The organism is Pandoraea norimbergensis, from assembly GCF_001465545.3.
Taxonomy (GTDB): Bacteria; Pseudomonadota; Gammaproteobacteria; order Burkholderiales; family Burkholderiaceae; genus Pandoraea; species Pandoraea norimbergensis.
On the sequence record NZ_CP013480.3, the window covers coordinates 4,544,380 to 4,659,722 of the forward strand.

The window sequence follows — 115,343 nt, forward strand, 5'->3', positions numbered from 1 at the left end:
CGAGTACATGGCCACGTTCACGCGCACGACGCAGTTCGTAGACCGTACGGCGAGTAATCACTTCGCGGCGGTGCGCCAGGAAGTGCACCAGCATTTCACGCAGATTCAGCAGCTTGGGCTGGCCGTCGACCAGCGCCACCATGTTCATGCCGAACGTGTCCTGCAACTGCGTGTGCTTATATAGATTGTTCAGCACGACTTCAGGTACTTCGCCGCGCTTGAGCTCGATCACCACGCGCATGCCGCTCTTGTCGGACTCGTCGCGGATGTCGGAAATGCCTTCCAGACGCTTTTCGTTGACCAGCTCGGCGATACGCTCGAGAAGTGTGCGCTTGTTAACTTGATAGGGCAGCTCGTCGACGATGATCGCCACGCGTTGACCGCGGTCGATATCCTCGAAGTGAGTCGTTGCTCGCATCACGACACGGCCGCGACCGGTGCGGTAGCCCTCACGCACGCCGGAGATACCGTAGATGATGCCTGCCGTCGGGAAGTCCGGAGCCGGGATGATCTCAATGAGTTCATCGATGGTGGCGTCCGGGTTCTTGAGAACGTACAGACACCCTTCGACCACCTCATTGAGGTTGTGCGGCGGGATGTTCGTCGCCATACCGACGGCAATACCCGACGAACCGTTCAGCAGCAAGTTCGGGATACGGGCGGGCAGAATCAGCGGTTCCTTCTCGCTGCCGTCGTAGTTCGGACCGAAGTCGACGGTTTCCTTGTCGATGTCCGCGAGCAGTTCATGGCCGATCTTGGCCATACGGACTTCCGTGTACCGCATTGCGGCAGCGTTGTCGCCGTCGACCGAGCCGAAGTTGCCCTGACCATCGACCAGCATGTAACGCAGCGAGAACGGCTGCGCCATGCGAACGATCGTGTCGTATACAGAAGCGTCACCGTGCGGGTGGTACTTACCGATGACGTCACCGACGATACGCGCCGATTTTTTGTATGCCCGGTTCCAGTCGTTATTCAACTCGTGCATGGCAAACAGCGCCCGGCGGTGAACCGGTTTCAGGCCATCACGTACATCGGGCAATGCACGGCCGACGATCACGCTCATCGCGTAATCGAGGTACGACCGTCGCATTTCTTCTTCGAGTGAAATCGGGAGAGTTTCTTTGGCGAACTGATCCATTATCCGTGTCTATCAAACGCTCATCGCGATAGGCGGTTGCCAGCGATATGATCTCGGGATTCTAACATGCCCGCTATTGGCATCCGAAACCGGCGTGATGCAGCGCACAAGACATATCGAGGACGCCAAAACGTCGGTGAGCGAAGAAGAATGAAACGGTTGGCGAGGCGCCTCAAAAGGTGTTGCGCTCAAACCACAACTGCGCCATGAGGGGCGGCAAACCTGGGTTTTTTCTCGCGGGCGGCAGGAGCGCTATGGCAAAATGCGACGGCATAAGTTAGACATTATTCGAAGTGCATGGGCCATGCTTTCGCGCACTCGGCGATGTTATACTTCGAGCGATGTAAGACTTTGGTTCCGTCGTCTAGGCTCGCAGTAAACCTGCGGTAATCTCATTTCGAGAGGAGAAATATGAATAAATTCGCTAAGCTCGCGATCGTTGCAGCTACCGCAGTGATGGCTGCTTCGGCTATGGCTCAAAATTATGTCCAGACCGCTCCGGGTCCGATCGCGGCCTCGAAACAAGCAGTCAACGACAACTGGGTTAACGGCAGCGGCGAGTGGGTTTGGAAGAACGGTTCGGACGAACTGTGCTGGCGCGATGCCTACTGGACCCCGGCGACGGCCAACGCCAAGTGCGACGGCTCGATCATCGCTCAGGCTCCGGCTCCGGCACCGACCCCGGTCGCTCCGGTGATCCAGTCGCAAAAGGTCACGTACCAAGCCGACGCCCTGTTCGACTTCGACAAAGCCATCCTGAAGCCGGCCGGTAAGGAAAAGCTGGATGACCTCGCAGGCAAGGTCCAAGCACTGAATCTGGAAGTTGTGGTCGCCACGGGTTACACCGACCGCATCGGTTCGGACAAGTACAACGACCGTCTGTCGCTGCGCCGCGCGCAAGCTGTGAAGGCTTACCTGGTTAGCAAGGGTGTCGAAGCCAACCGTGTCTACACGGAAGGCAAGGGCAAGCGTAACCCGGTTACCACGGGTTGCAACCAGAAGAACCGCACTCAGCTGATCTCGTGCCTGGCACCGGATCGCCGCGTGGAAGTGGAAGTGGTCGGCACGAGCAAGTAACTAGCTCGCCGATTGAAAAACCCCGCCTCGGCGGGGTTTTTTTTCGTCTGTCGACGGCCAAACGTGTCGAATTCGCCACGAAGCCGTCTCATTGGTATCGCGCATCCGTCTCAGTCGACCAACCGGGCCCCGACGCCGCCTGCGACATCAAGTCGCATCGGGCATAGAGGCACTGGCTTCCGGTCTGAACCTTCCGGCCTGAAACTTCCGGTCCGAAACTTCCGGCCTGAAACTTTCGGGATGCAAGCTTTCGGGATGCAAGCCTCGGGACTCAAGCCTCGCTTCTGAAGCCTCTGATCTCAAGCCTCGCTCCCCAACTGCGGGTATTGCCGCTTCACCATGAAGGACATCAGCGCCTTCACCGGCCGGTCACGCCACCACGAACCGGTCTCCAGCGGCTTGAACATCATGCGCGTCGCAGCCTCCACCGGCATGTACTGCTTCATGACCTCGCCCGACATCGCGAGAAACGCCTCCCATTTCATCATTTCAAACGGTGGCGGCGAGCGCCAGAAGCTGTTGAGCGGCTCGAAGGCGAACGCAATGTCCTCATCGCGCACCAGTTCACTGCGCGCCACCATCGTGCGCAAGCGGCTGATAACGCCATGCTGCTCCACGGCGTTATAGCGGTCGAAGGTCTTGCGGAAGTACCGGTAGTGACCCACCTCTTCGTTGCTCAGCTTGTGCATCATCTGCTTGAGCTCTTCCACCGGCATATACGATTCGAGGCAGCGATAGATCATGGCGGTCTGCGTTTCCGTCACGCATCGCGACAGCGCTTCGAGCGCCAGGGATGGCCGCATATGCTCCACGTCGCAACGCGGCTTGTAGCGGGCCAGAAACGCGTCGTAGGCGGGTGCCCAGTCGAATTCGGGCCAGACACGTGCGATGTAGTCTTTGGCCAGACGCCCGTGCTCGACCTCTTCGGGCAGCCAGGTATCGCGCAACCACGCCTTCATTTCCGCGTCATCGCCGTACATCTGGTTGAGGGTGGAAACGAACTCCGGCACGCTGGTCTCGATGAATGACACCGTGGCCAGGGAATAGAAGATGAACGCGTTCGTTCGGACTGACGGCTCTGCTGCCATGACACACTCTCCTATCGGCATAGGCGGTTGAACATGTATCGCTCAAGCACGTACATGCACCTCGGGCGAGGCGCCGCAGGCGACGGGCAGTTGCTGCACCGCACATCACGCCTGCTACCCCATCCGTTGCATGATGAGGCTCATAAAGGTCATACGAAGTTCACAAAGGCATAGTATAGGAATTGTCTCGATATCGCAGCGCGGCACACAATCGATTACAAATGCGCCGGTATTACGCCAGTTGTGCGAGGATATCCGCTGTTCCGCCAACAAAAACAACCGTAACCAACATGACGCAACGCTACTGGCTGATGAAATCCGAGCCTGAAGAGGCAAGCATCGACGATCTCGCGAGTGCCAAGCAGCAAACCCTGCCATGGACCGGTGTACGCAACTATCAAGCGCGCAACTTCATGCGCGACGACATGCGTGTCGGTGACGGCGTTCTGTTCTATCACTCCAGTTGCGCCGTGCCGGGTATCGCCGGTCTGGCGACTGTCGCCTCGACCGCCTACCCCGACCCGACCCAGTTCGACCCGAAGAGCCCCTACTACGACGTCAAGTCGAGCCCCGCCACGCCGCGCTGGCTGCTCGTCGACGTCAAGCTCGACCGCAAGACCCGTCTGGTGCCGCTCACGGAAATGCGCGAGACGCCCGAACTGGAAGGCATGCTCGTACTCGCACGCGGCAATCGACTGTCGATCACGCCGGTCGCGCCCGAGCACTGGAAATTCATCAGCAAGCACTTACTCAAATAGCGATTGGGAACCAATTTTGCACCGATAGCGTCTCTATAACGTTGTCGATGAACGCATAGTGCGCCCCCCTTAGGCCTACGGCGCGCATCGGCGACCGGTCAAACGTTCGCCATTCAGACGCGAACTTACATTCAAAAAAGGACAATCTATGCGCAAATCTCTCGCTGCCGCCCTGTTGATCGCCACTGCCGCCAACGCAGCCTATGCCCAGTCGGGCGACGAGTCGAACCGCCAGCTCGCGGGCGTGCTGGGCCTCGAAGCCCATGCCACGAAGGAAGTCGATCAGGACACCGTGCACATCACGATGTCGGCGGAAGAACAAGGCGCCGATGCCGCCACCGTGTCGCGCAACCTGACGCAAAAGGCGAACAATGCGATGGCCAAGGCCAAGACGCAGAACGCCGTGCAAGTGCAGACGGGTAACGTCTCGCTGTACCCGACGACCAACCGCGACGGCAAGATCACCGCGTGGCGTGGCCGCACCGAACTGCAACTGAAGTCGAAGGATTTTGGCGCAGCGTCGCGTCTGGCCAGCGAAATCTCCGGCCAGATGCAAATGGACGGCGTGTCGTTCTCGCTCTCGCGTGAAGCGCAGGAAAAGACGCAGGCCGAGTTGACCAATCAGGCCATCCAAGCCTTCCGCGATCAGGCGCAAAGCAACGCGACGGCGTTTGGCTACAAGAGCTACACGATCCGTCAGGTGCAGGTCGGCGCCAACGCCCCGATCATGCCGCGTATGTACGCGATGAAGGCTGCGCCGATGGCTGCCAGCGCCGACGCTGCGCCGCCGATGCAACTCGAAGGCGGCAAGACGCAAGTCACTGTGACCGTCTCGGGCACAGTGCAAATGAAGTAAGCCTTCGCATCGCTATCGCATCCGGCGATCGACGCAACGAAAAAGCCGCCCTCTCACGGGCGGCTTTTTTATTGGCCGTTTGTCTTAGAACAACCCCATCTGCCGCGTCACCAGCGTGTCGAACGCATCGCCCACGAAGGGCAGAATCGCGTCCGCGACAGGTTTGAGTTGATTCTCAAGATAGTGCTCGTAGTCGAGTGCCGAACGGCGGTCCTCAAGCGGCTCGGGCCCGCCCGTTGTCATCACGTAGCTGATCCAGCCACCGTTCTGATACTGCGGCGGGCGCCCATGACGGCGATTGAAGTCATCGGCGAGACGCGCAGCACGCACATGCGGCGGCACGTTGCGCTCGTAGTCGCCCAACTTGCGGCGCAGCCGCTTGCGGTAAACCAGCCGGTCATCCATCTCGCCCGCGAGCGTACGCGCCACATAATCGCGCACGTATTCCTGATACGGTTCGCCGCGAAAAATGCGTGAGTACAGGTCTTGCTGAAACTGCTGCGCGAGCGGCGACCAGTCGGTGCGAACCGTCTCCAGCCCCTTGTAGACCACCGCCTCGCTACCATCGGGCTGCATCACCAACCCTGCATATCGCTTCTTGCTGCCCTGCTCTGCGCCACGCACGGTCGGCATCAGAAAGCGTCGATAGTGCGTGTCGAACTCCAGCTCCAGCGCGCTTTCCAGATCGTAGGTTTCACGCAGATGCGTGCGCCACCAATCATTGACGTGCGTCACCAATGCCCGGCCAATATCCTCCGCCTGCGCCTCTGTGCGCTGCACGCGCAACCATACGAACAGCGAGTCCGTATCGCCGTAGATGACCTGATACCCGCGCGCCTGAATCAGCTCGCGCGTCTTGCGCATGATCTCGTGTCCGCGCATCGTGATCGACGACGCCAGACGCGGATCGAAGAAGCGGCAGCCGCTCGACCCCAGCACGCCGTAAAACGCATTCATGATGATCTTCAGCGCCTGCGACAACGGCGCGTTCTTCTCGCGCTTCGCTTCGTCCCGCCCCTGCCACACCTGCCTGACGATGGCCGGCAAACAGTGCCGCGTGCGAGAGAAACGTGCACCGAGAAATCCCGGGACCGAATCGACGTCGCCGGGACGATGCATCCCTTCCACCAGCCCGACCGGATCGATCAGGAACGTGCGAATGATCGACGGATACAGGCTCTTGTAGTCGAGCACCAGCACCGAGTCGTACAACCCGGGCCGCGAGTCCATCACGAAACCACCGGGGCTCGCCGCGCCTTCGATATCCCCCACGTTGGGTGCCACATAGCCCTGCCGGTGCATCGCCGGCAGATACAGGTGAGTGAACGCCGCCACTGAGCCACCACTGCGATCGAGCGCCAGTCCGGTGACCGCCGAGCGCTCCAGCAGGAACGCCAGCAGTCCGGTTTTCGCGAAAATGCGGGTGACCAGTTCGCAATCCTTCAGGTTGTAGCGCGCCAGCGCGGGCTTGTCCTCGGCGAACATCCGGTCGATCTCGGCCATGCGCTCATACGGCGTATCGATCGCCTTGCCCTCGCCCAGCAACGTCTGCGCCACGTTCTCGAGACTGAACGATGGAAAGGTCCACGTGGCCGAGCGCAATGACTCGATGCCGTCGATGAACACCCGGCCCGGCGCGCTCGCGAAGAAGTGATTGCGATGCTCGCGCCATTCGAGCGGCGTATTACCCCGCCCCAGCAGCAGCGGCGTTTGAAACCGCGTCGCGCTCTCGTGCAGCACACGCAAATCGAACTGGATCAGGTTCCAGCCGATGATGGCGTCGGGATCGTGACGGACCAGCCAGTCGTTCAGGCTCTCGATGAGTTGCGCACGGGTATCGCGATACTCCAGCGAGAAGTCGATATCGGCATGATCATCCCCATTGGCCGGCCCAAGCATATAGACCTGCCGCTGCCCGCAGCCTTCCAGCGCAATCGAGTACAGGTCGCCTTGGATAGTCGTTTCGATATCGAGCGACACGATGCGAAGCGCCGGGCGATAGCGCGGCGCGGGCTTCATCCGTACGTCGACGAGGAGTCCACCGGGGCCATCGAAACCTTCAGTATCCCCGGGACGATCCGTGCCCAACTGCCCGGCGAATTCCACCGGTGCTGTAATGAATCGCTCCATCAGAAAGCGTTCGGGCGGGCGAATGTCGGCTTCGTAGACATCGATGCCCGCGCCGCGCAGCAGCGTTTCCAATTTGAGCAGCGGACGTTGATGGCGGCAGTACACCCCCAACACAGGCCGACGGTGAAAATCCGTCAGCGCCAGTTCGCGCAATTCGTACTGGTCGGATTGGCGTTCGTTGCGCAGCAACGTTTCCAACCGGGCGCGGTGTTCTACCGGGACGAAAACGACATTGGTCTGCACGGGCAGCCGCACCCGTCGCGGTCCGTCGCCGGTGGCGAGCCAGAACTCGACTTCGGTGCCCGCGGGCGTATCGCGCCAATGCCGTGTGAGGAGAAAACCGTGCTGTCGATCCACCAGAAGCCGCTTTACGTATGCAAGATGAGGGGTGATTGCGTTTCGCGTATTTTACGTCGCGGCGTCCAAACGCACCCCACCGGCGCCCTGCCAGCACGTCGACGGCCATCTCCGAAGCGCCGCAGCACACCCGCGCCCCCGTGGTCACTCGGGTTTCGTCACCCCAGCCATTCGGGGTAGGATGACGGGCACGCAGAAAGCTAACAGGAGACGAACATGACCAGCCTTATCCCGACTGTGGACCCCGATGGCCTGCTGGAATATTCGGTGGTCTACACCGACCGGGCGCTGAACCACATGTCGCAAGCCTTTCAGGGCGTGATGCGCGACATCTCGCGCGTTCTGAAGGACGTGTATCACGCGCAAGCCGCGATCATCGTGCCGGGCAGCGGCACGTTCGGCATGGAAGCCGTCGCGCGCCAGTTTGCGACGAACAAGCGCTGTCTGGTCATTCGCAATGGCTGGTTCAGCTATCGCTGGAGCCAGATTTTCGACATGGGCAGCATTCCGGCCAGCACCGAGGTGCTCAAGGCACGCCCGGTCACCGAAGGCCGACAGGCCGCATACGCCCCGCCCCCGATCGATGAAGTCGTTGCCGCGATTCGCGAGCACAAGCCCGAGATGGTGTTTGCGCCGCACGTCGAGACTGCATCGGGCATTCTGCTGCCCGACGATTACTTGCGTGCCGTGGCCGACGCCACGCATGCAGTCGGCGGCCTGTTCGTGCTCGATTGCATCGCCTCCGGCACGATCTGGGTCGACATGGAAGCCACGGGCGTCGACATCCTGATCAGTGCGCCGCAAAAGGGTTGGAGCGCCTCGCCGTGCTGCGCGCTGGTGATGCTGAACGCCGCCGCGCGTGCAAAGCTCGACACCACCACCAGCACCAGTTTCTCGTGCGACCTGCGCAAGTGGCTTCAGATCATGGAAGCCTATGAGAAAGGCGGTTTCGCCTATCACGCCACGATGCCGACAGACGCCCTGAAGGTGTTGCGCGACGTCATGCTCGAAACCGAAGCGTACGGCTTCGAGAAGGTGCGTGAGGAACAACAATCGCTGGGCGACAAGGTGCGCACACTGCTCGCCAAGAAGGGATACCGCAGCGTGGCGGCGAAGGGGTTCGAGGCGCCGGGCGTGATCGTGAGCTATACCGACGACGACGCCATTCACTCCGGTAAGAAGTTTGTCGTGCAGGGCATGCAGATCGGTGCAGGCGTGCCGCTTCAGGTCGACGAGCCGGCAGACTTCAAGACGTTCCGGCTTGGGCTGTTCGGGCTGGAGAAGCTTCACAACCGTGAGCGCACGATCGACAGTCTGGCGAAGGTGCTGGACGAGATCGCCTGACGAAATCAAAACAGGAGGGCACCACGCCAACCGGCGCAGGTGTCCTCCCGCCCGACCGATTTCCGGTAACCGATTACTTGAACCGGTCGCGCAACACGTTCTTCTGTACCTTGCCCATCGTATTGCGCGGCAGTTCGGTGACGAAATGCACGCGCTTAGGCACCTTGAAGTTGGCGATGCGCTGCTTGAGCCCATCGATCACGCTGCGCTCATCGGGCGCCGCTGCCCCGCTGCGCGGCACCACCACCGCCACCACGGCTTCGCCGAAATCCGGGTGCGGCACACCGATCACGGCCGATTCCGCCACACCGTCCATTTCGTCGATGAAGCTCTCGATCTCTTTCGGGTAGACGTTGTAGCCCCCCGAGATGATCAGATCCTTCGAGCGGCCGACGATGTGCACATAGCCGTCGTCATCGAATTTGCCGACATCCCCGGTCTTGAAGAAACCATCAGCCGTGAATTCCTCTGCGGTTTTCTCCGGCATGCGCCAGTAGCCTGCGAACACGTTCGGCCCCTTGACCTGAATGTGTCCGATATCCCCCTGCCCGACTGAGGCGCCATCGTCACCCACCACCCGCACGGTCACTTCCGGCAGCGGCACGCCAACAGTCCCCGCACGACGCACCTGCGCGGCGTCGCCGTGATACGGATTCGAGACGAGCATCACCGTCTCCGACATCCCGTAACGCTCGAGAATCGTGTGGCCCGTGCGCTCGCGAAACGCATCGAACGTCTCGCGCAGCAGCGGTGCCGAACCGGAGATGAACAGGCGCACGTTGCGGCACACGTGGCGATCCAGCCCCGCTTCGGCGAGCAGCCGCACGTAGTACGTCGGCACGCCCATGAACACCGTCGCGCGCGGCAGTTGATGCAACACCTCGCGCGCATCGAACTTCGACAGCCAGAGCATCTTGCTGCCCGAATACAGCGCCGCGTGACTCGCCACGAACAGCCCATGCACGTGGAAGATCGGCAGCGCGTGCAGCAGCACATCGCCGCCGTCGCGCTCACCCCAGCCCCAGAACTGATGTAGCACGCGCGTGTTGCTTGCGAGATTGCCGTGCGAGAGCATGGCGCCCTTGCTGCGGCCGGTCGTGCCCGAGGTGTACAGAATGGCGGCCAGATCTTCCGGTGCGCGCGGCACCGACTCGAAGCTGTCGCCGAACCACGCCGCACGCTCCAGCAGCGAGCCCGTGCGATCGTCGCCCAGCGTGTACACATGCTTGGCACCGCTGGTGAAGGCGATCTTCGACACCCAGCCGAAGTTTGCCGGGCTGCACACCACCACGTCGGGCTCTGCGTTCTCGACGAAGTACGTGATCTCGGCGTCGCGATACGCCGTGTTCAGCGGCAGATACACGAGCCCTGCGCGCAGCGTTGCGAGATACAACAGCAGCGCCTCGGGTGACTTTTCGACCTGCACGGCCACGCGGGCACCCGGGGCGAGATCCAGACTTGCAAGCAGGTTCGCGATGCGGGCGCTCGCGTGTTCGAGATCGTCCCAACTGTAGTAAAGCCCCTCGGGCGTCTCAATGGCGCACGCAGATTTGTCAGCGGGAAAGCGTTCGGCAAACAGTCGATAGAGATTGGCGTCTTGCGTCATAAACGGAACCGGATTCGAAATTATCGAAACGTCGATGGAAAAAGGAAAAACGGGGGATGCTGAAGTCCGCCCATAAAACACGGCCTGCCCCGCATCGCGGGCCATCAGGTCGAGCGCGTCATCGTCCCTGAAACACCGGCGGGCGCTTTTCGAGAAACGCGGCCACGCCTTCGCGATGATCGTCGGAATTCCAATACGCGAAGGCGCGCTGCCACTCGGCTTCGGACAACGCCGGCACGGCCGGTGCCAGTCGGGCAATCAGCCACTTGTTCGCTTGCGCGGCGAGCGGCGCACCGGCCGCAATGCGCCGGGCGCAAGCGTAACCGGCCTCTTCCACCGACTCGTCGTCCACCACCCGCGTAAGCAAGCCTTTTTCGCGGGCCTCGGCAGCGCCGAACACCCGGCCTTCGAGCAGGATTTCCAACGCGGTGGCACGCTCGACCAACGCCAGCACGCCCTTGAGTTCGCCCGGCGCCATCGGAAACCCCAGCTTGTTGATGGGCACGCCAAAGCGCGACCCTTCGGCGGCGATGCGCAAGTCGCAATGTGCAGCGATCTCCAGACCACCGCCCACGCACACGCCTTCGATCAACGCGACGCTCGGATGCCGGCAATTCGCCAGCGCTTCCAGCGTCGGCCCAATGATTTCGCCGTGATACCGGCGCAGTGCATCGTAGCTGCCGCGCTCGACGGGAAACTCCTCGATATCTGCGCCTGCGGCAAAATTACCGCCCGCGCCACGAATCACGATCGCGCGCACATGGGACTCGGCGTCCAGTGCGAGCAGATGCGCCCGCAACGCGCGCCACATGGCCACCGAGATGGCGTTGAGCTTGCCGGGGTTCGAGAGCGTCAGCGTCACCAGCCCTTCGTCCGCCAGACTGTCGTCGCGTAAGACTTCGCTCACAGGTGTCTCCCTAAGTGTTGTCATTCGTGCCAGAGACGCTCATCGCGTCCCCGGCATGCGTTTCATGCGTGCTAAAGCAATCGCGATACGGCACGCCCCAGCGCCGCCTCGCCATCAATCAGCCGTTGCAGGTTGGCGTCGAGCTCATCAGGTTCATAGAGATAGTTGACCATCATGCCGCACGACTGCTTGGCCCCTTTTTTCGAGAGATCGGCATGCCAGTTGATGCGCTCCACGCGGGCGCCGTTGCCCAAGTGAAAGCGCGCCACCGGGTCACGCGGCTGCCCGCGCACGCGCTCGCGCGCGAGATAGTGCGCAGCGAGTGCTTCGCCAATGGCACGTTGCAGCGCCTGCGCACTCTTGCGCTCGGGCGACGCCTGCAACCACGCGACCAGTTGTGCACCGGTGGCCTCGGCGGCCAGCGACGTATCCTGCGCGAGCAGCTTCAGTCGCTTAGGCCCAAGCGTTTGTGCGACGCCGGTGGCCGGCAACGACTTCAACCAGTCGCTAAACCCCGGAATCGGCGAGAGCGTGGCGAAGTTGCGCAGCTTCGGAAAATCGACGTGCAACTCGTCGATCACCCGCTTGAGCAGGAAGTTGCCGAAACTCACGCCGCGCAGCCCCGGCTGCGTGTTCGAGATGGAATAGAAGATGGCCCAGCGCACGCGCCGCAGGTCTTCAAGCGGCGCCTTTTCGTCGAGCAGTGAATGCACGTCTGCGGCCATGTCGGGCACGAAGGCGACTTCCACAAAAATCAGCGGCTCGCGCGGCATGCGCGGATGGAAAAACGCGTAGCAGCGACGGTCGGAATCCAGCCGGTTGCGCAAATCTGCCCACGACGAGATTTCGTGCACTGCTTCATAACGCATGAGCTTTTCGAGCAACGATGCGGGTGAGTCCCACGTGATCGGATGCAACTCAAGCAGGCCGACGTCAAACCATGTCGAGAACAGGCTGCCGAGATCGTCTTCAAGGGCAGCAAGCCCCGGCAAGGCGGCACGGTGATGCAGCATGTCGGCACGCCAGCGCACGAGAAACGGCAGGCCATCCGGCAGCGCGTTAAAACGCTTGAGAAAGCGCACGCGCTCACTGCCGAGTGCCCCCGCCAATCCGCTGGCGGCACGCTTTGGCGTCGCATCGCCATCTTTCCCGCCGTCACTACCCACGCTGTCCGTGCTGCCGCAGACATCCGCCACCACTTGCAGCAGTGCGAGTTGCTCAGACGGGGGCGCTTCGCAGTAACGCGTCATGAAGTCGCGCGCCGCTTCGTTGGCCGCCGAATCGGTCAACCGTGCCGACAGACACTGCGCCAACTGACGCCGCAGCGCCGCTTCGGCTCGCGCGGAGAGCTTGGCCGGCGCCACCTTGCCGTCGCCCTTCGCATCCGGCTTGCCGCCCTCGCCCGGACCTCCCGTGCCGCCGGCCCCGCCGCGTCCGAACCACTGTCCCAGCCGCGCTTTCAGCGACGGCTTCGACGGCGACGGCACCGGCGCGCTCACGTCCACCGCACTCTCGGGCGTCGTACGCTCCGAGGACGCGGATGACGCGGACAGGGAAAGCGAGACCGGGGCGGTCATCGCGGACAGGATCGGCTCATCCTTCATGGCTTCCTCTCAAGTCGAACAATCAACTTACCCCATCACCCAATCCGGCAGCCACAGCGAGAGGCCCGGCATCAGGCAAATCAGGGCGACAGCGACAATCATCAGCACCACAAACGGCATCACACCCCAGACGATGTCGCGCAACGCAATGTCGGGCGCCGTGTTCTTGATGACGAATATGTTGAGTCCCACGGGCGGGTGAATCAACCCCAGTTCCATGACAATCGTCATCACGACGCCAAACCACACGAGATCGAAACCGGCCGCGCGCAGTGGCGGCAGAATGATCGGCGCGGTCATCAGGATGATGCTCACCGGCGGCAGGAAAAAGCCAAGCACGACGACCATCAGCAAGATAGCCACCAACAGCACCCAGCGCGACAAGTGCAGTCCCACGATCCACTGCGCGGCCGACTGACTGATGTGCAGATAGCTCATCACGTACGAATACAGCAGCGACATCCCGATGATGAACATCAACATCGTCGATTCACGCAGCGTACTCGTGAGAATCGGCGCGATCTGGCGCGGACGCCACATGCGATAGATCACAGCGATGAGCGCCAGCGCGAGCAGACCGCCCAACCCGGCCGTCTCCGACGGCGTCGCATACCCGCCGTAGAGCGCCGCCATCACACCAATCAGCAAGGTGATGAAGGGCAGCACGCGGGGCAGCAGCGCAAGCTTCTCGCGCAATGTGGCGGGCGGTTCGTTGGGGAACGGCGACGGTGTTCCGTCGCGTGCCAGCGCGATCTGCGCGGCGCCGTATTCCTTGCGATAGCGCCACGCCGCGTAACACGAGAACAACCCCACCAGCAGCAGCGCCGGCACGATGCCCGCGAGGAACAAGCGCCCGAGCGACTGTTCAGCGGCCACCGCGTAGAGAATCATCGTGATCGAAGGCGGCAGCAGAATGCCCAGCGTGCCACCGGCGGCGATGATGCCCGCAGCGAAGCCCGGCGAATAACCGCGCATGCGCATCTCGGGAATTCCGGCACTGCCGATCGCCGAACACGTCGCCGGGCTCGACCCGGCCATGGCCGCGAACAGCCCACAGGCGAACACGTTGGCGATGCCGAGCCCGCCCGGAATCCGCCGCATCCACGCGTGCAACGCCAGATACAGATCCTGCCCCGCGCGTGATTTGCCGATCGCCGCGCCCTTCAGGATGAAGAGCGGAATCGACAGCAGCGTGATGCTGGCCATCTCCTCGTAGACGTTTTGAGTCACCGTATCGAGCGACGACGCGGGCATGAAGCCGAACATGAACGCAACGGCCACGGCACCAAGGGCAAAGGCAATGGGCATGCCCGAGAACATGGCGACCAGCGTCGCGCCGCCGTATAGCAGGCCAATCGTGAGCTCGCTCATACGTGCGTGCCTCCCTTGCGATTCGACGCTTGCCCGTCGTCGGCCCGAGGGCCCATCTCACAAGCGCCGATGGCGATTTGCAGCAGCAATTGCACGGTGAGCAAGGTCATGCCGCCCGCCATCAATCCATACGGGATCGCCAACGGCGGGCTCCACGTCGAGCTACTGGTCTGCCCGTCGACATAGGCTTCCCAGAACAGCGTCCACGACTTCCATGCGAAGAACGCGCAGAACGCGAACGTGACGATGTCGACAAACCAGCGCCGGATGCGATTCACGCGTGGCGAGAGCAGTGTCGTGATGGCTTCGATGCCGATGTGACCGCGCAAATGCTGCACATGCGCGGCGCTGACGAACGTCGCGCCCACCAGCAGGAACACGGCGGCCTCGTCCTGCCAGTCGGTGGCGAGCTTGAGCACATGCCGGGCAAACACGCTGTAGCTGAGCACCAGCGCGGCCCCCACGAGCGCGAGCATGCACACGACCATGAGCAGGCGGCTCACGCCCTGCAAGAGGGCGTCGAGCCGACGCAAGACGCGGGTTCGCGGCACCACGGGATCGGCCCCCATGGCGACCCCGCTCATGCAGGCACCTTCTCGGCGAGCGCGAGCAACTTGGCGCAGGTATCCGACTTGCTGGCGTAGTCCTTCCACGCCGTGCGCCGGGCAATGTCGCGCCACTTCATCACCGTGGCTTCGTCGAGGTCATAGACCTTCGCGCCCGCCTTGGTGTAGACGCTGGCGATCTGCGCGTCGTCGGCCTTGGCAGCTTCGGTACCGAACGCCTCCAGTTCCTTGCCGACTTGCAGAATGACCTGCTGCTGGTCTTTGGGCAGCTTGTCGAAGATCTGCTTCGACATGAGCAGCGGTTCGAGCATGAACCAGTAAGATTTGTTGCGCCCGGTGGTCAGATGCTTCGAGACTTCTTCGAGACGGAACGACATCAGGCTCGTCGACGACGTCATGGCCGCATCCATCGCGCCGGTCTGCATGGCGGCATACAACTCGTTGGACGGCAGCGAGATCACGGCGGCGCCGGCTTCCTTCAGCATCATGTCCATCTCGCGGCTGCCGCCGCGCACCTTCATGCCCTTGGCGTCTTCCGGGGCAACGAGCGGTGCCGAACGGCTGGCAACGCCACCGGCCTGCCAGACCCAACTGACGATCACGATGTTCTTGTCGGCGAGCACGTCGGTCAGCACCTTGCCGATTTCGCCGCCCCGCCACGCGTTGCCTTGGGCGTACGACGTCACCAACCCCGGCATCAGCCCAATATTGAGTTCGCGCACCTCACCACCGGCGTACGGCAGCGGGTAAAGCGAAAGATCGAGCGCGCCCCGGCGCAACGCCGAGAACTGCGAATTGGTCTTCATGAGCGAGCTGCCCGGATAGACCTGAAATTTGAGCGCGCCATTTGTGCGCTTTTCGACTTCCTGCGCGAACTTGCGGCACAGCCGATCACGAAAGTCGCCTTCGGTGAGGGTGCCCCCGGGGAATTGATGCGAAATCTTGAGCGGACCGGTCTGCGCGAAAGCGCTGCCCCACGGGCTGGCCAGCCCGCCGGTCACGAGCGCCGATGCGGCGCCCAGCATGAGTTGCCGCCGCAGCGGGGAAGGTGTCGTCTCCATGGCGTCTCCTGTCACTTCTGTCAGTGATGAACCGGCGAAGCACGATGTCTGACGTCGCCCGGGCCGAAGATCGCCCCGGGTGCACCACCGGCCCAACCGGCACTGCATGTACGGATGACTTGCTTTGTTTTTTGATATTTCGAGTACAGAAGTTGCCGCACTCGAGATGAAATCGTATAGTTATTCCGCCACGGTGTATACAAATTGACCGCGCAAAAAATACACTTTCGGCGTTAACCCCGATCTTCAGGCAACGCTCACCGCGTTACCTTGATCGAAATTCCCCCATTCACGACCCGGGCGACCGGATCGACTTACGTCCTAGCGAGAGCGTCATGACGGTAAAACCGAAGCGATCGGAAGCGCTGCGCCAGGCCATCGAAGAGAAGATTGCACTGGGGGAATATCCGCCAGGCATGCGGCTGGACGAAGCCGAGTTGTCGGCCACGTTTGGCGTGTCGCGCACGCCGTTGCGCGAGGCACTGATTCAGTTGGGCATGTCGGGCGTGGTGGAGATGCGCCCGAGGCGCGGTGCCGTGGTCGCCGAAGTCGATCCGAAGCGGCTTTGCGAGATGTTCGAAGTGATGGCAGAGCTCGAATCGATGTGCGGCCGGCTCGCCGCACGCCGCATCACCGACGCGGAGCTGGCCGAGCTGCGCACCACCCATCTGGCGAGTCAGGCGGCGGCCGAGGCCCGCGATCTCGACCGGTACTACACCATCAACGCCAGCTTCCACGCACAGATCTACGCCGCGAGTCACAACGCCTATCTTCACGAAACGGCGTTGCAGTTGCACCAACGGCTGCGCGTCTACCGCCGCATGCAGTTGCGCGTACGCGACCGGCTCGGGCACTCGTTTGCCGAACACGACGCCGTCTTTCGTGCGATCGAAGCCGGTGATGCCGACGCCGCCGCCGAAGGTTTGCGCGGCCACGTCACCGTGCAAGGCGAGCGCTTTGGCGATCTCATGGCATCGCTGCGGGCGCTGGAACGCAAGGCGGGATAACGCGGCGTAGGGAGATAAAAAACGGGCTGCCGGAGAAAAAACCGGCAGCCCGTTTGATTTTGCGCAGGCGGTCAATCGACCGCGCGACTCAGTGCGACTTAGCGCGACTTAGTGCAGCCTAGCGTGACGCGACTGTTGGCGCGGCACGCCGATGCGCCCACACCAGCATGATCACGCCCGCGACGATCATCGGCAGCGAGAGCCATTGCCCCATCGACAGACCGAACGACAGCAGGCCGAGGAACGAATCCGGTTCGCGGGTGAATTCGGCGAGGAAGCGGAACAGCCCGTAGCCCACGAGGAACATGCCGGAGACCGCCCCCACCGGGCGCGCCTTACGTGCAAAGAACCACAGCAGCAGGAACAGCGCCACGCCTTCCAGCGCGACCTCGAACAACTGCGACGGGTAACGCGGCAGCCCATGGAACTGCGCGAACACCATCTGCATCGCGCTATCGGCCATCGCCTGCGGATGCGACATGGCCCATTGCGCATCTTCCGCCGCCGCTTGCGGGAACAGCATCGCCCAACGCGAATCGGGGCTCGTCACCCGGCCCCACAACTCGCCGTTGATGAAGTTGCCCAGACGTCCGGCGGCCAGCCCCAGCGGAATCATCGGCGCGATCAGATCGGTGCCTTCGAGCAGCGAATGACCGCGGCGACGCGTGAACAGCCACATCGCCACCAGCACGCCAAGGAAGCCGCCGTGGAACGACATGCCGCCTTCCCACACCTTGAAGATGTCGAGCGGGTTTGCCAGATAGAACGACAGCTTGTAGAAAATCACATAGCCCAGCCGTCCACCGAGAATCACGCCGATCACGCCGTAGAACAGCATGTCGTCGAGATCCTGCGCCTTCCAGCCTTGCGCGGCAATCGACGGCTGACGCACGCGCAAGCGTCCGACCAGCAGGAAGAGAATGAAGCCGACCAGATACATCAGGCCGTACCAGCGGATGGCGAGCGGGCCGAGGTGAATCGCGACCGGGTCGAATTGAGGATGAATCAGCATGGATCAGAAGATAGGGATTCGTGAACAAAAGTTCCGAAAATTTCCGTGAACTCGCGCACCGCCATTCACAAAAAAGCGGTGCCGCCGCGTCATGACACACAGATTCCGGCGTGCCGTCGGATGGCCTGCACAATACCACGAGCCATAGGGGGAATAGGCCCTAGTCCACCAGCGTTGCGCCGGGCGGTGTTTGTGCCACGCCACGCGCCGTTTCGAGAAAGCCTTCGAGCACAGGCGTGACTTCCGCCGTGCGCCAGAGCAGCCCGGTCTCGATCAGCGCACTGGTCTCTCGCAGGGCACGATACTCGACGCCCGTGCGGCGCAGATGACACAGCGACTGCGGCACCAGCGCTACGCCCATGCCCGCCGAGACAAGACTCACAATCGTCTGCATCTGAATCGCTTCCTGCCCGACACGCGGCGTCAGCCCCAGTGCCCCGTAGCAGCCCATGATGATGTCGTAGAACGCCGGGGCTACACGGCGCGGGAAGATCACGAGCGGCTCGTCGGCAAAGTCCGTCAGGCTGACCGGCTCGTTCGGCTCGTTCGACTTCCTCGACCCGCCCTGCCTATCCCCTCGCCCCGCCGGTAATGCCAGCATCAGCGGCTCGCGCATGATCGGCAGATAGGAGAGTTCGTTGGCAAAGCGCGCCGGCACCGGCGGGATGAAGAGGCCCGCGTCGATCCGGCCGTCCATAAGCGCCTCGACCTGCACATCGCTCGTCGCCTCCAGCAATTGCAGCCGCACGCGCGGATAGCGCTCGCCGAACTCGCGCAGCAGCGGCGGCAAGATGCCGTAATCCGCCGTCGACACGAACCCGAGCGAGAGCGTTCCCACCTCGCCGTGCGCGAGCCCTTGCGCCAGCGCGGGCAGCGCTTCGGCGTCGGCGAGAATGCGCCGCACCTCGGGCAGCAACTGCCGCCCGACCGCCGTGAGCTCCACCGAGCGGTTCGTTCTCACAAACAGCGGGGCGCCGAGCGACGCCTCCAGTGCCCGAATCTGCTGGGAGAGCGGCGGCTGGGTCATCGCCAGACGCTGCGCGGCACGTCCAAAATGACGCTCCTCGGCCACCGCCACGAAATACCGAAATTGACGCAGATCCATGATATGTTTTCCGACCTAATCCGAGTCAAATAATATATTTGACAAGCATTCAAGGAAAGACGAATCTTAACGTCCAATTCAGTCCGGCCAAAGCCCGCGTGGATCGCGTGGCTGCCCAAAAGCCGGACGACTCGCCTGACAATTCTTTACCCACAAACACCGCGTATCACGAGACGACCATGCCTCACTACCGTTCCCGCACCTCCACCCACGGCCGCAACATGGCCGGTGCCCGCGCGCTGTGGCGCGCCACCGGCATGACCGACGAAGACTTCGGCAAGCCGATCATCGCCGTGGTGAACTCCTTCACGCAGTTTGTGCCGGGCCACGTGCACCTGCGCGATCTGGGCGCCGTCGTCGCCAAGGAAATCGAGGCAGCCGGGGGTGTCGCCAAGGAATTCAACACGATCGCCGTCGACGACGGCATCGCCATGGGTCACGGCGGTATGCTCTATTCGCTGCCGTCGCGCGAACTGATCGCCGACTCGGTGGAATACATGGTCAACGCGCACTGCGCCGACGCCATGGTCTGCATCTCGAACTGCGACAAGATCACCCCGGGCATGCTCATGGCCGCCATGCGCCTGAACATCCCCGTCGTGTTCGTCTCGGGCGGCCCGATGGAAGCGGGCAAGGTCAAGTCGGGCGACGGTCAGGTGATCGCCAAGATCGACCTGATCGACGCCATGATCAAGGCCGCCGATCCGAAGATCAGCGATGCGGAAGTGGCCGAAGTCGAGCGCAGCGCCTGCCCGACGTGCGGCTCCTGCTCGGGCATGTTCACTGCCAACTCGATGAACTGCCTGACCGAAGCCATCGGCCTCGCGCTGCCGGGCAACGGCACCATCGTTGCCACGCACGCCTGGCGTCGCGGGTTGTTCGAGCAAGCCGGCCGCCTCGTGGTCGACCTGTGCCGCCGCTACTATCAGGAAGAAGACGCCTCGGTGCTGCCGCGCAACATCGCCACCAAGGCCGCGTTCGAAAACGCCATGACGCTCGACGTCGCCATGGGCGGCTCGACCAACACCGTGCTGCACTTGCTGGCCGCCGCACAGGAAGCCGGTGTCGACTTCAAGATGGCCGACATCGACCGCATCTCGCGCAACGTGCCGTGCCTGTGCAAGGCCGCGCCGGCGACCGACAAGTACCACATCGAAGACGTGCACCGTGCCGGCGGCATCATCGGCATTCTGGGTGAACTGGCGCGCGCGAACCTGCTCGACACCTCGTGCGGCAACGTGCACAGCGGCACGCTCGGCAACGCCATCGCCAACTGGGACGTGGCTGCCAGCGCCGAGAAGGTGAACGACAAGGCGCAAACGTTCTACAGCGCCGCCCCGGGTGGCGTGCCGACGACCGTGGCGTTCAGCCAGTCGTCGACGTACGCGAGCCTCGACGTGAACCGCGAAACCGGTTGCATCCGCGACCTGGAACACGCCTACACCAAGGACGGCGGTCTGGCCGTGCTGTACGGCAACCTCGCCGAAAAGGGCTGCATCGTGAAGACGGCTGGCGTGGACGAATCACAATGGGTCTTCACCGGCCGTGCGCGCGTCTATGAAAGCCAGGACGACGCCGTCGAAGCCATTCTCGGCGACAAGGTGCAGGCGGGCGACGTGGTCGTGATTCGCTACGAAGGTCCGAAGGGCGGCCCGGGCATGCAGGAAATGCTGTACCCGACGTCGTATCTGAAGTCGAAGGGGCTGGGCAAGACCTGCGCGCTGTTCACGGATGGCCGTTTCTCGGGCGGATCGTCGGGCCTCGTGATCGGTCACGCCTCGCCGGAAGCGGCCGAAGGCGGCACCATCGGTCTGGTGGAAGACGGCGATGTGATCGAAATCGACATCACGCAGCGCAAGATGCATCTGGCCGTCTCCGACGAAGAACTGGCGCGCCGCCGTGCCGCCATGGAAGCCCGTGGCGACGACGCATGGCAGCCGGTTGGCCGCGAGCGCGTGGTGTCGCAGGCCCTGCAAGCTTATGCAGCGCTGGCGACGTCGGCCGATCGCGGTGCCGTGCGCGACCTGTCGCAACTGAAGTTGGCCAAACGTGGCTGATTTCGCACTGGCAACCTGACGTAAGCCGCACGGCGCGCCCCTTCCGGAGCGCGCCGTTTTTGCATCTGACGTGTGATACAACAACGCATGTGTCTGCGTAACTGAAGCGGCGCATCCCCACAGGACAGAGGAGACAGTCATGGCATTCAACCGTCGTTCGCGCAACGTCACGCAAGGCGTGGCCCGCTCGCCCAACCGCTCGATGTATTACGCGCTGGGCTACAAGGAAGAAGACTTCGACAATCCGATGATCGGCGTGGCCAACGGCCACTCGACGATCACGCCGTGCAACGCGGGGCTGCAACGCCTCACGGACGCTGCGGTCGAGGCCATCAGAACGCATCAGGCCAACCCGCAGACCTTCGGCACGCCGACCATCTCCGACGGCATGTCGATGGGCACCGAAGGCATGAAGTACTCGCTCGTGTCGCGTGAAGTCATCGCCGACTGCATCGAGACGGCCGTGCAGGGTCAGTGGATGGATGGCGTGGTCGCCATCGGCGGCTGCGACAAAAACATGCCGGGCGGCATGATTGCACTGGCCCGCATCAACGTGCCGGGCATCTACGTCTATGGCGGCACGATCAGGCCGGGCAACTGGAAGGGCAAGGACCTGACCATCGTCTCGTCGTTCGAGGCCGTGGGCGAGTTCACCGCCGGGCGCATGACCGAGGCCGACTTCAAGGGCATCGAGAAGAACGCGTGTCCGTCGACCGGTTCGTGCGGCGGCATGTACACGGCCAACACGATGAGTTCGTCGTTCGAGGCACTCGGCATGTCGCTGCTGTACTCGTCGACCATGGCCAACCCCGATCAGGAGAAAGTCGACTCGGCGGCCGAATCGGCACGCGTGCTGATTGAAGCCGTGAAAAAGGACATCAAGCCGCGCGACATCATCACCCGCAAGTCCATCGAAAACGCCGTCGCACTGATCATGGCGACCGGCGGCTCGACCAATGCCGTGCTGCACTATCTGGCGATTGCACATGCCGCCGAAGTCGAATGGTCCATTGACGATTTCGAGCGCGTGCGCGCCCGCGTGCCGGTCATTTGCGACCTGAAGCCGTCGGGCAAATATGTCGCGACCGATCTGCACAAGGCCGGGGGCATTCCGCAAGTGCTGAAGCTGTTGCTCGACGCCGGTCTGCTGCACGGGGACTGCCTGACCATTACCGGCCGCACGATTGCCGAAGAACTGAAGGATGTGCCGTCGGTGCCGCGCGCCGACCAGCATGTGATCTACCCCATCGACAAGGCGCTCTATAAGGAAGGCCATCTGGCGATCCTCAAGGGCAACCTTGCCGAAGACGGCGCCGTCGCCAAGATCACCGGCCTGAAGAATCCCGTCATCACCGGACCGGCCCGCGTGTTCGACGACGAGCAGAGCGCGATGGACGCGATTCTTGCCGACAAGATCAAGGCTGGCGACGTGCTCGTGCTGCGCTACCTCGGCCCCAAGGGCGGGCCGGGTATGCCGGAAATGCTCGCGCCCACGTCGGCCATTATCGGCAAGGGACTGGGCGAGTCGGTCGGCTTCATCACCGACGGGCGGTTCTCCGGCGGCACATGGGGCATGGTGGTCGGCCACGTGGCTCCGGAAGCGTTCGTGGGCGGCACCATCGCGCTGGTGCAAGAGGGTGACTCGATCACCATCGATGCGCACAAGCTGGTGCTCCAACTGAACGTGCCCGACGACGAACTCGCCAAACGCCGCGCGGCATGGAAGGCCCCTGCACCGCGCTACACGCGTGGCGTGATGGCGAAGTACGCCGCGCTGGCGCAGCCTGCCAACAAGGGCGCAGTGACCGGTTGATGGATGCTATTTCCGCACGAAGGTCGTGATGACGACTTTCGCGCGGTGGCATCGTTGCAGTGAGTTTCGGCACTTCTTGCCTGCCAGGTAGACGTGCCGTTTTCATTGGGCAATCACAGGCAAAGGGGGGCGTCGGCCGCCGCCGTATAATGGCGCGTCGATGCGCCCTGCGCCACAGCTTCCCATCACTATCACGCAGCCTCGCATCGCGATCCGTCAACGATCGGGGAGTAGCACATGAAGGATTCAGGCGACAAGATCGCCGTAGGGGTTGCAGGCCTGCTGATGACGCTGATCGCGCTGGTGCCGCCGAGTGCGGCCGCCCAGACGTCGGCGACCGATCAGGCCATGCTGAAGCTCGCACGCGAGCGCAACTGCATGACATGCCATGCGGTCGACCGCACGCTGCTGGCACCGGCCTATCGCGACATTGCCAAGCGCTACGCCGGGCAGAACGGCGCGATGGAAAAGCTCACCCAATCGATTTCGGACGGGAGTCGCGGTACGTGGGGCAATATTCCGATGCCCGCCAGCCCGCAACTGGCGCCGGGCGAAGCCGAGCGGCTTGCCCACTGGATTCTGGGCTTCATCCGCTGAGCGCGGGTACGGGGTTCGGGGTACGGGGTACGGGGCCTGAAGCCACGCGGCGGCACGGCCAGCCGCCCGCCCCTCCCCCACATCAGCTCTGCGAGCGCGCCTGCTTCGCCACTTCCTCGATAACCGCCTGACGGATGCGATCCGGCAGTTGCACCTGCAACGCGTCGGCCACCTGCTTGCCGATGAGTTGCACGAGCCACGACGTCTGATCGATCAGCGCGTCGTGACAGCGACGTTCCACCAGCGTCGTGATCTCGTCGGCCAGTTGCAACGTCAGCCGCGCGCTCACGCGCTCGGCGAACACCGCGACATCCGCCGGCACGCCTTGCTCGGCGGCACGCTGCCCGCCTGCGCCGCCCACGGCCGATACCGACGCGGCGCTCGATTCGTTCGATGGCGTCGACCGAGGCACCTCGTCGCCGGGCGCGAGCACTTCGGTCAGCGTGGGAATGCCGGGGTCGGTGCGCTCGGGCTCATGCGTCACGGTCAGCCTCGTTGGTCGTAGTTGTTCAGGGTGTAGCCGCGATCGCGGTAGAAACGGTAACGCTCCCGGGCACCGGCCAGATCCTCGGGCGCATCGCCCACGATCTCGACCACCCGTTCAAACCGTGCAAAGTGCGTCGGCACGCCATTGGCCAGATTGAGCAGCACCTGATGGTGTTGCGCTTCTTCGTCCGGCCCGGCCAGCACGACCGGCGTCTTCGCCGCCTCATCGTCACGCGTGAAGCAGTGCGGGACAAACTCCAGCGGCGAGAACGTCCACAACGCCTGATCGAACGCGCGCAGCACATCGGGGTCGCCCACGACGACGAGCGTCTGCCCGGCCAGATAGACCTTGCGCGCGAACCGGCACGCGTAATCGAGCCGGTTCGCAACGTGGGTATGAAAATCGACGCGGGTCACCGGGCCTCGCGATCGATCAGGAACTGCGTGAGCAACGGCACCGGACGGCCGGTCGCGCCCTTGGCTGCGCCGCTCTTCCATGCCGTACCGGCAATGTCCAAGTGCGCCCACTCATACTTTTCAGTGAAGCGTGCCAGGAAGCAGGCAGCGGTAACGCTACCGGCCGGACGCCCGCCGATGTTCGCCATATCGGCGAAGTTCGACTTCAGTTGTTCCTGATACTCGTCTTCGACCGGCAGACGCCAGGCAGTGTCGCCCGTCGTGCGGCCAGCGGCCACGAGTTCGTCGGCGAGCGCGTCGCTCTTCGAGAACAGGCCCGAGTTCACATGGCCGAGCGCGATGATGCAGGCGCCCGTCAGGGTGGCCACGTCGATCACGGCGGCCGGCTTGAAGCGCTCGGCATAGGTGAGCGCGTCGCACAGGATCAGGCGGCCTTCGGCGTCGGTATTGAGCACCTCGATGGTCTGACCCGACATGCTGGTCACCACATCGCCCGGCTTGGTGGCTTGCGCGCCCGGCATGTTTTCCGTGGCCGGCACCACCGCGATCACGTTGAGCTTGAGGCCCATCTCGGCGACGGCACGAATTGTGCCAAGCACCGAACCCGCGCCGCACATGTCGTATTTCATCTCGTCCATGCCCTCGCCCGGCTTGAGCGAGATGCCGCCCGAGTCGAAGGTCACGCCCTTGCCCACCAGCACGATCGGGGCCTGCTTGGCAGGGCCGCCCTCATACTTGAGCACGATGAACTGGGGCGGCTGGACCGAACCGCGCGACACCGACAGGAACGACCCCATCTTGAGCGCCTCGATCTGCTTCGGCCCGAGGATCTCTGCCTTGAGCTTGAACTCGCGGGCCAGCTTGCGGGCCGTGTCGGCCAGATACGTCGGCGTGCACACGTTGCCCGGCAGGTTGCCCAGGTCCTTGGTGAGCGACATGCCGTTGGCGATGGCCTCGCCGCGCTTCGCAGCAAGCTTGGCAGCCTTCAGGTCTTCCGGAGCAACGGCAAACACGATCTTGCGCAGCGCCACGTTGGCGGGCTCGACCTTGCTCTTCATCTGGGTGAAACGGTAGGTGGCGTCGCGCAGCGCGAGCACCGAAGTGCGCACGGCCCAGGCGGCGTCCTGCTTGGCGACCTTGACTTGCGGCAGCGTCCACAGGGCGTCGGCAGCGCGCGAGGCCAGCACGGCACGCACGGCGGCGCGCGTGGCGTCATTGAAACCCTTTTGCGAGAGCTGGTCTTCGCGGCCCAGGCCGACGAAGAGCACGCGTGCGGGGCTCCAGCCTGCGACTTCGTGCAGCATCAGGGTGCTGCCGAGCTTGCCGTCGAGTTCGCCACGCTTGACCATGCGGGCGAGCAGGCCCTTGCTGGCGGCGTCGAGCGCCTTGGCGAGGCCCGCGAGCGGCTGTTGCTCGAATACGCCGACCACCAGGCATTCCGTCTTCGCATTGGCGAGATCGGCCAGGCCGGTCTTGGTCGAATCGAAGGCTTTTGTGCTAAAGTCCATCGCGCTTTCCTCGGGTAAAATTCGTACGAGCCGCAATTATCCGCTTTTTTCCGCGCTCGCCCAACCGCGAGAGCTCCCCAATCTTCATCACATGATTTTTCAGCGTTCCCTACAGCGTGAGCTGAACTACACCGCTGGGGCCGTCTTCATGGTGCTGATCACCGTCATGCTCACCACGATGATGATCCGCATCCTGGGCTTCGCAGCGTCCGGGAAGGCCGATCCGCGCGACGTGCTCGTGCTCATCGGTCTGGCCGTGGTCGGCTACCTCGCGGTGATTCTGATCGTCACGCTGTTCGTCTCGATCCTGTTTGTGCTGACCCGCTGGTACCGCGACTCCGAAATGGTCGTGTGGTTTGCCTCCGGTCTGTCGATCAACGATTTCATCAAGCCGGTGCTTCGCTTTGCTGCGCCGTATCTGGCCGTCATCACGTTCTGCGCGCTGGTCGCGTGGCCGTGGGCGAACCTCCAGATCTCTGCACTCGAAGCGCGCTTCGCCCAGCGCGACGACGTCTCGATGATCGCGCCCGGCCAGTTCCGCGAGAGCGCCGCCAATCACCGCGTGTTCTTCGTCGAAACCGTCTCGCCCGACGCCACCAAGGTGCACAACGTCTTCGTCTCGGGCACCGAGAACGGCAAGGTCAACGTCATCGTTTCGAAAGAAGGACACATCGAGACGGCCAAGGACGGCAACCGCTATATCGTCCTGGAAAACGGCCGCCGCTACGACGGCGTGCCGGGACAGCCCGATTACCGCGTGATGGAATTCGAGCGCTACGGCGTGAAGATCGATAACCCGGCCACGACCGACGTCGACAACACCCCGACCAAGGGCGTGCCGACCATGCGTCTGTTCCGCGAGATTGCCAATCCGATCTTCCGCGGCGAAATCGTCTGGCGTATCGGTCTGCCGCTGCTGGCACTCTCGCTCGTGCTGCTGGCCGTGCCGCTGGCGTACCAGAACCCGCGTCATGGCCGCACCGTCAATCTCGTCATGGCCGTACTCATCTATTTGGGCTACACCAACTTGCTGAGTCTGTCGCAGGCTTATGTGGCACAGGAGCGCCTGCCGCTCGCCATCGGCGTGTGGTTGCTGCACGCGCTGGCCCTCGTCGTCATCGTGCTGCTGTACGTGCGCCGCATGCGCTTCCGCGGGCTGCTCGGCCGCAAGCGCAATCGTGGCAATGCCGAACGAAGCGAGCCGACGGCAGGAGGGGTTCGCTGATGCGCGTCTACGAAAAATACCTGGCGCGTCAGATCTATCTGGCGTTCCTGTTCGTCCTGCTGGCGTTTGTCGGCCTGTTCGTCTTCTTCGACCTCGTGAGCGAACTGGGCGACGTGGGCCGGGGCAACTACCGCTTCCAGCATGCGCTGGCCTATGTGCTGCTGTTCGCCCCGCAGCGCATGTACGAAATCATTCCGGTCGCTTCGTTGATTGCCGCGATTTATGTCTGCGCGCAATTGGCGGGTAATTCGGAATTCACGATCTTCCGCGTCTCGGGCCTCTCGACGGGGCAGGCGCTGCGCTCGCTGCTCAAGATCGGCCTGCCGGTCGTGCTGCTGACGTTCGCCATCGGGGAATTTGTCGCACCGGGTGCCGAGCAACTCGCGCAGAAGATTCGTCTCGAAGCGTTGGGCAGTTCCGTCTCGGCCGGCTTCCGTTCGGGGGTCTGGGTCAAAGACACCGTCGAACAGGAAGGCGGACGCGTCACGCGCTTCATCAACGTGGGCACGCTCAACCCGGACAACACGATTGCCGACGTGCGCATTTACGAATTCGACTCGTCGCTGCGACTCGACAGCGTGCGCCTCGCCAAGCTCGGCCAGTTTCAGACGCCGAATTACTGGCAGCTGACCGACGTGTCGGAGACCGTGTTCTCCGCGACCGACGACGCGACGGCTAGCAAAGACCCGCTGCGTGCACTCGTGCAGAGCAAGCAGGTGCACATCGACAAGGTGCAGATGAAGTCGGAGCTGACGCCGCAGATTCTGTCCGTGCTGATGGTCTCGCCGGACAATATGGCGATCGGCAGCCTGTACAAGTACATCGGGCACTTGAAGGAAAATCAGCAGAACACCGACCGCTACAACCTGGCGCTCTGGCAAAAGCTGCTGTATCCGTTCGCCGTGTTCGTGATGATGGCGCTGGCGCTTCCGTTCGCCTACCTGCATGCCCGCGCCGGGGCCATCGGCCTGAAGGTGTTCGGCGGCATCATGCTCGGCATGAGCTTCCAGTTGCTCAACAATCTGTTCTCGCATCTGGGCCTGCTCAACACGTGGCCGGCGTGGTTCACCGCAGCGTTACCTTCGCTGCTTTATCTGGTGCTCGCCATCGCGGCGCTGCGCTGGGTGGACAAACACTGATGCAGCAACAGGCGCTCATCCTGTTCGGCCATGGCTCGCGCGATGCGCGCTGGGCCGAACCGTTCGAGCGCCTGCGGGCTATCGTCGCCGCACGCCGCCCCGGCGTGGACGTGCGTCTGGCCTTTCTCGAACTGATGACACCCAGCGTGCTGGATGCCATCGCCGCTCAAGTGGCGGCGGGCGCTGACGAGATCACCGTGGTGCCCGTCTTTTTCGGGCAGGGCGGGCACGTCCGGCGCGACCTCCCCGCGCTCATCGAGCAGGCGCGTCAGGTGCATCCTCAAGTGCGGATCGACATCGCCGGTGCCGTCGGCGAAAACGACGACGTGCTGAACGCGATCGGCGATTACTGCCTGCATCAACTCGACGCCGACACGTCGGCCTGAGGGCAATCGGCGTTACGGCGCCTTCGGTCACCTCCGCATCGCTTCCGCTTTCGCCCCGCGCGGCGAAATCCCAATGCGTCCCCCGCAGACAAAAAATGAAATCGGTCCTACGGGCTGAAGTCCAACAATCGGTGTCACCGCGACGCGTGTGTGCGGTTACCTGAGCAACGACAGGGACCCCACTAGGGCGCGCCTTGCTCGTCTGCGCAGCCCTATCAGGACTTCTCGAGCTCCTTATGCCAGGCATCACCACCGACTTGCGCGCCGTCCCGGCCGTCATGCCGAAACCCGCGATCAACCCACCACGGCACCTCCCCGCCAACGCGTTCCTGCAACTCTCCGAGGCAGCGCGCGAGATGCTCGATATGCCACGCGATCTCGCTGCCGCACTCGGCTTCACACTGCATGTCATCGAGTTAAGACTGTCTCAGGCGGAACTCGATCAGTTGATCAGAAGCGATCTCCAGGACATCGCTCACGTGCTCGACGCCAATGAAGACCTGGCACCGCTCATTCTGGACAGTCTGACCAGCGCATTGAGTCGGCGTCACCCGTCGGAGAGCGTGCGAGACGTCATGCAACGCGCCGTGTCGACCAGTGCGTTGCGCGACCTGCGCCGCTCCGCGGCGCGGGCTGAGAGACTCGACGTCGAAACAGCGGTCACTGCCGAGCGCTGGTGTGCCCAGGTCACGCAATGGCTCTGCCTTTTGCACGACGCCGCTGTGCGATTTCGCTGGGCCGGTTCCGGCCACGATCCGAAGGCGCGTCTCGAGCCTCATGGCGAATGCGAATCTGCATTGGCCGCAGCCCAACCACTCGCTCCCGAACCGCTCGCGGCACGTCCCCCGAACTTCCGTGATGCCGGTGTGATGGGCTTTGTGCTCTGGTGGTTGTATGCCACGCAGGCGGCCACCACGGTCACCCGCCGGCCGGCGTCTGGAACAATGCCCCCTGGCCATGTCGCCGATATGTCCTCGCCATCGGCCGAGCCTGCCGATGAAGGCACCCTCACGCGTCTGGCCGATGCCGTGCTGGCCTACCGCTCCGGGCAGCACCCGCGCCTCGTGCCCGATGCTGCATCCGATGCGACGCCCTTTGCGGGCACCCTCGCACACGCGAACGCCTTGCGCGCCCGCCGAAGCGCCGGGCAACTCGTCGAGACCTCGTCAACCCAGTCAACTGGGACAACTGGGACAACTGGGACAACTGGGACAACTGGGACATCTGCGGCAACGCAAGCCCCCCTCCCACCGCCGCTGCCGGAAATCGACGGCATCGCACCGTCCGCCACATTTCCCGACGAAGTCGCGGCGTACATCGGTTTGCTGCGCAATCGCACGATGGAGCACAAGGTCGCATTCCGCTGGACGCAAAACACTGTGAACCTCACGCAAATGGTTGAGACGTCATTGACGCGACGTCTCGCCGCAGCGGCCTCCCCGGGCAACCCGGCGCCCCGGCTCGACAACGTGTTCCTCTACCAATTCGACACATTCGATTTCCCGAGCCCTTCGCCCGCCTACGACATCGGACACCTGCAACGCTCACGACCGCATCCACCGACGCCCATCGTGCCAGCGGCACTACGCATCGTCAGCGGCGAGACGCCAATACAAATCGAGAACTACGGCGTCTATGCCGGCAGGTTGCAACAGAATCGGAAATACCTGGCCAACGAGCAGGTACCCGGACTGCCGATCGACACATTCCTCAACGCGCTGACCGCATGGAAATGGCTGGCGCAGCAGGATGCGTCCGGCGTCGAAGCGCAGAACTTCCTAAAACAACTCGACGCACCACAGCGACACATGGCCCGCGACGACCTTCAGTTGTCATACACCGCAGGGCAGTTATCCGCCGATGCCGTCGTACTGGGGCAGATCGTTCTCGACACGCCCGTTCACGCCAGCCAGGGGCCACTCGAATACGTGCGTGCCCACACTGTCCACGTGTGTGAGCCGGGAGAATCGGTGACGCCCCCGGTCGCCGCCATGTTTGTGATAACCGAACGCGGCGACGGCGGGCGAGCGTTGTTGTATCTCGCGGGTGATGCCCGGCCCTGGCGGGAATACACAAGCCTCGCGGCGTTACAGACCGACTTGTCGTCGCCGGCATCCGGCCTTCCCGACGCCGTGCGGACTCGCCTGCCGCTACGCATGGCATCCCCCCACCGGCCCCATGCGCCGAATGCTCAGCATGCTTCAGCGAACATCACAGACATTCGGTTGGCGCTCACACCGGACGACCCGCTGAGCGTGGCACGCGCCGCGTCGCTCGCGGTGCTCCGCGACGATATTGCGTTCAACGTGACGCAGGCGACTACCGCCGAGCGCGCCGGCGACTATGTCGCATGGTTCGCGGGAGCGGCCCCGCATGCCCGCCATGCGTCCTTGCAGGCAGGCCCGGGAACGACAACGGGAACGCCTATTCCACCGGGCGCGCGCCCTCCCGCACGCGTCGTCGCATTGCCCGAGAACATCGAAGCGTCCGTCGAAGCGCTGCTCGATCTGCGCACACAAGTCTCAATGGCGCTGCCTGACGTTCGTCAAATAGCACGCGAAACGGCGCGAGATACGATGAAGGCGCTCATAGGCGAATCGCTCGACCCGGATGCTATCCGGCTGGAGATCCATCCGATACCGCCATACCGTCCCGGCACGCGTGACAATAACGCCACGTCGATCACCTCGATGAGTCTGACCAACGCCGTTCTCGAGGCCGTCAGCGGCAGGCCACCGGCCCCTCAGGCAGGACAAGAAATGCGCCTCACGCGGCTCGCACGCTCGCCCCGCGTCTCCGTGGATCAGACGGCCTCGATGGTGCCATTGCCGGATGCCGACACCGTCATGCGTCGCATCCCGTTCGATGAATTTGAGGGCAAATATCGCAAGGCGCTTGAAGATTTCGTTGCCGCGCGGCACGGATCATTGCGGCAAGTGCTAAGAGCCAGCTTCGGTATCGATGCCCTCCTGTTAGCGCTGCAACAGAAACTCGACAATACCCAGGTCGCCCTCGCTCAGGCGGTGGGACAAGATTCAGAGCGGGACGACGGCCGCACTCCCGCGGAGTTCTCACCGCCGACGCGATACTCGCGTGAGTGGATCAGCATCGGCGGCATACCGACACGACTGATGCTCTTCACCGACACCCCCACGAACAAGACGTTGATGTACGCTCCCGGCACGGGTAACGGGGAAGTCATGGGTTTCGACGACCGGCATGCCATGCAGATCTGGCTGGCAGAACAGGCGCATAGTCCGGACGGCAGACGCCTGCTCCTGTCGTTGTTTGAACCGCGGCAACAACGCGAGGCCAACGCCAGACTAGACGCGTTTGAGTCCCGTTCTCCAACGACTGCCCCCCTCGCTGACGCTGTCGGCGCACCTGTCGACGGCGATACCTTTCAGGCGGTCGCTGAGCGGATGTTGAACCATTCGAGTTCGTATCTCAATGCGACGCTCACCTCCAGCGGCACCGATGAATCCGTCGTCGGCGTAGCGCGCGTGATCCGCTGGATGGACATAACGATGGGACTCGGCACGTGGGCGGCCGATATCTTACGGCCGGCATCGATTTCCCTGAGCATCTCCGACGGCATGATCGGCACGCTTCTGGCAGCGTTCGGCGATGCGCGAACACGCCCGGAAGGCTGGAAATCACTGGCCACCGCTATTGGCAGCCAGGGCATCTCCGCGCTCAGACTCCAGATCCTAAGCCGGCTGCCCGGCGGCGCAAAGTATCACTTTTTCGTCGATGGCCCGCTTGATGGCGTGAACGGCGTGATTGACGGGCTGTACTACGTCGAAGGCGATTTCATCGCGCATGTCGACGAATTTACCTACGCCCATCTCAACTTCGATTTCGGCGCTGGCGAGTTCCGTCTATGGAACCCCGACACAAACGAACTCGGCCCCTTCATGCGACTGAACAGCCTGGGTGAGTGGCGGGTGATACCGCAACCCGAAGCCGGGGCAGCCTCGTCGCTCAACGACCCCCATCTGGTCTACGAAATCGATCAAGCCTACGGGGCGCGCTTCGAAGTCGTGCGCAACGAAGCGACGCTGGCCGAACGCAAGGCTTTCAACCACGCGAAGAACGAGGCCTACGTGCGGGGTAGCCCGCCCCTCGAGGAGCGCGCCCCCGCCGCGTATCACATGCTGCTCTTTATCGCGCCGGAGATCTCCGATTACGCCACATTGGGCGAGATTGCCGGTGAAGTCGAAAATGCCCTGGCCGCGGAGGCGTCGAGTGAGCTGGTGACCAATATGGGAACTGAAGCAGCGGCCGCGGGCGCCGTCGTGACGCGTGTGACCGATATTCCCGGCGTGCCCGACGGTATGCTTGACAACGGCTTGGTGCGTGCGATGGCGGTCGCCGTACACGATGGAGAAGAAGGGACGCTGCTGGCCCATCAGAGTGAGTTCGCCATGGCACCTGAGGCACCGGCAACGCAGCGATACATGGACCAGATGCAAAGTCTGGGCGCCAGCGAATACGCTGGCAGTGCCATCCATTCAGGCGCCGACAGTGTGCGCACTTGCAGCATCGACAATCTCGCCGCAGCGCTGGACGGCAAGGCCAATATCGAACGCATCTACGAGATGACGACCCCGCATCACATCATGCTGTTCGGACGCCGCGTGATCAGAATGCGCACCGAATATTTCTTCTTCGACCCCGCAACGAGCATTGTCGTCCATCCCGACAAGGCCGTAGTTCTTGAAGCCACGATCCGGCATCTCAAGAGCATGAGTGCGACCTATGGCGCGTTCAGGTTTCCGGGCGGCCCGGCGGTAATGTTGCGGCGCGTTGATGTCGGCCAACTGACGCACGTACCGATCGCCGAGGGGCACAGCGTGCAGGATCTCGTCCGTCTGACGCAATGACGCCCCGTTCGCAGCCGTGCGGGGGGATACGGATACGTTGCGATGCCGCGCTAGGTTAAGCGGCCAGTGAGGCGCCGGCCACCATCGATGGGGAGGACGTCGATACCTGAGCCTGCGCAAAGGCATCGCCAATCAGCAGCACGCTCGGCTGTGTGCTGTCGAACCAGCTTGCTGCGACGCCGCGCGAGATATCGTCCAGCGTCATGACGACGCTACGTTCGCGGGGTGTGGTCGCGGCTTCGACAATCGCCACCGGTGTGGCGGCTGACTTACCGGCAGCGATCAGTTCGCCCGCGATGCGTTGAGCCGCGTCGCGGCCCATGTAATAGACCAGCGAGTCGGCCGACGCTTGTGCGGTGATCTCCGCCGATTCCGGTGCCCGGCTCTGCGTGGCGAAGGCAACACTGCGGGCGACGCCGCGCAGCGTCAACGAGCTTTTGAGCGTAGCCGCACTGGCGAGCGCCGCCGTAATACCCGGCACAACCTCCACCGCGATGCCGGCGGCTTCCAGTGCGCGCAACTCTTCGTCGGCGCGTCCGAACAGCATCGGGTCACCGCCCTTCAGGCGCACCACGAGCGCATGCGTACGCGCGTTGTCGATCAATTGCTTGTTGATGAAGTGCTGTGCGCTGGAGTGCTTACCGCAACGCTTGCCGACGGCGATCAATTTCGCCTGCGGGCACAGCGCAAGCATTTCCGGCTCGACCAGTGCGTCGTGCAGCACGACGTCGGCCTGCGCGAGCAAGCGTGCACCACGCACCGTAATCAGATCTGCGGCACCGGGGCCGGCACCGACCAGATAGACCTTGCCCGGAAGCGCGGCAGATTGCGAAGAAGTCACCGTCATGTTGCAGCCGTCGTCGTGAGGAGTGAGCGCCGGCCCCTTCGAGAGGGAGCCGTGCGCTATAAATACTCGATGGATACCTGTGATGGAAGCGTGGCGAACCGGTTATGCCGCCAGCGACCGGATCATGCCCGCAGCGACCGTGTGATGCGTCGCTTCGTCGATCAGCACGAACGCGCCCGTGGCCGGATTGGCGTCATACGTATCGGCGGTCACCGGCTTTTGCAGGCTCAACTGCACGCGGCCGATGTCGTTCATCGCGAGCGCGGTCTTGTCCGTGCCATGCAGGAGCGTCGTCACGTCGAGCACCGTATCCACGCTGCCGATCTTCACGTACACCGAGCTGGTCGCTTGCTTGAGCACGTACTTGCGCTGGGGCGCCAACGCGTCCTCGTCGAACCAGCACACATCGGCAGACAGCTTGCGCGAAGGTTGTAACGCCGACTCGGCCGTGACGAACGTGTCGCCGCGCGAGACATCCACATCTTCCGCCAGACGAATCGTCACGCACTGGCCGGCAAACGCCTCTTCGAGCAGACCGCGCGGGCCGACGATTTCGGCGACCGTTGCATCGCGCCCGGCGGGCAGTACGCGCAGCGCTTGACCGACGCGCACCGAACCCGATTCCACACGGCCCATGTAGCCCCGGAAGTCATCGGCATGCGAGCCATCCTGACGCGCCACCAATTGCACCGGGAAGCGCAGTTCGCGGCCTGTTTGCGCGACCGGCAGCGATTCGAGTACGTCGAGCAGCGGCTCGTCCTGATACCAGGGCATGCGCTCGCTGGCCAGCACGATGTTGTCGCCCTTGAGCGCCGACACCGGTACGAAGCGCACGTCTTGCAGGCCGAGGCGATGCGCAAGTTCCAGATAAGCGGCGCGAATCGCGTCGAACGTGGCTTCGCTGTAATCGACCAGATCCATCTTGTTGATGGCGACGATCACGTGTTGCAGGCCCAGCAACTTGACGATGGCGCTGTGGCGCTTGGTCTGTGCGAGCAACTCGGTCCGGCCATCGACTTCGGTCACGCGTGTGGCATCGACCAGAATGATGGCGGCGTGAGCCGTCGACGCACCGGTAACCATGTTGCGCGTGTATTGCTCGTGGCCCGGCGTGTCCGCGATGATGAACTTGCGGCGTGCCGTCGTGAAGTAGCGGTACGCCACGTCAATGGTGATGCCCTGCTCGCGCTCGGCTTCGAGGCCGTCGGTGAGCAGCGAGAAGTCGATATCTTCGCCGGCTGTGCGCTTGTGCTTGGCACGCGCGAGGGCCGAGAGCTGGTCCGTCAGCACGGCCTTGCTGTCATACAGCAGGCGGCCGATCAGCGTGCTCTTGCCGTCGTCGACGCTGCCTGCCGTGATGAAGCGCAGCACGCCGAGATCTTCTTGGTGAGGGGTAAGGCTCATGGTCAAATCCACTCGAATCCGTGGCCCCGGCGCTTGCGCGCAATTTGCTGCGCGCGCCGGCGGGCCGTTATTTCTGTTAGCTCGAAAAGCCGGGTTTTCTATCGTGCAACTTAGAAGTAACCCTGTTTCTTGCGCTGCTCCATCGCCGCCTCGGACGCTTGGTCGTCCATGCGCGTGGCGCCGCGCTCGGTGATATCGGTCACGGCCGTCTCGGCGATGATTTCCACCGGGCTGGCGGCGACGCTGGCCACTGGGCACGTGCAGCTGATGTCGCCAACCGTGCGAAAACGCACCGACGCCAACTCGCTCGACTCATCGTCCTGCTTCGGCGTAAGCGGCGTCACCGGCACCAGCAAGCCGTTGCGGCGCACGATCTCGCGCTCATGCGCGTAATAGATCGACGGCAGATCAAGATTCTCGCGGGCGATGTATTGCCACACGTCGAGTTCGGTCCAGTTCGAAATCGGGAACACACGCAGGTGCTCGCCGTTGTGCAGACGCGCGTTGAACAGGTGCCACAGTTCCGGGCGCTGCGCCTTCGGGTCCCACTGGCCGAATTCGTCGCGGAACGAGAAGATGCGCTCTTTCGCGCGGGCCTTCTCTTCGTCACGGCGAGCGCCGCCGATCATCGCGTCGAAACCGTGTTCGGCAATCGTCTCGAGCAGCGTGACGGCTTGTGCGGCGTTGCGCGAATCGGTTTCACGGCGCAGACGCACGGTGCCGCGCTGGATCGAATCTTCCACATGACCGACGATCAGTTCAGCGCCGAGTGCCTTGGCATGACGGTCGCGGAACTCGATGACTTCCGGGTAGTTATGGCCCGTGTCGATGTGCACGAGCGGGAACGGCAGCACCGTCTTGCGGTTCGGACCAAGACCGAAGGCCTTGAGCGCGAGGTGCAGCACCACGACAGAATCCTTGCCGCCCGAGAACAGCAGTGCGGGCTTGCGGCACTCGGCTACCACTTCGCGCAGGATGTACATCGATTCCGCTTCCAGCCAGTCCAGATGATCCATCCGCGCGCCGCTGGCCTGCGCGACTTCGTGCATCGCACCCATAGTGTTCCCTTCCTTGACGATTCCGTGATTCGTTTTGCTTCGATGCGTCGCTCGCGGGTCATTCGTGAAGCGCGGCGTCGCATCGCATGGTGTTGTTGGTCTGTCGTGTGCGCGTCAGTTCGACTGCACTGAGACCGGGATCTTGCTCAGGTTGCCCGCGTGCAGCCCGCATTCCTTACTGTCGCGCGACTCCCACCACCAGCGGCCCGCCCGGCTGTCTTCACCGGGGCGGATCGCACGGGTACACGGTTCACACCCGATGCTCGGGTAGCCGCGTGCGTGCAGCGGGTTGACCGGCACATCGCGCGCGGTGAGGTACGCCCACACCTGCGCTTCCGTCCAGTCGAACAGCGGGTTGTACTTGGCGATACCGCGTGCCTCGTCTTGTTCGGCGAATGCCAGTTCGCCACGCGTCACCGACTGCTCGCGACGCTGGCCCGTGAGCCACGCGTCGGCATCCGCCAACGCACGGCCGAGCGGTTCGACCTTGCGAATCTGGCAGCAGGCCTTGCGCAGGTCCACGCTTTCATAGAAGGCGTTGGCGCCGTGCTCGCTGACGTATGTCTCCACCGCGTCGGGCTGCGGCGTGTACTGCACCACGTCGTAGCCATAGCGCGACTTGATCTTGTCGATCATGCCCACGGTCTCGTCGTGCAGACGGCCGGTGTTGAGCGAAAAGATCGTGATCGGCAGTTGCTGGCGCAGGATGACGTGCGTAATCAGCATGTCCTCCGCGGCCAGACTGCTCGCAAACTTCACGTTGCGATGCAGCGAGGCGATGCGCGCCAGACGCTCGGCCAGCACGGCCTCCATGTCGTCGAGCAGCGCCGCGTCCAGATGTTCGGCGTGCGCGACGCTCGACGGCACGGCAGCCGGGGAAGCGGGCGAAATTGACGAAGCAGACACCGCCGGCTGCCAACGGGATTCGTTTCGCATGTCGCGAACTCCTTGTTTTATGTGGGGGTGTCAGCCGACCAGCTTGACTGCCGCGAGCGTGAGCGTGGCCGCCAGCGCGCCGCGCACGATGCGCTCGGGCAAATGACGGGTAAGCTTCGCGCCCAGCCAGATCCCTGGCAGCGAGCCGATCAACAAACTGCCGAGCAGTGCCCAGTGCACCGTCTCAAGCCAGATATGGCCCAGCGCCGCAATCGCCGTGAGCGGCACCGCGTAGGCGATATCCGTACCGGCAACTTCCGCCGGTTCCAACTGGGGGTACAGCATCAGGATCAGCGTCGCGCCAACGGCACCGGCGCCAATCGAGGAAATCGTGACGAGCACGCCGATCACGGCGCCCACGAGAACCGTGGCAATCGTTTGCGCGCGCCCCGTCAGTTGCCAGTTCGGGTGCGCCCGCAACGCCGCCAGCAGCTTGGCCCGGAACAGAAGCGAGAGCACCGTGAGCAGTACCGAGGCTGCAATCGTCAGTTTGATGACGTGCAGGGCACTGTCATCAATACCGCCAAGGCGTTTAAGCCCGAGAATGGTCACCAGCGCCGCCGGCAGCGCGCCGAGCGTGAGGCGTTGCACGATGTGCCACTTCACGTGGCCGTGCGAGCGGTGCGCCACCGTGCCGAAACTCTTGGTGACGGCGGCAAACGCCAGATCGGTGCCCACGGCGACCGGCGCCGCGTAACCCAGCAGGAGCGTCAGCAGAGGCGTCATCAGCGAGCCGCCGCCCACCCCGGTCAGGCCGACCAGCAGGCCGACGCCAAATCCGGAAATGGGTTCGAGCCACAGCGACATGTATGACGTTCCTGATGGGTCTAAATGACTGAAAGGAATAACGTTATCGAAACAGTGGCACCCACTGTAATGAAAACGCTATATACTTCAAACGAATTAAAAATTGTTTGTATATTTTCTAAAGTTATACAAATGAACCTGCACCAGTTCCGTTTTGTGCGCGAGGCCGTTCGTCAGAACTTCAATCTGACGGAAGCGGCCAAGGCGCTGTTCACCTCCCAGCCTGGGGTTTCAAAGGCGATCATCGAGCTAGAAGAAGAGCTGGGTGTCGACATCTTTGCCCGTCATGGCAAGCGCGTCCGTAATCTGACGGAGCCGGGGCGTATCATTTTCGAGTCCATCGAGCGGATCTTGCTGGAGGTGGAAAGCCTCAAGCGCATCGGCAAGGACTACGCCGCACAGGATCAGGGCAACCTGACCATTGCGACGACCCACACGCAGGCGCGATATTCGCTGCCGCACGCGGTGGCCGAGTTCAAGCGCCGTTACCCGAAGGTGCGCCTGTCGATCCTGCAAGGCAGCCCGACGCAGATCGCCGAGATGGTGCTGCACGATCAGGCCGATCTGGCCATCGCGACGGAAGCCATCGCGGGCTATAAGGATCTGGTCTCGCTGCCGTGTTATCAGTGGCAGCACGTGGCCGTGGTGCCGCCCGATCACCCGCTGTTGCAACTGTCGTCGGTCGGGATTGAAGATCTGGCGAAGTACCCGCTGATTACTTACGACCCGCAGTTCGCCGGGCGCGCCAAGATCGATCAGGCGTTTGCGCTGCGTCATGTGCAGCCGGACATCGTGCTCGAAGCCATCGACGCGGACGTCATCAAGACTTACGTGGAGCTGGGGCTAGGCGTGGGCATTCTGGCGGGCGTGGCGTTCGACCCCGAGCGTGATCGCAATCTCCGCGCGCTTCAGGTCGGCCATCTGTTCGGCACAAACGTCACCCGTGTGGCGCTCAAGCAGGGCGCTTACCTGCGCGGCTATGTGTATACGATGGTTGAGCTGCTGTCGCCGATTCTCACGCGCAAGCTGGTTGAACAGGCATTGCGCGGCGAGCACGAAAGCTACGAGCTCTGATGTCGCGCGTCGGCTCCGTTTAGCCCCTCCCCCCGCCATCCCCCTCCCGATCACATCAGGCGCTGCTATTCATTAGCAGCGCCTTTGTTTTATGTGGCTCGCAAGCCGGTCTTTTGACATCGTTTGCGCGGCTCGCAGCGTACGGTATCCTTGCGTGATTCGACCAAAAGGAGACCCCATGCGCTCACCCCTTCGCGGTATTCGCCTGTCGGGCGTGTTACTCGCCATGACCCTGACGGGTGTGGTGACGGCAGCACACGCCGACATTACCGTCGGCATCGATCTGTCATCTACCGGTCCGGCTGCGGCCATCGGTATTGCCAGCAAGAACGCCATGCAGTTGTGGCCCGACGAGATCGGGGGGCAGAAGGCGCATTACATCTTCCTGGACGATGGCTCCGACCCCGGCACGGCGGTGAAGAATGCACGCAAGCTCATGAGCGAGAACAAGGTCGACGTCATCGTCGGCCCGAACATCACGCCGAGCGCCTTGGCGATGCTCGATCCGATCTCGGAAGCCAGCACACCGATGATCACGCTCATCGGGTCGGCCGTGGCGGTTGAACCGCAGGACGCCAAGCGCCGCTGGGCGTTCAAGATGGCAGCCAACGATTCGGCCATGGCCGACGTGATGACGCGCTATATGGCGAACCACGGCATCAAGACCGTTGGTTTCATTGGCTTTGCCGATGCTTACGGTGAGAGCTGGTGGAAAGAATTCTCGAAGTTTGCCGAGTTGCGCAAGCTGAAGATCGTGGCGCAGGAGCGATTCAACCGCACGGACACGAGCGTGACCGGGCAGGTACTCAAGGTCATGGCGGCCAAGCCCGACGCGATTCTCGTGGCTGGCTCGGGCACGCCTGCGGCACTGCCGCAGCGCACGCTGCAAGAGCGCGGGTATGCCGGCAAGATCTATCAGACGCATGGCATCGCGACCTATGACTTCGTGCGCGTGGGCGGCAAGGATGTCGAAGGCACGCTGTTCCCGACGCAACCGGGTGTCGTCGCGAAGACCCTGCCCGCGGGGCATCCGGCACGTACTGCGGCGCTGGCGTTCACGAAGAAATACGAGACGAAGTACGGCGTGGATACCGTGACGCAGTTTGCTGCCGATGCTTATGGCGTGTGGGATCTGCTCAACGATGCGGTGCCTCGCGCAGTCAAGACGGCGCAACCCGGTACGCCGGCATTCCGTGCGGCGTTGCGCGATGCGCTCGAATCGACGCATAACCTGGCGATTCCCAACGGCATCATGAATCTGAGCCCGGCCGATCACGTCGGACTGGACCAGCGCGCCGGCGTGATGGGCCAGATCAAGAATGGCAAGTTCGTGTACGTCTCGGACTGATCGCGGCATGACGACATACACCATTGCATTTATCGGTCTGGGCGCGATGGGCGGCCAGATGGTGCGTCATTTGATGGCGGCGGGTCACAAGTTGCACGTCTACGCGCGACGCCCGGAAGCTGCGGCCGCGTACGTTGACGATGGCGCGCGGGCGTTTTCGAGCCCGGCGCAGGCAGCGGCGGAAGCCGACTTCGTGATCACCAACGTGACAACCACGCACGACGTTGAGCAGGTGCTGCTCGGCGAAGATGGCGTGATTCATGGCGCACGGCCCGGTACGATCTGCATCGACCACAGCACGATCTCGGCGGAGGCCACCCGTCGCATGGCGGTGCGTCTGGCGCGTGAGGGCATTCAGTTGGTGGATGCGCCGGTCTCCGGGGGGCCGTCGCGGGCAGCGGACGCGTCGCTCTCCATCATGGTCGGCGCACCGCGCGAGGCGTTCGAGAAGGTGAAGCCGTTGCTGGCGACGCTGGGCACGACGATCACGCACGTAGGCGACACGGGGGCGGGTCAGGTGGCGAAGGCCTGCAACCAGATCGTTCAGGTGATCAACATCCAGGGGATTGCCGAGGCGATGTTGTTTGCCGCGCGTAACGGTGTGGATCAGGACAAGGTCATCGAGGCGATTTCGCAGGGCTTGGCGGGTAGCCGCATGCTGGACATGATGGGGCCGAAGATGGCGCACCGGGACTTCTCGGCGGGCATCGAGGCACGGCTGCATGACAAGGACTTCGCGATGATTCTGGACGCCGTGGCGGACGCGGGGCTGGCGTTGCCCGCGCTGTCGCTGGTGAAGGGACAGTTGTCGGCGCTGATGGAAAACGGCTGGGGCCATGACGACACGTCGTCGTTGCTTCGCGTGCTGGAAGGCCAGCAAAAGCTGCATTGAGCATGAAGAGCGCCGGGTCCGGACGACGAAATATCCGGCCCGGCGTTTGATATTGTCGATGGGCTTGTGGGCATCGAAAAATTCGGTCATAATCTCGCCTTCGTCCGGTAGCCGAACAGGCCAACCAGACGAGGATCACGCTGCGACACCGTTCGGTGAACGCACACCTGCCCAGGTGGTGAAATTGGTAGACGCAGGGGACTCAAAATCCCCCGCCGCAAGGCGTGCCGGTTCGATTCCGGCCCTGGGCACCACTCCTGCCGGTTCTGGCAAACCTCTCTCAATCGCTTCAAAATCCTCTGGCGTTGCCATTCGTTCGCTCGCGTTTTCTCGTTCCCATTAAAAAACGGCCCGCCTGAAATAGGGAGCCGTAAGTCGAGCTGCTTCCATCGTTTATCTCGTCGCTTATCTCGTCATTTATCCCATCACTGTGGGCGACATGCCGGGCCCGGGCGAATGCAATACCCGGCTCGGACTGATCAACTTCGCTGACACGACGGCTGCCTGAGCAAACGTATCGAAGTAAATCGCATGCTCGGCGTTCCTCACATGAGCACGCCGGATTTCCTGCTCCGGTTCACTCCATGCGTAGCCGAGAAATTTGCCGTGGTTCAGAAACCAGACGACGTAGCCCTCTCGCGGGAGCACTTGAGGTACCGGGTGCGGCTTTGCCGCCCCGGCGCGCTTGCCTTTACCTCGCTTGCGCTTCGGAGGTTGCGTGTCATCATCTTTCGCGTCACTCATCGATCGCTCCTTGAACAGAAGTTGCCATACCAAAGTGGGGGCACTTCCATCATCGCAGCGAGAAGGTCACTTGAGTTTCAGTAACTTCCGAATCACGTGACACCGCGCGTTGACATTCGATAAGCGCGGGTCTTTTTCTCATGATTTTCCACGCTTTACGCGGGATTTACCGAGGCATCGACCAATTAGCCGCCTCTCGAAATGAAGTGGGTGGCAGCGACCAACGCCGTACAAACCGTGATTAACGTACCGATCAACCTCCACATCAACGCCCCCATAGACTGATGCATCTCGACGCGCAGTCCGTTGATTTCGGAGAACACCGTTTGGCGTAGCTCGCGGACCTCATGCCGGACGCTGGCCACCTCCTGCTTGACGCTGGCCACCTCCTGCTTGACGCTGGCTACCTCCTGCTTGACGCTGGCTACCTCCTGCTTGACGCTGGTCACCTCCTGCTTGACGCTGGTCACCTCCTGCTTGACGCTGGTCACCTCCTGCTTGACGCTGGTCACCTCCTGCTTGACGCCGCCAATCTCACCTCGAAGCGTGGAGACCTCGCCGCCGATCTCACGCCGAACCTTGGCAAACTCACTGCTCATTTCCTGCCGAACCTTGTCAAACCCGTCACCCATCTCCTGCCGAACCTTGGCAAACTCGCCACTCATCTCCTGCCGGACCTTGCCAAACTCGCCACTCATCTCCTGCCGGACCTTGCCAAACTCGAGATTCACTTTCGCGAATCCCTGATGCATCTCTGAGCGCAGAGTGCCCACCTCGCGCGCTAGATCTTCCTTGGTCGCGAGCGTCGGCAAGACCGCTTCGATTTTGGTTACGCGTTCGTGAAGTCTCATGCTGTCGTTCCTGTCGTGACTGTCGGCGTCGCCGATACCTGCGCGCGCTTGGCGCGGGACTAATTTCCGGAGTGTTCCCATCTCTACCTGCACCTTCCGTCGCATCGACACGTCTGAAACGTGTCGCCACGGCGGGTTGAATACGGAGTGCAGCACCTGTTATTTCGCGAAAAAACGCGGACATTTACCAAACTTTCCGCGTCGCCCCTGCGTCTATCGAGCACTGCATGGAATCACTCTATCCCGCCACCCCACCCCGCTGGTTCTGCGTAGTCCGCGATGTCCCTTGCTCCAGACGTGTCACGACCTCCTGTACCGTCGCACGCGCACTGCGCATCACACCAATGAGCGTTGCCGACGCGTAGCCCGTCCACTCGCCATAGCCGACTAACCACAGCCGCGGCTCGTCAATCGCTCGCGTGCCGTCAACACGAATCCGTCCATCGTCATCGGTAAGCCCCAACCCCGCCAAGTGCCCCAGCGCCGGACGAAAACCCGTACACCAAATCACCGCGTCCACCTGCGTACGCGTGCCATCCGTCCACACGACGCCATCGTCAACAAAACGCTCGAAGGGCCGCACCGCCTTCAACACGCCACGCTCACGCGCCTCTCGCACTGGCGGCACCATCACGATGCGTCCCAGCCCGCTGTCCGGAAACGGATCAGGCAACCCGCGCTGACTGGCTTGCCATCGTGCCGTTGCCTGCTCGAAAAGCACCCGCCCGTCGACGTCGTCAGGAAGATACTCGGGCGGTGCCAGCGTGACCCACGTCGCGTCGCACATTGACGACAACTCTGCAAAAATCTGCGCCCCTGAATTCCCGCCACCAATCACAAGCACGCGCGCACCACGCAAATCGCCGACATCGCGATAGTCAGCCGAGTGCCATTGCCGCCCGCGAAACAACGCCTGCCCCGGATACGCCGGAATATGCGGCGAACGCCACGACCCGGTCGCGCTGATCACGGTCTTGGCCGACCAAGCGCCTCGGTCCGTTTCCACCTGCAACGCGCTCCCGCCCGGCTCACGAACGACGCGCTCCACCCGTACCGGCCGCTCAACAGGCACGCCATACCGCGTCTCATACGCCCTCAAATACGCCACCACCTCATCGCGCGACGGATAGTGCCGCTCGCCACCGGGCATCGGCCACCCCGGCAACGAACTCCACTGCGCCGGGGAGAAGAGTCGCAACGACGGCCACGCGCGCTGCCACGCCCCTCCCGCCTCAGGCTGATCGTCGAGCAATACATGATCGACTTGCCAGCGCCGCAGGAAATACGCCGTTGCCAACGCCGATTGCCCGCCGCCGATCACCAGCGTATCGACGGTCCTCACGGACGACTCTCCCGCGCGGCTCATGCGTCCCCCTCCTCGTCAGCGTGCACACGTGGTCCCACCTGCTTGAAATAGCGCCCCGGTGACTCGCCAAATGCCCGCCGGAACATGGCAATGAAATTGCTAGGCGTGGAATAGCCCAGCGAATCGGCAATCGTGCTGACCGGCTCGCCTCTGGCCAGATGTTCCAGCGCATTCACCAGCCGCGCCTGCTGTCGCCATTGCGTGAATCCCATGCCGGTTTCCGCAACGAACAGCCGCCGCGCAGTGCGGGACGACACCCCCGCATGCTGTGCCAACGCCTCAAGCGACGTCTGCCCGCCAAGGTCTTCCAGCACGGCGCGCGCGATCCGCGACACACGGGCATCGACCGGCATCGGCAAACTCAGTGGCTCCGCCGGCGCACGCTCGATTTCATCAACCAGCACCTGCGCCAGACGCAATTCGTCTTCGGTGAGCTCATCGCGCGCTGCCCACGTCACCGCTCGCTTGACCAGCGCCGCCAGCAACTCGGAAACCCCAACCACCCGCGGCGTCACCGGCAACCGCAAGGCGGCCGAGGGCGCCACCAGCACGATCCACCCGCTCACCACACCGATAAACGCCACTCGGTGCGTCATGCCCGGCGGAATCCACCCGGCGCGGTACGGCGGCAACAACCACGACCCGTGAGGCGTGTGCACATGTACCAACCCCGAGTGGATGCAGAACAACTGACCGCGCACGTGCGAATGCCAGTCGAGCTCTCGTGTGCCCATCCTGAACAGACTCCGCTGATGGTCATGTCCCCCGAACGCCCAGATGGGCGGTCCGTCGAGCCGGTCGTTAGGCTTGTATCGGGCAAACGGAGAGTCCGAGAACGAGACCAGTACCTGGTCGGTATTCATGGGCGTTCGGTCGGCGGTCATGAGTTTGTCCGATTTTCATTATTGAATGACCAAACGATGTTATCAGGTCAATCGCTGGCCCGCAGACAATGATCGCAGTGCAACAACCGACCGCCTCTGGCGGTCACCGAAAATCATGTCTGCCTTGCATGTCACCATCATCGGCGCCGGCCTTGGCGGCCTGTGTCTCGCGCAGGGGCTGCGCCGTGCCGGAATCCCGTTCGACGTTTTCGAGCGCGACAGCGCCCCCGCCGCCCGCTTTCAGGGCTACCGCCTGCGTATCGATGCCAACGGTTTCGACGCCATCGACCAATGTCTCCCGGACGGACAGGCCCAGCGCTTGCGCCAGCACGCCGCCGTGGCACGAAACGGCGGCCATTTCGTCACGCCCGCACTGGACAACGCGGACGTGGTTCTGCCGCCGAGCTGGCACGAGTCACATACCGAGTCGCCCACCGAGCCCGCGGTTGTGCGTCACCCTGCCCCCCAACAGCACCGAAACATTGCTCGTGCCAAAACCCATGACGGCGCGCCGCCCGGCGACCTGAGCATGCACCGCCAGACATTGCGCGAGATTCTGCTCGACGGCATTCTCGATCACGTGCATTTCGGCAAGACCTTCACGCACACCACACGCACGGCCGATGGCCAGCGAGTCGCGCATTTCGAAGACGGCACGTGCAGCGCACCGAGCCTCATCGTTGCCGCCGACGGCACCCACTCACGCGTGCGGGAGCACCTGTTGCCGGGCATGACACCGCGCGACACCGGCAACGTCTGCTTCTACGGTCTCACCCCCGTGTCGACGGCGTTGCTCGTGCTCATGGACAGCCACGGTGAAGCGACGCTGATGGAAGGCAGTACGGTCGTGTTTGCCGATGGTTTCGCTGTCGTGGTCGATGCCATGCTGTTCCGCCGCGAATCGGGCACCGGCTTATACGCGACGCTTAACCAGCAAGACGATGCTGCTGACGGTGGCACCAACGCCGCAGCCCGTATGCCGCTCTCGCCGGTCTCCGACTATCTGTACTGGGCGTTCATCGGCCCGTCGCAAGCGCTGCTCGGCCGCGAAGGGATGTCAGCTGACGCATCGGGCCTCGTGCCGCTCGCCCACATCGACACGCTCACACGGCGCTGGCACCCGCACCTGCGTTCGCTCTTTGCGCACGCGGTGCCCGACACTGTGCGCACCATGCCGGTACGCAGCACGACTAGCCCGCTGCCATGGCAACTCGATGGTGTGACGGGACTGGGGGATGCCGTCCACACCATGAGCCCGGCGGGTGGTCTCGGCGCGAACACGGCGCTTTGCGATGCCGCCATGCTGACCCGCCATCTGCAAGCTGTCGCCGCCGGAGAGCAGCCGCTCGCACAATCCCTCGCCGCTTACGAGCGCGATATGTGCGAACGCGCACGCGAAGCCGTGAGACTGGCGGACGCCGCCGCAGCGATGCTCAATGCACGTCGCACAGCCCCATCGGAGTCCGCGCCGACAATCGCCGACGCCGCGCTCCTGTAGGCCTCCTGTGAAGCGTCGACGCTCCCGTGGTACTTTTACGGCAACGACATTGCGCGCGAGGAATGGCCATGTACACCGTAATGGGTATCACGGGGCGAGTGGGCGGCGTTATCGGGCACGATCTGCTCAAGGCGGGTCTGCCGCTGCGGGCCATCGTTCAGGACCCCGTCAAGTCGAGCCGATGGGCAACGCTGGGCGGCGAGATTGCCGTGGCCGAGAATGGCGATGTCGAAGCGCTGACCAACGCCTTCCGTGGCAGCGAGGCCGTGTTCGTGATGTTGCCACCCAACGCCGATCCCGAGCCGGACTTCTCTCACGCCCGGCATCTGATCGACGCCATCCGCCAGGCACTCGCCGCCACTCGCCCGAAACGGGTCGTATGTCTTTCGAGCATCGGTGCCGATTGCGAAACACCCAGCCTGCTGACAGCGTTGAGCATGTTCGAGACGGCGATGATCTCGCTCTCGCTGCCGGTCACGTTTTTACGTCCGGCGTGGCTGATGGAGAATTTTTCGTGGGATATCGCGCCAGCGCGCGAGCGTGGCGTACTGCCGAGCTATCTGCAACCGGTCGAGCGCGCCATTCCGATGGTCTCGACGAGCGACGTCGGCCACGTAGCCGCACGTGCCATGCAAGACGACATCGATGGCGAACGCGTGCTTGAGATCGAGGGGCCGGAGCGCTACTCGCCGGACGACATCGCCGCAGCATTAGCCCGCGCATTGGTCCGAGACGTACACGCCGAAGCGGTACCTCGCGCAGCATGGGATCCGCTCTTTCGCGCCCAAGGCATGCGCAATCCGCTGCCGCGCATTCAGATGCTCGACGGCTTCAACGATGGCACGTTTCGCTTTGCTGACGATGGCCGCAATGCCGTGCGCGGCGACGTCACGCTCGTCGAAGCGATTGCCGCGCTGGTGCGAGAAAGCTGAACCAGCGTCTGAATTTGCACCGTTAGCGACTCTCGCGACACACCGGCGCCACGGCGAGCAACGCGGGCCATTGCTGTGCCCACTCGCCGTCGTGGGCCACGCCACTCACCACGCGGGTGCTCACACAACGCCCCCCCACAGCGGCGGCAAACCGCGTAGCGACAGACGGTGGCACAACAGTGTCTTGTGCACTACTGAAATGCACCTGCGGCATCGCAACCACTTGCGCGGCGACATCAATCGGATTTCGCGACGCCGGCATCGGCGACACACGATGCAACTGGTTCACGAACTCCACATCGAGGTTACCGGCCACCGTGCGCAGTGACGCCACGTCCCGGCGGCGTGCGGCAATCAATACCGCAATCGCACCGCCTCCCGAGTAGCCAACCAACTCGATACGCTGCCCCGGCACCTGCGCGGCAATACGATCGACCGCCTCGTTCATGGCATCGATCACTTCCGGAGAAAATCGCTTGCCGGTCCAGTACGGAACACCGCATCGCGGGTTCTGCGCCATCGGCGTGAACTGACACGGACGCGCCAGATACACCACGTTAGGCCACGGGTCGACTGCGGCCAGCGCCAGCCCGGTCGCGGCAACGGGCGTCGGATCGAGCGACGGTTCAGTGCGTGAGAGCCACGCCAGCCCATCGCCTTCGATATAAATGCGCACGGGCGCATCGGTGTGCGCAATACGGGTGAATGCAGTGAGCACGAAGTCCCGAGTCTGCAACGTCTCGCGATGCAGACCGGCGGGCTCAGCAAGCGCTTCGGCGTGCTCGTCGCGATCGAGGCTGGAGCAACCCGACATCAGCAGTGTCGCAGCAAGACACAAGCCCGCGACATACCGAACGCCCGCCATGCCAGACCCCGTCACTTCGCAACCTCGCCGCGCTCGGCCACCCAACGAGTCAGATCCGCCGCCGCGCGTTCGATCACGGGCTGCCATGCCGAGCGCGCAGGTTGTCTTAGCAAGCGCATGCCCGGATACCACGGCGTGTCGTCACGATCGAGCAGCCAGCGCCAGTCCGGCACGAACGGCAGCAACACCCACACCGGCCGTCCCATCGCCCCTGCCAGATGCACCGGCGACGAGTCGACAGAAATCAGCAGATCGGCCAGATGCAGAATGGCCGCGGTATCTTCGAAGTCGCGAATCTCATCGCTCAGCGACACGATCGACATGCCATCCGGTGGCGTATCCGCTTGCGGTGCCGCCGGCCCCTTCTGAATCGACAGGAACGTCGCCCCCGACGCGCCCAGCGGCGCAAGTTGATCGAGATGCACCGACCGATTGCAGTCGTTCACATGCTCGGGCCGGCCGGCCCAGACCAGCGCGACCCACGGCTTGGGCAAGTCGGCGAGGCGTGCCTGCCAATGCGCAATGCGCGCCGGGTCGGCGCTGAGATAAGGCAGTTGCCCCGGCAAGTCATCTAGCTTGAGCCCCATCGCCATGGGCAAGCTCATCAACTCGCAATGTTGATCAAATACGACCGGCAGCGTGCCGCGCGCGACGATATCGTCCTCACCCCACATGCGCTTTGCGATGGAGAACGTTTCCTGATTGACCTCGAAGATCACGCGTGCCTGACTGCGCTCACGCGCCCATCGAGCCATTCGCATGAACTGAAACGTATCGCCGTAACCCTGTTCGTCGTGAATCAGCAGCGTCTGCCCGGGAATGGGCTGACCGTCCCAGCGCGGGCGTTGCACCTTTCGCTCGATCGATTGGGTATGTTCCAGACTGTAGCGATAGCGATATTCGCGCCACCCGCGCTCGAAGTCGCCAAGCAGCAGCAACGCCTCGGCGAAATCAAAACGATTGGCCAGATCTCCCGGCACTTGTTGCGCGAGCATGCCAAGCACGTCGCACCCGGCCTTCGCCTTGCCCTGCGCCCGCAGCACCATCGCCAGCAGGCGCCACATCGACATCGGGGCAACGCCCTGTGAGACGGCCTCGCTCAACAACGCTTCGGCACCGGCAAAATCCTGTTCACGCACCAGCGCCAGCGCCCGCTCGTGAATCGCCACCACCTCAGACCGCGCTTGATGGGTATTCGGTGTCGCGTGGCTCGGATCGTTGGCCTGCGCGCCCGCCTGTGTAGCCTGAGGCACTGTGCGCGAAACTTCGGCGCTGGCTTGCCCAGCAGCACGCTTGTCGACTTCCGCCTGAAGCGCGGCCAACACAGCACGCGCGTCCGCGCTCTCCGGTTGCAACGCTGCCGCATCACGCGCACTCGCCAGCGCCTCGTCCAAACGACCGACCAGCCCCAAAATTCGCGCACGGGCGCCAAGGGTGGACGGATGCCGCTCGGCAAACGCGCTCATCACCTCGACAATCTGCAACGCCCCCGCGACGTTCCCGCGCGACAGCTCCACGTCGGCAAGATTGCGATAGGCGTCCACAAACTGGGGATCGATCTCGATGGCCCGGCGAGCGAGCACGGCAGCCTCGTCAAAACGTTTCGTGGCACTCAACAGCGCCGCCAGATTGCTATGCGTATCGGCACGCTGCGGCGCCAGTTCGAGGGCGCGACGATAGTGTGCCTCTGCGGCTTCGGTACGCCCGAGCAATCGCGCAGTGTTGCCGAGATTGTTCTGCGCGTCGGCCGATGCCGGTTGTAATTCGCTGACACGCAGCAGGCACGTCATGCTCTGTTCTAGCTCACCCGCTTCCTGCAACACGATGCCGAGATTGTTCCATCCGGCAGCGAATGCCGGATCGATCGTCACCGCCTGCCGCCCCGCAGCCTTCGCTTCTTCCAGACGTCCCGCCTGACGACACATCTCCGCCAGATCGGACCAGAACGCTGCCGGTGCACCCGGCGCGTCGCAGGCTTTTTTCAGGTGATCGATCGCCATCTCGCGCTTGCCGTAGGCATGCGCCATCAGCGCCAGCAGGTAATGCGCGTCGGGCTGACCGGGGTCGACGTCCAGCACTCGGCGGCAGAGCGTCTCGGCCTGCGCGGCCTGTCCCGCCTGCCAATGCGATTGCGCCAGTGCGATAGCCTGAGCGAAAGTAAGTGTGCCGGGAGCGGGAGCGGAGGACATCGGGGAGCGGGGTGTCGTACTGAAGGGGAGGAGGAACCGGCGATGAGGGACTGCGCAATACTTCCACGGCGGTCGCAGCCATGTCAAATGGTGCGACCGCCGTGTGTTACATCAACGCATCAAAAGCACTGACGCATCAGAAGCGCTGTTGCACGCGCACGATACCCGTGTGCGAGATGAAGCCCGAACCTGCTTGCAGTTGGTAGCGCACGGATGCCGTCAGGTTGTTGGCGCGCACCAGCGTGAGGCCCAGCGAAACATCTGCCAGGTCCGACACCGGCGTTGCGCCCACCGTCGTGAAGCCCGTCTGACCGATCGGGTCAGCCGCGAAGCTCGCTCCCGTGGCCTGACGCGTACGGTTGTACTCGTGCACCCAACGCAGGCTCAGCTCCGGCACCAGACTGCCATACGACGTCTCGAACGGCAGGGCAAACTTCGCACCCAGCGCGCTACGGACCGAGCTGGCGGACGCACTGCCCACCGACAACGCCGCGCCGTTACCGCCCGTTTCCGTGTAGCTGTTCTGGTTCAGATAGCTATACGTGAGGCTGGCGAGCGGCGTCACGACTGCGCGGCCCACCGCCAACGGGTAGCCGAACTCGGCGCTGGCCACGTATTGCTGGCCGTTGAAGTTGCCGTTGGCCATGCCGTTGAAGCCTTGCATCGTCACGATGCGCTTCGTGTCGTAGCGTTGCATCACGACCGAGCCCGACAGGTTCACGTACCACGGCTCGCCCGTAAAGGCGGCATAGCCGATCAACCCGTAGCCGTTCACACCCGTGCTGTTGCCCGACGTGCTGCCGTCGTTGTTGATGACCGTGCGCGAGAACTGGAATGCACCACCGCCACGCCAGTGATCGCCGAACGCGCGATCGGCACCGACCAGCAGGCCACCGTAGTTGGCGCTGTAGCCGTCGACACCGTCACGCGCCGACTGGCTGGCGTGACCGCCGAAGGCCTGACCCCATGCCGCCCAGTTCGAAGCGCTGTCGCCAGTCGCCACGCCCGTGCCACCGGCCTGCGCAACGCGCAGGCTGTTGACGTGCGAGTTGACCACACCGAGCGAATCGAACGTGGCGGCACCTGCGGCACGCGTGTGCTGTGCCGGGGCAAGTTGCTGGCCGACGCGATTGGCCGAACCCGTCGACTTATCGCTAAGCGAACCCAACGTGGCGTTGTACAGGTTGAGCAACTGCGGATCGCTCACGCCGGTATAACCCAGCAGCCCGCGCAGCGACGACACGGCATTCTGACTCGACGCGATGGTGGCATTGGTGCGCGGGTCGAACGACGGCTGACCACCGTTGTTGCCGCCTTCGCTGCCGCCCGGGGTACCGCCGTTACTGCCACCGTTATTGCCACCGTTGTTGCCGCCGTTGTTGCCCGAGCCTTGCGCCAGCGTCACCACCAGATCCTGATGGGTGCCATTGGCCACCGAGGCACCGGTCGCGGCCAGCGTCGTCGAGCCGTTGACGCTGTACACCAGCGAATCGGCGTTGTAGTTGGCCGTACCGGCGGTGTCGATCACCACGTAACGCTGACCTGCGGCGAACGTGTAGCCCAACGATTGCAGCGCGACTTTCGAACCCGAGGTGAGCGTCGTGTTGCCGCTCACCACCAGGCGGCCGTAACCGCTATCGGTCGTCATATCGCCCGTGGTCACGGCGTTGCCCGCCACGCCAATTTGCAACGTTGCCCCTGCCGCCTGTGCGTAGTTACCTGCGACCTGAAGCGGACGATTGATCTGCAACACCGACGAATCGTTGTAAGCCGTACGCGTACCGCTCAGGTTGAAATTGTTGTTGATCAGCAGGTTACCGCCGTTGAAGTGCACATCCGCGTTGCTGCTCACGATGGTGCCGGGGTAGGTGGAGAAGCCCGTGATCGTACCGAACGTCGAGTCGGTAGCGCCGCTGATGTGCAGATCGGTGCCCGAACGGTTGATGATCCAGCCCGCGATCGTGCCCGCGTTATTGATCTGACCGATGGTGCCGCCCAGCACCTGATTCGAGATCGCACCGCCCAGTGCCGTGATCACGCCACCGGCGGCGTTGTTGATCGTGTTGATTTGGGCGGAGTTGGAAATCGCATAGTAATCACCCGTGATCAGCCCCGAGTTGTTGATGGCACCAATCGTGCCGCCGTACAGCGTACCGGCGATAACCGACGCGCTGTTGCCAATCCCGGAGGGCACGCCTGCACCGGTAGCGGTGATCTTGCCGCCGGCGAGGTTGTTGATCGCACCAATGTAGCCGCCAAAATTCGAAACGCCCTGCGCCGCGTTGCTGATCGTGCCGCTAGCACCCGCAATAGTACCGCTGTTCGTCAGCGTGCCCAGCGTCGCACTCGACGTCGGGTTGCCCGCCGCCGTGACCAAGATCCCGTTAAACCCGCTGATCAACCCGCTATTGCTGAGCGAGCCGATCTGTCCGCTGCTGAGCAGACCGATCGCGTACGTCGAAACATCCGTCGCCGCAATCGTGCCGGTGTTCACGGCGGAGGTGATGACGCCGTTGTTGTTCACGGCCAACGTGTTGCCGGAGATGAGCCCGCTGTTTTCCAGACGGGTCAGCGTGCCGTTGTTCGTGAGCGTACCGAGCGCGCCGCCGATCGAGCCGAAGGTCGTCCCCGTGACCGTGAGGTTTGCGCCGTCATACGCCCACACTGGCGAGGCATTGATCGGTGTTCCCGAGACCAGCGGCGTGTTGCCGCCGATGGTACCGACGTTGGTCGGCATGAAGAGCGTGACCACCAGATCGTTGTTGGCACCGTTGGCGACGCGCGCTCCGGTCGCGATCAGCGTCGGGTAGCCGTTCACGACATAGCGCAGCGTCCCTTCGTTGTAGTCACTTGTGCCTGCCGTATCGATGACGACGTAACGCTGACCACCCGCAAAGGCATAGCCCATCGATTGCAGCGCGATGGTCGAGCCCGGTGCGATGTAGCTGTTGCCCGAAACGACCAGACGCCCGTAACCGCTGTCGGTATTGAAATTACCGGCCGTGTTGGCACCGCTCGCTACGCCGATTTGCAACGTGCCCGCAGCGGCCTGAGAGTAATTGCCGGCCACCTGAAGCACGCGGTTGACCTGCAACACCGACGAATCGTTATAAGCGGTGCGCAAACCTGCGAGGTCAAAGTTGTCATTGAGCAGCAGGTTGCCGCCATTGAAATGCACATCGGCGCTGGTGCTCACGATGTTGCCCACGCCACCGCCAAAGCCCGTGAGCGTACCGAACGTCGAGTCGGTGGCACCGCTGATGCGCAGATCATTGTTCGAGCGATTGATGATCCAGCCCGCAATCGTGCCCGCATTATTGATCTGACCGATGCTGGCGCCCGCGACCTGATTCGAGATCGCGCCGCCGAGCGCGGTGATCACACCGCCCGCGAGGTTGTTGATCGTGTTGATCCGGTCGGAGTTCATGATCGCGTAGTAATCGCCCGTGATCAGACCCGCGTTGTTGATCGCACCAATCGTGCCGCCGTACACCGTGCCGGCAATGGTCAACGTGCTGTTCTGAATCCCGGAGGAGAATCCGCCGCCAGTCCCCGAGATCTTGCCGCCAGCGAGGTTGTTGATGGTCCCAATGGTGCCGCCGAAATTCCCGACACCGTACGCCGTTGAGCTGAAGATCGTGCCGCCGTCTCCCGCAATGGTGCCACTGTTCGTCAGTGTGCCGAGCGAGGTAACCGGTGTGGCATTGCCCGACGCCCAGTTCACGAGCCCGCTATACCCGCTGATCAGCCCGGTATTGGTGAGCAAGCCGAACTGTCCGGTGTTGACCATACCCACCGCATTCGCCGTGCCATCCGTCGCTGAAATCGTGCCGGTGTTCACGGCGGACGAGATCACGCCGCTGTTGTACACGCCCGACATCCTGCCGGAGATGAGACCGTCGTTTTCCAGACGGGTCATCTCCGTCACGCTATTGATCCCGGACATGTTGTCCGAAACCAATGTACCGCCGTTGAACATCGAACCGACCACACCGCCGTTGTAGAGGGCCGAACTGGTCGCGCCTGTCGAATGAATCAGGCCATTGTTCTCGATGCGGGCAATGCCGCCACCGTTAGTGCCAACGGACAGTGCCGATGTACCCGTGAGCGTGCCATTGTTCGTAAGCGTACCGAGCGAGCCGTTGATCGACCCAAAGGTCGTCCCCGTGACGGTGAGGTTTGCCCCGTCAAATGTCCACGATGGCGATGCATCGATCGGCGTGCCTGCCACCAGCGGCGTCGTGCCGGCGATGGTACCGAGGTAGTTCGGCGAGAAAATGGTGACGACCAGGTCGATCTTGGCGCCATTGCCCACACGCGCACCGCTCGCGGACAACGACGGATAGCCGTTCACGACATAGCGAAGCGTCGCTTCGTTGTAGTTACTGGTGCCCGCTGTATCGATAACGACGTAACGCTGGCCGCCTGCAAAGGCATAGCCCAGCGATTGCAGTGCAATCGTGGAACCCGGTGCAATATAAGTGTTGCCCGTGACGACCAGACGGCCGTAGCCGCTGTCAGTGCCGAAATTGCCCGTCGTGCTCGCCCCGCTCGCCACACCAATTTGCAACGTGCCCGTGGCCGCCTGCGTGTAGTTACCCGTCACCTGAAGCACGTTATTCACCTGCACCACCGACGAATCGTTGTAAGCGGTACGCAAACCGGCCAGTTCGAGATTGTCGTTGAGCAGCAGGTTGCCGCCGTTGAAGCGCAAGTCGGCACTGGTGCTAAAGATGGTGCCGACACTACCGCCAAAGCCTGTGAGCGTGCCGAACGTCGAGTCGGTGGCACCACTGATGCGCAGCGCATTCGGTGAGCGGTTGATGATCGCGCCCGCGATGGTGCCTGCGTTGCTGATCTGACCGATCGACGATGTCACTACCTGATTCGAAATAGCGGCGCCGACGCCGGTGATCAATCCGCCTGCGAGGTTGTTGATCGCGCCGATCGTGTAGTCGTTGCTGATGCCGTAGAAGCCGGAAATCACGCCGGCGTTGTTGATCGTGCCGATCGTTCCCTGAGTTGTCAGCGTGCCAACGGCAGCGCTCGTGTTGACGATCCCGCTGACAAACCCACTGGTGTCGGTCGCGGTAATCAAGCCACCGGCCTGATTGTTGATCGTTGTGATCGTGCCACCCAGGTTGCTCACGCCTCGCGCCGTGCCCGAAATCGTGCCGCTGTTCGTCAGCGTACTCAGCACTGAATTGGAATAGCCGTTCCCCCCGTTTGCCACGGCCCATTGGCCGGACATCTTCCCGCTGTTGACCGCGGTACCCAACGCACCGGTGTTGGCAAGACCACTCGTCGAGCCGGTAAGCGTGCCGCTGTTATCGAGACGCGTCAGCGAACCGCCGTTGTTCACTGCGGCAAACGCTACCGCGGAAACTTGCCCCCGATTGGTCAACGTCCCAATCGTGCCGCCATTGAAGAGGCCAGAGTTACTCGGACCGGTTGCCGCGATGGTGCCGTCGTTTTCAATACTGGCGATATTGCCCGTACCAGCGACCGAAAACGCGTAAGTGCCGGTCAGGGTGCCCGTGTTCGTGATCGTCCCGAGGCTGCCCGCGATCGTGGCAAACGTCGTGCCCGTGACGGCGAGGTTCGAGCCGTCGAAGCTGAAGACCGACGGCACGCTGGTGGGCGTGCCAACAGTCAGCCCATACAGGCCCCCCATCGTGGCGTCATAGTTCGGACCGAGCAATGTGACGACGAGATCCTGGCGCCCGTTGATGAGCAGTTGCGCGCCGCTACCCGTGAGTGTCGGGTTGCTGACAAGGTAGTTCAACGCGCCGGCATTGTAAGTGGCGGTATCCGCGTCGATGACGATAAAGCGCTGACCGGCCGCCAGCGTGTAGCCCATCGACTTGATCGAGACGGTCGAGCCCGCCGCCACCGTTGCGTTGCCATAGACCAGCAATCGACCGTAGCCGAAATCCGTCTGAATATTGCCTGTCGTGACGGCACCGTTCGCCACACCGACTTCGAGCGTGCCGCCTGCGTCCTGCTGATAGTTACCGTAGACCGGGATCATCCCGTCGAGGTGCAACGTGGCGCCGCTGTTGTACAACGTGCGCATGCCAATCAGATCGACGGCTTCGTTCAGCACGATGTTGCCGCTGCTCAGTCGCAAATTCGAATTGGCGTTCATGATGCTTCCCATGAACGTGCCATACGTGCTGCCCGTGCCACCCGTGATCGTCAGATCTTGCATCCCGAGGTGCACAACGTCACCTTGAATGACACCCGCGTTGTTGATCGTGCCGATCCCGCCGGTGCCCGAAACGATGGCAGCCATACCCCCGAAGATCGTCCCGCCTGCCAGGTTGCTGATCAACCCGATCGTGCCGTAGCTGTTGTTGATCCCGTACGTATCGCCCGAAATCAAGCCGCCATTGGTGATCGTGCCGATCGTGGCATTAAAGGTCGTTCCCCCGACGAGGTAGCCCGAATTGTCGATACCGTGAACTTGGCTGCCACTGCCCGAACCCGAAATCGTCCCTGCGGCGGCGTTACCGTTCGCGCCCGCGTTGACGATCGACGTGATGGTACCCCCGAGGTTTCGCACCCCCGCGCTCTGCCCGAAAATCGTGCCTGCGTTGGTCAGCGTGCCGATGGAGTGCCCGCTGCCATCGTTGAACACGCCAAGATCCGACTGGATCAGCCCGCCGCTTGCGTTGCTCAGTGAATCAATGCGATTGGCGTTATACACGCCACTGCTGCCGTTACCGGCCACAGAACTGGCAAGGATCTGCCCGCTGTTCGACAGCGTGCCGAGAATGCCGTAGTTCTGCACACCGTTGGCCACCGCCGCAGTAGTTTTGCCCTGAATCGCGCCGGTGTTGGTCAACGTCCCCATTCGCGAGGTGTTGACCACCCCGACCGAATTGCCAGCAATCACGCCCGCATTGTCGATCGACGTGATGGTGCTCAGATTCTGGACACCGAAAACACCACCCGAGATACTCCCGCTATTTTCGATCGCGGAAATCAAGCCAAGGGCGTTGCGGACCCCGTACGAGCCAGTGCCCGAAATCACACCCGACGCGTTGTTGTGAATCGTGCCGATCGTCGATGCGTTGGCAATACCGACATCCGTCCCGGTGATCACACCGGAGTTCTCGACACGATCGAGCGCGCCGTTCACCGTAGTGCTGCCGACGTACGCGGTCGTGTTGAGAATGCCGACCTGCCCCTTGATCGTGCCCGTCGCGGATCCGGCAACGTTGTTCGCGATCGTGCCGATCGTCCCGCCCGTGTTGCTGATGCCGTTGGTGCCGCCGGAAATCGTACCGGTGTTGCCGATGTTATTGAGTTTGGCAGGCACGGCAGGGTCCGCTGCCGCCACGGAAACGCCGTTGCCGCGGTCGCTCGCGCCGGCGATGGCGCCGGTATTCGTCAGCGTCCCAACAGTGCCCGAGACCTGAACGGCAGCCGCGTTGAACAAGCCATTCGAAATCAAGCCATTGTTGACGATCGAGCCCAGCGCCCCGGCGACGGTCACGCCAGTTTGTGTGGCCGAGATGGTGCCATTGTTCGTCAGACCCGACTGATTCGACAGGACGCTGTCTGCCGTAATGGCAACGCCCTCTGTGCCGCCGGAGATCGCGGCGCCAGCGCCAACCGCGATCTGCCCAGTCAGGTTGTTGAAGTTCACCGTCTTAACGCCGGACATCGAGACGTTCAGATCGGTACCGTTCCAGTCCCACACGGGGAACCACCCCGTTGCGGTGCCGGGGTTCAGCGCGTAACCGCTGTTATCCGATTGGGTGAGGATCCCCGCGTAGGGCGGCACCGCATGAGCCACCCCCGACAGTACCGCGAGTGCTGCGGCCGCGGCCGCCTTGCGCGCCCGGCGACGATCGACCGAACGCGACTTGCCGCTATGGCCGCACGCGATTTCCGATGCGACCTGATACATGCCAAGACTGGCGCTCCACACCACGCGGTAGACGTGATTCATCTGATTCCCCTAATAAGTATTCTTTTAATGCGACAGATTGCGAATTCGGTACGGTCCACGCCTGAACGTCCGTCAAATCAACGCAAAAGCTCCGCCACGCGGGCGAAGTCCGTTGATAAGGGGCGATGAAGGCGGGACGGTGCGCCGACGCTAGTGCGTCATGACGCCAGACAAGTAGGTGAGTCGGTCGGGCAGGACGGAAAGCGCTGACGACGCGTTGTTTTGCCGTGCGGCAAAGGAAATTTGCGCTCGTGCAAAAGCAGCAAACGCGTCAGACGTCTGAAAAGCAGTACGAACCATTCGGACAACCCCGTTTTATTGACCCGCGCCGTCGATCAGCGCTGTGCGCTTGTTATATGCGGTAACTATTTTTAATTTCGCGAATACTTTCACAAGCTTTCACGACTGTCAATCGGGAATCAACAAAGGAAAATAAAGCATTGATTTCATTGAAATCTTCGTTGTCCAACCGAAACAACACTCGGTCAAAAAAATTTCCCAAAATATGTAACGGCAACGTAAGAAACGAGAAAACTCATCAAGACCTCGACCCTCCCGATTTAACTCCGGAAGTGCAACCTGAATGTGCAACCCCCTTTTGCTTACATGCGCCTTACATTTCGTCTCGAATCAAGCAATCCATATAAATCGGTACCCTGATCCGGGCGCCGTCAGCGCCGTTTCCGGGCTTCCGATACACTCGACTTCGTTGATCGTTGCCACTCCCGGGTCACTCTCGAAAAAGGAATTCACGCATGAGCACGAATATCGAAACCATCGCCGTCAACCGTAACGACGGCAGCCCGTCCAAGCTGGGCGATTACGCCGGCAAGGTACGTCTGGTGGTAAATGTCGCGTCAAAGTGCGGCCTGACGCCGCAATACGAAGGGCTGGAGCGTCTGTACGAAGACAAGCGCGGCGCGGGGCTTGAAGTGCTGGCTTTCCCTGCGAACAACTTCAAGGGACAAGAGCCGGGCACGGATCAGGAGATTCTGGATTTCTGCTCCACGCAGTACAACGTGACGTTCCCGCTGTTTGCCAAGATCTCTGTGCTCGGTGACGACCGTCATCCGCTCTACGCGGCACTGGTCGATGCCAAGCCGGAAGCCACGGGCGAAGGCCCGTTCCGTGAACGTCTGAAAGGATTTGGCGTCGAGCGGGAGAACCCCGCCGATGTGCTGTGGAACTTCGAGAAGTTTCTGGTTGGCCGTAACGGCCAAGTCGTCGCGCGCTTCTCGCCCGACGTGAAGGCTGACGATCCGCGTCTGGTCGCCGCCATCGACGCCGAACTGGCCAAGTAAGCCAGCGCGCCGAAAAGATTGGTGCGGATAGGTGCGGGCGCGCCGTTCCCCCCGGATCGGCGCGCCTGCGATGACCGGCTCAGCGCTTGGCCGTGTCGGTCATGAACTTGCCGGTCGGCGCTTCGCCGCCCTTCTTCTGACGGCGCGACGTGCCGTCGATACCACCATCCACGGCCCACTCCGCGAACACCGTCGGTCCCGGCTCGAAGTCGCGGGGCTGCCACTCCGGCGTCAACACGTCTTCGTCCGCGTAATACTCGATCAGTGCACCGCACGGATTCTTGAAGTACCAGAAATACGCCGATGAGATCGGGTGACGGCCCGGGCCGAGTTGCGTCTCCCAGCCGCAACGATCGATGTGCATGCCGCCACCGAACACTTCGTGGATATCTCGCACCGTGAAAGCCACGTGGTTCAGCCCACGCTTTCCATTCGGCAACGCCAGCAAGAACAAATCATGGTGCCCGCCGTGCGGTGCGCAGCGCATGAACGCGCCGCGATCCGGATAACGGTCGGATAGCTCGAAGCCCAGCGTGTCCTCATAAAACTTCTGCGTCGCTGCAAGCGCATTGGTGAAGAACACCACATGCCCGACTTCAATCGGCTGCGCCCGCTCGTACACCGGGCTCGGCGTATTCACGCGCTGCGCGGGAATACCCCACGGGTTCGTCGGCGCGCCCTGCACGTCCAGCGCCCGCTTGGTGCTCACTTCCACGCGCACGGCCAAACCGTTCGGGTCGATACATCCCGTGGCACCTTCTGCGAAGTAGTACCCCGGCTGCCCCGCCAGCTTGTCGGCAATGGCGGTGACCTCGTCGGCGGTCGCCACGCCCCACGTCACCTCACGCAGCGTCGGGCCCTCTTCCATCGCAGGCGGCAGCGACGGATCGTCGTGGCGCACGGCCAGCACACGGCCACCGTTGAGCGTTTCGAAACGCACGCGGTCGGCGTCGGAAGAGACTTCTGTCAGGCCCCAGTCGGCGAGAAAGCGGCGGCAGGTGTCGAGGTCGGTCACCCCGTAAGTAATCTGTTCGATGCCCAGAATCGTCATGGCAGTCTCGGGTGAGAAGTCGGGATAGGTCGGGATAGGTCGGGATAAATCGGTTTCAAAGATCCAACGTCAGACGGTCGCCCTTGCAACCGGACACGCAGATCATCATCACGTTATTTGCAGCGCGCTCGCCCGCGCTCAGCACTGAGTCACGGTGATCCGGGCAGCCTTCCAGCACGCGTGTTTCGCACGCGCCGCAGATGCCTTCCATGCAGTTGTGCTCGGCATCGATGCCCGCAGCAAGCAGCGTGTCGAGCAACGTTGCGCCCGCAGGTACGGCGATCTCCTTGCCGCTTTTCGCCAGCTTGACGACATAGCCTTCGCTGGTCGCGGGCGGCGGCGCATCGGGTGCCGCCGCAAATCGTTCGATATGCACGTTGGCAATACCGGCGTCGGCACATGCCGCTTCGAAGGCGTCGAGCATTACGCCCGGGCCGCAGCAATAGGCATGCGTGCCGGCGGGTTGCCCGGCGAGGAAGCTCGCCAACGATGCCGGCTTGCCGCCCTGCTGATCGTCGAAGTGATAAGTGACGTCGCCACCCAGCGCGCGGATCTCGTCAATGAAAGCGGCCTGCTGTGCCGTGCGCGCGCAGTAGAGCAACTTCACGCTGCGGCCCAGCGCGCGCAGACGACGATACATGCACAGAATCGGCGTCACGCCGATGCCCCCCGCGACGAGTACCGTATGCGCTGCGCTCTCGTCGAGTTCGAAATGATTACGCGGCGCCGAAATATCGAGCGTCATGCCCACGCGGAAGTTGTCGTGGATGAAGCGCGACCCGCCGCGGCTCTTCGGATCGGCGAGGATGCCGAGCACGTAGCGGTTGTTCTCCCCCGGCGCATTCACGAGCGAATAGCTGCGCAGCAGCCCGCTCGGCAAGTGCAGATCGATGTGCGCACCCGGCGTGAAGTCCGGGAACGTGCTGGACTGCGCGTCGCCGCCAGCGGCAGGCACGAGTTCGATACTCATGATGCCGGCCGCCTCGTAGCGAAGCGTGCGCACCATGGCGCTCAGGTTTGACTTGCTCATGACCCAGCTCTCTGATGTTGCTCGCAGGGGTGTCCTGCGTCGGTATTGATATTCACCGGCCTCGGGGGTCGTTCCCGTCAACCGGCTTTGGACAAATCCATATCGAGACGCGCGAACGCCTCGATTTCCACGCGCAACTCGGGAAACACCAGCCCGCTCACTGCCACGAACGTCGAGCACGGATACGCACCACCATTCGCCGCCACGTCCGCAAAAAACTCACGGCGCGCACGGCCCACGTCATCCTTGTCGGCGATATCGGTCACGTACACCACAAGCTTGTAGATGTTGCCGAGATGCCCCCCGCCCGCTTCGACCAGCGCCCGGATCTTGCCGAGCACGACCAGCGTCTGCTCGTACGTCGTCAAAGGTTGCGCGGCGTTGCGCGTCGCCGGATGCGCAGTCATGCCCGACATCAGAATCTCGTTGCCGAAGCGAATGCCGTTCGTCCACGTCGCCGTGCCCAGATCGGGCACGGTTGGCGCGTGAATGCGTTCAGCCTTCGGTGCCGCAACCGCTTGTGCGTTCGATGACATGTGTCGTCTCGTGCGGCTTACGCCGCCTTACCCTGTTGCAGACGCTCAAGTTCTGCCTTCGCCAGATTCTTCAGATGGCGGCGCAGACGCACGATGCCCATATCGTGTTGATACAAGTGCTCGTTCTGATTCGCATCGAGCTCCATGTCTTCAAGCATCACGCGGTCTTGTTCCAGCACGGCCCAGTGGCGCGCCTCAAGGCGATTGCGATACAGGAAGCGCCACGTATCGCGCTGCCAGTCCTGCAACTTGCGACAACGCCAGTGGAAAACGGCGGCGAGCGTCGGCGAGATCGGCGTGTAGCTGCCCACGATCACGAAGTTGCCGCCCGGGCCGCCCGTCTTCGGGTACGGAATCTCCAGCCGCATCCAGTGCGTGCCGGTGTCTGCCCATTCGGTCCAGTCGAAGTTCACATCGCGCTGGCCTTCCTTCTCGAACACGAAGCCACGGTCGGTGTCGCGAATGCGGAACGCCGCCGTGTTATCGCCCTCGGCCATCGAGTGCGACTGCTTATGCAGATACGTGCCGTGCATCGGATCCATCACGTTATCGAGCACGTAACGGTAGTCACCCTTCCACTCGGTGTAGCAGAGGAACGACGAGAATTCGCCATCGGCGTCGAGTTCTTCCGGCAGCACCAGCGGCGGCGGCGTGTCGATGTTTTCCGTCGCGTTGTACAGCCAGATGGCATCGTTGCGCTCAACGATGTGATACGCCTGCGTCGGGCGCGAGCCTTCGAGCTTGCAGCCCGGGCTGCCCGGCACACGCATCACCGTGCCGTCGCTGCGCACCTGCACGCCGTGATAACCGCAGGCGATGCGATCGCCCATCACGATGCCCTTCGAGAGCGGCGCGCCGCGGTGCGGGCAATGGTCATCGAGCGCGTGCACGTTGTTGTCCTGATCGCGCCAGAACACGAGCTTCTTGCCCAGACGGCGCAGCGAGACCGGCTCGCGGCCAACCATGTGCGACGGGCAAATCGGATACCAGAGATTCTTCAGACCGCGCTCGAGGATGGCGTCGGCAGTGAGAATGGGTTGTTGCATAGTCATGGGGGACCTCTTCATCGTCGGCGCCGCGCCGGGGCTTATGCCAGCGGGCGAGCGCATCGTCAGGTGATGTTGTTACGCTTCGGCCATACGGGCGATCTGCGCCTTGTAGACCGCCTCGGTCCACAGCTCGCCCTCTTGCGGGCCGGGGCCCGTGCGATTCAGGTAGGCGACGAGGCCAGCCAGATCATGCGTACCAGCGGCATAGGCGCGCTCGATCGCGTCGCCCAGCAGGCTTTCGTATTGCGTCGGCACATGGCGACGCGCTTGATGCGGGTCAAGATAACGGTCCATCATTTCCCTCCTTGGCGAACCCGTTCGCGAATGCGTGCGTGCACGGGTACAAAGTCGTAAGTCGGATAACACTCGGTGCGAAACACCCCCCACGCCGAGCGCTCCAGCTCGACGTTGACCACCGGCAGCAGGTGCGGTGGCAGCTCCAGCGTCACGATCTGGCCGAAGCCCATCGCCACCGTCCACGAGACCACCTTCACGCCCGCCGGCGGAAAGCGCTCCCACCACTCGGCGGCCTTCAGGCGCTCTTGAAACGCGTCGAGATTGTTCGACTGGTCGTGACGCAGAACCACCGTCAGCCACATCGTCTGCGGGGCATCCACCGGCGTAGCGTTCTCGGTCATCGGTTGCATGGGGACGCCTGCCTTACTGCACGAACTGGTTGGTGTACAGGTCGGCCGGATTCGACTTTTCGCGAATGACCTTTTCCTGTGCGTAGAAGTCCTGAAGCTTCGTCACGCGCGCCGGATCGAATGCACCGAGGCGTTGCTGGCCCGGATACACATTGCGGGCGTAGTACGTGAGAATTTTTTCGATCTCAGCTTCGCGGCCCTTGTACGCGGGCACCGCCGCGCAGTAATCCTTCGCCGCACCGGCCGGGTCGCGCATGATCTCGGCGACCGACTTGAGCGTGGCGTGCACGAACTTGCGGATCATCTCGGGTTTCTCGGCAATGGTCTTGTCCGAGGCGAGAATCGCCTGCGCCATGCCCGGGAAATACTTGTCGGTCGACGTCATGGTGATCTTCACACCGGCGTCTTCGATGTTCTGCGCCCACTCCGGCGTGCCCACCATGACTTCGGCCTTGCCCGTGGCGACTTGCTGCCACACTCCGGCGGGACCGGCGCCTTGAATGCGGGCATCGTTACGGGTCAGGCCTGCCGATGCCAGCAGCCCCAGCGTGGCGTAGAAGCCGGTGTCCTGATAGGCCAGCACGGTGATCGTCTTGCCCTTCAGATCGGCCGGCGACTTGATGTTGGCGTCGTCACGCACGACCAACTGATGCAGCGTGCGACCGCCGAGGAGTGCCACGCCCTTGATTGGAATACCGTTGGGTCGCAGCACGATGGGCGTGTCGCCCAGACCACCGCCCAGATCACCGTTACCCGATGCCAGTTGCTTGCCAACGTCGGCACCGCCTTGCACGGTGAGCCAGCGCACCGACAGGCCTTCAGCAGCGTAGTAGCCCTTCTTCTCGGCTAGCATCAGCGGCGCGAACGCCGGCAGATTGGCCGGGGCCGGCAGCAAATAGGTGATCTGCTGGGTCGGTTGTTGCGCCCAGACCGGCGCGGCGGCCAGCCCGGTGATGGCACACAGGCCAGCCGTCAAAAAGGCGCGACGCGCCAACGATGCACGGAAAATCGACAACATATCTCTGCCTCGCTCAAGTCTCGGGTTACCGCGATGCCCCGTGCACCGCAGCTTGTGATGCCACAGCTTGTTGTTCAGACCTGCCCCGCCCAGCCGAGCGGGTTGTCGTTCATGCCCCAGTAGAGGCTCTTCTGATTGGTGTATTCGAGCAGCCCCAGACGCCCCTTCTCACGCCCCATGCCGCTCTCCTTCCAACCGCCGAACGGCGTCGAAATCGAGAACTGCTTGTAGGTGTTGATCCAGACCGTGCCGGTCTCCAGCGCACGCCCAAGACGCCACGCGCGCTTGTAGTCACGCGTCCAGATGCCTGCCGCCAGCCCGTAGACGCTGTCGTTGGCTTCGGCCAGCAAATCGTCTTCGTTCTCGAACGGCAGCACCGCCAGCACCGGGCCGAAGATTTCTTCCTGCACCATGCGCGCCTGATTGGTCAGCCCCGCGATGATGGTCGGTTGATAGAAGTAGCCCTTCTCGCGACCATCTCCCGCCGGACGCTCACCGCCGCACAGCAGGCGGCCGCCCTCTTCCAGCCCGATGGCCACATAACGCTCGATCGACTCGCGATGTGACGACGTCACCAGCGGGCCCATCTGCGTGTCTTCGCGCAGCGGGTCACCCACGCGCAGTTGCTTCGCGCCTGCGACCAGCCGCTCGACAAACGTGTCGAAGATCTTCTTGTGCACGAACAGGCGAGAACCCGCGATGCACGACTCGCCCGACGAACTGAAGATGCCGTAGAGCACACCGGCCACGGCGTGATCGATGTCTGCGTCTTCGAACACGATGGTCGGTGACTTGCCACCCAGTTCCAGCGAGACAGGCATGAGCTTTTCCGCCGCCAGACGCGCAATGCCTCGCCCGACTTCAGTACCGCCCGTGAACGCCACCTTCTTGACCTTCGGATGCCGCACGAGGATGTCGCCGATCACCGAGCCCTTGCCCGGCAGCACCGACAACACACCGCGCGGCACACCCGCGGCTTCGCAGATACGGCCCAGTTCGAGCGAAGCCAGCGGCGTGACTTCCGCAGGCTTGAGCACCACCGCATTGCCTGCGGCGAGCGCAGGCGCAAGCTTTTGCGCGTCGGACGCAATCGGCGAGTTCCACGGCGTAATGGCGGCCACCACGCCCAGCGGCTCGTGAACGCTCATCGTCAGATAGTCGCCACGCGACGGCGTGAGCGTCTCTTCCAGCGTTTCAAGGCACGAAGCGAAATAGCGGAACGTGCCCGCCGCGCTCGCTACAAGCGCCCGCGTCTCGCTGATCGGCTTGCCGTTGTCGCGGCGTTGCAGGTGCGCCAGTGCCTCGGCGCGCTGCGTGATGCCGTCGGCCACGCAATGCAGCACAGCGGCACGCTGATGCGGCTTGAGGCCCGCCCAGTCGGCACGACGCCATGCGGCATCGGCGGCTTCCACCGCGTCGGTCGCATCCTGTGCGCCAGCCGCCGCGATCTCCGCGTTCACGCTTTCGTCAGCCGGATACAGACTCTGATAGCGCGTGCCCGAACCGGCACGCCATTCGCCGCCGACCAGAATGTCGCTAGAGAACCCTTGCAGCAAATCTTGATGACTCATGGTGCTTGTCCTGCGAGAACTAGATCACGCAATTCGCGACGCGATTCTTGAGCGCGCGAATCGCCGAGTAAGCGGTCAGGGCCGACGTTTTAGGGTTGTCCGGCAACGGCTTGCCGCACATCTCCAGCGACATCTCGCCGAACGCACCGCGCGCCGCAATGTGATGCACGTTGCGCGAGGTGGCCGGGTCGGCAATCAGGCGCACACGCGTGGCGTCGAGCCCCAGACCGGCGATGGCCACGGTGGCCGCCACGTTGGCGTTCTTCGGGTACAGACGCGCCGCATCGCGGGCACTGCCTTCGAAGATCACCGTGGCGGTGGCAAGCGTCGCCAGATCGCACACTTGCTCAGCCGGCGTGCCCTGCCAACCCAACGGCGGCTTGCGGCCGGTGTAGACCACCTCATCCAAACCGCCTTCGCGAGCAGCGGAGATCGCGTCGATACCGCCGATGGCCCCCGAGAGCAACGTGACGGTCGATGCGCCTTCCTTGGCAGCCTGTTCCAGCGCGGCAAGCAGTTCCGAGTCGGACAGCGCGCCGATGGAAGCCACCGCGCAATCGATGCCTGACTTCAGCAATGGCACGACGTGCGCCGACAGCGCGCTGTGACCCGCGCACTCAAGCACGAAGTCCGGGCGGCGGGTGAGCGCGGCGGCCGACGACACCACTTCGGTGCCTTCACGCACGCTCTCGCGCACGCGCGCCGCAGCGTCTTCGGGCACGATCACGTGGCCAATGCGCAGATTCGGATCGCCCGCGCAGGCTTCGTAGACTTTGGAGCCGATAGCGCCGAAGCCGATCAGCGCGACATCAACCGGTCGATGATTCATTTCACGCATTCGCGGGCTCCCGCACCGGCGGACCGGCAAAGTGCGACGCGAAGCTGCCGACCGACAGCATGTCGACTTCAAGCAGCACCGGGCCGTCGTGGGCCACCGCGCGAGCGACGGCACCTTCGGCCTGATCGATCGCGGTAATGCGCTCGTGCTTGAGTTGCAGGCTGGCGCAGAACGCGGCGAAGTCCGGCTGATGCAGTTGCACGTAGTGACGGCGGCCGCCGTACTGCGCATCCTGAATATTGCGAATCACGCCGTAGCACTGGTCGTTCATCAGCAAGATGATGACGGGCGCTTTCTCCTGCACGGCTGTCGCGAGTTCGCCCACGTTGACCATCAGGCCACCGTCGCCGCACAACGCCACCGTCTTCTTTGCATTGCCGGCCAGCGCCGCGCCAATGCCCATCTGCATACCCTGACCAATGCCGCCGCCCAAGGCGTGCACACCGGCACGCGGCGAGAAAATCTTCAGCAGGCGGTTGCCCCACGTGCTGTTCGAGATCGTGACGTCGCGCACCCAGTTGAAGTCGCGGCCCAGTGCGCCTTGCAGCGCTGCCACGAGTTGGCGGTACGGGCCAAGACCTTCTGCCACCTGCTTGACGGCGGCGTCGCGCGCAGCGGCCAGATCGGCGTGGAACGCCGGGTCGACCGACAAGCGGCCTTGCAGGCGGTCAGCCAGCGCGTTCAGTACGCGTGCGGCATCGCCTTGCACGAACAAGTCGTTGCGATAGCCCCGGTTGTCGGCCAGCCCATCGGCGTCGACGCGATAGAGCGGACGCGGCAGGCCGAGCTTGTACTTGAGCGTCTCGTTGCCGCGCAGACGCGAGCCGACCACGAGCACGGCGTCGCAAGTCTTGTAGAACGCTTCGACGGTCGGGTGGATGTTGAATGCGCCCAACGTGGCGGCGTGGTCTTCCGGCACGATGCCGCGACCTTGCACGCTGGTGACCACGCCGAAGCCCATGTCGACCAGTCGCTTGACGGCCGCCTCTGCGCCGCGCGCGCCACCGCCCAGCCACAGCAGCGGGCGATGTGCCGCTGCCAGCTTGTCGGCCAGTTCCGCCACGCGTTGCTCGTCATGCGACGGCACCGTCACGTGCGGCGCGCCCAGATCGGCCGGCCATTCGATTTCCGCCGCCTGAATGTCGATCGGAATCTCGACGCTGACCGGGCCGGTCGGCGCGGTCAGCGCCGCACGCACGGCTTCACGCACGGTCGAAAGCGCCGTGTCGACGCAACGCACGCGATAGGCCGCCTTCGAGATCGACTTGAGCATGCTCAGTTGATCGGGCGCTTCGTGGATGTAAGCGAGGTCGCGGTCGAGGAATTCGGTTTCGATCTGACCGGTAATGTGCAGCACGGGGGTGCCGGCGGTCAGCGCTTCGACCATGGCACCGGCGGCATTCCCCGCTGCCGTGCCAGTGCTCGTGAACGCCACGCCAAGTCCGCCCGAGACACGCGACAGGCCATCGGCCATGTTCAGTGCACCGGCTTCGCCGCGTGCGCCGACGTAACGGATTTTTTCGCGACGCGCGATGGCGTCGAGAATCGGCATGTTGTGAATCGAGATCACGCCGAACGCGGTTTGCACACCGCATTGTTCGAGGAACGCCGCGATGACTTCGCCGACGGTGGTTTTGTTAGACATGTCTTGCCAAGCCTCCGGAAACATCGATATGACTGCCCGTCGTGTAGGACGATTGCGGGCTCGCCAGGAAAAAGATCGCTGCGGCCGCCTCTTCAGGCCTGCCCAGACGCTGCAACTGGATTTGCTTCTTGCGGGCCAGCTCGCCGGTCCACTCCTGCCAGGTCTTGCCTTCGCCCTGCGTGGCAAAACGGCGGCGCCACTGCCCCGACTCCACCAGCCCGATCAGAATCGAATTGACGCGCACACCATCCGGCGCGAATTCGCTCGCCATCGAGCGCACCAGATTCTGGATACCGGCACGCGCCGACGAGGTGGCCACCATGTGGGGTTCGGGCTGAAGGGCGAGCAGCGAATTCACGCAGACGATCGCGGCATCGCCCGTTTCACGCGCAGCGTCGCGCAACATCGGCAGGCAGGCGCGCGTGGTACGGATCACGCTGAAGTACTTCAGTTCAAGCTCTTCGCGCCACGCGTCGTCGGTGGTGTCGGCAAAGGTCGACACGCGGCCCTGACCGGCGTTGTTGATCAGCATGTCCAGACGCCCGAACTCGCGCTGGATGCGCTCGGCGAGCGCGGCAACGTCGCCCGCATCGAGCACATTGCATTGCGCCGCGATGAGGCGCGCGTCCGGATGGCGCTCACGCAGATGCGCTTCGGCTTGCGTCAGCCGCTCGGCGTTACGGCCGCAGATCGCGACAGCGGCACCCGCTTCGAGCAAGCGCTCGGCGGTGGCCAGCCCGATGCCGGACGAACCGCCCGTGACCAGCGCCGCGCGTGCGGAAAGGTCGATCTTGATCATTTCAATCCCAGTGACTTCATGTAGGGGGTGGTCCGGCCGTCACTGCCCGGCCGGTAATTCAGACGGTGCGACAGCGCATCGGCGGCTTCACGCACTTGGCCAATCAGGCCCGCATCGAGCATCGACGCATCGATGTTGGCGCGCGGAATCGTGACCGTAATAGCCGCGCAAATGCGGCCCGTGTCGCTGCGCACCGGTGCGCTCACCACGCTGATGCCGCGCTCGAACGACGAGGCCGACACGGCATAGCCACGCTCGGCGTCTTCGCGCACGCGCTCGAAAAGCTCGGCGAGCGTCTCAGGCGTTTGCGGCGTGAATTTCTCCAGCGTTTTTTCTGGGTAAAGCGCCTTGAGTTCGGTCAGCGTCAGATCGCCCATGAGCACGTGGCCATGGACCGTCGCATGGGCGGGCAAGCGCGTGCCGACGTTCACCTTGATCGAATTGAACACGCCCGCCACGCTCTGCGCCTTCGCCACGAAGACGATGTCGCGGCCATCGCGAATCACGATGTGCGAAGTGAGTTGGGTCGCGTCGCGCAAGCGCTCGATGATCGGAATGCCCAGATCGGTCAACTCCAGCGAGCTCAGGTATTCGAAGCCCAGACGCAGCACGGCAACGCCTAGACGGAAGTTCTTTTCACTGCCTGCGCGCTCCAGAAACCCCATGGCTTCGAGCGTCTGCAACAGACGGAATACAGTGGTGCGCGGAATGCCGAGACGCTGCGACAATTCCGGCGCGCTGAACACGGATTCGCGCGGCGAGAACTGCGTGAGGATGCGCAAACCGCGCTCCAGCCCCGGCACGAGATAGCGTGACTCGGACGGTCCGGCGTCAGCGGCATCGCCTTCGGCGTCTTGGTCGCTCATCGCATCGATCGCATCGATGTCGTCGCGCGCGTCGTCTTCAGGCAGCACGGTCGTGTTGCGTTTCGGGGTTGCCGGTGCCATCTCAACGCCCTCCCGCCGCCACCCGGTCCAGCCATGCCGCGAGCGCAGCATTCAGGACGTCGGGGGTTTCGATATACGACGCATGGCCTGCGCCGTCGATGATTTGCAACGGCACACCGGCCACGTCGGCAATGACCTGACAGGCGGCGGGCGTCGTAATGCCGTCCTGCGCGCCGACGGCCACGGCCACCGGCCCAGCGTTGGCGGCCACGTACTGCGCCAACTCGCCTGCGACATCGCCGTTCGACAGCAGATGCGTTGCCTGCCGATAACCCGCGGGCAGCACACGGCTCATATTCCATTTCACCCAAGCGCGCGGCAGGTCCGCAGCATTCGGCGCGACCAAGTTGTCGCTGCGCTCGCGCGCAATGCCGGCCGGCCCGAGTTTGTCGAGCATCGCCAGACGGCTGTCGCGCTTCGACACTCGGACTGCCGGATCGGCCTTGCCGTAGCCGCCCGCCGGCGAGCAGAGAAAGAGGCCGCGCACGCGCTGCGGCGCACGGCTGGCGAACTTCGTCGCCATGATCGCGCCGAGCGAGTGTCCAACCAGCGCGACGCGATCCAGACCCAGCGCGTCGAGCCATGCTTCGAGCGCATCGGCGTAGGCGTCGGCGTGCGGTTCGGCATCGCTCACATTCGACGTCTGGCCGTAGCCCGGTGCATCCCACGCATACAACGCGACATCCAGACCGGCCGCTTCGAACTGGGCAAGCCACGACGCGGCGCCCGAGCCGATGCCGTGCAGCATCACGACCGCAATGCGCCCGTCGTCAGCCGTGGCGGTGCTGCGATAGCCGACCGTCCCTGCACGCGTGACGATGGTGCGATACGCAAACGCATTCAGTCGCGCGCAAAGCGGGGCGACGATGCCGTCGTTGGCGTCGTTGGCGTCGGGCAGTTCGGACTTGAGAGCTTCGGCTGACATGGCTTCGGGTAACGTCTTCTGCAATGACTCGGAGAAAATTCCTGCCGGCGTGGCGCTTGCCTGTGGCTTGCACCCGCCGGACTTTCGGGAAGAACAGCGCTCCCGTGCTTACTTCTGTTCGCGCTTGATCTTGGCGAGCGGCGAATCCGGCGGATACGTCGGCGTGACCGGCTTTTGCGAGCCGAGCATCACGCACATGAGTGCGTCTTCGTCGCCGATGTTGATTTCCGTGCGGTACACGCCCGGCGGCACCGAGATCAGGTCGCGCTCACCGAGAATGGCTTCCCACGTCTCGCCGTCACGCTCGCAGACCACTTTCATCTTGCCGCGCATGACGAAGAAGATTTCCTCCACGTCCATGTGGATATGGCTCGGGCCGATGTTGCCGGCCGGGATCACCATGGTCGAGAACGTGAAATGACCGGCGGGCACCGTGTTGACATCCTTGGCCACCCCCGTGCCGCCCGTGCCGACGTAGCGCATCTGCGCACGGCGATACTTCGGGTCGTAGTCGGCCTGAAACTTGAGGGCATCCCAGTCGTACTTGCGCGTCGAAAAACGCGCCACACGCGAGTCCAGCCAGTCGCTGAACGGCTGACCTTCGGCCTGCGTCCAGCTCTCGACGGCCTGAGGCGTCGCGGTGTTTTTAGCTTCGGCTTGCGCCATGTTGTGACTCCTTGAAGGCGTTGCGAATAAGGGGAGACGATTCGTCGTGCCGCGTCACGGCATGACGAAGCCGCCGTTGACCGGCAGCACCTGACCGGTCACGAAACGGGATGCATCGGAGAGCAGAAACAGCACCGGCCCGACCACGTCGTCCGGCACCTGTGCGCGCGGCAACGCGCGTCCTTCCAGATAGTGGCGATGACGCTCGACCGGCACGTAAGCGGTGGCTTCGACCTCCACCAGCCCGGGCGCAATCGCGTTCACCGTGATGCCGTCGGGGCCGAGTTCGCGTGCCAGTGAGCGGGTCATCGCCATCACGGCGCCCTTGCTGGCGGCGTAAGCGAGCAGGCGCGGTGCGCCCCACAGCGCCGTATCGGATGCGATGTTCACGACACGCCCCTGACCCGACGCCCGCAGATACGGCAGTGCCGCCATCGTCATAAGCCACGTGCCGCGCACGTTCACATTCATGACGGCGTCCCACGTCTCGATGCTCAACTCGGTGGCGAGCTTGCCGCCGGAGTTGGTGATGGCGCCGTTGTTCACGAGCCCGTCGATGCCGCCCATTTGTTCGGCGGCCGCCTTGGCAGCGGTTTCAACTGAGGACGGATCAGACAGATCGACGCGAACGAACGAGACCGCATGGCCCGCATCGCGGAGTTCGGCAGCGAGCGCTTGTCCCGCGTCTGTCGCGATATCGGCAATGGTCACCTGCGCGCCGCGTGCGACGGCGGCGCGTACGAAGCCTTCGCCAAGACCGCGCGCGCCGCCGGTCACCAGCAGCTTCTTGCCGTCGAGCGGCGCGAGCGTGGCAGTGTCGAGCGGGAGGATGGGCAGTTCGGTCACGATGCGTTCCTTGTTGGCTGAAGAGCGGGTCGCGTCATCACGTCAAGCGATGTTCATCGACGCACGCGGAACGTAGTGCAGTGCGCGGCGCTCAAGCCAGACCACGGTCGCATAGGCAGCGATACCGATGACCGTCAGCCCCGCGATGGCGACAAACACCATGGCGGTGTTGCCCTGCCCTTCGCCATAGACCAGCAGATAGCCCAGCCCGCGATCGCCACCGACGAGCTCACCGACGGTCACGCCGATCACGGCGAGCGTCGAGGCGATGCGCAGCCCGGCAAACAGGGCCTGCATGGCCGACGGGAATTCGACAAAGCGGAAGATCTGCCAGCGGCGGCCGCACAGCGCGCGCACCAGATTGACCATGTCGGGGTCGACCGAGCGCACGGCGCCCAGCACATTGATCATCACGGGGAAGAAGACGATCAGCACGGCCACGAGAATCTTCGGGTAGATGGTGTAGCCCATCCACATCACGAACAGCGGCGCGAACGCCACCTTCGGTGCGATTTGCAGCGCAAGGATGTACGGCGAAAGCATCGCTTCGGTCGAGGGCGACAAGCCGAGAATCACCCCGATCAACACGCCGAGCGCCGAGCCGATCACGAAACCAGCGATCACTTCGAGGGCCGTCACGCCGACGTGCAGCCACAGGTTCTCGACCTGAAACATGCGCACGCCTTCGACGAGCGTCGACGACAGCTTGGGCAGCACGAACTCGGGCACACCGAACGCCGTCGGGCCCCATTGCCACGCGGCCGCGAAGAGCAGCAACAGCACGAAACTGCCAGCGGTCAGTTGGGCTTTGGTGAGGGTTTTCATAGCAGGAATTCCAGTGTCTTGAGCAAGAGATGACCGGCAGGCATCAACCGAGGTGATCGTCGCGGCCGACCTTGAGCAGTTCCATCAGATGGGCGACGTATTCGTTCATGCCCGCCTGCTTGCGGCGCTCGATGGGGTTGTCGCGATGCGGCAGATCGACCGTGATCTCTTCGATGATCGTGCCCGGGCGCTCGCTCATCACGAACACGCGATCCGACAGCGCAATCGCTTCGGCCAGATCGTGCGTGATCATCAGCGCGGTCTTGCCTTCGGCGGCCAGCATCTGCGCGAGATCCTGTTGCAACACCATCTTCGTTTGCGCATCGAGCGCGGAGAACGGCTCGTCCATGAGCAGCACGTCGGGCTCGACGGCGAGCGTGCGCGCCAGTGCGGCACGTTGGCGCATGCCGCCCGAGAGCTGGTGCGGATAGTGATTCTCGAAACCCTTCAGGTGGCAGCGCGCGAGCAGCGTCTTGGCCACTTCAGCGCGCTCGGCCTTGCTGCGGCCGCGAATCTGCATGCCCAGCTCAACGTTCTTCTGAATCGAGCGCCACGGCATCAGCAGATCTTTTTGCAGCATGAAGGCGACCTGTTGCGACGGGCCGCGCACCGGCTTACCGGCCAGCGTGACCTGCCCTTCGCTGGGCGCGTACAGACCAGCGCCCATGTTGAGCAGCGTGCTCTTGCCGCAGCCGCTCGGACCGATCAGCGAGACGAACTCGCCGGTCTTGATCCCGATAGAGACGTTCGACACCGCCGTCATTTCGCCCTTGCCCTGGCGATTTTTGAATCGACGCGTCACGCCGCGATATTCGATGGCAAACGGCAGCGGTGCCGTCGCCGACGTGTGACGTGCGTCGGCATACACCTCGGCTACGTTCGCGTCTTGCAATTGAATCGACCTGAGCATGGGAAACCACCGTGTTTCTGGATGTTCAACTTGCCTCGGGCAGCGTGCCGCTTTTCTTTCGCTGCATCGCCTGCCAACCTGTCCTTCGCCTTGCGGCTACGTTTCATATGTGAAACGTTGATTTACTTATGGATCAATTATAGGGAGTGACGGCCGGAGTCAAAATTGTTTTTTGACTAGGGGAAACCCCAATCCATGGGCGTTACCGCGAGAACAGAGCGTTTGAGGGGCGAAAAAAACGCCGGCCAACGAATGCCGGCCGGCGCGAGATGAACCCACTTATTGAATGCGCAAAGTGAGATCACTGGGTGATGCTCGGTGGTGAAGATCGATGCGCGTCAGAACGCGTGGTGCACGCCCGACATGATCACGACCTGATTGGCGGTCGACGACGCGCCGATGGTGTTGATGGCGGTGACGGCGCCGTTGCCGCTCGCGTGCTGGTACACGCCGCTCACATACACCTGCGTGCGTTTCGACAAGGCGTAGACGTCGCCCAGACTTACCTGCGTCCAGCGCTTGCCCGACATGCTCGTCGTGGCCGCCCCGAACGTGATCGTGTTGGCGATGCTGGTGGCGTAGTTCGCGCCGGCGTCGAAGGCCTGATAGGTGTCGCTGTAGCCCGGCGATTCGAGCTTCACGCGCGTGTACAACGCGTGCAGCAGCCACGCGCCGAAGCCATACGAAGCGCCCGCGCCCATATTCTCGACGTTCGACGCCGTATAGGTTGCGACCGGCTGGTTCTGGAAGGTGGCGCCACCGAGGACGGCGACGTTCGGCGTACGGTTGTTCTCGTTCGAGTAGACCGCCGACGCCTTGAAGCCCCCGTTGGTGTAGTTCGCGGCCACGCTCCACTTCTTGCCGGTGGCGAAGTTGGTGGTGTTGCCCAGCGAGATCATGGCGCCTGCCTTGAAGCCCGCGAAGTCGCGTGTGACGTAGCGCACCGAGTTATCCACTTGCACCACCGACGTATTGGCCAGTTCGTCGAGGTTGCCCGGGTGGAACATGTACCAGTTCATGCCCAGATACGACGTGCTGAACGGACCCAGCCAGTCGAAGTTGAACGTGGTCATGTGGCCGATCGTGACCGTGCCCAGCGTGTCCGATTGCAAGCCGACCCACGACTGGCGGTTGAACATCGCACCCGCCTTGAGGGTGTTGCCGTTGAGCGTGGAGAAACCGTTCTCCAGCAGGAAGATCGCGCGATTGCCGCCGCCCAGATCTTCAACGCCGCGAAAACCCCAGCGATCCGGCTGCGTGCCGCCTTGTTGCGCGAGAAAGTTGCTGCTGCCGCCCTGATTATTCACGTACGCCACGCCAGCATCCATGCTGCCGTAGATCGTCACATTACTTTGCGCATGGGCCGCCATCGGCACACCAACGGCGAGCAGCATCGCTGCCGCCAGTTTTGTCATCCCCGAGATCCGCCCCGTCGGAAACCGCTTCATCTGTGTACTCCTGTCGTTCGATGATTCGCTGACTCGAAAACGGTGGTGACGCCAACGACGACGCGCGGCAACCCAAGCCGGTCACGCCCTTCGTACCGTCGCACTCTGACGTTCCACCTATGAAACGTTGGATTACTTATGAAACCAACAATGCGGAGCTTAGGCCAGGTGATGCTCGAGTCCCGCAGCGGAGATGCACGAATTGATGACAGGAATTTGGCGTGCTACCGCGCGCGCATTCGGCGGCTGGCATCTTGTATTCAAAGCTTTGGTGAGGTGCTGTTCGTCCCGCCGGCGTTGCTGCGCGTCCGATGGGAGCGTTGTTCCGGCCGAACACGTTGTGTCGGGATTTACCCGAGGAAGGCTTGCGATGGATCGAATCAAAAACAATAATATTTGAACATCACGTTCATATTTGAACGTTTTATTTTTCCGAATTCGTCGCAACGTTTATCAAAAGGTGTCCCCATGCAAGCTCCCCTCATCGGCATCAACGGTGCCGGCATCGGCGGTCTGGCCGCCGCCATCGCGCTGATTCGTGCCGGTTTTCGTGTGCGCGTCTACGAACAGGCGGCCCAGTTCGCCCGCGTCGGCGCCGACATCAACCTGACGCCCAACGCCGTGCGGGCACTCGACGGTCTGGGCGTTGGCAACGCCTTGCGCGAAACCGCTGCACAGCCGAGCCATCGCATCAGCCGCACGTGGGATTCGGGTGAGGAAACCTCGCGACTGGAGATGGCACAGACCGCGCAGACCAAGTACGGCGCGCCACAACTCACGATGCATCGTGCCGATTTGCTTCAGGCGCTAGAGCAAGCGGTGCCCGCGGAGAGCATCGCGCTGGGCAAGAAGCTCGTTTCCTTCGAAGCGCCGGGCGTTGGCGAGACGGGCCGCATCCGGCTGAGCTTCGCCGACGGCACGCACGACGACGCGGATGTGCTCATCGGTGCCGATGGCATTCACTCGGTCGTGCGCACGGGCCTGTTCGGACCGGAATCGCCGGAGTTCACGGGAGTCGTTGCTTATCGCGCGGTCGTCCCGGCGAACAAGCTGGGCGGCGTGCCGAATCTGGGCGCGTTCACCAAGTGGTGGGGACCGGTGGCGTCGAGCCAGATCGTGACGTTCCCGCTCAATCTCGGCCGTGACATCTTCGTATTCGCCACCACGGCGCAGGACAGTTGGACGCTCGAGTCGTGGACCGCACCGGGCGACGTGCTGGAGTTGCGCGCGATGTATGCCGACTACCATCCCGAAGCTCGCGCGCTGCTCGATGCGTGCGACAGCGTGCTGAAGTCGGCGTTGTACGTGCGCGACCCGCTGCCGCAATGGTCGCGCGGCCGGGTTTCGCTGCTTGGCGACGCGTGCCATCCGATGATGCCGTTCATGGCGCAGGGCGCCGGTATGGCCATCGAAGACGCTGTGGTAATGTCTCGCCACCTTGCCGAGGTCGGCCCGAACGCCGATGCGGATGCACTGGCTGGCGCGCTCGCCGGTTACGAAGCGGCACGTCGCGAGCGCACCGCGCGCGTGCAGATCGGCTCGCGCGGCAACCAGTGGCTCAAAGAGGGCGGCAACGCCGATTGGGTCTACGAATACGACGCATGGCAGGTGCCGGTGGCTGCTTGAGCACCCGCTAACGCCAGCCGATAGCAGATCGTTGATCGCCGCTTCGTTTCCACACAACTACACGCACAGCACCGCATGACGAAAGCAACGCCCGCCACTGCCCGCGATTCCAGCACTGCCCGCGCAGAGCGCGACGATCGTGACGATCGTGACGATCGCGATGCTACGCAGACCGGGCTCATCACGCCGGTCATGCGCGCGCTCAAGCTGCTGCGCTTTGTGGCGGACGGCGGCTCGACGGCCAACATGAGCGAGGTGGGCCGGCGTATCGGCGTTAATCGCGTGACCGTCATGCGACTGCTTGCCACCCTTGAGCATGAAGGCGTGCTTGAACCGCTGCCGCACGGCGGGCATCGGCTCGGCCTCGGCTTTCTCACGCTTTCCGCAGCGGCGCTCGCGGGCGAGGACCACCTCGCCACGGCGCGCCGCGTGCTGACACGCGTGACCAGCGAGACCGGGTTGTCCAGCTATCTCACAGTGCTCGACGGCACGCAGGTGCGTTATCTGTTGTGCGAGACGCCTGCCCTGCCCCTCGTGAGCAATATCCGCGCGGGGAGTCGTGTCACCGCGCATCTGACCGCGCCGGGGCGGTCGCTGCTTGCACACTTGAGCCCTGAGCGCCGCCGGGCGTTGCTTGGCCCTGAGCCGCTCGCGGCGGCAACAGCGCAGAGTGCGCGGACTTACGCGGCGCTGGACGCCCAATTGGCACGCGACCGGGAAACCGGTTGCGCGTGGAGTCAGGACGGCTTCGAAGCCGGTATTGACGCATGCGCGGCGGCAGTACTCGATGCACAAGGACGGCCGCTGGCCGCACTGAGTGTGGCGGGGCCTCGCTCGCTCGTGGGCACCGACACGCTTAGCCGGGAGCGCACGGCGGCCGTCGTCAAATCCGGCGCGGCCGATCTCACCGTATTACTGGCAGACGCGCCAGCTTTCCTAGCTGCGGCAGAAAGGGCCTGAGTTTCAAGCCATTGCATCGGCGACCTCTCACCGCTGCGAGATCGCGCAAATACAGGGGAAACGACCGCCAGACCTTCCAACGGACTGGCCTCGGTCGCAACCCCTTTCATTCCCTGACATCTTGTTTGACTAACTGTTTCGGCATGCCATACGATGTGGCTCACCGATGCCGTAATGTTCGGTAATTTGAAGCGGCGGCCCGACGTCTCGCGTCAGTGAGAGCGCCGCTGCTACGATAGCGCGAACCGAGGGGCACCACGAAGGTGCCGCGTATCGAATTACACGAACGTCGCTAACGCTGTCGCGACGAACGAATGCACGTATTGCGGCGGATCAAGTATGAAAAACAATCCCTGGTGGGTGCGCACGGCCGTGGCCGGCGTGGTCTGTGGTGCATCGGCTTTCGCTCATGTCGCTCAGGCGCAGGAGGCCACCGTCTATGCGGGGGCCATGAACGCCCGTAACGACGACAACGCGCACACTTACTCGTGGGGCATGGACTACCGGCAGGGGCTCGGTGAACACTTCGCCGCGAGCTTCACGTGGATGAACGAGGGTCACGTTCCCGACCATCACCGGGATGGCTTTGCGTTGCAAGTGTGGGCGCGACAGGCCTTCTTCGACCGCCGCTTCGACGTTGCCGTAGGCGTTGGCCCGTATCGCTATTACGACACCGTGGCCGGCAGTCGCGGCAAGCGCTATGAGGACGACCACGGCTGGGGCGCCATGTTCTCGGCCACCGCCACCTACTATTTCGCGAGCCGTTGGTACGTGCAGGCACGCGCCAACTACGTGCAATCGCCGTCGAGCATCAACACCGTTCAGTACCTGCTTGGCGTGGGCTATCAGTTGGACAAGCCGTCGACGCCGGGCCCTGTCATCGGCAACATGGATCCGCCGGTGCCGACCGGCGACGTGCTGTCGGTGATGGCGGGGCTGTCGATCGTGAACAGCCTCGACTCGCAGAACGCGGCGGCGGAAGGCATCGAATACCGGCACGGGTTCGGCCGGTGGTTCGACGGCACGGTCTCGCTGATCAACGAAGGGCATAGCGACATCGGCAACCGTCAGGGAATTGCGGCGCAGGCATGGGTCAAGAACGACTTCTTCAGCGATCGCTTTAGTCTCGGCCTCGGCTTCGGCCCCTATGTCACGTGGAACAAATACAAGCAAAACCGGGCGGCGGGTGGTGCACAAAACATCGTGGCCGGTCTGCTGACGATGAGCATGGCGTACCGGTTCGCCGATCATTGGGTCGGACGCCTCTCATGGAACCGCGTCGTGACCGGTTACGACCGCGACAGCGACATCTTCCTCGCAGGCGTCGGCTACAAGTTCTGATCGCCCTGCTGCGCGCCGTCATTTCTCCCGACGGCGCTGCGACATCCTGTCGCACTCCTGTTAATTAACATCTTCATTAGAGTCGGTATTCGACTGGCTCCACAACGTCCGTCGCCTTGAAACCCTTGCTGCATGCGGGTTTCGAGTTGGCACGTTATCTGCAATGCATTGTTGCGCCGCATGCGGTTACTCCTGCGACGTGGTCGTCCTACCTTAGAGGCGTAGGCGGTGCCGGACATCTAAGTGAACCGGCCGACCACCAGACAATAAAGACAGGAGAAACATCATGACCCGCACACTTTCGCATCTGTTGATTGCCGCGACCTTGACTGTGGCAGCCGCACCGGCCGCATTTGCAGGCACTGGCGGTAACGGCTATCCGAACGAAAACCTGTTCTGGCAATCGAGCGTGTATAGCGAAAAGCTGGCCGTGCCGAGCGCACAGGTTCGTCAGGAACTGATCGAAGCCCAAGCGCAAGGCAAGCTCACGCAGACTGACAGTCAGTATCCGCAACTGAAGACTTACGGTCATTCGGTTGGGGCCCGTGTCCAAGGTTCGACTGCACTGATCAATTCGACTTACGCTGGTAGTTAAAGCCAGCCTCTCGCGTCGGCGCTGGTTGACGGCGCGAGGACACGCAAAGTTTGAAGCGTGCTCAAGCGGCAACCGGTGACGACGCTACGGCGGCCAGGACGATCGACTTCGGATCCTGTCCCGTAGCCCACCGCTCCCGGTGCCTCACACCCCGCATATTTCTGCGGGGTGTTTCTTTTTGTGCGCCTGATAAATCAGGTAGCGAAGTCGGCGAGATGGCGTTCGCCCAACGGCGTGACGCGCAGCGCTCGAGGTTCGCGTGTCGGCTCAAGCCATTTGGCGTGAAGGCACGTGGTGAGGAGTGCCGCGCCGAGGGCGCCGCCGAGGTGAGGTTTGCGTTCGCTCCAGTCGGGGCAGGTGCAAGCGAAGCGACGGCGGCGGGCGCGGGCGGTGGTGAGGTCGACGCCGAGGGCGGTGAGGCCGTTGACGCCCGAGTCGGTTAGCGCGACATCACTGCCGTCGATGCGAAGCCAGCGACGCTCACGCATGCGCGCGAACAGGTCAACGGCAACTTCGCCGGCAAGATGGTCGTAACAGGTGCGTGCGTGACGTAGCGGGGGCGGTGTTGCGCGGCTGACGGGGACCGGACGCGGGCGGAGTTCGCGTGTTGCCAACGCGGCACTCGCGAGCGCTTCGATGGCCGTGGCGGTTTCCGGTGTGGCAATGCGGAAATAGCGATGGCGTCCGCGGGCTTCTTGGGCGAGGACGCCGCCGTCGACGAGACGGGCAAGGTGACCGCTGGCGCTTGAGGGGGAAAGGCCAGCAACGAGTGCAAGTTCCCCTGCCGGACGGGCGGAACCGTCCATCAACGCCCAGAGCATGGTCATGCGGCCCGCATCGGCGAGCAGGGATGCGAGCGAACTAACGCCGGGGGCGTAATCGCGGGTGAGGTCCATGGCGGGCTCCGTAGGAGAATATGCACCGCAGTATATGTCCGGTGCCGCGCTCGACACTTCAGTGTGTGATGAAACGTGCCACGCCAGACCGGACAGAAAATGGCATCACTCTCTCGCCGCCTATCGAAGGATGCACCATGCACATTGACGATTCGCCCCCGACGAATGCCCTGACTGCCGTCACCCACCCCGATCCTTATCCGTACTACCGCGCACTTGCGGCACAGCGGCCGTTCGACTTCGACGCGGCGCTCGGCATGTGGGTCGCCGCCGGGCCGGAGGCGCTCGTTGAGGTGCTGCGTCATCCGGCATGTGGCGTGCGGCCGGCGGGGGCGCTCGTGCCCGCCGCGCTCGCCTCTGGTGCGGCGGGTGAATGGTTTGGGCGGCTCGTTCGCATGAATGACGGTGCGGAACACATCACGCTCAAGCCGTGGCTCGCGACACAGCTTGCCTCACTGTCGGCCGACGCCCCAACGCTCGACCGACTCGGCTACGCCAGCGCCGCCGCGTACTCGGAAAAACTCGATGACTACGTCTTCCGCCAACCCATCTATGCACTCGCCGCTTGGCTGGGGGTTACGGAATCGCAATGGCCTGACGTCTATGCGAACGCTCACGCCCTTGTCGCCGCAATGGCGGAATCGGCACGTCCTACACCACGGGCCGAGGTCATCGCTGACGGCCACCGCGCCGCGACGACGTTGAATGATTTCGCCCGCCAATGGCTCAGCACCGACAACGCACCCGATACTTGGCTTCAGCGCACCGCGAATCTCGCCGCCCTTGAACCTGCCATTGACTCGCGCGCGCTGACGGCCAATGTCGTTGGACTATTCACGCAAACCCACGATGCCTGCGCAGGACTCGTCGCCAACGCGCTTCGCCGTCTGGCGCGCGCCGAACCGTCGACAACGGCAACCGAAGCGGGAACGCCAGCAGCGAACCGCCCTGCCACGCCACCCCATCTCGCCACGGCCATTGCCGCCGTTCGTGACGTCATCCGCTTCGACCCGCCCGTCCAGAACACGCGCCGCCTTCTGCACACCCCGGCGGTCATCTGCGAACGGCAACTGACGCGGGGCGATGTCGTGCTGGTTGTACTCGCCGCCGCCCCAACACCGATCAGCCCCGACGACACGGCATGGACGTTCGGGCACGGCGGGCACGCGTGCCCCGGCCGGTCCCCCGCCAGTACGCTAGCCGCCGTCGGCGTGCAAACGGTACTCGCTAGCGAACTTGATCTCGCGTCGAAGGCTTCGGGCACGTCATATCACCCGCTCGGCAACGCCCGTATTGCACGCTTCTCGAAGGACTGAATCTTATTGTTTTATCTGGTGGAATATTAATTTCATCAGATAAAACACTATCCATAAAACCCAATCCCTTTGTTTATAAGGCTCCCAGCCCAGCCGACGCCGATTTCCACGATTTCGGGCAGGATTACGCTTTCGCCGGTCGTGTCGCGCAGACTCACCGGCAGTCTCGCCTCGCTGCTCTCATGTCAGAACACTATGCCGACGGCATGCCCATGCCCGCCCGGGTCTGGGCCATCGCGACCGTCATGCTCGCCATCTCGCTCTCAGTGCTCGACAGCGCCATCGCCAACGTTGCCCTGCCGACCATCGCGCGCGATCTCAATGCCAGCCCCGCCACTTCCATCTGGATCGTCAACGCGTACCAACTCGCGATCACGATCTCGCTGCTTCCACTCGCCGCGCTCGGTGAAATCGTCGGCTACCGGCGCGTCTATACGGTCGGTCTGGCGCTCTTCACGCTCGCGTCGCTGGCCTGTGCACTTTCCGACTCGCTCGTCACGCTGACACTCGCCCGCGTCGCCCAAGGCTTCGGTGCGGCCGGCATCATGAGTGTGAACAGCGCGCTCGTGAAAATGATCTATCCGCGCGCGTGGTTCGGGCGCGGCGTCGCGCTGAACTCACTGATCGTCGCGGTCTCGTCGGCCGCCGGGCCGACGCTCGCCGCCGGCATTCTTTCCATCGCCCACTGGCCGTGGCTCTTTGCCGTCAACGTGCCGCTCGGCATCATTGCGCTGGGCATCGCCATGCGCTCGCTGCCCGACAGCGTCCGCGCCTCGCATGCCTTCGACTGGACCGGTGCGCTGCTCAGCGCCCTCACCTTCGGGCTGCTGATCTCCGGCATCGACTCGTTCGGCCACGGTCAGGAACGCTGGCTCGTCGCCGTCGAACTGGTGGCCGCCGTTATCATCGGCACGATCTTCGTGCGGCGTCAGCGCACGCAACCCGTGCCGTTGCTGCCCGTCGACTTGTTGCGCATTCCGATCTTCGGCCTGTCGATCTGCACGTCGATGGCATCGTTCTGCGCCCAGATGCTCGCGTTCGTTGCGCTGCCCTTCTATCTTCAGGATTCGCTCGGCTTCGACCACGTGCAGACCGGCCTGCTGATGACCGCATGGCCGCTGACCATCGTTGTGGTTGCGCCCGTCGCCGGACGCTTGCTCGAACACTACAAACCCGGCCTGCTCGGTGCGATCGGCATGACGGCCTTCGCGCTCGGCCTGCTCGCGCTCGCCATGCTGCCCGCGCAGCCGCACTCATGGGACATCGTCTGGCGCATGGCGTTGTGCGGTTTCGGCTTCGGTCTGTTCCAGTCGCCCAACAACTACGCGATGCTCACCGCCGCCCCCGCGCATCGCAGCGGCGGGGCCAGCGGCATGCTCGGCACGGCGCGACTGACAGGGCAGACGACTGGCGCAGCGCTTGTCGCGCTTATCTTCAGCGTTGCACCGCAAGGCTATGGCACGCGCGCGGCGCTGTACGTCGCGGCAGTCTTCGCAGCCGTGGCCGCCGTGGTGAGCAGCCTGCGCACGCTGCCCGCCGCGCAGCCACCTGCCAAAACATCGCACGGTTGAAAGCCCTAACTGGTCGCGAGCGGGTCCTGAAGGTATTCTGAGACACTAAATTTGGCCGGCCGCCCGGCCGTGCTACACTGCCGACCTTTTACGGCTCGCCTGCATGAGCCGCAATGCCATGAGTTTCTGCGCCATCGATTTCGGCACTTCGAATTCAGCCGTCGCTGTACGCGACGGTGCCGCCATGCGTCTTGTCGAGCTGGAAGCCGGCTACGGCACGCTGCCGACGGCCGTCTTCTTCAACGCCGACGAAGGTGGACGCGCGACATTTGGCCGCCAGGCCGTCGCCGACTATATCGACGGCTATGACGGGCGCCTGATGCGCTCGCTCAAAAGTCTGCTCGGCTCCTCCCTCATCGAAAGCACCACCGATCTCGGCAACGGGTCGGCGATGCGCTATATCGACATCATCGCGACGTTCCTGCGACACCTGCGCACGCACGCCATCAAATCCGATGGCGACGACCTGCGCCAAGTGGTCATGGGCCGCCCGGTGTTCTTCGTCGATGACGATCCCCGCGCCGATGCCGCCGCGCAACGCTCGCTCGAACAAAGCGCACGCGACGTCGGCTTCAAGGACGTGCATTTCCAGTTCGAACCGATTGCTGCCGCCTTCGATTACGAGTCGCGCCTCACCGAAGAGCAGCAAGTGCTCGTCGTGGACATCGGCGGCGGTACGTCGGACTTCTCGCTGGTGCGCGTGGGCCCGGATCGTGCCCAACGCCTCGAACGCAAGGACGACGTGCTCGCGCACCACGGCGTGCATATCGCCGGGACGGACTTCGATCGCCGCATCGAACTCGCCACGATCCTGCGTGAAATCGGCTACAAGGCACTCGGCCCGGACGGCAAGGAAGTGCCCAACCGCATCTACTTCGATCTGGCCACGTGGCACCTGATCAACACCGTCTACACGCCGAAGCGCGTCGGTGAACTGGCCCTCACGGCGCACCTGTACGCCGACCCGGTCCACCATCGCCGCCTGATGCGCACGGTGGAGCAACGCCTCGGTCACGCGCTGGTCGGGCATGCGGAAGATGCCAAGATTGCCGTGGCTGCCGGTGGCGAGACGCGTATCGACCTCGCCGTCATCGAGCGCGAACTCGGTGTGGCGTTCTCGGAAGCGGGACTGGTCGACGCGGTGAGCGACGAAATCGCCAGCATCACGGCGGGTGCCGTGCACACGGCATCGCTTGCCGGCCTGCGTGCAGAAGACGTCGATGCGCTGTACTTCACCGGCGGTTCGACGGGGCTGCGTTGCCTGTCCGGCGCCATGTGTGCGGCCTTCCCCAATGCGACGCCGGTCTTCGGCGACCGCCTCGCCAGCGTGGCGCTTGGCCTCGGCATTCACGCGAAGCGCGTGTTTTCGTAAGCCACGCCGCAGCGACAGAAACGGCAACATCGCAAAGAAAAAGCGCGCGACCTCACGGTCTGCGCGCTTTTTTCATGGCTGGCAATTCCAGCGTCTCAGCCCGTCATGCGGGCCGAAGCATCACACCAAAATCTGCCAGAGCAGTAGTGTCATCACCAGTCCCACGACGGAGACGATGGTCTGCAACACAGACCACACCCACAGTGTCTCCTTGAGCTTCAGGCCGAAGTACTCCCGCACCATCCAGAAACCCGCGTCGTTGACGTGGCAGAAGAACACCGACCCCGCCCCGATCGCCAGCGCAATCAGCGAGCCTTGCACCGGCGGCAGATGCATCACCAGCGGCGCCACGATGCCGGCCGTCGTGGTCGTTGCCACCGTCGCCGATCCCGTCGCCTGACGCAACGCCACCGCGATCAGCCATGCCAGCAGAATCAGCGGCATGTGTGTGCCGACCGCCACCTTGCCGATCGTCGTCGCAATACCTGCCGTCACCAGCGCCTGCTTCAAACCACCGCCTGCACCAATCGTCAGTAACAGGCCAGCAATCGGCGGCAGCGCGCGGCGCAGCGTTTCGCCCACGCGGGCACGCGGCAGACCACGTCCCCAGCCGAGTACGACAATCGCCACGATCACCGTCAGCGCCAACGCGATGATCGGCTCGCCAAGGAAGTCGAGCGCTTCGAAGACCGGCGTCTCGGGGGTGAGCGCCACCTTCGCTAGCGTGCGGCCCAGCATCAACACCACCGGCAGCAGAATCACCAGCAGCGCAGCGGCAAACGGCGGCGGTGCGAGGTCGTCGTCGCGCTTGGTGAACAGGTCGCCCAGTTGCTGCGGCGCTTCCACATGCAGGCGCGGCGCGAGCCACATGCCATACAGCGGCCCAGCCAGAATCACCGCCGGAATCGCAATCAACAGCCCCAGTCCCATCGTCATGCCGAGATCCGCGTGCAGCGCCGACACGGCGATCAGCGGCCCCGGGTGCGGCGGCACCAGCGCGTGCAGCGTGGTCATGCCGGCCAACGCCGGAATCGCCACGCGCAGAATCGGCGTGTTCGCACGGCGGGCCATCACGAAGATGATCGGCACCATCATGACGAGGCCCACTTCGAAGAACAGCGGCAACCCGATGATCATCGCCACCACTGCCATCATCCACGGCAGCGCGCGGCCTTTGGCAAAGGTGAGCAAGACGGTCACGATGCGGTCGGCCGCCCCCGTGTCCGCCATCAACGCGCCGAGCATGGCCCCTAGCGCGATGATCATGCCCGCGTCGCCCAGAATGCCGCCCGCGCCCTTGCTGAAGGCACTCGCGACCGAATCCAGCGGCAAGCCGGCGCCCAGACCCGCGATAAACGTGCCGATCAAAATCGACAGGAACGGCGAGAGTTTTAGCGCACTGATGAAGAGAATGATGGCGACGAGGCCGACGAGGCAGGACAGCAATAGACGCGTGTCGTGCGCTGCCCAGGGCACGACGTGGTTGACTAGCTCCACGATGATCCTTGATGACGAGAAACAAAAACACCGGTAGAACGCACGCGGGGAAGCGGCGTCGTACCGGTGTGCGAAGGCATTGTGCTACTAGCGGCGGCCGCATGCACGCATGGGGCGCAACGCCCCGTGATACGGGGCAGGCGGGGCGCGGCAGCAAGTTTCAGGTGTCGAAACATCGCCGCCGCCGGGTGCTTTACTGGAACGCGACTTCGTTGAAACTCCGGAGCTTGCGGCTGTGCAGACGGTCCAGACCGTTATCGCGCAGCAGCTCCATGGCCTTCACGCCGATCTTCAGATGCTGATCGACACGCTCGCGATAGAACCGGTCGGCCATGCCGGGCAGCTTCAGTTCGCCATGCAGCGGCTTGTCGCTCACACACAGCAGCGTGCCGTACGGCACACGGAAGCGGAAGCCATTGGCGGCAATGGTCGCGCTTTCCATATCGAGCGCAATCGCCCGGCTCTGGCTCATGCGCTGCACCGGCTCGCGGTGATCGCGCAGTTCCCAGTTACGGTTGTCGACGGTGACCACCGTGCCCGTGCGCATCACGCGCTTGAGTTCGAAATCGTCCAACTGCGTCACGTCGGCCACGGCGCGCTCAAGCGCCACCTGCACTTCTGCGAGCGGCGGCACCGGCACCCACAGCGGCAGGTCGTCGTCGAGCACGTGGTCTTCGCGCACATAGCCGTGGGCCAGGCAGTAATCGCCCAGACGCTGCGAGTTACGCAGGCCCGCGCAGTGACCCAGCATCACCCACGCGTGTGGGCGCAGCACCGCAATGTGGTCGGTAATGGTCTTGGCGTTCGACGGCCCCACGCCGATGTTGACCATCGTGATGCCGGTGTTATCCGGGCGCACGAGGTGATACGCCGGCATTTGCGGCAGACGCGGCGGCGGCGTGCCCTCCGAATCGCGCGCGGCAATGTTCTGGTTCCAGTGGATGACGTTGCCCGGCTCGACAAACGCCGTGTACTGGCTGCGGTACTCGCGCTCCGCCGGGTCGTCGCTCGCACTCATCAACTCGCGGCCCAGCTCGACGAATTCGTCGATGTAGAACTGGTAGTTGGTGAACAGCACGTAATTCTGGAAGTTCTCGGGCGACGTGGCCGTGTAGTGGCGCAGGCGATGCAGCGAGTAATCGACACGCGGCGCGGTGAACAGCGCGAGCGGCAGGATTTCGCCGGGCAGCGGATCGCGCGTGCCGTTGACGATGCTGTCGTCCATCTTGGCGAGATCGGGCACGTCGAACGCCGTGCGCATGGCGCGCAGGTGCGACTGGTCGAGATCGCCTTCGAGATACACGCCGTCGCGATAAGCGAAGTGCACGGGAATCGGCTCGTCGGATACGCCGACTTCGAACGCCACACCGTGGTTGTGCGTGAGACGGCGCAACTGCTCGATGTAGTAGTTCTCGAAGAGATCGGGACGCGTAACCGTCGTCTGATAGCTCCCCGGGCCCGAGACGAAGCCATAGGACAGGCGCTTGTCGAGCTGGGTGATGTCTTCGGTGGTGATGCGAATGAAAGGATAGTGCGCGCTGACACGGCGCGCCGCGTCCTTCTCGGTGGAAAAGCGCTCGAACGCCGCCCGCAGATATGCGGTGTTGGCGTCGTAGATCGTCTTCAGATAATTGACGGCTTCCACCGGGTCGGCGATCGATCGGGTGGCGTGGACCGGTTCTTGTTCGGACATGCGCAAACCTCTTCTGTCTTTTCGTGATGTCGAGTATGCGCCTATTGTGGCACGACTGTATGACGCCCGCGGTGCCGTGTTTTGAGCCGGATTTGGCTTGCGTTAGCTCAATTCCCGGCCGCCGCGAACGCCTTCCCGCTACCCGCCGTCAGTCCTCCAGACGCATGCCGACCTTGAGCGTCACCTGCCAGTGAGCCACCTTGCCGTTTTCGATATGGCCGCGTGTTTCCGTGATCTCGAACCAGTTCAGATTGCGCAACGTCTTGCTTGCGCGCTTGATGGCCCCTTTGACGGCGTCATCGATGGACTTCTCCGACGAGCCGGTGAGTTCGATCTGCTTGTAGACATGCTGCGTCATGACTGCCTCCCGAGAGGTGGTTGGAACGACTCCTCATGCTAGGCGCATGCCTCCCCCACGGCAAGTCGGGCTTGTCCGATAGGGTTGTCGGGATTGTCTTGTGTCAGTTGGCGGGGTTGTCTTCGTCCGGCCCGTCGTTCGGCCCGTCGTTCGGCCCGTCGTTCGGCCCGTCGTCCGGGTCGTCGTTTTGGCCTTCGGTGGACGTAGCGGCGGCCGAATGGTCCGCAACGTCGATCCCCCGCAGCGCCGCCGGCAGTACGGTATCGAGCGGCTTGGGCACCACGCTCGTGAGATTGCGGCGCACCTTTTGCAACAACTGCATGAGCTGCACGGTCTCGAAGGCCGTCAGCCCGGTCAACGCCTCGTTGCGCACCTCATCGGAGAGCTTGCGCGCCACCGCCAACTGTTCGACCGCCGCACGCGTGACGTAGAGGCGATGCAAGCGCGGGTCGCGGGCGTCCGGGCGGCGACGCACCCAACCGGCCTCTTCCATGCGTTCGAGCGAGCGTGCGAGCGTCTGAGGGGAGACTTCGAGTATGTCGGCCAGCACGGTCTGGCTCACGCCGCGATTGTCGGCGAGATAGACGAGCAGACGGCACTGCGCGCGCGTCATCGGCAGCGCGCGTTGGGCAAACTGCTCGAAGCGGCGCCCGTACAGACGCTGAACGTCTGCCACGAGAAAGCCGAAACGTTGGGCGGAATCGGTCACTTTCATAGGCCGCATTATGATAAACATGTTTACGAATATCAAGCAGCCAAAACAGTCGTAGAAATCGTATACGGATTACGTCGGACTCCTTGACTGATACCGGCGATTCAAACGATCGACCGAGTCGAACGAGGTGATCGAATCGCACCCCGCCACGCCATCGATCTACGCCGCCGCTTCGTCTGCCGCGTCCTGCCCGCTGCCGTGCCCGAGCCAGTCGAGCGCGCCCTCGCCCGCCGTCTGTGCCCCCGGACCGGCACGCCGGATCGCAACCCCCACGGCCAGCACGTCGATCGTCGCGAGATGCAGAATGCGCGCGATCATCGTGACGTGTGCGCCCATCGTCTCCACGTGATCGTTCGGCAGCACCAGCGTGGCCTTACGTGCGAGCGGCGAATTGCGAGACGTCAGTGCAATGACCTTCGCGCCACGCCCGACGGCAATGTCGACCGCGCGGTTCAGATCGGCCGAACGCCCCGACGCTGAGATCGCCACAACGACATCGCCTTCGTTCAGCAACCCCGCCGACGCCTGCAACAGATACGGGTCGCCGTAGGCAATCGTCGGCATGCCGAACCGGAAGAACTTGTAGTGCGCATCCTGAGCAATCACGCCCGAATTGCCCAGCCCGTAGAACTCAATACGACGTGCGCCATCGAGCAGCGACACGGCCGCTTCGACGGTGCGTGCATCCAGATGCTCACGCAGTTGCAGAATCGACGAGACAGTGTTGTCGAGCACCTTTGCGCTGAACTCCGCCGCCGAATCGCCGACATGCACCTGACCGTGGCGCACCGGCAGCGTCCCCGTCAACGCGCTCGCGAGCTTCAACTTGAAGTCCGACAGCCCCTGACAACCCAGCTTGCGGCAGAACCGGATCACCGTCGGTTGACTGACACGCGCCAGCCGTGCGATTTCGGACACTGGCTCTGCCAGCAGTGCGCGAGGCTGTTTCAGTGTGAGCTCCGCGACCCGTTGCTCGGCGGGGCTGAGCCGATCGCGCAGGCGATGCAAGCGATCGATCAATGCGCCCGCCCCTGCCGCGTGCGTGCCCAACTGCTCCGCAAGAATCGCCGAGGTGCCAAGAAACGCCGGATGATCGGCGGTGATGACGAACGTCGGAATCTTCTTCAGATAAGCTTCAAAACGCCCCTTCGCCTCGAAGCGCTCGCGGAACGGCGAATCTTCGAAGAGCTTGCCGAGCTTGGGAATCACACCGCCGCCGAGGTACACGCCGCCAACGGCGCCCAGCGACACGGCGACATTGCCCGCCAACGTGCCGAGCATGGCGCAGAAGCAATCGACCGTCTCGCGGGCAAGTGCATCGCCTGCTTCCGCGAGTTTCACGATGTCGGGCGTTTCGAGCGGTTTGACGCGTTTTTTCGCACGAAGGGCCAGCGCCTGATAGACCAGCGCCATGCCCGGCCCCGCGACCAATCGCTCGAACGACACATGCGGAAAGTGCTGCCACGCGTAGCGCAACACGTCGATTTCGCGTTCATCGGCTGGTGCGAATGTGGTGTGCCCGCCTTCGCTGCCCAACGCAATCCAGCGGTCACCGGCCGGGATCAGACCCGACACGCCAACGCCGGTCCCCGGCCCCAACAGACCGAGCACACCGTTCGGCCGTGGTTCGCCACCGCCGATCTGATGCTTCTGCGTGTCGTTCAGATACGGCAGCGCCATCGCCAGCGCGGTGAAGTCGTTCACGACAAGCAGCGTCTCGAACCGCAGCGCACGACGCGTGGCTTCGATGGAGAAGTGCCAGTCGCGATTGGTCATGCGGACTTCGTCGCCCTCGATGGGATTGGCAATCGCAATCGCCGCGTGACGCACGGGTTCGGCGTGATCGGCCTCATCGAGATAGGCGCGGATGACTTCCGGCACGCCGGGATAATCGTCGCAGGCGTAGTCGCGAATCTCGACGAGATCGCCCGGTGCAATCTCAAGCGCGAACCGGGCGTTGGTGCCGCCAATGTCGGCGAGCAGCCGGGGGCCACTCACATGCGGGGGATTATTCCTCACTCCAGAAGACATCGATCTTGACTCCTTCACGGTGAATCAGCCGGGAGATGGCGTTGTCCTGCGGTTGCGCCTGCGCGGCTTCGAGCACGGCGCGCTTGGCCTTGCCCCGAATCTGCAACAGCAACCGCTCGCTCGACGCCAGCGCAGACAACGACCACGACACGCGTGTGTACGGAGCGTGCTGCGGTTGCACGAGGACGAACTTGTCTTGGGTGGTGATGGCGTCGTGCCATTGCGGCGCGTCCGCGAAGAGCGACGCGGTGTGACCGTCTTCGCCCATGCCCAGCACGCAGACTTGCGGCACACCGTGAGTCCACGTGTCGTTGAGCGTGCGCACTTGCAATTCGGGGGCAGCGGAAGTGTCGACAAGCGGCAGCCACTGCGCTCCCGTGGCGCCCGGCAGCAATGTTTCACTCACCAATCGGGCATTGCTGTCGGCGTGCGTGTCGGGCAGCCAGCGATCGTCGACGAGGGTGATGCCGATGTCTCGCCACGCCACGGGCAGGCGCGCGAGTTGCGTGAGAAACGGCTTGGGGCTCGTGCCGCCCGACACCGCGAGCAGCGCACGCGGGCGAATCGTCAGCGCCTCGTCGAGGCCCGCAACCACCGCATTCGCCAGCGCATGCGCCTGCGCTTCGCGGGTCGGATACGTCCGCCAGTGAATCATGTCTCGCTCCTTATGCTTGCTGACTTCGCCGCCTCGCCGGTCTGTTTGCCTGACTTCGCGTGCGCTCGGCTGTCGTCTATCAGTTGTCTTCTTCGACCCAGCACGTGCCGTATTGCGCGAGCAGTGCGCTTGCGGCGGGCGGCCCCCAAGTCCCGGCGGCATAGCGCTTCGGCCCCTTGTGCTGGCGCGCCCAGTACGCCTGAATCGGTGCCACCCAACGCCATGCCTGTTCCTGCTCGTCGCGGCGCACGAACAACGCGAGCCTGCCGTGGATCACGTCGAGCAGCAAACGCTCGTAGGCATCCATGGTGTGGCCCTTGAAGAACTGGTCGAAGGCCAGATCCAAATGGACTGTTTGCAGATTCATGCCCTCGCCCGGCTGCTTGGCAAGACAGTAGAGCCGCATCGATTCGTTCGGCTGCAAGCGAATCACGAGACGGTTGGCGCCCGCATGCGCAGTCGCTTGGCCGAGCAGCGGATACGGCGTGGGCCGATAGTTCACCACGATCTCCGCCACGCGCTCGCCCAGCCGCTTGCCGGTGCGCAGGAAGAACGGCACGCCGGCCCAGCGCCAGTTGTCGATCTCGACCTTGAGCGCGACGAAGGTTTCGGTCTGGCTGTCCGGCGGCACGCCGGGTTCGTCGGTGTACGCCGGCACGGCTGTCTTGCCGATGGCCCCGGCGCCATACTGGCCGCGCACCACGTTGCGCGCCACCGTGTCGTCATCCAGCGCACGCAACGAGCGAAGCACGCGCAGCTTCTCGTCGCGAATGGCGTCGGCGTCCATCGCGAACGGCGGCTCCATCGCGACGATGGCAAGCAATTGCAGCAAGTGGTTCTGCACCATGTCGCGCAACGCACCGGTCTGCTCGTAAAACTCGCCGCGCCCTTCTACGCCAAGCTCTTCGGCAATCGTGATCTGAATGCTTTCGATCAGGTCACGCCGCCACATCGGTTCGAAGATCGCATTGCCAAAGCGCAGCGCGAGCAGGTTCTGCACCGCCTCTTTCCCAAGATAGTGATCAATCCGATAGATCTGGTCTTCGCGGAAAATCGACCCCACGGCGTCGTTGATCGCCACGGACGAGGCGAGATCATGACCGAGCGGCTTCTCCAGCACGATGCGGCCGTTCTCGTTGAGTTTGGCGCTGCGCAGCCCTTCGCAAATCGGGATGAAAAGCGACGGCCCGGTCGCCAGATAGAAGATGCGCACACCCTCGCGCTTTGCCAGCCGTTCGGCCAGCGTATTGAATTCTTCTTTGCGGCCCAGATCGAGCGGCAGGTAGTCGATGGTGCCGAGAAAGCGCTTCCACTGCGCCTCGTCCCAGACGTCGGCCCCGATGTGGGAGCGCACATGCTGCTCGCACCACGCGTGGTACGCCTCGGCGTCCATCGGGCTGCGCGCGACCGCCAGAATGTTGCCGACCTCCGCCAACTGGCCCGTGCAGAACGCCCTGAACAAGGACGGAAGCACCTTGCGCAGCGACAAATCGCCGGTGGCGCCGAACAAAACAAAGGTATAGGGTGAAGGCGTGTTCATGGAGAGCGTGGACTCCGTGCGGTCGGAACGTGAAACCACCTGCGCCGCAAGGGCTTAACAGCGGGCGCACCGGCATTGCGAGCGGTTTCTGACGTCACTGGGAAGGCGCAACTTTGACACTGCATTATAGTTTAACTACACTGCAATTCAACTAAATCTCGTGCTTTGACTACATCGTCAGGTAGTTTCGGGGCGACGCAGGACAGAGCACTTCCCAGCCAGCATGCGGGCCGCGCGCCGCAGGTATCGAGCGCGCGAGACGTATGGGCAACCCACAACGTCCCGGAATCCCCATGACCCAGTCTTCGCACAACGTGTCGCTGCATCCGGTGGTCAAGCGCGTGACCGAACGCCTGATCGAGCGCAGCCGTAAGTCACGAGCGGCGTATCTGGCAGGTGTCGAGCGTGCCACCCAAGGCCAACCCGGGCGCGAATCGCTCGGCTGCGCCAACATGGCCCACGCGCTCGCCGCCGCGCCCGCCGACGACCGCCTGAAAATCCGCTCCGAGCGCACCCCGAACATCGGCATCGTCACCGCTTACAACGACATGCTCTCGGCGCATGCCCCGTTCGTCGAGTTTCCCGACATCATCAAATCGGCCGCCCGTGCGCATGGCGCAAGCGCGCAGGTTGCGGGTGGCGTGCCCGCCATGTGCGACGGCGTGACACAGGGCTACGCGGGCATGGAGTTGTCGCTGTTCTCGCGCGACGTGATCGCCATGGCCTCGGTGGTCGCGCTCTCGCACCAGATGTTCGATGCCGCCATGTTCCTCGGCGTGTGTGACAAGATCGTGCCCGGGCTGGTCATCGCCGCGCAGGCGTTCGGACACTTGCCGGCCGTGTTCACACCCGCCGGCCCGATGCCCTCGGGTCTGCCGAACGACGAGAAATCGCGCATCCGTCAGGAGTTTGCCGCCGGACGTGTCAGCCGCGCCGCCCTGCTCGACAGCGAACTTGCCGCGTATCACACGGAAGGCACCTGTACGTTCTACGGCACGGCCAACAGTAATCAGATGCTCATGGAATTCATGGGACTGCATCTGCCGGGGGCCTCGTTCATCAATCCGCATACGCCCTTGCGTCACGCACTCACGCAGGCCGCGACCGCGCGCGCCGTGGCGCTGGCCAAGACGGGTATCAACACCTCGCACATTCTCGACGAGCGCGCCTTCATCAACGGCGTGGTCGGCCTGCTCGCCACGGGCGGCTCGACCAATCACACGCTGCACCTCGTTGCGATGGCGCATGCGGGCGGTATTTTGCTCGACTGGCAGGACTTCGCAGAACTCTCCGACGTCACCCCGCTGCTCGCCCACGTGTACCCGAACGGCAAGTCCGACGTGAACCAGTTTCATGCGGCGGGCGGGCTGAATTTCCTTATCCGGGAACTGCTCGACGCCGGCTTTCTGCACAACGACGTGACGACTGTCATGGGTCACGGCCTGCGCGCCTACACGCAGGAAGCGACGCTGCGCGACGACGTGCTCTCATGGCAGGACGCCCCGGCGCAAAGCCTCGATGAGAACATCGTGCGCCCGGCCTCCCGGCCGTTTGCGCACGAAGGCGGCTTGCGCATGCTCGCAGGCAATCTCGGCCGCGCTGTGATCAAGTCGTCCGCCGTCAAACCGGAACATCAGAAAGTGCGCGCACCAGCACGGGTGTTTCCCGATCAGGAATCGGCGCAAGCGGCCTTCAAGGCAGGCGAGTTGACGCGCGACGTGATCGTCGTGGTCCGCTTCCAAGGGCCGCGTGCGAACGGCATGCCCGAGCTGCACAAGCTCATGCCGATGCTCGGCCTCTTGCAAGACGAAGGCCATCACGTGGCGCTGGTGACCGACGGGCGCATGTCGGGGGCATCGGGCAAAGTGCCCGCCGCCATTCACCTGTCACCGGAAGCGGAACAAGGCGGCATGCTCGCGCGGGTGCAGGACGGCGACATCATCACCATCGATTGCGAGAAGAACCTGCTTCATATGGAAGTGGACGCTGCCGTGCTCGCGGCGCGCACGCCGGAACCGACGCCGCAACGCGCGTTCGATCCGTGGCGCAACACGTTCGGACTGTTCCGCAACAACGTGGGCGCGGCACCGCACGGCGCTTGCGTGTTGTTCAACGATGCCGAGTATCCGCCGGGGTCATAGGCGCCCTAGGCACGCTTGTCACCCGGCTTGCGCGACAGGCTGCGCACTCGCCCCTTCGATGCGGGCGGGCGCGCAGGCTGAGTACCGCGCTCCCCACGATTGCGCTCTGCCTCCGCTTGCTCTCGAATCATGTCGATAAGCGCTCGCAACCCGGCGGGCGCATGGCGGCGGCTCGGGTAATACAGACACACGCCATCGAGCGGCGGTGTCCACGCCGTCAGCACACGCACCAACGTGCCCGCTTGCAGGTCGGCCGCCACGTTCCATTCGCTCAGATACGCCAGCCCCAGACCCGCGCGCGCTGCTTGCAGCATCAGATCGGGTTCGTCCAGCGTCAGCACGCCATCGACGTCGATGCGCGCCACTTCGCCATGCCGCTCGAACTCCCAGTGATAGATCACGCCACTCGGCATGCGCATGCGAATACACGCGTGGGCCAGTAGATCCGCTGGGGCACGCGGCGGCTTGTGCCGGGCAAAGTAGTCCGGGCTGCCGACGACGGCAAAGCGTAGCGCGCCACCGAAGGGCACCGCCACCATGTCTTGCGGCACGGCTTCGGCCAGCCGGATGCCCGCGTCGAACCCGCCAGCGACGATGTCGACCATCTTCCCCTCGGTGACGATATCGAGCTTCATGTCCGGGTATCGCTGCAAGAACTCGAGAAAGAGCGGCATCACCACACGCGCAGCCCCTGCGGAGGTGTTGATACGCAATACGCCCGACACCGTGTCGCGAAAACTGCCCGCCTGTTCGATCGCCACGCGAATGGTGGAAAGCGCCGGGGCCACGCTGTCAACGAACTGCGCGCCCGCCGCCGACAGCGACACGCTGCGTGTCGTGCGGTTGAACAGGCGCACGCCGATGCGCGCCTCCAGACCGGCCACCGCATGGCTGAGTGCCGACGTCGAGACGCCCAATTCGGTAGCCGCTGCGCGGAAATTTCGATGGCGCGCCACCGCCAGCACCGCCTCAAGCTCACCCAGACCGGAGGTTTTCATTGTCCTGAATCTCTCAACGTGACATGCCGGATTGTACGGCTACTCAACACAATGTTGCGCACCTATGATGAATCCATCCCCCCACTCCATCGCGAGTCATCATGCAGATCATCGACAAGATTTATATCGACGGCGCGTTCGTCACGCCGCACGGCGACGAGTCCTTTGACCTCTTCAACCCGGCCACTGAAAAAGTGATCGGCCGCGTGCGCCTCGCCGATGCGCAGGACGCACGCGATGCGATTGCCGCCGCGAAGCGGGCCTTTCCCGCGTTCTCCCGTACGAGCAAGCGTGAGCGCATCGAGATGCTCAAACGCATGCACGCCGCCGTGCTCGCGAGAGAAAACGACCTGCTCGACGCCATCGTCGAAGAATATGGTGCGCCGGTCTCGCGCGCCGGATGGATGGCGCGGCACGCCAGCGACGTGCTGCTCGAAGCCGTGAAGGTGCTCGAAAACTACGCGTTCACGCGCCCGGCGGGCACGGCCGAAGTTGTGATGCAGCCGCTTGGTGTCGCGGGCCTGATTACGCCGTGGAACAACGACGCAGGCTTTATCTGCGGGAAGCTCGCCGCCGCGTTGGCGGCAGGTTGCACGGCCGTCATCAAGCCCAGCGAGATGAGCGCCATTCAGACGCGCATCGTGACCGAAGCGTTGCACGCAGCCGACTTGCCGCGTGGTGTGTTCAACATCGTCACGGGGCGGGGCGAAACGGTCGGCGCCGAAATCAGCGCGCACCCCGATGTCGCGAAGATTTCGTTCACCGGGTCCACGGCCGTCGGCAAGACCATTCTTCGCACAGCGGCTGAATCGTTGAAGCGCGTGACGCTGGAGCTCGGCGGCAAGTCGCCCTTCGTCGTGCTCGACGATGCAAACTTCGACGACGTAGTGCCAATGGCGCTCGGCGCGGGCTTCATGAACAGTGGTCAGGCGTGCATTGCAGGCACACGCATTCTCGTGCCGCAACACCGGCTGGCCGAATTCGAAGCCCGCGTGCGCGAGGAAGTGGCGCGCACACAAGCGGGCAACCCGCGTGATCCGCAAACGGCTATCGGGCCGATGGTCAGCCGCAAGCAATGGGAGCGCGTGCAAGGCTACATTCGCATCGGCACCGATGAAGGTGCGCGCTTGATCGCGGGTGGCGAAGGACTGCCGGCAGGCGTGGATAGCGGGTGGTTCGTGCAGCCGACCGTGTTCAGCGATGTGTCGAACGACATGCGCATCGCCCGCGAAGAAATCTTTGGCCCGGTGCTGTCGATCATTGCCTACCGCGATACCGAAGACGCGATCGCCATTGCGAACGACACCCCGTATGGCTTGCAGGCGTATGTATTCGGTGCGGACAAGCAACGTGCACGCGAGGTTGCTGCGCGGCTCGAAGCCGGCCGTGTCATGGTCAATACGCTTAACCACGAGCCCGCCGCGCCGTTCGGCGGCTTCAAGCAATCGGGTATCGGCCGCGAGTACGGCACGTACGGATTAGCGGCATTTCTCGAACCGAAGGCCGTGCTGGCCGCATCCTGATTCCCTCCGCTATTCCCCCCAAGATGGCGTCAAAAATCTTGACGCCATTTTTATCCCCTCCTACTTAGACTGGCCTCGTTGTCACTTCAGTCGCTTGTCGACACGCAGCCATGCCTACGCTAGCTCAACGCGCCAGTCTCGAACCTCCCGGTGCTCGTCTCGCACCCGCTGGCGCCCCGTTCGAATCATTCGAATCTCACGAATCGCACGACGCCATCGAGACGCCCGACTCGCGCACACCGCAAAGCCTGCAAAGCCCGCGTCCGGCGCCCACCGTCCGGCAGCGCAACCGGCACACGCCGCGCGCACGTCTTGACGCCACGCTCGACATCACGCTCAGCCGCGCCGCCGTTTCCACGCTGGCCGTCACGCTGGCGATGAGCCTGCCGCTGCCGTGGCGCGTGGAGACGATTCGACCGATCCGGCGCGATACCGCCGCCGTCGTGTCGATCGCCCTGCCGCGTGTTGAAGCGTCGCGCGCCATGCATGTCGTCATGCAGTCGCTGCCGGAAGCCGAGTTCGGTGCCCTGCGCCTGCGCCCGGCCGTCTGACCGAATCGAATTGAACTGATTTGAATGAATACCCGTCGCGCCTCGGGGCCGACGGGCTGCCCTCACCCGACATCACGTTATGAACACTGCCATCTTCGAAGGCGTGTGGATTCCGCTCGTTACTCCTATGACCGGCGCCAACGGCGCGACCATCGACCACGATGGGTTCAAGCTGCTGGTCGACTACTACCTCTCGGCCGGTGTGAACGGTCTGGTCGTCGCCGGCACCACCGGTGAGGGCACGCTGCTCACCGATGAAGAGCGCTACTGGCTGGCCCAGACCGCCTGCCAGTACGCCAACGGCCGTACGCCGGTGATGGCCGGTGTGGGGGCCGCCGATACGGCCAATGCTGCACGCCAGATTCGCCGCCTCGACGATCTGCCGCTCGCCGGCTATCTTGTGCCGCCGCCCTACTATCTGCGTCCGTCGCAGGAGGGCATCCTCTGGCACTACCGCACGCTGGCCGCTGGCACGCACAAGCCGATCGTGCTCTATAACGTGCCGCTGCGCACGGGCGTCACGCTCGGCGTGGATACGATTCGCGAACTGGCCGCGCACGAGTCGTTTCCCTGCATCAAGGAATGCGACGCGCATCCGCTGCTGCATCTGCCCTCGCAAACGACCATGCGCGTGATGTGCGGCGACGACATGCAGTGGCTCCCCGCGCTGCAAGCGGGCGCCGTCGGCGGCATCTCTGCTGCCGCCCATATCCGTCCCGATCTGTATCTGAAGTTGATGCGCTATGTGCGCGAGGGCGATATGGCACACGCCAACACGCTGTTCAACGGCATGAAGCCGTTGATCCGCCGCCTGTTCTCCGAACCCAATCCGGTCGCGATCAAGGCTGCACTCTCCTCGCTGGGGCTGTGTTCGCCGATCGTGCGCCGTCCGCTCATGCCGTGCAGCGCCGCCCTGCGCAAAGAGATCGACGCCCAACTCGAAGTGACGATGGCGTTCTGATCGCTACCGTCGCGCTGACTGCTCTGATCGTTCTGACTTGAGGACATTCGCCATGGATGACATCGAACAACGCCACCGGACTGTCGCACGCTTGCTCATCAAGCTCTCGGGCACCACGCTGGCCAGACTGGCGTACGCTACCGGCATTACCGGCAATACGATTTCGCGCTGGGTGCATGGCGACTACTGCGTGCTGGGCGCACAGGGACGCGACAAGCTGCTCGCCGCGCTCGGCGCCTCCACCGACGGCACGAATATCCGGCTGGCACCGCGTGCGACCGGTGCCGCGCAACCGATGTTTCACATCACCGGTCTCGTGCAGGCCGAGCGCTTTGCCACGCTTGCGGCGCTAACGTCGTCGCGTTTCGTCGCTGCGCGCGAAACGTGTCAGGGGCAGACGCTCGTGAGTCTGGTCACCGATGCCGACGGCCAGACCACGGCGTTACTCATCGGTCCGCGTGAAGCGCTCGACGAGGTGTACGCCGAGCTGGGGATTGCGATGTCGCCGAAACGCCAGCGGGAACCGGCGTTCGGCCACTACGGCGCAGGCAGCGCAGGCGGTGAAACTGCACGTGCGCCGTCGCATTGAATGGCGATTGACGTTGGCCTCACTGCCAGCCGAAGCGCCGTGCAAACATGCCCTTCATCATCTGCGTCAGCACGGCATAAGCGAGCAGAATTGCGGCGAGCAGCGGGAAGTAGGCGAGCGGCAGCGCCTGCATCTTGAAGGTATCGGCGAACGGCGACATCGGCAGCATCAGCCCGATGAGCATCACCGCGCCGGTCATCATCAGCAACGGCCACGCCGCGCGGCTTTGCACGAACGGAATGCGACGCGTGCGGATCAGGTGCACGATCAGCGTCTGCGAGAGCAGCCCTTCGACAAACCAGCCCGACTGGAACAACGTCTGATGCTCGGCGCTGTTGGCACCGAACAGATGCCACATGGCGACGAACGTCAGCACGTCGAAAATCGAACTGATCGGGCCGAAGAAAATCATGAAGCGCGACAGGTCGGCGGGGTTCCAGCGCTGCGGCTGCGTGAGTTGCTCGGGGTCGACGTTGTCGAACGGAATGGTCGTCTGCGACAGGTCGTAGAGCAGGTTCTGCGTGAGCAGTTGCAACGGCAACATCGGCAGAAACGGCAAGAACGCGCTGGCGATCAACACCGAGAAGACGTTGCCGAAGTTCGAGCTGGCCGTCATCTTGATGTACTTGAGCATGTTCGCAAACGTGCGGCGCCCTTCGATCACGCCCTGCTCCAGCACCATCAGGCTCTTTTCGAGCAGGATGAGATCGGCGGCCTCTTTGGCGATATCGACGGCCGTATCCACCGAGATACCGATATCTGCGGCGCGCAACGCCGGGGCGTCGTTGATGCCGTCGCCCATGAAACCGACGACGTGACCATTGGCGCGCAACATGCGCACCAGCCGCTCCTTATGGGCGGGCGTGAGTTTCGCGAACACGTTGGCGCGCTCGACCGTCTCGGCGAGTTCGGCGTCGCTCATGTTTTCGATGTCGTCGCCGAGCACGCAGCCGTCGACCTTCAAGCCGACTTCACGGCACACCTTGGCGGTGACCAGATCGTTATCGCCGGTGAGTACCTTCACCGCCACGCCCGAGGCAGCCAGTGCCTTGAGTGCAGGCGCCGTCGACTCTTTAGGCGGATCGAGAAACGCGATGTAACCGACCAGCACGAGCTCGCGCTCGTCGGCAATGCCGTAGCTCTCCTGCACCGGCGGCAGATGGCGCGTCGCCACTGCCACCACGCGCAGGCCTTCGGCGTTCAGGTCGGCCGTCACGCGGCGCAGACGCGCGAGGACATCGGGGGTGAGCGGTTCGACGTTCGCACCGTGTTGCACGCGGTCGCACACGGCCATGACTTCCTCGACCGCGCCCTTGCAAATCAACTCGTGATGCTCGCCGTTCTCGCTGACCACGACCGACATGCGACGGCGCTGAAAGTCGAACGGAATCTCGTCGATCTTGCGATAGCGGTTCACCACGTCGAGCCGCTGATGCAGTTCGCCGTGATCGAGCACGGCCACGTCGAGCAGGTTCTTCAGACCGGTCTGATAGAAGCTGTTCAGATAGGCGTACTCCAGCACGTATTCCGAAGCGTGGCCCCACACGTCGGTATGGCGCTCCAGACAAATCTTGTCCTGCGTGAGCGTGCCGGTCTTGTCGGTGCACAGCACGTCCATCGCGCCGAAGTTCTGAATCGCATCGAGCCGCTTGACGATGACCTTCTTGCGCGAGAGCACGACGGCGCCCTTCGCAAGCGTGGCCGTCACGATCATCGGCAGCATTTCGGGCGTCAGGCCCACAGCCACCGACAGCGCGAACAGCGACGCTTCGAGCCAGTTGTGCTTGGTGAAGCCATTGATGAGCAGCACGATGGGCGTCATCACCAGCATGAAGCGGATCAGCACCCACGACACGCGGTTCACCCCCTGCTGGAACGACGTGACCGTGCGCTCCTGCGCCGTGACGCGCTGGGCCAGCGAGCCGAAGAACGTGCGCGCGCCCGTCGCCACGACCACCGCCGTGGCCGAACCGCTCACCACGTTGGTGCCCATGAAGGCGAGGTTGTCGTAGGCCAGCGGGTTGCTGCCGCCCGCATCGCACACGTGCGCGAACTTCTCGACCGGCAACGCTTCGCCCGTGAGTGCCGATTGCGAGATGAAGAGGTCTTTCGCGGCGAGAATGCGCACGTCACCCGGAATCATGTCGCCCGCGGCGAGCAACACGATGTCGCCGGGCACCAGCTCGGCCAGCGGAATTTCGCGGCCCATGCGCGCCGATCGCGCACCTTGGCGCGTTGACGCTTCGCCAGCGATCTCAACGTCGCGGCGCAGTACGGTGGCGGTGGTGCTGACCATCGCCTTGAGCTTCTCGGCCGCCTTGTTCGAGCGCGCTTCCTGCACGAATCGCAACACCGTGGAAATGATCACCATCGTCGCGATGATGATCGTTCCCTCGGTGTCGTCGGTCGCATACGACACCGCCGCCAGAATCGAGAGCAGCAGGTTGAACGGATTGCGGTAGCAGTGGAAGAGGTGCAGCCACCAGGGCAGCGGCTTTTCGTGCTCGACTTCATTGGGGCCGACGTGCGCGCGAACGGTCGCGGCTTCGTCGTCGGAGAGCCCCTCGCGGGTCGTGCGCAGACGCACGAGCAGATCGGGGCCGGCAACGCGGGCAGCGTCGGCCAGACCCGGTGGTGCCTCGTGGCCGTGCGCCGGCGCATCGAGGGTTTCGAGCATGTCGCGACGGCGGAAGTAGCGCAGGCCGAGGCGCGCGCCGAGTACCGTCATCAGTCGCTCGCTGAGCGTGAGGGTTTGTTGCATCGGAGACATCCTGAAGGATCGCGGGCGCCAGCCCCGGTCTGTCGTGACCGGGCGGCGCCCGAGGGCTAGGTTTTATTGTTTGAAGGCCCGGCTCAGCGCACCGGCGTTGCCTTGCGCGTCACCGCACGCCACCACTGATGCAGACGCGAGCCTTGAGGGGCCTGTGCGTCCATTTGCGCTTGATGGTCGACGTGAAAGTGATGCAGGCACTCGGTGGGCAGCATCAGGGCTTGCGGATTGCTTCCGCGAAAGGTCATGGAGTAACGGAACACGGTGAATCTCCCGGCCGCCTGGCACCCTCCGGCCCGGCACGCGCGGTCAGTTCGCGTTCCTGTGCGGCAGACGGTCGGCAGAAAGCGACAACCGGCGTGCGCGCGGAATGCGAACGAACCTGCGTTGCGAGGCGTGAGACAGCCCGAACGGCAGACGTAAAACGAATAAGGGAGCGTGCTACGAACGACGGTCAGCTTCGGACTTGCCTTGCCCGGCTTGGCCACAATGGCAAAGCGGCAACGTGCAAGGCGACCGAAACTTACGTCAAAGGTGCGCGCCAACCCGACAAATGCGAGTTAGCGGCGGGAGATACCCGGGGGACTAACTCGCGGTGATGGTGTCGACCTGCGTCGACCGGCAACTACCACTAGAACAACTGTCCACGGAGAAATCTCCTGAGAGCTATGACGGCGCGATTTTACCTCCGAGTGCGTCGAAAGAAAAGTGACAAATCAACGTGTTACAAAATGATGACAAAAGCGGCTTTCCTCCGCGCCGGGGTTCGTCCAGAATCTGTCATGCTTTCGTCATAAACCGCCTGCCGGCGGCCGTCGATGCGCCGGCTCAAGGGTTTCAGCCCACGTTTCAGCCAGCGTATTGCCATGGGTCTCCGGTGCGGACTTCTCGCCCCTCGACGCCCTATGGAACAACTCAATCGCGCCCTCTTTCTGGCTATCAACGCCTCGCCGGCTGTCAGCGACGGTGAACTGGCCATCGCCATCTTTCTCGCCAAATACCTGATCCTGCTGCTGCCGGCCGGTCTCGTCATGCTCTGGCTGGCGGGCGGACGCGATCGCGAAGGCGCGGTGCACGGCCTGCTGGGTGTCGGGCTTGTCCTGCTAATCAACTTCGTGATCGGGCTGGCCTGGTTCGAACCGCGCCCGTTTGTCGTCGGTCTGGGTACCAATCTGCTGGCCCATGCGCCCACGAGCGCGTTCCCGAGCAACCATGCCTCGATTATGTTCGCGTCGGCCTTCGTGCTGATGGGCACGGCCGCACGCTCGCCGCGCGGGCTCGGCAAGCTGCTGTTGCTCTGCGCGCTGCCGGTTTGCTGGGCGCGCGTCTATCTCGGCGTGCACTGGCCGCTCGACATGCTCGGCGGGTTCTGCGTCTCGATCGTGGTCGCACTCATCATGCGCACGGCGTCGGCACGTGAGACGAGCCGCATCGTGGCCGCCATCTTCGAAGGCATTTATCGACGCTTGCTGGCTTGGCCGATTGCGCGCGGCTGGCTGCGTCGTTAAAACGTTTTCGCGAACGCTGAACACAAGACGGCGTCAGTACTGCGCGGGACTGGCCAGGCAACTGCGGGGAATCTGTGGGGGAACTGCGGAGAAACTGCGGAAAGAAGGTTGGGAGACTCGGGAGATCCGAATCTCCCAATGGTGCTGCGGAGACGTGAGTTAGCGGTGGTACTCGCCAGCGGCTTCAGGCTGGTAATCGATGCCGAGCAATTCCAGCTCGATCAGGTGGCCGCCCGGCACTTGCCAGTGAATCGACTCACCGATGCGCAGGCCGAGCAGTGCGCTGCCGACCGGGGCCAGTACTGAAATACCGCCTTCCGTGGCCGCCAGATGCTGCGGATAGACGAGCGTCACGCGATGCTCCTGCTGCGTGGCGAGATCACGGTAGCGCAACACCGAATTCATCGTGGCGACGTCGGCCGGCATTTGCTCGGGTTCGACGACACTCGCCCGGGCGAGCTCTGTTTCGAGTGCCTCCACATACGGCAATGCCGCGCGCGGGGCCTGCGCCATGAGCGCTTCGAGGCGGTCAAGGTCGAGAGTCGAGACAGTGATCGGAGGACGTTGCGAATTGACGGTGGACATGTCGATGGCCTTGTTTTTCCTTGGGCGTTGGGTGAATCGGTTGAAAGGTTGGCCTTCAATCTAACAGAAGCCCCGCGCGGCGAGAAGCCCTTGCCAGCCGGGCCAGCGCGTGCATCGGGCACCGCCACACGGGGTTCACCGAGGCCGTACAGGGGCCACATACGGGGCTGCAAGCGGGGCATATTGGCCCGAGTGGGCCCGGTTCCGCTAGAATCGACGCATTCGACGCCGCTGACCGACACCTGCCCGCGCGCCCTGCATGACGCGGGTGCTGCGCGACAAATGCCGGTCATCGGCGCGGCGTAACCTCCCTCTTCAACGCCGGCTAACCGACGCCCGACGTACCGCCTGCACAGTGCACCCGCCGTACGTCGCCGCGCATCGCCAAGCCGGCCTCATCAGGTAAAGCAGAAGTCATGTCCGCACACACTACGAACGACGCCCTTTTTGAACGCGCCCAGCAAACCATTCCCGGCGGCGTGAACTCGCCGGTCCGCGCGTTTCGCTCGGTCGGCGGCACGCCGCGCTTCATCGCCCGTGCACAAGGTCCGTACATGTGGGATGCCGAAGGCACGCGCTTCATCGATTACATCGGCTCGTGGGGCCCGATGATCGTGGGTCACCTGCACCCGGAAGTGGTCGCTGCCGTACAAACGGCCATGGCACAGGGCTTCAGCTTCGGCGCCCCGACCGAAGGCGAAGTCGTCATGGCCGAAGAGATCTGCCGCCTGGTGCCGTCCATCGAGCAGGTGCGTCTGGTGTCCTCGGGCACTGAGGCAACGATGAGCGCGCTGCGTCTGGCGCGTGGCTTCACGGGCCGCAACAAGATCGTCAAATTCGAAGGCTGCTATCACGGCCACGCCGACAGCCTGCTGGTCAAGGCCGGCTCGGGCCTGTTGACGTTTGCCGATTCGACGCGCAACGCGCCGTCCTCCGCCGGTGTGCCGCCCGAAGTGACGCGCGACACGCTCGTGCTGGAGTACAACAACGTCGAGCAACTGCGCGAACTGTTCGCGCAACAAGGCGGCGAGATCGGTGCCGTGATCGTGGAGCCGGTCGCCGGCAACATGAATCTCGTGCGTGGTTCGCGCAACTTCCTGCAAACGCTGCGTGAGCTCTGCACCGCGCATGGCGCCGTGCTGATTTTCGATGAAGTGATGTGCGGCTTCCGCGTGGGTCTGGGCGGTGCGCAAGCGCTGTACGGCATTACCGCTGACCTGACGTGTCTGGGCAAGGTCATCGGCGGCGGCATGCCGGCGGCAGCCTTCGGTGGACGCCGCGACATCATGGCGCATCTGGCCCCGCTCGGCGGCGTCTATCAGGCAGGCACGCTCTCGGGCAACCCGCTCGCCGTGGCCGCGGGGCTCGCCACGCTCAAGCTGATTCAGGCGCCCGGCTTCTATGAAGACCTGTCCAAGCGCACCTCGAAGCTGGTCGCCGGTCTGGTCGACGCCGCACAAGAGGCGGGTGTGCCGTTCTCGGGCGACAGCGTCGGCGGCATGTTCGGTCTTTACTTCCGCGCCAACGTGCCCGCGAGCTTCGCCGAAGTGACGACGTCCGACGTGCCGCGCTTCAACAAGTTCTTCCATGCGATGCTCGATCGCGGCGTCTATCTGGCGCCGAGCGCGTTCGAAGCGGGCTTCGTTTCGGCCACGCACGACGATACGGTGCTCGAAGCGACCCTCGACGCCGCCCGCGCAGCGTTCAAGACCATCGCCTGAACGGGGCGAAGGCCACGACGGCGTTACCGCATTTGTTGCCGCATTACATAACGATTCACTCCTGCTAAAACAAGGACACACATCATGCTCATGCTGCTGCCGACAAAGTTCCGTCAGACGTTCGCCGCCCGTCGCGGCACGTTCGCACGCTGGCTGGCGCTGGCATTCCTTACGTCGTTCCTCTCGGCCTGCGGCTACAACGACATTCAGGTCAAGGACGAAGCCGTCAAGGCCGCGTGGAGCGAAGTCGTCAACCAATATCAGCGCCGCGCCGATCTGGTGCCGAATCTGGTGAACACGGTCAAGGGCTACGCCACGCACGAACAGACCACGCTCACCGACGTGATCAACGCGCGCGCCAAGGCGACGAGCATTACGGTCACGCCGGAAACGCTCAACGACCCGGACGCGTTCAAGCGCTTCCAGCAGGCGCAGGGCGAACTCTCGGGCGCGCTCTCGCGCTTGATGGCGGTCTCGGAGAACTATCCGAACCTGAAGGCCGATGGTCTGTTCCGCGATCTGCAATCGCAACTGGAAGGCACGGAAAACCGCATTACCGTGGCGCGCAACCGCTACATCCAGTCGGTGCAGGACTACAACGTGTACGTGCGTCAGTTCCCGAACAACCTCACCGCCAAGATGTTCGGCTACGGACCGAAGCCGAACTTCACGGTCGAGAACGAGAAGGCGATTTCGACGGCGCCGACGGTCAAGTTCTGAGGATCGGGCCATGGCTGACGTCCTGATGCGTCGTTCGTTGCAATCGTGGGGCCTGTCTGGCCTCACGGTCTCAGCGCCTTCAATGGGGCGCGGGCTCGCGCGCCTGCTGTGGGCGCTGGCCCTCGCCTGTTTGTGCTGGCTGGCGCTGCCGGCCGGTGCCGAATCGCTCGTCGCAGTGCCAGCACTCACCGCGCGCGTGACCGACCTGACCGGCACGCTCACGCCCGAGCAACGCAATGCGCTCGAGACCCAGCTCGCTCAGTACGAACAACAGCGCGGCAGCCAGATCTTCGTGCTGATGGTGCCGACAACTGCGCCCGAGACCATCGACCAGTACAGCATTCGTGTGGCCGATGCGTGGAAAGCCGGTCGCAAGGGCGTGGATGACGGCGTGATCATGCTCATCGCGAAAGACAATCCGAACGACTTGCGCAAGATGCGCATCGAAGTCGGGCGCGGCGTGCAAGGCTCGCTCACCGATGCCATCTCCGGGCGTATTCTGCGCGACGTGATGGCACCGCATTTCCGCAGCGGCGACTTCTTCGGCGGTCTGGCCGCCGGTGTGGCTGCGGTGGAAGCGGCGATCAACAACGAAGCGCTGCCGGCACCGCAATTGCCGTCCACGCGCGCGCCGCACTCAAATCTTTCCGACTTTCTGCCGCTGCTGTTCATCGTCTTCATCATTGCGATGGTGGTGATCATGGAAAGCCGCCGGCGCTTCAAAGGCCCGGGCTTACCCGGCGCCCTGAGCGATCCGAACGACCCGCGCTCGCGGGTGCTGACCGGCCAGCGTGGCCGGATCGGCCCGGGTGGCTTTGGCGGCGGATTAGGTGGCGGGATTGGCGGTGGCTTAGGCGGTTTGGGTGGCCTTGGCGGCTGGGGACGCGGCGGCGGTGACGATAGCGGCGGCGGCGGTGGATTTGGCGGCGGAGGCGGCGGTTTCGATGGCGGCGGCTCGTCAGGGAACTGGTGAACGGCGATGGCACACGAGGAAATCGCGATGCAACATCGGCAACACAATCTCTCGCGCTGGCTGCGCCATCTCGGCACATGGCGCGCGCACGCCCGCTGGCTGTTCTCCGATAAAGCGCTCGACACGCTCGAAGCCGCGATTCGCGACTCCGAAGCCGATCATCGCTGCGAGATTCGTCTGGTGATCGAAGCGGCGATGCCGCTCGGCGCCGTCTGGCAGGGCCACACCTGCCGGCAGCGCGCCTTGCAATTGTTCCGCCAGCTCGGCATTGCCCACACGGGCGACCGGACCGGCATTCTGCTGTACATCAACATCGCCGATCACGATATCGAGCTGATCGCCGACAAGGGTGTCAATGCGCTGGTGGCACCGCGCACGTGGGACACCGTGGTCGCGCAGATGAGCGCCGGTTTTCGTGACGATCAGTATGTTCCGAGCGTGCTCGACGCTCTGGACACCTTGCGCGGCATTGCGCGCGAACACCTGCCGGCGCATGCCGGCGCGGCCCCGGACAATGCCTTGACCGACCGGCCGCTGATGATCTGACGGACCATGTTCTCGGAACAGGATTTTGCTTACATGCGCCGCGCGCTGGCTCTGGCCGAGCGCGGCATGTTCACCACCGCGCCGAATCCGCGCGTGGGGTGTGTGATCGTCAACGAAGGCCGGGTGATCGGCGAAGGTTTCACACAGCCGGCGGGTCAGGATCACGCCGAAGTGCAGGCCATGAAGGACGCCCGCACGCGCGGCGAAGCGCTGCGCGACGCCACAGCCTACGTAACGTTGGAGCCGTGCAGCCATTACGGCCGTACACCGCCTTGCGCAAAGGGCCTGATCGAAGCTGGCGTCAAGCGCGTGATCGCCGCGATGGAAGATCCGAATCCGCTCGTCGCCGGGCGCGGCCTGACGATGTTGCGCGATGCCGGTATCGAAGTGCGTTGCGGATTGCTCGAACAGGAAGCACGCGAACTCAATATCGGGTTTGTCGCACGCATGACGCGCGGCACGCCGTGGGTGCGCATGAAAGTGGCCGCCAGCCTCGATGGCAAGACGGCGCTGCACAACGGCGTGAGTCAATGGCTGACCGGGCCTGCGGCACGCGCCGATGGCCATGCATGGCGCGCCCGCGCTTGCGCCATTCTCACGGGTATCGGCACCGTTCGTGAAGACGATCCGTCGCTGACCGTGCGTGAAGTGCCGACGCCGCGTCAGCCGCTGCGCATCATCGTCGACTCGCGGCTAGATATTTCCTTGACCGCCAAAGTGCTTGCCGACGGTAACGCACTCGTGGTTTGTGCAAACGGCGACGAAGCACGTGTGGCGCGTCTGCGCGATCACGGCATCGATGTGCTCGACTTGCCCAACGCCAGCGGCAAGGTCGAACTCCCGGCACTGATGCGCGCGCTCGGCGAGCGGCAGATCAACGAGTTGCACGTGGAGGCGGGCTTCAAGCTCAACGGGTCATTGCTGCGCGAGCACTGCGTGGATGAACTGCTGGCATATTTCGCCCCCTGCATCGTCGGCGACGCACAAGGCATGTTCAATCTGCCCGCGCTCACATCGCTCGACGACAAGATCCCTCTCACGTTTTCGGACGTGCGGATGATCGAAGGCGATCTGCGCGTCATGGCGCGTATCAAGCGGACCTAAGACAACGCAATAGGAAAACGAAAAGCGGGGCGTGTCGATGTGACACGCCCCGCTTTTTCATTCAACCGCTTCGTGGTTTCGTCAGGGTGACGCTCAGACGTGGAAGCCCACGCTGCCCAGCTTTTCCATTTCCACCGACACGTACTGACCCGGCTTGATGTACTCGGCCGGCGTTGCGCCGCCAGCCATCACGATCCAGCCGGCTTGCAGCGGCTCACCCGCAGCGGCCGACAGACGTGCCGCCGCGACCAGCGAGCGCAACGGATGACCGAGCAGCGCCGCCGTTGAGCCGACCTGCACCGTGCGGCCGTTGATGGTCATCGCCAGTCCCAGATTCGAGAAATCCGTGCGCGGGTCGTGCCACGCACCGATCACGAAACCGCTCGACGAGGCGTTGTCCGCAATCACTTCCGGCAACGTGAACTTGAAGTCCTTGTAGCGCGAGTCGATGATCTCGATGGCCGGTGCAATCGCTTCGACCGCGGCCAGTGCCTGCGGGCCGGTCACGTTGCCCTCCAGCGGCTTCTTCAGAATGAAAGCGATCTCGGGCTCGACGCGCGGATGCACAAAGCGCTTGAAGTCGATGGCCGTGCCCTCTTCCACCTGCATGCCCGACGTAAGACGGCCCCAGATCACGTCCGAGAGACCCATCTGGACCATCTTGGCGCGGCTGGTGAAGCCCATCTTCACGCCGACACGCGTCTCGCCGCGCGCCGCACGGCGTGCCAGCGAAGCGGCCTGAATGGCGTACGCATCGTCGAGCGAGAGACGGTTATCGGTATCGAACTGTTCGACCTCGTGCGCGTGATGCGCGGCGTCGTCGAGCAGCTTGGCGTAATCCTGAATATGGCTCATCGTGCGGCCTCGCTGGCGGGTTCAAACACGGCGCGGACCGAGCCCAGGCCGTTGATACGGGTCTCGAAGATGTCGCCCGGCGTGACGGCCGCCATCGGGCCGAGCGCGCCGGAGAGCACCAGATCGCCCGCCTTGAGCGGCGTGCCCACGGCGGCCATCGTGCGGGCCAGCCACACCACCGCGTTGATCGGGCTGCCCAGACACGCGGCACCGGCGCCCACGGAGACCGGCTCGCCGCGGCGCTCCATCACCATGCCGCACAGGCGCACGTCGAACTCGGAGAGCTTCTTCGGCGTGTTGCCGAGCACATAGGCCGACGACGAGGCGTTGTCGGCAATCGTGTCGGTGATACGGATATTCCAGTCAGCCACGCGGCTGCCCACGATTTCGAGTGCGGGCAACGCATATTCGATGGCGTTCAAGACATCGAGCTGGCCCGGGTTGTCGACATTCAGATCGCGCCCGATCACGAAGGCGATCTCGGCTTCGATCTTCGGCTGCGTGAGAATCGATGCGGGAATTGGTTCGCCATCGCCATAGCCCATGTCGTCGAACAACAGGCCGAAGTCGGGCTGATCCACGCCAAGCTGCTTTTGCACGGCCACCGACGTCAGGCCGATCTTGCAGCCGACGACGCGGCGCCCGGCAGCGAGACGGCGCTCGGTGTTGATGCGCTGGATGGCATAGGCGTCTTCGATCGACAACGGCGCGAAAGTCTCGCGCAACGGGGCGATGAAGTGGCGTGAACGCTCGGCTTCGACGAGGGCGTCGGCGGCCGCTTGCAAACGTTGCTGATCGGTCGCCATTACGCGCCCGCCTTGGCCGGTGCAGCCGGCTCGTCCTTGGTGCGCTCACCCACAGCCCAGTGGGCGGCTGGGACCTGCGTCGCATAGACGCGAATCGATTCGAGCGGTGCGCCAAGCGTCTCGTGCACGGTGCGTGCCACGGCCTTGACGCAGGCTTTCACGGTGGCGTCGTCGCGACCTTCCACCAGATTGATATGTACGATAGGCATGACCCTGTCCTCGGAAATTGCCGCGTTGATGCTGTCGCTAGTCGCTTAAGCGAGCGGCTTCGACGGGCAATGATGCGCGCGCAACGAGATACCGTCCAATACCGTTTTTCCAGAATCTGATACCTTTTCGGTATTGAGTTTGGATTGAGCGATCAGGCTGACATCCGCCATGACGGCGGCGAATGCCCATCGCGACAAGGGTCTTCATGGACATCAAGCAGATGCGGTACTTCCTCGCTGTGGCCGAGGAAGGCAATTTCGGACGCGCCGCCGAGCGGCTGAACATGGCGCAGCCGCCGCTCACGCGGCACATTCAGGCGCTCGAAGCGCAACTGGGCACCCAGTTGTTCGTGCGCACCCCCAAGGGCGCGACGCTCACGGCCGCAGGCGAAACGCTGCTCGCCGAGGTGCCCAACATCCTGTCGCTTGCCCGGCGCGCGGAAGAACAGACACGTCTGGCCGGCGAAGGCTATATCGGGCGGCTCGACGTCGGCATCTTCAGCTCGGGCATTCTCAATGTGATTCCGCGCCTGCTCGCCAACTTTCACACGGCCCGGCCCGAGGTGAAGATCGGGCTGCACAACCTCTCGAAAGCCGAACAGATCGCCGCGCTTCGCGAGCGCCGCATCGCCATCGGCTTCAACCGCCTGATTCCGGACGAGCCCGACATTGCCGTCGACTGGATTCATCGCGAGCCGTTTCTCGTGGCGCTCTACGAGGGGCATCCGCTATGCAAGCGAACATCGCTCACGCTCGCCGATCTCGATAACGAACGGATGATTCTTTATCCGAACGCACCGATGCCGGGCTTGGCGGAAGAAGTGACGGCGGCCTTTCGTGCGGAGGGAGTGACGTTGCGCGTCGAGCAGGAGGCAGAGGACGTGGTGACGTCGATCGCGCTGGTGGCGAGCCGCTTCGGCATTTGCGTGACGACGGAGTCGGCGGCGAATCTGCGCTTACCCGGTGTGGTGTACCGGCCGCTCAAGTCGCAACGTCTGCGCTCCATTGAACTGAACTGCATGTATCGGCGCGACGACACGTCGCCGATTCTTGCGGCATTTCTGGCGCTGATCCGGCAGTCGCGAAATCACCGGCATGCGCTGACGATGTGAGGCCGAAACGGGTGATGTCCGCACTGAAAACAAAGCCGCTGAAATATACGCAATCGGATGCAAAGTAAAAATTTTGGATTTCAGTGGCGCACGGATTGTATCCAAAATGTCCTGATGACTTAAGGCGTCTCGTAAATCATCGTGGCCCCGATTTGTGCGGCAAGTCGAAATGCTGCGCTGCACCTATCTGCGTAGTACTACGGAGTGTCCTTGTGACGCCTCCGATATTCGCCATCCGACCCCTTTGAAATCCTTTATCCATGCGGGTCTCCAGACCCCTTGGGATAGTGGTTC

Annotated in this window: 96 protein-coding genes, 1 tRNA gene and 1 pseudogene (1 of these 98 running past the window's edge); 38 read left to right on the forward strand and 60 right to left on the reverse strand. The window is 63.4% G+C overall.

Annotated elements, in window-relative coordinates:
* Positions 1-1,141, reverse strand: partial view of a DNA gyrase subunit A gene (gene gyrA, locus AT302_RS19805; RefSeq protein WP_058375481.1) — the 5' end (the start) only. It extends 1,481 nt beyond the left edge of the window; the window shows 1,141 of its 2,622 coding nt (coding positions 1-1,141); the start codon lies at positions 1,139-1,141; its stop codon lies off the left edge, out of view.
* A 411-nt stretch (positions 1,142-1,552) separates the two neighbouring features.
* Between gyrA and ompA the strand changes: the two genes are divergently transcribed.
* Positions 1,553-2,218, forward strand: a complete 666-nt coding sequence (gene ompA, locus AT302_RS19810; protein ID WP_058375482.1) for an outer membrane protein OmpA — start codon at positions 1,553-1,555, stop codon at positions 2,216-2,218.
* A 299-nt stretch (positions 2,219-2,517) separates the two neighbouring features.
* Here ompA and AT302_RS19815 read toward each other — a convergent pair whose 3' ends face one another.
* Complete coding sequence (locus tag AT302_RS19815; RefSeq protein ID WP_058375483.1) at positions 2,518-3,306, reverse strand: hypothetical protein; 789 nt, start codon at positions 3,304-3,306, stop codon at positions 2,518-2,520.
* A 290-nt stretch (positions 3,307-3,596) separates the two neighbouring features.
* Between AT302_RS19815 and AT302_RS19820 the strand changes: the two genes are divergently transcribed.
* Together AT302_RS19820 and AT302_RS19825 are read left to right on the forward strand one after the other, a co-directional pair.
* On the forward strand, positions 3,597-4,064 hold the full coding sequence (locus AT302_RS19820; protein ID WP_058375484.1) for an EVE domain-containing protein: 468 nt from the start codon (positions 3,597-3,599) through the stop codon (positions 4,062-4,064).
* A 148-nt stretch (positions 4,065-4,212) separates the two neighbouring features.
* Entirely contained in the window at positions 4,213-4,920 is a 708-nt protein-coding gene (locus tag AT302_RS19825; RefSeq protein ID WP_058375485.1) for an SIMPL domain-containing protein, read from the forward strand.
* An 84-nt stretch (positions 4,921-5,004) separates the two neighbouring features.
* Here the strand turns inward: AT302_RS19825 and AT302_RS19830 are convergent, their stop codons facing one another.
* Positions 5,005-7,407 (reverse strand): DNA polymerase II, encoded by a 2,403-nt coding sequence (locus tag AT302_RS19830; RefSeq protein ID WP_058375486.1) that lies wholly within the window; start codon positions 7,405-7,407, stop codon positions 5,005-5,007.
* Between the two features lie 216 nt (positions 7,408-7,623).
* On the opposite strand from AT302_RS19830, the gene AT302_RS19835 reads away from it, so the two are divergent.
* Entirely contained in the window at positions 7,624-8,751 is a 1,128-nt protein-coding gene (locus AT302_RS19835; RefSeq protein ID WP_058375487.1) for an aminotransferase class V-fold PLP-dependent enzyme, read from the forward strand.
* A gap of 73 nt (positions 8,752-8,824) precedes the next feature.
* On the opposite strand, the gene AT302_RS19840 is transcribed toward AT302_RS19835, so the two are convergent.
* The 6 genes from AT302_RS19840 to dctP all read right to left on the reverse strand — a co-directional run bounded on the left by AT302_RS19840 (position 8,825) and on the right by dctP (position 15,866).
* A complete protein-coding gene (locus AT302_RS19840) occupies positions 8,825-10,357 on the reverse strand; it encodes a malonate--CoA ligase (RefSeq protein ID WP_058375488.1) in 1,533 nt (510 codons plus the stop codon).
* Between the two features lie 118 nt (positions 10,358-10,475).
* Complete coding sequence (locus AT302_RS19845) at positions 10,476-11,288, reverse strand: enoyl-CoA hydratase/isomerase family protein (protein ID WP_084656349.1); 813 nt, start codon at positions 11,286-11,288, stop codon at positions 10,476-10,478.
* Positions 11,289-11,335: 47 nt separating this feature from the next.
* The gene (locus AT302_RS19850) at positions 11,336-12,868 is read right to left on the reverse strand and encodes a malonyl-CoA decarboxylase domain-containing protein (RefSeq protein ID WP_237171973.1); all 1,533 of its coding nucleotides are present in this window, start codon (positions 12,866-12,868) and stop codon (positions 11,336-11,338) included.
* A 27-nt stretch (positions 12,869-12,895) separates the two neighbouring features.
* Positions 12,896-14,239, reverse strand: a complete 1,344-nt coding sequence (locus tag AT302_RS19855) for a TRAP transporter large permease (protein WP_058375490.1) — start codon at positions 14,237-14,239, stop codon at positions 12,896-12,898.
* Complete coding sequence (locus AT302_RS19860; RefSeq protein WP_058375491.1) at positions 14,236-14,823, reverse strand: TRAP transporter small permease; 588 nt, start codon at positions 14,821-14,823, stop codon at positions 14,236-14,238. Before AT302_RS19860 ends, AT302_RS19855 begins: the two co-directional genes overlap by 4 nt.
* Positions 14,820-15,866: a TRAP transporter substrate-binding protein DctP gene (gene dctP, locus AT302_RS19865; protein WP_058375492.1), complete on the reverse strand. Its 1,047-nt coding sequence runs from the start codon at positions 15,864-15,866 to the stop codon at positions 14,820-14,822. The genes AT302_RS19860 and dctP overlap by 4 nt, the downstream gene beginning before the upstream one ends.
* A 335-nt stretch (positions 15,867-16,201) precedes the next feature.
* On the opposite strand from dctP, the gene AT302_RS19870 reads away from it, so the two are divergent.
* Positions 16,202-16,873, forward strand: a complete 672-nt coding sequence (locus AT302_RS19870) for a GntR family transcriptional regulator (RefSeq protein WP_058375493.1) — start codon at positions 16,202-16,204, stop codon at positions 16,871-16,873.
* Positions 16,874-16,991: 118 nt separating this feature from the next.
* On the opposite strand, the gene lgt is transcribed toward AT302_RS19870, so the two are convergent.
* Both lgt and AT302_RS19880 read right to left on the reverse strand, forming a co-directional pair.
* Positions 16,992-17,885 carry a prolipoprotein diacylglyceryl transferase gene (gene lgt / locus AT302_RS19875; protein WP_058375494.1) on the reverse strand — a complete coding sequence of 298 codons (894 nt, stop codon included), beginning with the start codon at positions 17,883-17,885 and terminating at the stop codon, positions 16,992-16,994.
* Between the two features lie 160 nt (positions 17,886-18,045).
* Positions 18,046-18,990 (reverse strand): LysR family transcriptional regulator, encoded by a 945-nt coding sequence (locus AT302_RS19880; protein WP_058375495.1) that lies wholly within the window; start codon positions 18,988-18,990, stop codon positions 18,046-18,048.
* A 179-nt stretch (positions 18,991-19,169) separates the two neighbouring features.
* On the opposite strand from AT302_RS19880, the gene ilvD (AT302_RS19885) reads away from it, so the two are divergent.
* The 3 genes from ilvD (AT302_RS19885) to AT302_RS19895 all read left to right on the forward strand — a co-directional run bounded on the left by ilvD (AT302_RS19885) (position 19,170) and on the right by AT302_RS19895 (position 23,457).
* Complete coding sequence (gene ilvD, locus AT302_RS19885; RefSeq protein WP_058375496.1) at positions 19,170-21,047, forward strand: dihydroxy-acid dehydratase; 1,878 nt, start codon at positions 19,170-19,172, stop codon at positions 21,045-21,047.
* A gap of 139 nt (positions 21,048-21,186) precedes the next feature.
* Complete coding sequence (ilvD, locus tag AT302_RS19890; RefSeq protein ID WP_058375497.1) at positions 21,187-22,860, forward strand: dihydroxy-acid dehydratase; 1,674 nt, start codon at positions 21,187-21,189, stop codon at positions 22,858-22,860.
* Positions 22,861-23,097: 237 nt separating this feature from the next.
* On the forward strand, positions 23,098-23,457 hold the full coding sequence (locus AT302_RS19895) for a c-type cytochrome (RefSeq protein ID WP_058375498.1): 360 nt from the start codon (positions 23,098-23,100) through the stop codon (positions 23,455-23,457).
* Between the two features lie 82 nt (positions 23,458-23,539).
* Here the strand turns inward: AT302_RS19895 and AT302_RS19900 are convergent, their stop codons facing one another.
* The 3 genes from AT302_RS19900 to AT302_RS19910 are packed head-to-tail and all read right to left on the reverse strand — an operon-like array spanning position 23,540 to position 25,868.
* Positions 23,540-23,941, reverse strand: a complete 402-nt coding sequence (locus AT302_RS19900; protein ID WP_058375499.1) for a DUF2486 family protein — start codon at positions 23,939-23,941, stop codon at positions 23,540-23,542.
* A 2-nt stretch (positions 23,942-23,943) separates the two neighbouring features.
* On the reverse strand, positions 23,944-24,360 hold the full coding sequence (locus tag AT302_RS19905; RefSeq protein ID WP_058375500.1) for a DNA polymerase III subunit chi: 417 nt from the start codon (positions 24,358-24,360) through the stop codon (positions 23,944-23,946).
* Entirely contained in the window at positions 24,357-25,868 is a 1,512-nt protein-coding gene (locus AT302_RS19910) for a leucyl aminopeptidase (RefSeq protein ID WP_058375501.1), read from the reverse strand. Before AT302_RS19910 ends, AT302_RS19905 begins: the two co-directional genes overlap by 4 nt.
* A gap of 91 nt (positions 25,869-25,959) precedes the next feature.
* Between AT302_RS19910 and lptF the strand changes: the two genes are divergently transcribed.
* The 4 genes from lptF (at position 25,960) to AT302_RS19930 (ending at position 33,504) form a co-directional block, all read left to right on the forward strand.
* Positions 25,960-27,093: an LPS export ABC transporter permease LptF gene (gene lptF / locus AT302_RS19915; protein WP_058375502.1), complete on the forward strand. Its 1,134-nt coding sequence runs from the start codon at positions 25,960-25,962 to the stop codon at positions 27,091-27,093.
* Positions 27,093-28,232 (forward strand): LPS export ABC transporter permease LptG, encoded by a 1,140-nt coding sequence (gene lptG / locus AT302_RS19920; protein ID WP_058375503.1) that lies wholly within the window; start codon positions 27,093-27,095, stop codon positions 28,230-28,232. The genes lptF and lptG overlap by 1 nt, the downstream gene beginning before the upstream one ends.
* Positions 28,232-28,618: a sirohydrochlorin chelatase gene (locus AT302_RS19925; RefSeq protein ID WP_058375504.1), complete on the forward strand. Its 387-nt coding sequence runs from the start codon at positions 28,232-28,234 to the stop codon at positions 28,616-28,618. Before lptG ends, AT302_RS19925 begins: the two co-directional genes overlap by 1 nt.
* A 602-nt stretch (positions 28,619-29,220) precedes the next feature.
* Positions 29,221-33,504 (forward strand): dermonecrotic toxin domain-containing protein, encoded by a 4,284-nt coding sequence (locus AT302_RS19930; RefSeq protein ID WP_157125839.1) that lies wholly within the window; start codon positions 29,221-29,223, stop codon positions 33,502-33,504.
* Between the two features lie 55 nt (positions 33,505-33,559).
* Here the strand turns inward: AT302_RS19930 and cobA are convergent, their stop codons facing one another.
* The 5 genes from cobA to AT302_RS19955 form a co-directional block, all read right to left on the reverse strand.
* On the reverse strand, positions 33,560-34,351 hold the full coding sequence (cobA, locus tag AT302_RS19935) for a uroporphyrinogen-III C-methyltransferase (RefSeq protein WP_058375506.1): 792 nt from the start codon (positions 34,349-34,351) through the stop codon (positions 33,560-33,562).
* Between the two features lie 102 nt (positions 34,352-34,453).
* Entirely contained in the window at positions 34,454-35,755 is a 1,302-nt protein-coding gene (locus AT302_RS19940; protein WP_058375507.1) for a sulfate adenylyltransferase subunit 1, read from the reverse strand.
* A gap of 110 nt (positions 35,756-35,865) precedes the next feature.
* Complete coding sequence (gene cysD, locus AT302_RS19945) at positions 35,866-36,813, reverse strand: sulfate adenylyltransferase subunit CysD (protein ID WP_058375508.1); 948 nt, start codon at positions 36,811-36,813, stop codon at positions 35,866-35,868.
* 114 nt (positions 36,814-36,927) lie between these two features.
* A complete protein-coding gene (locus tag AT302_RS19950; RefSeq protein ID WP_084656351.1) occupies positions 36,928-37,749 on the reverse strand; it encodes a phosphoadenylyl-sulfate reductase in 822 nt (273 codons plus the stop codon).
* 30 nt (positions 37,750-37,779) lie between these two features.
* Positions 37,780-38,556, reverse strand: coding sequence for a sulfite exporter TauE/SafE family protein (locus AT302_RS19955; RefSeq protein ID WP_058375509.1), 777 nt, complete (start codon positions 38,554-38,556; stop codon positions 37,780-37,782).
* A gap of 132 nt (positions 38,557-38,688) precedes the next feature.
* Here AT302_RS19955 and AT302_RS19960 point away from each other — a divergent pair, with 132 nt between their 5' ends.
* The 4 genes from AT302_RS19960 to AT302_RS19975 all read left to right on the forward strand — a co-directional run bounded on the left by AT302_RS19960 (position 38,689) and on the right by AT302_RS19975 (position 42,124).
* Positions 38,689-39,630 (forward strand): CysB family HTH-type transcriptional regulator, encoded by a 942-nt coding sequence (locus tag AT302_RS19960; RefSeq protein WP_058375510.1) that lies wholly within the window; start codon positions 38,689-38,691, stop codon positions 39,628-39,630.
* A gap of 178 nt (positions 39,631-39,808) precedes the next feature.
* Positions 39,809-40,978, forward strand: coding sequence for an ABC transporter substrate-binding protein (locus AT302_RS19965; protein WP_058375511.1), 1,170 nt, complete (start codon positions 39,809-39,811; stop codon positions 40,976-40,978).
* A 7-nt stretch (positions 40,979-40,985) separates the two neighbouring features.
* A complete protein-coding gene (locus AT302_RS19970; protein ID WP_058375512.1) occupies positions 40,986-41,870 on the forward strand; it encodes an NAD(P)-dependent oxidoreductase in 885 nt (294 codons plus the stop codon).
* Positions 41,871-42,039: 169 nt separating this feature from the next.
* Positions 42,040-42,124 (forward strand) — tRNA-Leu (locus AT302_RS19975).
* 163 nt (positions 42,125-42,287) lie between these two features.
* Here AT302_RS19975 and AT302_RS19980 read toward each other — a convergent pair.
* The 4 genes from AT302_RS19980 to AT302_RS19995 all read right to left on the reverse strand — a co-directional run bounded on the left by AT302_RS19980 (position 42,288) and on the right by AT302_RS19995 (position 45,715).
* Entirely contained in the window at positions 42,288-42,614 is a 327-nt protein-coding gene (locus tag AT302_RS19980) for a hypothetical protein (protein ID WP_058375513.1), read from the reverse strand.
* Positions 42,615-42,799: 185 nt separating this feature from the next.
* On the reverse strand, positions 42,800-43,465 hold the full coding sequence (locus tag AT302_RS19985) for a kinetochore Spc7 family protein (RefSeq protein ID WP_167365816.1): 666 nt from the start codon (positions 43,463-43,465) through the stop codon (positions 42,800-42,802).
* Positions 43,466-43,703: 238 nt separating this feature from the next.
* The gene (locus AT302_RS19990; protein WP_058375515.1) at positions 43,704-44,831 is read right to left on the reverse strand and encodes an ArsO family NAD(P)H-dependent flavin-containing monooxygenase; all 1,128 of its coding nucleotides are present in this window, start codon (positions 44,829-44,831) and stop codon (positions 43,704-43,706) included.
* The gene (locus tag AT302_RS19995; RefSeq protein WP_237171975.1) at positions 44,828-45,715 is read right to left on the reverse strand and encodes an AraC family transcriptional regulator; all 888 of its coding nucleotides are present in this window, start codon (positions 45,713-45,715) and stop codon (positions 44,828-44,830) included. The genes AT302_RS19990 and AT302_RS19995 overlap by 4 nt, the downstream gene beginning before the upstream one ends.
* Before the next feature lie 115 nt (positions 45,716-45,830).
* Between AT302_RS19995 and AT302_RS20000 the strand changes: the two genes are divergently transcribed.
* Together AT302_RS20000 and AT302_RS20005 are read left to right on the forward strand one after the other, a co-directional pair.
* On the forward strand, positions 45,831-47,213 hold the full coding sequence (locus AT302_RS20000) for an FAD-dependent oxidoreductase (RefSeq protein WP_058375516.1): 1,383 nt from the start codon (positions 45,831-45,833) through the stop codon (positions 47,211-47,213).
* Positions 47,214-47,281: 68 nt separating this feature from the next.
* Positions 47,282-48,145 (forward strand): NmrA family NAD(P)-binding protein, encoded by an 864-nt coding sequence (locus tag AT302_RS20005; RefSeq protein ID WP_058375517.1) that lies wholly within the window; start codon positions 47,282-47,284, stop codon positions 48,143-48,145.
* 22 nt (positions 48,146-48,167) lie between these two features.
* Here AT302_RS20005 and AT302_RS20010 read toward each other — a convergent pair whose 3' ends face one another.
* The 4 genes and pseudogenes from AT302_RS20010 to AT302_RS20020 form a co-directional block, all read right to left on the reverse strand.
* Entirely contained in the window at positions 48,168-49,010 is an 843-nt protein-coding gene (locus AT302_RS20010) for an alpha/beta hydrolase family protein (protein ID WP_058375518.1), read from the reverse strand.
* Positions 49,011-49,021: 11 nt separating this feature from the next.
* Positions 49,022-50,182, reverse strand: a complete 1,161-nt coding sequence (locus tag AT302_RS28445) for a glycosyl transferase family 8 (protein WP_058379805.1) — start codon at positions 50,180-50,182, stop codon at positions 49,022-49,024.
* 303 nt (positions 50,183-50,485) lie between these two features.
* Positions 50,486-51,199, reverse strand: a pseudogene (locus AT302_RS28450) (tetratricopeptide repeat protein); the annotation flags it as partial.
* Positions 51,200-51,335: 136 nt separating this feature from the next.
* A complete protein-coding gene (locus AT302_RS20020) occupies positions 51,336-59,159 on the reverse strand; it encodes an ESPR-type extended signal peptide-containing protein (RefSeq protein ID WP_058375519.1) in 7,824 nt (2,607 codons plus the stop codon).
* A gap of 755 nt (positions 59,160-59,914) precedes the next feature.
* On the opposite strand from AT302_RS20020, the gene AT302_RS20025 reads away from it, so the two are divergent.
* Positions 59,915-60,460 (forward strand): glutathione peroxidase, encoded by a 546-nt coding sequence (locus AT302_RS20025; protein ID WP_058375520.1) that lies wholly within the window; start codon positions 59,915-59,917, stop codon positions 60,458-60,460.
* Between the two features lie 79 nt (positions 60,461-60,539).
* Here the strand turns inward: AT302_RS20025 and AT302_RS20030 are convergent, their stop codons facing one another.
* The 18 genes from AT302_RS20030 to AT302_RS20115 all read right to left on the reverse strand — a co-directional run bounded on the left by AT302_RS20030 (position 60,540) and on the right by AT302_RS20115 (position 77,178).
* Complete coding sequence (locus AT302_RS20030; RefSeq protein WP_058375521.1) at positions 60,540-61,511, reverse strand: VOC family protein; 972 nt, start codon at positions 61,509-61,511, stop codon at positions 60,540-60,542.
* A 55-nt stretch (positions 61,512-61,566) separates the two neighbouring features.
* The gene (locus tag AT302_RS20035; protein WP_058375522.1) at positions 61,567-62,541 is read right to left on the reverse strand and encodes a PDR/VanB family oxidoreductase; all 975 of its coding nucleotides are present in this window, start codon (positions 62,539-62,541) and stop codon (positions 61,567-61,569) included.
* A gap of 77 nt (positions 62,542-62,618) precedes the next feature.
* On the reverse strand, positions 62,619-63,077 hold the full coding sequence (locus AT302_RS20040) for a Rid family hydrolase (protein WP_058375523.1): 459 nt from the start codon (positions 63,075-63,077) through the stop codon (positions 62,619-62,621).
* 17 nt (positions 63,078-63,094) lie between these two features.
* Complete coding sequence (locus AT302_RS20045) at positions 63,095-64,129, reverse strand: aromatic ring-hydroxylating oxygenase subunit alpha (protein WP_058375524.1); 1,035 nt, start codon at positions 64,127-64,129, stop codon at positions 63,095-63,097.
* A 72-nt stretch (positions 64,130-64,201) separates the two neighbouring features.
* Complete coding sequence (locus AT302_RS20050) at positions 64,202-64,420, reverse strand: recombinase-like helix-turn-helix domain-containing protein (RefSeq protein ID WP_087688710.1); 219 nt, start codon at positions 64,418-64,420, stop codon at positions 64,202-64,204.
* Positions 64,420-64,764 carry a hypothetical protein gene (locus AT302_RS20055; protein WP_058379806.1) on the reverse strand — a complete coding sequence of 115 codons (345 nt, stop codon included), beginning with the start codon at positions 64,762-64,764 and terminating at the stop codon, positions 64,420-64,422. Before AT302_RS20055 ends, AT302_RS20050 begins: the two co-directional genes overlap by 1 nt.
* Positions 64,765-64,786: 22 nt before the next feature.
* The gene (locus AT302_RS20060; RefSeq protein ID WP_058375526.1) at positions 64,787-65,791 is read right to left on the reverse strand and encodes an ABC transporter substrate-binding protein; all 1,005 of its coding nucleotides are present in this window, start codon (positions 65,789-65,791) and stop codon (positions 64,787-64,789) included.
* 74 nt (positions 65,792-65,865) lie between these two features.
* Positions 65,866-67,362: an aldehyde dehydrogenase gene (locus tag AT302_RS20065; RefSeq protein ID WP_058375527.1), complete on the reverse strand. Its 1,497-nt coding sequence runs from the start codon at positions 67,360-67,362 to the stop codon at positions 65,866-65,868.
* Between the two features lie 19 nt (positions 67,363-67,381).
* Complete coding sequence (locus AT302_RS20070; RefSeq protein WP_058375528.1) at positions 67,382-68,200, reverse strand: aspartate dehydrogenase; 819 nt, start codon at positions 68,198-68,200, stop codon at positions 67,382-67,384.
* On the reverse strand, positions 68,193-69,845 hold the full coding sequence (locus AT302_RS20075) for a thiamine pyrophosphate-binding protein (RefSeq protein WP_058375529.1): 1,653 nt from the start codon (positions 69,843-69,845) through the stop codon (positions 68,193-68,195). The genes AT302_RS20070 and AT302_RS20075 overlap by 8 nt, the downstream gene beginning before the upstream one ends.
* Complete coding sequence (locus tag AT302_RS20080) at positions 69,838-70,644, reverse strand: SDR family oxidoreductase (RefSeq protein WP_058375530.1); 807 nt, start codon at positions 70,642-70,644, stop codon at positions 69,838-69,840. The genes AT302_RS20075 and AT302_RS20080 overlap by 8 nt, the downstream gene beginning before the upstream one ends.
* Entirely contained in the window at positions 70,641-71,510 is an 870-nt protein-coding gene (locus AT302_RS20085; protein WP_058379807.1) for an IclR family transcriptional regulator, read from the reverse strand. Before AT302_RS20085 ends, AT302_RS20080 begins: the two co-directional genes overlap by 4 nt.
* A gap of 82 nt (positions 71,511-71,592) precedes the next feature.
* The gene (locus tag AT302_RS20090) at positions 71,593-72,516 is read right to left on the reverse strand and encodes an alpha/beta fold hydrolase (RefSeq protein ID WP_058379808.1); all 924 of its coding nucleotides are present in this window, start codon (positions 72,514-72,516) and stop codon (positions 71,593-71,595) included.
* A gap of 108 nt (positions 72,517-72,624) precedes the next feature.
* The gene (locus tag AT302_RS20095) at positions 72,625-73,182 is read right to left on the reverse strand and encodes a cupin domain-containing protein (RefSeq protein WP_058375531.1); all 558 of its coding nucleotides are present in this window, start codon (positions 73,180-73,182) and stop codon (positions 72,625-72,627) included.
* 54 nt (positions 73,183-73,236) lie between these two features.
* Positions 73,237-74,028 carry an SDR family oxidoreductase gene (locus tag AT302_RS20100; RefSeq protein WP_084656354.1) on the reverse strand — a complete coding sequence of 264 codons (792 nt, stop codon included), beginning with the start codon at positions 74,026-74,028 and terminating at the stop codon, positions 73,237-73,239.
* Between the two features lie 42 nt (positions 74,029-74,070).
* Positions 74,071-74,853 carry an ABC transporter permease gene (locus tag AT302_RS20105; RefSeq protein ID WP_058375532.1) on the reverse strand — a complete coding sequence of 261 codons (783 nt, stop codon included), beginning with the start codon at positions 74,851-74,853 and terminating at the stop codon, positions 74,071-74,073.
* 43 nt (positions 74,854-74,896) lie between these two features.
* A complete protein-coding gene (locus AT302_RS20110; RefSeq protein WP_157125841.1) occupies positions 74,897-75,763 on the reverse strand; it encodes an ABC transporter ATP-binding protein in 867 nt (288 codons plus the stop codon).
* A 338-nt stretch (positions 75,764-76,101) separates the two neighbouring features.
* Positions 76,102-77,178 carry a porin gene (locus AT302_RS20115; RefSeq protein WP_058379811.1) on the reverse strand — a complete coding sequence of 359 codons (1,077 nt, stop codon included), beginning with the start codon at positions 77,176-77,178 and terminating at the stop codon, positions 76,102-76,104.
* A gap of 501 nt (positions 77,179-77,679) precedes the next feature.
* On the opposite strand from AT302_RS20115, the gene AT302_RS20120 reads away from it, so the two are divergent.
* The 4 genes from AT302_RS20120 (at position 77,680) to AT302_RS20135 (ending at position 81,733) form a co-directional block, all read left to right on the forward strand.
* Positions 77,680-78,837: an FAD-dependent monooxygenase gene (locus AT302_RS20120; RefSeq protein WP_058375533.1), complete on the forward strand. Its 1,158-nt coding sequence runs from the start codon at positions 77,680-77,682 to the stop codon at positions 78,835-78,837.
* A gap of 75 nt (positions 78,838-78,912) precedes the next feature.
* Positions 78,913-79,797 carry an IclR family transcriptional regulator gene (locus AT302_RS20125; RefSeq protein WP_058375534.1) on the forward strand — a complete coding sequence of 295 codons (885 nt, stop codon included), beginning with the start codon at positions 78,913-78,915 and terminating at the stop codon, positions 79,795-79,797.
* Positions 79,798-80,136: 339 nt separating this feature from the next.
* Entirely contained in the window at positions 80,137-81,138 is a 1,002-nt protein-coding gene (locus tag AT302_RS20130) for a hypothetical protein (RefSeq protein ID WP_058375535.1), read from the forward strand.
* A gap of 286 nt (positions 81,139-81,424) precedes the next feature.
* Positions 81,425-81,733 carry a DUF4148 domain-containing protein gene (locus AT302_RS20135; RefSeq protein ID WP_058375536.1) on the forward strand — a complete coding sequence of 103 codons (309 nt, stop codon included), beginning with the start codon at positions 81,425-81,427 and terminating at the stop codon, positions 81,731-81,733.
* 194 nt (positions 81,734-81,927) lie between these two features.
* On the opposite strand, the gene AT302_RS20140 is transcribed toward AT302_RS20135, so the two are convergent.
* A complete protein-coding gene (locus AT302_RS20140; RefSeq protein WP_058375537.1) occupies positions 81,928-82,629 on the reverse strand; it encodes an ArsR/SmtB family transcription factor in 702 nt (233 codons plus the stop codon).
* Between the two features lie 137 nt (positions 82,630-82,766).
* Here AT302_RS20140 and AT302_RS20145 point away from each other — a divergent pair, with 137 nt between their 5' ends.
* From AT302_RS20145 to AT302_RS20155, 3 genes are all read left to right on the forward strand, one after another.
* Complete coding sequence (locus tag AT302_RS20145; RefSeq protein ID WP_058375538.1) at positions 82,767-83,945, forward strand: cytochrome P450 family protein; 1,179 nt, start codon at positions 82,767-82,769, stop codon at positions 83,943-83,945.
* Positions 83,946-84,127: 182 nt separating this feature from the next.
* The gene (locus tag AT302_RS20150) at positions 84,128-85,516 is read left to right on the forward strand and encodes an MFS transporter (protein ID WP_058375539.1); all 1,389 of its coding nucleotides are present in this window, start codon (positions 84,128-84,130) and stop codon (positions 85,514-85,516) included.
* 118 nt (positions 85,517-85,634) lie between these two features.
* Positions 85,635-86,888 carry an Hsp70 family protein gene (locus AT302_RS20155; RefSeq protein WP_058375540.1) on the forward strand — a complete coding sequence of 418 codons (1,254 nt, stop codon included), beginning with the start codon at positions 85,635-85,637 and terminating at the stop codon, positions 86,886-86,888.
* A gap of 120 nt (positions 86,889-87,008) precedes the next feature.
* On the opposite strand, the gene AT302_RS20160 is transcribed toward AT302_RS20155, so the two are convergent.
* From AT302_RS20160 to zwf, 7 genes are all read right to left on the reverse strand, one after another.
* Positions 87,009-88,385 (reverse strand): GntT/GntP/DsdX family permease, encoded by a 1,377-nt coding sequence (locus AT302_RS20160; protein ID WP_058375541.1) that lies wholly within the window; start codon positions 88,383-88,385, stop codon positions 87,009-87,011.
* A 193-nt stretch (positions 88,386-88,578) separates the two neighbouring features.
* On the reverse strand, positions 88,579-90,078 hold the full coding sequence (locus AT302_RS20165) for an AMP nucleosidase (RefSeq protein ID WP_058375542.1): 1,500 nt from the start codon (positions 90,076-90,078) through the stop codon (positions 88,579-88,581).
* A 148-nt stretch (positions 90,079-90,226) separates the two neighbouring features.
* A complete protein-coding gene (locus AT302_RS20170; RefSeq protein ID WP_058375543.1) occupies positions 90,227-90,436 on the reverse strand; it encodes a dodecin in 210 nt (69 codons plus the stop codon).
* A 103-nt stretch (positions 90,437-90,539) separates the two neighbouring features.
* Positions 90,540-91,145 carry a MarR family winged helix-turn-helix transcriptional regulator gene (locus AT302_RS20175; protein ID WP_218918969.1) on the reverse strand — a complete coding sequence of 202 codons (606 nt, stop codon included), beginning with the start codon at positions 91,143-91,145 and terminating at the stop codon, positions 90,540-90,542.
* Between the two features lie 165 nt (positions 91,146-91,310).
* Positions 91,311-93,182, reverse strand: coding sequence for a bifunctional transcriptional regulator/glucokinase (locus AT302_RS20180; RefSeq protein WP_058375545.1), 1,872 nt, complete (start codon positions 93,180-93,182; stop codon positions 91,311-91,313).
* Positions 93,160-93,837 carry a 6-phosphogluconolactonase gene (gene pgl / locus AT302_RS20185; protein WP_058375546.1) on the reverse strand — a complete coding sequence of 226 codons (678 nt, stop codon included), beginning with the start codon at positions 93,835-93,837 and terminating at the stop codon, positions 93,160-93,162. Before pgl ends, AT302_RS20180 begins: the two co-directional genes overlap by 23 nt.
* Positions 93,838-93,916: 79 nt before the next feature.
* The gene (gene zwf, locus AT302_RS20190) at positions 93,917-95,377 is read right to left on the reverse strand and encodes a glucose-6-phosphate dehydrogenase (RefSeq protein WP_058375547.1); all 1,461 of its coding nucleotides are present in this window, start codon (positions 95,375-95,377) and stop codon (positions 93,917-93,919) included.
* A 293-nt stretch (positions 95,378-95,670) separates the two neighbouring features.
* Between zwf and edd the strand changes: the two genes are divergently transcribed.
* Entirely contained in the window at positions 95,671-97,518 is a 1,848-nt protein-coding gene (edd, locus tag AT302_RS20195; protein ID WP_058375548.1) for a phosphogluconate dehydratase, read from the forward strand.
* A gap of 5 nt (positions 97,519-97,523) precedes the next feature.
* On the opposite strand, the gene AT302_RS20200 is transcribed toward edd, so the two are convergent.
* On the reverse strand, positions 97,524-98,516 hold the full coding sequence (locus AT302_RS20200) for a LysR family transcriptional regulator (protein WP_084656356.1): 993 nt from the start codon (positions 98,514-98,516) through the stop codon (positions 97,524-97,526).
* Positions 98,517-98,617: 101 nt separating this feature from the next.
* On the opposite strand from AT302_RS20200, the gene AT302_RS20205 reads away from it, so the two are divergent.
* The 4 genes from AT302_RS20205 (at position 98,618) to AT302_RS20220 (ending at position 102,140) form a co-directional block, all read left to right on the forward strand.
* A complete protein-coding gene (locus tag AT302_RS20205; RefSeq protein ID WP_058375549.1) occupies positions 98,618-100,039 on the forward strand; it encodes an aldehyde dehydrogenase family protein in 1,422 nt (473 codons plus the stop codon).
* A gap of 110 nt (positions 100,040-100,149) precedes the next feature.
* On the forward strand, positions 100,150-100,590 hold the full coding sequence (locus AT302_RS20210) for a hypothetical protein (protein WP_058375550.1): 441 nt from the start codon (positions 100,150-100,152) through the stop codon (positions 100,588-100,590).
* A gap of 79 nt (positions 100,591-100,669) precedes the next feature.
* Positions 100,670-101,551 carry a 4-hydroxy-tetrahydrodipicolinate synthase gene (gene dapA, locus AT302_RS20215; protein ID WP_058375551.1) on the forward strand — a complete coding sequence of 294 codons (882 nt, stop codon included), beginning with the start codon at positions 100,670-100,672 and terminating at the stop codon, positions 101,549-101,551.
* 52 nt (positions 101,552-101,603) lie between these two features.
* Positions 101,604-102,140, forward strand: a complete 537-nt coding sequence (locus AT302_RS20220) for a helix-turn-helix domain-containing protein (protein WP_058375552.1) — start codon at positions 101,604-101,606, stop codon at positions 102,138-102,140.
* A 19-nt stretch (positions 102,141-102,159) separates the two neighbouring features.
* Here AT302_RS20220 and mgtA read toward each other — a convergent pair whose 3' ends face one another.
* Both mgtA and AT302_RS27730 read right to left on the reverse strand, forming a co-directional pair.
* Positions 102,160-104,901, reverse strand: coding sequence for a magnesium-translocating P-type ATPase (mgtA, locus tag AT302_RS20225; RefSeq protein WP_058375553.1), 2,742 nt, complete (start codon positions 104,899-104,901; stop codon positions 102,160-102,162).
* A 92-nt stretch (positions 104,902-104,993) separates the two neighbouring features.
* The gene (locus AT302_RS27730; protein WP_157125842.1) at positions 104,994-105,173 is read right to left on the reverse strand and encodes a hypothetical protein; all 180 of its coding nucleotides are present in this window, start codon (positions 105,171-105,173) and stop codon (positions 104,994-104,996) included.
* Positions 105,174-105,815: 642 nt separating this feature from the next.
* Here AT302_RS27730 and AT302_RS20230 point away from each other — a divergent pair.
* Positions 105,816-106,418, forward strand: coding sequence for a phosphatase PAP2 family protein (locus AT302_RS20230; RefSeq protein WP_058375554.1), 603 nt, complete (start codon positions 105,816-105,818; stop codon positions 106,416-106,418).
* A 159-nt stretch (positions 106,419-106,577) separates the two neighbouring features.
* Here the strand turns inward: AT302_RS20230 and rnk are convergent, their stop codons facing one another.
* Positions 106,578-107,003, reverse strand: coding sequence for a nucleoside diphosphate kinase regulator (gene rnk, locus AT302_RS20235; protein ID WP_058375555.1), 426 nt, complete (start codon positions 107,001-107,003; stop codon positions 106,578-106,580).
* A gap of 416 nt (positions 107,004-107,419) precedes the next feature.
* Here rnk and hemL point away from each other — a divergent pair, with 416 nt between their 5' ends.
* The 5 genes from hemL (at position 107,420) to ribD (ending at position 112,067) form a co-directional block, all read left to right on the forward strand.
* On the forward strand, positions 107,420-108,724 hold the full coding sequence (gene hemL / locus AT302_RS20240; RefSeq protein WP_058375556.1) for a glutamate-1-semialdehyde 2,1-aminomutase: 1,305 nt from the start codon (positions 107,420-107,422) through the stop codon (positions 108,722-108,724).
* Positions 108,725-108,814: 90 nt separating this feature from the next.
* The gene (locus AT302_RS20245; RefSeq protein WP_058379812.1) at positions 108,815-109,444 is read left to right on the forward strand and encodes a LemA family protein; all 630 of its coding nucleotides are present in this window, start codon (positions 108,815-108,817) and stop codon (positions 109,442-109,444) included.
* Between the two features lie 82 nt (positions 109,445-109,526).
* Positions 109,527-110,417, forward strand: coding sequence for a TPM domain-containing protein (locus tag AT302_RS20250; RefSeq protein ID WP_058379813.1), 891 nt, complete (start codon positions 109,527-109,529; stop codon positions 110,415-110,417).
* 27 nt (positions 110,418-110,444) lie between these two features.
* Positions 110,445-110,963 carry a TPM domain-containing protein gene (locus tag AT302_RS20255; protein ID WP_058375557.1) on the forward strand — a complete coding sequence of 173 codons (519 nt, stop codon included), beginning with the start codon at positions 110,445-110,447 and terminating at the stop codon, positions 110,961-110,963.
* A gap of 6 nt (positions 110,964-110,969) precedes the next feature.
* Positions 110,970-112,067, forward strand: a complete 1,098-nt coding sequence (gene ribD / locus AT302_RS20260) for a bifunctional diaminohydroxyphosphoribosylaminopyrimidine deaminase/5-amino-6-(5-phosphoribosylamino)uracil reductase RibD (protein WP_058375558.1) — start codon at positions 110,970-110,972, stop codon at positions 112,065-112,067.
* A 93-nt stretch (positions 112,068-112,160) separates the two neighbouring features.
* On the opposite strand, the gene AT302_RS20265 is transcribed toward ribD, so the two are convergent.
* The 3 genes from AT302_RS20265 to AT302_RS20275 are packed head-to-tail and all read right to left on the reverse strand — an operon-like array spanning position 112,161 to position 113,937.
* Positions 112,161-112,922, reverse strand: coding sequence for a 2-keto-4-pentenoate hydratase (locus AT302_RS20265; protein ID WP_058375559.1), 762 nt, complete (start codon positions 112,920-112,922; stop codon positions 112,161-112,163).
* On the reverse strand, positions 112,919-113,728 hold the full coding sequence (locus tag AT302_RS20270) for a 2-keto-4-pentenoate hydratase (RefSeq protein WP_058375560.1): 810 nt from the start codon (positions 113,726-113,728) through the stop codon (positions 112,919-112,921). Before AT302_RS20270 ends, AT302_RS20265 begins: the two co-directional genes overlap by 4 nt.
* Positions 113,728-113,937 carry a tautomerase family protein gene (locus tag AT302_RS20275; RefSeq protein WP_023597244.1) on the reverse strand — a complete coding sequence of 70 codons (210 nt, stop codon included), beginning with the start codon at positions 113,935-113,937 and terminating at the stop codon, positions 113,728-113,730. The genes AT302_RS20270 and AT302_RS20275 overlap by 1 nt, the downstream gene beginning before the upstream one ends.
* Positions 113,938-114,143: 206 nt before the next feature.
* Here AT302_RS20275 and AT302_RS20280 point away from each other — a divergent pair, with 206 nt between their 5' ends.
* Positions 114,144-115,049, forward strand: coding sequence for a LysR substrate-binding domain-containing protein (locus tag AT302_RS20280; RefSeq protein ID WP_058375561.1), 906 nt, complete (start codon positions 114,144-114,146; stop codon positions 115,047-115,049).
* Positions 115,050-115,343 lie beyond the last annotated feature (294 nt).

Coding starts and splice junctions, on each gene's coding strand:
- ompA (WP_058375482.1), top strand. CDS start 1,553: ATGAATAAATTCGCTAAGCTCGCGATCGTTGCAGCTACCGCAGTGATG.
- AT302_RS19815 (WP_058375483.1), bottom strand. CDS start 3,306: ATGGCAGCAGAGCCGTCAGTCCGAACGAACGCGTTCATCTTCTATTCC.
- AT302_RS19820 (WP_058375484.1), top strand. CDS start 3,597: ATGACGCAACGCTACTGGCTGATGAAATCCGAGCCTGAAGAGGCAAGC.
- AT302_RS19825 (WP_058375485.1), top strand. CDS start 4,213: ATGCGCAAATCTCTCGCTGCCGCCCTGTTGATCGCCACTGCCGCCAAC.
- AT302_RS19835 (WP_058375487.1), top strand. CDS start 7,624: ATGACCAGCCTTATCCCGACTGTGGACCCCGATGGCCTGCTGGAATAT.
- AT302_RS19840 (WP_058375488.1), bottom strand. CDS start 10,357: ATGACGCAAGACGCCAATCTCTATCGACTGTTTGCCGAACGCTTTCCC.
- AT302_RS19845 (WP_084656349.1), bottom strand. CDS start 11,288: ATGACAACACTTAGGGAGACACCTGTGAGCGAAGTCTTACGCGACGAC.
- AT302_RS19850 (WP_237171973.1), bottom strand. CDS start 12,868: ATGAAGGATGAGCCGATCCTGTCCGCGATGACCGCCCCGGTCTCGCTT.
- AT302_RS19855 (WP_058375490.1), bottom strand. CDS start 14,239: ATGAGCGAGCTCACGATTGGCCTGCTATACGGCGGCGCGACGCTGGTC.
- AT302_RS19860 (WP_058375491.1), bottom strand. CDS start 14,823: ATGAGCGGGGTCGCCATGGGGGCCGATCCCGTGGTGCCGCGAACCCGC.
- dctP (WP_058375492.1), bottom strand. CDS start 15,866: ATGGAGACGACACCTTCCCCGCTGCGGCGGCAACTCATGCTGGGCGCC.
- AT302_RS19870 (WP_058375493.1), top strand. CDS start 16,202: ATGACGGTAAAACCGAAGCGATCGGAAGCGCTGCGCCAGGCCATCGAA.
- lgt (WP_058375494.1), bottom strand. CDS start 17,885: ATGCTGATTCATCCTCAATTCGACCCGGTCGCGATTCACCTCGGCCCG.
- AT302_RS19880 (WP_058375495.1), bottom strand. CDS start 18,990: ATGGATCTGCGTCAATTTCGGTATTTCGTGGCGGTGGCCGAGGAGCGT.
- ilvD (WP_058375496.1), top strand. CDS start 19,170: ATGCCTCACTACCGTTCCCGCACCTCCACCCACGGCCGCAACATGGCC.
- ilvD (WP_058375497.1), top strand. CDS start 21,187: ATGGCATTCAACCGTCGTTCGCGCAACGTCACGCAAGGCGTGGCCCGC.
- AT302_RS19895 (WP_058375498.1), top strand. CDS start 23,098: ATGAAGGATTCAGGCGACAAGATCGCCGTAGGGGTTGCAGGCCTGCTG.
- AT302_RS19910 (WP_058375501.1), bottom strand. CDS start 25,868: ATGGACTTTAGCACAAAAGCCTTCGATTCGACCAAGACCGGCCTGGCC.
- lptF (WP_058375502.1), top strand. CDS start 25,960: ATGATTTTTCAGCGTTCCCTACAGCGTGAGCTGAACTACACCGCTGGG.
- lptG (WP_058375503.1), top strand. CDS start 27,093: ATGCGCGTCTACGAAAAATACCTGGCGCGTCAGATCTATCTGGCGTTC.
- AT302_RS19925 (WP_058375504.1), top strand. CDS start 28,232: ATGCAGCAACAGGCGCTCATCCTGTTCGGCCATGGCTCGCGCGATGCG.
- cobA (WP_058375506.1), bottom strand. CDS start 34,351: ATGACGGTGACTTCTTCGCAATCTGCCGCGCTTCCGGGCAAGGTCTAT.
- AT302_RS19940 (WP_058375507.1), bottom strand. CDS start 35,755: ATGAGCCTTACCCCTCACCAAGAAGATCTCGGCGTGCTGCGCTTCATC.
- cysD (WP_058375508.1), bottom strand. CDS start 36,813: ATGGGTGCGATGCACGAAGTCGCGCAGGCCAGCGGCGCGCGGATGGAT.
- AT302_RS19950 (WP_084656351.1), bottom strand. CDS start 37,749: ATGCGAAACGAATCCCGTTGGCAGCCGGCGGTGTCTGCTTCGTCAATT.
- AT302_RS19955 (WP_058375509.1), bottom strand. CDS start 38,556: ATGTCGCTGTGGCTCGAACCCATTTCCGGATTTGGCGTCGGCCTGCTG.
- AT302_RS19960 (WP_058375510.1), top strand. CDS start 38,689: ATGAACCTGCACCAGTTCCGTTTTGTGCGCGAGGCCGTTCGTCAGAAC.
- AT302_RS19965 (WP_058375511.1), top strand. CDS start 39,809: ATGCGCTCACCCCTTCGCGGTATTCGCCTGTCGGGCGTGTTACTCGCC.
- AT302_RS19970 (WP_058375512.1), top strand. CDS start 40,986: ATGACGACATACACCATTGCATTTATCGGTCTGGGCGCGATGGGCGGC.
- AT302_RS19980 (WP_058375513.1), bottom strand. CDS start 42,614: ATGAGTGACGCGAAAGATGATGACACGCAACCTCCGAAGCGCAAGCGA.
- AT302_RS19985 (WP_167365816.1), bottom strand. CDS start 43,465: ATGAGACTTCACGAACGCGTAACCAAAATCGAAGCGGTCTTGCCGACG.
- AT302_RS19990 (WP_058375515.1), bottom strand. CDS start 44,831: ATGAGCCGCGCGGGAGAGTCGTCCGTGAGGACCGTCGATACGCTGGTG.
- AT302_RS19995 (WP_237171975.1), bottom strand. CDS start 45,715: ATGACCGCCGACCGAACGCCCATGAATACCGACCAGGTACTGGTCTCG.
- AT302_RS20000 (WP_058375516.1), top strand. CDS start 45,831: ATGTCTGCCTTGCATGTCACCATCATCGGCGCCGGCCTTGGCGGCCTG.
- AT302_RS20005 (WP_058375517.1), top strand. CDS start 47,282: ATGTACACCGTAATGGGTATCACGGGGCGAGTGGGCGGCGTTATCGGG.
- AT302_RS20010 (WP_058375518.1), bottom strand. CDS start 49,010: ATGGCGGGCGTTCGGTATGTCGCGGGCTTGTGTCTTGCTGCGACACTG.
- AT302_RS20020 (WP_058375519.1), bottom strand. CDS start 59,159: ATGAATCACGTCTACCGCGTGGTGTGGAGCGCCAGTCTTGGCATGTAT.
- AT302_RS20025 (WP_058375520.1), top strand. CDS start 59,915: ATGAGCACGAATATCGAAACCATCGCCGTCAACCGTAACGACGGCAGC.
- AT302_RS20030 (WP_058375521.1), bottom strand. CDS start 61,511: ATGACGATTCTGGGCATCGAACAGATTACTTACGGGGTGACCGACCTC.
- AT302_RS20035 (WP_058375522.1), bottom strand. CDS start 62,541: ATGAGCAAGTCAAACCTGAGCGCCATGGTGCGCACGCTTCGCTACGAG.
- AT302_RS20040 (WP_058375523.1), bottom strand. CDS start 63,077: ATGTCATCGAACGCACAAGCGGTTGCGGCACCGAAGGCTGAACGCATT.
- AT302_RS20045 (WP_058375524.1), bottom strand. CDS start 64,129: ATGACTATGCAACAACCCATTCTCACTGCCGACGCCATCCTCGAGCGC.
- AT302_RS20050 (WP_087688710.1), bottom strand. CDS start 64,420: ATGGACCGTTATCTTGACCCGCATCAAGCGCGTCGCCATGTGCCGACG.
- AT302_RS20055 (WP_058379806.1), bottom strand. CDS start 64,764: ATGACCGAGAACGCTACGCCGGTGGATGCCCCGCAGACGATGTGGCTG.
- AT302_RS20060 (WP_058375526.1), bottom strand. CDS start 65,791: ATGTTGTCGATTTTCCGTGCATCGTTGGCGCGTCGCGCCTTTTTGACG.
- AT302_RS20065 (WP_058375527.1), bottom strand. CDS start 67,362: ATGAGTCATCAAGATTTGCTGCAAGGGTTCTCTAGCGACATTCTGGTC.
- AT302_RS20070 (WP_058375528.1), bottom strand. CDS start 68,200: ATGCGTGAAATGAATCATCGACCGGTTGATGTCGCGCTGATCGGCTTC.
- AT302_RS20075 (WP_058375529.1), bottom strand. CDS start 69,845: ATGTCTAACAAAACCACCGTCGGCGAAGTCATCGCGGCGTTCCTCGAA.
- AT302_RS20080 (WP_058375530.1), bottom strand. CDS start 70,644: ATGATCAAGATCGACCTTTCCGCACGCGCGGCGCTGGTCACGGGCGGT.
- AT302_RS20085 (WP_058379807.1), bottom strand. CDS start 71,510: ATGAGCGACCAAGACGCCGAAGGCGATGCCGCTGACGCCGGACCGTCC.
- AT302_RS20090 (WP_058379808.1), bottom strand. CDS start 72,516: ATGTCAGCCGAAGCTCTCAAGTCCGAACTGCCCGACGCCAACGACGCC.
- AT302_RS20095 (WP_058375531.1), bottom strand. CDS start 73,182: ATGGCGCAAGCCGAAGCTAAAAACACCGCGACGCCTCAGGCCGTCGAG.
- AT302_RS20105 (WP_058375532.1), bottom strand. CDS start 74,853: ATGAAAACCCTCACCAAAGCCCAACTGACCGCTGGCAGTTTCGTGCTG.
- AT302_RS20110 (WP_157125841.1), bottom strand. CDS start 75,763: ATGCTCAGGTCGATTCAATTGCAAGACGCGAACGTAGCCGAGGTGTAT.
- AT302_RS20115 (WP_058379811.1), bottom strand. CDS start 77,178: ATGACAAAACTGGCGGCAGCGATGCTGCTCGCCGTTGGTGTGCCGATG.
- AT302_RS20120 (WP_058375533.1), top strand. CDS start 77,680: ATGCAAGCTCCCCTCATCGGCATCAACGGTGCCGGCATCGGCGGTCTG.
- AT302_RS20125 (WP_058375534.1), top strand. CDS start 78,913: ATGACGAAAGCAACGCCCGCCACTGCCCGCGATTCCAGCACTGCCCGC.
- AT302_RS20130 (WP_058375535.1), top strand. CDS start 80,137: ATGAAAAACAATCCCTGGTGGGTGCGCACGGCCGTGGCCGGCGTGGTC.
- AT302_RS20135 (WP_058375536.1), top strand. CDS start 81,425: ATGACCCGCACACTTTCGCATCTGTTGATTGCCGCGACCTTGACTGTG.
- AT302_RS20140 (WP_058375537.1), bottom strand. CDS start 82,629: ATGGACCTCACCCGCGATTACGCCCCCGGCGTTAGTTCGCTCGCATCC.
- AT302_RS20145 (WP_058375538.1), top strand. CDS start 82,767: ATGCACATTGACGATTCGCCCCCGACGAATGCCCTGACTGCCGTCACC.
- AT302_RS20150 (WP_058375539.1), top strand. CDS start 84,128: ATGTCAGAACACTATGCCGACGGCATGCCCATGCCCGCCCGGGTCTGG.
- AT302_RS20155 (WP_058375540.1), top strand. CDS start 85,635: ATGAGTTTCTGCGCCATCGATTTCGGCACTTCGAATTCAGCCGTCGCT.
- AT302_RS20165 (WP_058375542.1), bottom strand. CDS start 90,078: ATGTCCGAACAAGAACCGGTCCACGCCACCCGATCGATCGCCGACCCG.
- AT302_RS20170 (WP_058375543.1), bottom strand. CDS start 90,436: ATGACGCAGCATGTCTACAAGCAGATCGAACTCACCGGCTCGTCGGAG.
- AT302_RS20180 (WP_058375545.1), bottom strand. CDS start 93,182: ATGTCTTCTGGAGTGAGGAATAATCCCCCGCATGTGAGTGGCCCCCGG.
- pgl (WP_058375546.1), bottom strand. CDS start 93,837: ATGATTCACTGGCGGACGTATCCGACCCGCGAAGCGCAGGCGCATGCG.
- zwf (WP_058375547.1), bottom strand. CDS start 95,377: ATGAACACGCCTTCACCCTATACCTTTGTTTTGTTCGGCGCCACCGGC.
- edd (WP_058375548.1), top strand. CDS start 95,671: ATGACCCAGTCTTCGCACAACGTGTCGCTGCATCCGGTGGTCAAGCGC.
- AT302_RS20200 (WP_084656356.1), bottom strand. CDS start 98,516: ATGAAAACCTCCGGTCTGGGTGAGCTTGAGGCGGTGCTGGCGGTGGCG.
- AT302_RS20205 (WP_058375549.1), top strand. CDS start 98,618: ATGCAGATCATCGACAAGATTTATATCGACGGCGCGTTCGTCACGCCG.
- AT302_RS20210 (WP_058375550.1), top strand. CDS start 100,150: ATGCCTACGCTAGCTCAACGCGCCAGTCTCGAACCTCCCGGTGCTCGT.
- dapA (WP_058375551.1), top strand. CDS start 100,670: ATGAACACTGCCATCTTCGAAGGCGTGTGGATTCCGCTCGTTACTCCT.
- AT302_RS20220 (WP_058375552.1), top strand. CDS start 101,604: ATGGATGACATCGAACAACGCCACCGGACTGTCGCACGCTTGCTCATC.
- mgtA (WP_058375553.1), bottom strand. CDS start 104,901: ATGCAACAAACCCTCACGCTCAGCGAGCGACTGATGACGGTACTCGGC.
- AT302_RS20230 (WP_058375554.1), top strand. CDS start 105,816: ATGGAACAACTCAATCGCGCCCTCTTTCTGGCTATCAACGCCTCGCCG.
- rnk (WP_058375555.1), bottom strand. CDS start 107,003: ATGTCCACCGTCAATTCGCAACGTCCTCCGATCACTGTCTCGACTCTC.
- hemL (WP_058375556.1), top strand. CDS start 107,420: ATGTCCGCACACACTACGAACGACGCCCTTTTTGAACGCGCCCAGCAA.
- AT302_RS20245 (WP_058379812.1), top strand. CDS start 108,815: ATGCTGCTGCCGACAAAGTTCCGTCAGACGTTCGCCGCCCGTCGCGGC.
- AT302_RS20250 (WP_058379813.1), top strand. CDS start 109,527: ATGGGGCGCGGGCTCGCGCGCCTGCTGTGGGCGCTGGCCCTCGCCTGT.
- AT302_RS20255 (WP_058375557.1), top strand. CDS start 110,445: ATGCAACATCGGCAACACAATCTCTCGCGCTGGCTGCGCCATCTCGGC.
- ribD (WP_058375558.1), top strand. CDS start 110,970: ATGTTCTCGGAACAGGATTTTGCTTACATGCGCCGCGCGCTGGCTCTG.
- AT302_RS20265 (WP_058375559.1), bottom strand. CDS start 112,922: ATGAGCCATATTCAGGATTACGCCAAGCTGCTCGACGACGCCGCGCAT.
- AT302_RS20270 (WP_058375560.1), bottom strand. CDS start 113,728: ATGGCGACCGATCAGCAACGTTTGCAAGCGGCCGCCGACGCCCTCGTC.
- AT302_RS20275 (WP_023597244.1), bottom strand. CDS start 113,937: ATGCCTATCGTACATATCAATCTGGTGGAAGGTCGCGACGACGCCACC.
- AT302_RS20280 (WP_058375561.1), top strand. CDS start 114,144: ATGGACATCAAGCAGATGCGGTACTTCCTCGCTGTGGCCGAGGAAGGC.